The 115,343-nt window shown below is 58.9% G+C and carries 92 protein-coding genes and 2 riboswitches (2 of these 94 only partly in view); of the genes, 50 read left to right on the top strand and 42 right to left on the bottom strand.

Going from position 1 to position 115,343, the window contains the following annotated elements:
- The 9 genes from proB to ACQZ5F_RS22815 all read left to right on the top strand — a co-directional run.
- Nucleotides 1–446, top strand: partial view of a glutamate 5-kinase gene (gene proB / locus ACQZ5F_RS22775; protein WP_448731092.1) — the 3' portion only. It extends 724 nt beyond the left edge of the window; 446 of the gene's 1,170 nt are visible here — the last part of the coding sequence; its start codon lies off the left edge, out of view; it ends in the stop codon at nucleotides 444–446.
- Entirely contained in the window at nucleotides 439–1,725 is a 1,287-nt protein-coding gene (locus tag ACQZ5F_RS22780; RefSeq protein WP_225244889.1) for a glutamate-5-semialdehyde dehydrogenase, read from the top strand. The genes proB and ACQZ5F_RS22780 overlap by 8 nt, the downstream gene beginning before the upstream one ends.
- Nucleotides 1,726–1,728: 3 nt before the next feature.
- Nucleotides 1,729–2,352: a nicotinate-nucleotide adenylyltransferase gene (locus ACQZ5F_RS22785; RefSeq protein WP_225338220.1), complete on the top strand. Its 624-nt coding sequence runs from the start codon at nucleotides 1,729–1,731 to the stop codon at nucleotides 2,350–2,352.
- 66 nt (nucleotides 2,353–2,418) lie between these two features.
- Nucleotides 2,419–2,892 (top strand): ribosome silencing factor, encoded by a 474-nt coding sequence (gene rsfS, locus ACQZ5F_RS22790; RefSeq protein ID WP_225244891.1) that lies wholly within the window; start codon nucleotides 2,419–2,421, stop codon nucleotides 2,890–2,892.
- A gap of 157 nt (nucleotides 2,893–3,049) precedes the next feature.
- Complete coding sequence (rlmH, locus tag ACQZ5F_RS22795) at nucleotides 3,050–3,532, top strand: 23S rRNA (pseudouridine(1915)-N(3))-methyltransferase RlmH (protein WP_046799653.1); 483 nt, start codon at nucleotides 3,050–3,052, stop codon at nucleotides 3,530–3,532.
- A gap of 158 nt (nucleotides 3,533–3,690) precedes the next feature.
- Nucleotides 3,691–5,088 carry a murein hydrolase activator EnvC family protein gene (locus tag ACQZ5F_RS22800; protein ID WP_448731093.1) on the top strand — a complete coding sequence of 466 codons (1,398 nt, stop codon included), beginning with the start codon at nucleotides 3,691–3,693 and terminating at the stop codon, nucleotides 5,086–5,088.
- Nucleotides 5,078–6,406: a S41 family peptidase gene (locus ACQZ5F_RS22805; RefSeq protein ID WP_046799651.1), complete on the top strand. Its 1,329-nt coding sequence runs from the start codon at nucleotides 5,078–5,080 to the stop codon at nucleotides 6,404–6,406. Before ACQZ5F_RS22800 ends, ACQZ5F_RS22805 begins: the two co-directional genes overlap by 11 nt.
- A gap of 165 nt (nucleotides 6,407–6,571) precedes the next feature.
- The gene (locus ACQZ5F_RS22810) at nucleotides 6,572–7,771 is read left to right on the top strand and encodes a divergent polysaccharide deacetylase family protein (RefSeq protein WP_137085495.1); all 1,200 of its coding nucleotides are present in this window, start codon (nucleotides 6,572–6,574) and stop codon (nucleotides 7,769–7,771) included.
- Nucleotides 7,772–7,827: 56 nt separating this feature from the next.
- Nucleotides 7,828–8,340 (top strand): RNA pyrophosphohydrolase, encoded by a 513-nt coding sequence (locus ACQZ5F_RS22815; RefSeq protein ID WP_080841823.1) that lies wholly within the window; start codon nucleotides 7,828–7,830, stop codon nucleotides 8,338–8,340.
- A 48-nt stretch (nucleotides 8,341–8,388) separates the two neighbouring features.
- Here the strand turns inward: ACQZ5F_RS22815 and bfr are convergent, their stop codons facing one another.
- The 4 genes from bfr to ACQZ5F_RS22835 all read right to left on the bottom strand — a co-directional run bounded on the left by bfr (nucleotide 8,389) and on the right by ACQZ5F_RS22835 (nucleotide 11,496).
- Nucleotides 8,389–8,874 (bottom strand): bacterioferritin, encoded by a 486-nt coding sequence (gene bfr / locus ACQZ5F_RS22820; RefSeq protein ID WP_046799648.1) that lies wholly within the window; start codon nucleotides 8,872–8,874, stop codon nucleotides 8,389–8,391.
- Nucleotides 8,840–9,151: a (2Fe-2S)-binding protein gene (locus ACQZ5F_RS22825; RefSeq protein ID WP_080600126.1), complete on the bottom strand. Its 312-nt coding sequence runs from the start codon at nucleotides 9,149–9,151 to the stop codon at nucleotides 8,840–8,842. Before ACQZ5F_RS22825 ends, bfr begins: the two co-directional genes overlap by 35 nt.
- Nucleotides 9,152–9,417: 266 nt before the next feature.
- Entirely contained in the window at nucleotides 9,418–10,143 is a 726-nt protein-coding gene (phbB, locus tag ACQZ5F_RS22830) for an acetoacetyl-CoA reductase (protein ID WP_225338222.1), read from the bottom strand.
- Nucleotides 10,144–10,314: 171 nt separating this feature from the next.
- A complete protein-coding gene (locus tag ACQZ5F_RS22835; protein ID WP_225338223.1) occupies nucleotides 10,315–11,496 on the bottom strand; it encodes an acetyl-CoA C-acetyltransferase in 1,182 nt (393 codons plus the stop codon).
- Between the two features lie 243 nt (nucleotides 11,497–11,739).
- On the opposite strand from ACQZ5F_RS22835, the gene phaR reads away from it, so the two are divergent.
- Nucleotides 11,740–12,315, top strand: a complete 576-nt coding sequence (gene phaR / locus ACQZ5F_RS22840) for a polyhydroxyalkanoate synthesis repressor PhaR (RefSeq protein ID WP_003520279.1) — start codon at nucleotides 11,740–11,742, stop codon at nucleotides 12,313–12,315.
- A 60-nt stretch (nucleotides 12,316–12,375) separates the two neighbouring features.
- Here phaR and ACQZ5F_RS22845 read toward each other — a convergent pair whose 3' ends face one another.
- Entirely contained in the window at nucleotides 12,376–13,752 is a 1,377-nt protein-coding gene (locus ACQZ5F_RS22845; RefSeq protein ID WP_225338224.1) for an MFS transporter, read from the bottom strand.
- A gap of 109 nt (nucleotides 13,753–13,861) precedes the next feature.
- Complete coding sequence (locus ACQZ5F_RS22850) at nucleotides 13,862–18,622, bottom strand: NAD-glutamate dehydrogenase (protein WP_046799643.1); 4,761 nt, start codon at nucleotides 18,620–18,622, stop codon at nucleotides 13,862–13,864.
- A 541-nt stretch (nucleotides 18,623–19,163) separates the two neighbouring features.
- On the opposite strand from ACQZ5F_RS22850, the gene ACQZ5F_RS22855 reads away from it, so the two are divergent.
- Nucleotides 19,164–19,733: a CarD family transcriptional regulator gene (locus tag ACQZ5F_RS22855; protein ID WP_004444078.1), complete on the top strand. Its 570-nt coding sequence runs from the start codon at nucleotides 19,164–19,166 to the stop codon at nucleotides 19,731–19,733.
- Nucleotides 19,734–19,806: 73 nt separating this feature from the next.
- On the opposite strand, the gene ACQZ5F_RS22860 is transcribed toward ACQZ5F_RS22855, so the two are convergent.
- The gene (locus ACQZ5F_RS22860) at nucleotides 19,807–20,310 is read right to left on the bottom strand and encodes a L,D-transpeptidase family protein (protein ID WP_225338225.1); all 504 of its coding nucleotides are present in this window, start codon (nucleotides 20,308–20,310) and stop codon (nucleotides 19,807–19,809) included.
- 286 nt (nucleotides 20,311–20,596) lie between these two features.
- Between ACQZ5F_RS22860 and ACQZ5F_RS22865 the strand changes: the two genes are divergently transcribed.
- Both ACQZ5F_RS22865 and ACQZ5F_RS22870 read left to right on the top strand, forming a co-directional pair.
- Nucleotides 20,597–21,280 (top strand): response regulator transcription factor, encoded by a 684-nt coding sequence (locus ACQZ5F_RS22865; RefSeq protein ID WP_003492637.1) that lies wholly within the window; start codon nucleotides 20,597–20,599, stop codon nucleotides 21,278–21,280.
- Nucleotides 21,281–21,414: 134 nt separating this feature from the next.
- Nucleotides 21,415–21,870, top strand: coding sequence for a cyclic nucleotide-binding domain-containing protein (locus ACQZ5F_RS22870; protein ID WP_046799641.1), 456 nt, complete (start codon nucleotides 21,415–21,417; stop codon nucleotides 21,868–21,870).
- A gap of 21 nt (nucleotides 21,871–21,891) precedes the next feature.
- On the opposite strand, the gene ACQZ5F_RS22875 is transcribed toward ACQZ5F_RS22870, so the two are convergent.
- The 6 genes from ACQZ5F_RS22875 to tesB form a co-directional block, all read right to left on the bottom strand.
- On the bottom strand, nucleotides 21,892–22,695 hold the full coding sequence (locus ACQZ5F_RS22875) for an exodeoxyribonuclease III (protein WP_052818693.1): 804 nt from the start codon (nucleotides 22,693–22,695) through the stop codon (nucleotides 21,892–21,894).
- A 163-nt stretch (nucleotides 22,696–22,858) separates the two neighbouring features.
- The gene (locus tag ACQZ5F_RS22880) at nucleotides 22,859–23,584 is read right to left on the bottom strand and encodes an outer membrane lipoprotein carrier protein LolA (RefSeq protein WP_046799639.1); all 726 of its coding nucleotides are present in this window, start codon (nucleotides 23,582–23,584) and stop codon (nucleotides 22,859–22,861) included.
- Nucleotides 23,585–23,701: 117 nt separating this feature from the next.
- Complete coding sequence (locus ACQZ5F_RS22885) at nucleotides 23,702–26,374, bottom strand: DNA translocase FtsK (protein ID WP_225338226.1); 2,673 nt, start codon at nucleotides 26,372–26,374, stop codon at nucleotides 23,702–23,704.
- A 216-nt stretch (nucleotides 26,375–26,590) separates the two neighbouring features.
- Nucleotides 26,591–27,937 carry an ammonium transporter gene (locus ACQZ5F_RS22890; RefSeq protein WP_225338227.1) on the bottom strand — a complete coding sequence of 449 codons (1,347 nt, stop codon included), beginning with the start codon at nucleotides 27,935–27,937 and terminating at the stop codon, nucleotides 26,591–26,593.
- 29 nt (nucleotides 27,938–27,966) lie between these two features.
- A complete protein-coding gene (locus ACQZ5F_RS22895) occupies nucleotides 27,967–28,317 on the bottom strand; it encodes a P-II family nitrogen regulator (protein WP_019565993.1) in 351 nt (116 codons plus the stop codon).
- A gap of 213 nt (nucleotides 28,318–28,530) precedes the next feature.
- A complete protein-coding gene (gene tesB, locus ACQZ5F_RS22900) occupies nucleotides 28,531–29,415 on the bottom strand; it encodes an acyl-CoA thioesterase II (protein WP_046799637.1) in 885 nt (294 codons plus the stop codon).
- Nucleotides 29,416–29,471: 56 nt separating this feature from the next.
- Between tesB and ACQZ5F_RS22905 the strand changes: the two genes are divergently transcribed.
- The 5 genes from ACQZ5F_RS22905 to fdxA all read left to right on the top strand — a co-directional run bounded on the left by ACQZ5F_RS22905 (nucleotide 29,472) and on the right by fdxA (nucleotide 35,173).
- Entirely contained in the window at nucleotides 29,472–30,716 is a 1,245-nt protein-coding gene (locus ACQZ5F_RS22905; protein WP_225338305.1) for a ubiquinone biosynthesis hydroxylase, read from the top strand.
- Between the two features lie 316 nt (nucleotides 30,717–31,032).
- On the top strand, nucleotides 31,033–31,155 hold the full coding sequence (locus tag ACQZ5F_RS22910; RefSeq protein WP_263634814.1) for a hypothetical protein: 123 nt from the start codon (nucleotides 31,033–31,035) through the stop codon (nucleotides 31,153–31,155).
- A 19-nt stretch (nucleotides 31,156–31,174) separates the two neighbouring features.
- Nucleotides 31,175–34,255 (top strand): helicase-related protein, encoded by a 3,081-nt coding sequence (locus ACQZ5F_RS22915; RefSeq protein ID WP_225338306.1) that lies wholly within the window; start codon nucleotides 31,175–31,177, stop codon nucleotides 34,253–34,255.
- 4 nt (nucleotides 34,256–34,259) lie between these two features.
- Entirely contained in the window at nucleotides 34,260–34,676 is a 417-nt protein-coding gene (locus tag ACQZ5F_RS22920) for an RNA-binding S4 domain-containing protein (RefSeq protein WP_046799633.1), read from the top strand.
- 158 nt (nucleotides 34,677–34,834) lie between these two features.
- Nucleotides 34,835–35,173, top strand: coding sequence for a ferredoxin FdxA (fdxA, locus tag ACQZ5F_RS22925; RefSeq protein ID WP_046799760.1), 339 nt, complete (start codon nucleotides 34,835–34,837; stop codon nucleotides 35,171–35,173).
- 87 nt (nucleotides 35,174–35,260) lie between these two features.
- Here the strand turns inward: fdxA and holA are convergent, their stop codons facing one another.
- From holA to leuS, 3 genes are read right to left on the bottom strand one after another with little or no spacing between them, the layout of a single operon-like run.
- On the bottom strand, nucleotides 35,261–36,298 hold the full coding sequence (gene holA, locus ACQZ5F_RS22930) for a DNA polymerase III subunit delta (RefSeq protein ID WP_225244900.1): 1,038 nt from the start codon (nucleotides 36,296–36,298) through the stop codon (nucleotides 35,261–35,263).
- 11 nt (nucleotides 36,299–36,309) lie between these two features.
- Nucleotides 36,310–36,855 carry an LPS assembly lipoprotein LptE gene (lptE, locus tag ACQZ5F_RS22935; RefSeq protein WP_052818700.1) on the bottom strand — a complete coding sequence of 182 codons (546 nt, stop codon included), beginning with the start codon at nucleotides 36,853–36,855 and terminating at the stop codon, nucleotides 36,310–36,312.
- Nucleotides 36,848–39,478, bottom strand: coding sequence for a leucine--tRNA ligase (gene leuS, locus ACQZ5F_RS22940; RefSeq protein ID WP_052818701.1), 2,631 nt, complete (start codon nucleotides 39,476–39,478; stop codon nucleotides 36,848–36,850). The genes lptE and leuS overlap by 8 nt, the downstream gene beginning before the upstream one ends.
- Nucleotides 39,479–39,670: 192 nt before the next feature.
- Here leuS and ACQZ5F_RS22945 point away from each other — a divergent pair, with 192 nt between their 5' ends.
- Nucleotides 39,671–40,330 (top strand): YggS family pyridoxal phosphate-dependent enzyme, encoded by a 660-nt coding sequence (locus ACQZ5F_RS22945; protein WP_225338229.1) that lies wholly within the window; start codon nucleotides 39,671–39,673, stop codon nucleotides 40,328–40,330.
- A 60-nt stretch (nucleotides 40,331–40,390) separates the two neighbouring features.
- Here ACQZ5F_RS22945 and ACQZ5F_RS22950 read toward each other — a convergent pair whose 3' ends face one another.
- Entirely contained in the window at nucleotides 40,391–41,092 is a 702-nt protein-coding gene (locus ACQZ5F_RS22950; RefSeq protein ID WP_046799628.1) for a DUF1013 domain-containing protein, read from the bottom strand.
- 235 nt (nucleotides 41,093–41,327) lie between these two features.
- Between ACQZ5F_RS22950 and acs the strand changes: the two genes are divergently transcribed.
- Nucleotides 41,328–43,283 carry an acetate--CoA ligase gene (gene acs / locus ACQZ5F_RS22955; protein WP_046799627.1) on the top strand — a complete coding sequence of 652 codons (1,956 nt, stop codon included), beginning with the start codon at nucleotides 41,328–41,330 and terminating at the stop codon, nucleotides 43,281–43,283.
- A gap of 96 nt (nucleotides 43,284–43,379) precedes the next feature.
- On the opposite strand, the gene ACQZ5F_RS22960 is transcribed toward acs, so the two are convergent.
- The 6 genes from ACQZ5F_RS22960 to ACQZ5F_RS22985 all read right to left on the bottom strand — a co-directional run bounded on the left by ACQZ5F_RS22960 (nucleotide 43,380) and on the right by ACQZ5F_RS22985 (nucleotide 49,988).
- On the bottom strand, nucleotides 43,380–44,387 hold the full coding sequence (locus tag ACQZ5F_RS22960; protein WP_046799626.1) for a TRAP transporter substrate-binding protein: 1,008 nt from the start codon (nucleotides 44,385–44,387) through the stop codon (nucleotides 43,380–43,382).
- A 39-nt stretch (nucleotides 44,388–44,426) separates the two neighbouring features.
- On the bottom strand, nucleotides 44,427–45,704 hold the full coding sequence (locus ACQZ5F_RS22965) for a TRAP transporter large permease (protein WP_003492595.1): 1,278 nt from the start codon (nucleotides 45,702–45,704) through the stop codon (nucleotides 44,427–44,429).
- 4 nt (nucleotides 45,705–45,708) lie between these two features.
- Nucleotides 45,709–46,239, bottom strand: coding sequence for a TRAP transporter small permease (locus ACQZ5F_RS22970; RefSeq protein ID WP_046799625.1), 531 nt, complete (start codon nucleotides 46,237–46,239; stop codon nucleotides 45,709–45,711).
- A 105-nt stretch (nucleotides 46,240–46,344) separates the two neighbouring features.
- The gene (locus tag ACQZ5F_RS22975; RefSeq protein WP_046799624.1) at nucleotides 46,345–47,505 is read right to left on the bottom strand and encodes a fumarylacetoacetate hydrolase family protein; all 1,161 of its coding nucleotides are present in this window, start codon (nucleotides 47,503–47,505) and stop codon (nucleotides 46,345–46,347) included.
- A gap of 204 nt (nucleotides 47,506–47,709) precedes the next feature.
- Complete coding sequence (locus tag ACQZ5F_RS22980) at nucleotides 47,710–48,426, bottom strand: FadR/GntR family transcriptional regulator (RefSeq protein WP_052818829.1); 717 nt, start codon at nucleotides 48,424–48,426, stop codon at nucleotides 47,710–47,712.
- 116 nt (nucleotides 48,427–48,542) lie between these two features.
- Nucleotides 48,543–49,988, bottom strand: coding sequence for an FAD-binding oxidoreductase (locus ACQZ5F_RS22985; protein ID WP_225338230.1), 1,446 nt, complete (start codon nucleotides 49,986–49,988; stop codon nucleotides 48,543–48,545).
- A gap of 217 nt (nucleotides 49,989–50,205) precedes the next feature.
- Here ACQZ5F_RS22985 and denD point away from each other — a divergent pair, with 217 nt between their 5' ends.
- The 4 genes from denD (at nucleotide 50,206) to ACQZ5F_RS23005 (ending at nucleotide 54,984) form a co-directional block, all read left to right on the top strand.
- Nucleotides 50,206–51,192, top strand: coding sequence for a D-erythronate dehydrogenase (gene denD, locus ACQZ5F_RS22990; RefSeq protein WP_046799622.1), 987 nt, complete (start codon nucleotides 50,206–50,208; stop codon nucleotides 51,190–51,192).
- Complete coding sequence (locus tag ACQZ5F_RS22995; RefSeq protein ID WP_263647196.1) at nucleotides 51,189–52,091, top strand: NAD(P)-dependent oxidoreductase; 903 nt, start codon at nucleotides 51,189–51,191, stop codon at nucleotides 52,089–52,091. Before denD ends, ACQZ5F_RS22995 begins: the two co-directional genes overlap by 4 nt.
- Nucleotides 52,092–52,100: 9 nt before the next feature.
- Nucleotides 52,101–53,885, top strand: coding sequence for an IlvD/Edd family dehydratase (locus ACQZ5F_RS23000; RefSeq protein WP_046799620.1), 1,785 nt, complete (start codon nucleotides 52,101–52,103; stop codon nucleotides 53,883–53,885).
- Between the two features lie 124 nt (nucleotides 53,886–54,009).
- On the top strand, nucleotides 54,010–54,984 hold the full coding sequence (locus ACQZ5F_RS23005; RefSeq protein ID WP_052818705.1) for a threonine ammonia-lyase: 975 nt from the start codon (nucleotides 54,010–54,012) through the stop codon (nucleotides 54,982–54,984).
- 15 nt (nucleotides 54,985–54,999) lie between these two features.
- Here the strand turns inward: ACQZ5F_RS23005 and ACQZ5F_RS23010 are convergent, their stop codons facing one another.
- Both ACQZ5F_RS23010 and ACQZ5F_RS23015 read right to left on the bottom strand, forming a co-directional pair.
- Nucleotides 55,000–56,103, bottom strand: coding sequence for an NAD(P)/FAD-dependent oxidoreductase (locus ACQZ5F_RS23010; protein WP_225338231.1), 1,104 nt, complete (start codon nucleotides 56,101–56,103; stop codon nucleotides 55,000–55,002).
- Between the two features lie 448 nt (nucleotides 56,104–56,551).
- Nucleotides 56,552–57,730: a M20 aminoacylase family protein gene (locus tag ACQZ5F_RS23015; protein ID WP_448731094.1), complete on the bottom strand. Its 1,179-nt coding sequence runs from the start codon at nucleotides 57,728–57,730 to the stop codon at nucleotides 56,552–56,554.
- 574 nt (nucleotides 57,731–58,304) lie between these two features.
- Here ACQZ5F_RS23015 and ACQZ5F_RS23020 point away from each other — a divergent pair.
- Nucleotides 58,305–66,800, top strand: a complete 8,496-nt coding sequence (locus ACQZ5F_RS23020) for a GH36-type glycosyl hydrolase domain-containing protein (RefSeq protein ID WP_448731095.1) — start codon at nucleotides 58,305–58,307, stop codon at nucleotides 66,798–66,800.
- 718 nt (nucleotides 66,801–67,518) lie between these two features.
- Here the strand turns inward: ACQZ5F_RS23020 and ACQZ5F_RS23025 are convergent.
- A complete protein-coding gene (locus ACQZ5F_RS23025) occupies nucleotides 67,519–69,282 on the bottom strand; it encodes a glucan ABC transporter ATP-binding protein/ permease (RefSeq protein WP_080841830.1) in 1,764 nt (587 codons plus the stop codon).
- 337 nt (nucleotides 69,283–69,619) lie between these two features.
- Here ACQZ5F_RS23025 and ACQZ5F_RS23030 point away from each other — a divergent pair, with 337 nt between their 5' ends.
- The 6 genes from ACQZ5F_RS23030 to ACQZ5F_RS23055 all read left to right on the top strand — a co-directional run bounded on the left by ACQZ5F_RS23030 (nucleotide 69,620) and on the right by ACQZ5F_RS23055 (nucleotide 78,156).
- On the top strand, nucleotides 69,620–70,357 hold the full coding sequence (locus ACQZ5F_RS23030; protein WP_080841831.1) for a helix-turn-helix transcriptional regulator: 738 nt from the start codon (nucleotides 69,620–69,622) through the stop codon (nucleotides 70,355–70,357).
- Between the two features lie 106 nt (nucleotides 70,358–70,463).
- The gene (gene pyc, locus ACQZ5F_RS23035; protein WP_225338234.1) at nucleotides 70,464–73,925 is read left to right on the top strand and encodes a pyruvate carboxylase; all 3,462 of its coding nucleotides are present in this window, start codon (nucleotides 70,464–70,466) and stop codon (nucleotides 73,923–73,925) included.
- 126 nt (nucleotides 73,926–74,051) lie between these two features.
- Nucleotides 74,052–74,852 (top strand): DeoR/GlpR family DNA-binding transcription regulator, encoded by an 801-nt coding sequence (locus ACQZ5F_RS23040; RefSeq protein WP_046799612.1) that lies wholly within the window; start codon nucleotides 74,052–74,054, stop codon nucleotides 74,850–74,852.
- A gap of 13 nt (nucleotides 74,853–74,865) precedes the next feature.
- Nucleotides 74,866–76,056 carry an MFS transporter gene (locus ACQZ5F_RS23045; RefSeq protein WP_225338235.1) on the top strand — a complete coding sequence of 397 codons (1,191 nt, stop codon included), beginning with the start codon at nucleotides 74,866–74,868 and terminating at the stop codon, nucleotides 76,054–76,056.
- A 120-nt stretch (nucleotides 76,057–76,176) separates the two neighbouring features.
- The gene (ispG, locus tag ACQZ5F_RS23050; protein WP_046799610.1) at nucleotides 76,177–77,427 is read left to right on the top strand and encodes a flavodoxin-dependent (E)-4-hydroxy-3-methylbut-2-enyl-diphosphate synthase; all 1,251 of its coding nucleotides are present in this window, start codon (nucleotides 76,177–76,179) and stop codon (nucleotides 77,425–77,427) included.
- A 66-nt stretch (nucleotides 77,428–77,493) separates the two neighbouring features.
- Nucleotides 77,494–78,156, top strand: a complete 663-nt coding sequence (locus tag ACQZ5F_RS23055) for an OmpA family protein (protein WP_046799609.1) — start codon at nucleotides 77,494–77,496, stop codon at nucleotides 78,154–78,156.
- Between the two features lie 32 nt (nucleotides 78,157–78,188).
- Here the strand turns inward: ACQZ5F_RS23055 and ACQZ5F_RS23060 are convergent, their stop codons facing one another.
- Entirely contained in the window at nucleotides 78,189–79,103 is a 915-nt protein-coding gene (locus ACQZ5F_RS23060; protein WP_225338236.1) for a polyprenyl synthetase family protein, read from the bottom strand.
- A gap of 135 nt (nucleotides 79,104–79,238) precedes the next feature.
- On the opposite strand from ACQZ5F_RS23060, the gene mtgA reads away from it, so the two are divergent.
- The gene (mtgA, locus tag ACQZ5F_RS23065) at nucleotides 79,239–79,985 is read left to right on the top strand and encodes a monofunctional biosynthetic peptidoglycan transglycosylase (RefSeq protein ID WP_080841833.1); all 747 of its coding nucleotides are present in this window, start codon (nucleotides 79,239–79,241) and stop codon (nucleotides 79,983–79,985) included.
- A gap of 14 nt (nucleotides 79,986–79,999) precedes the next feature.
- Here mtgA and ACQZ5F_RS23070 read toward each other — a convergent pair whose 3' ends face one another.
- A complete protein-coding gene (locus tag ACQZ5F_RS23070) occupies nucleotides 80,000–81,019 on the bottom strand; it encodes an aldose epimerase family protein (protein ID WP_052818714.1) in 1,020 nt (339 codons plus the stop codon).
- Nucleotides 81,020–81,093: 74 nt separating this feature from the next.
- The gene (gene metA / locus ACQZ5F_RS23075; protein WP_046799606.1) at nucleotides 81,094–82,020 is read right to left on the bottom strand and encodes a homoserine O-acetyltransferase MetA; all 927 of its coding nucleotides are present in this window, start codon (nucleotides 82,018–82,020) and stop codon (nucleotides 81,094–81,096) included.
- Nucleotides 82,021–82,102: 82 nt separating this feature from the next.
- Nucleotides 82,103–82,179: riboswitch (SAM riboswitch) on the bottom strand.
- An 89-nt stretch (nucleotides 82,180–82,268) separates the two neighbouring features.
- Here metA and ACQZ5F_RS23080 point away from each other — a divergent pair.
- The 7 genes from ACQZ5F_RS23080 to ACQZ5F_RS23110 all read left to right on the top strand — a co-directional run bounded on the left by ACQZ5F_RS23080 (nucleotide 82,269) and on the right by ACQZ5F_RS23110 (nucleotide 90,584).
- Entirely contained in the window at nucleotides 82,269–82,922 is a 654-nt protein-coding gene (locus ACQZ5F_RS23080) for a thiamine diphosphokinase (protein WP_046799605.1), read from the top strand.
- Nucleotides 82,923–82,926: 4 nt separating this feature from the next.
- Entirely contained in the window at nucleotides 82,927–84,753 is a 1,827-nt protein-coding gene (locus ACQZ5F_RS23085) for an ABC-F family ATP-binding cassette domain-containing protein (protein ID WP_046799604.1), read from the top strand.
- Nucleotides 84,754–84,844: 91 nt separating this feature from the next.
- Complete coding sequence (locus ACQZ5F_RS23090) at nucleotides 84,845–85,237, top strand: VOC family protein (protein WP_046799603.1); 393 nt, start codon at nucleotides 84,845–84,847, stop codon at nucleotides 85,235–85,237.
- Between the two features lie 44 nt (nucleotides 85,238–85,281).
- A riboswitch (TPP riboswitch) is annotated at nucleotides 85,282–85,392 on the top strand.
- A 37-nt stretch (nucleotides 85,393–85,429) separates the two neighbouring features.
- Nucleotides 85,430–86,443 carry a thiamine ABC transporter substrate binding subunit gene (gene thiB / locus ACQZ5F_RS23095; RefSeq protein ID WP_225338237.1) on the top strand — a complete coding sequence of 338 codons (1,014 nt, stop codon included), beginning with the start codon at nucleotides 85,430–85,432 and terminating at the stop codon, nucleotides 86,441–86,443.
- A 19-nt stretch (nucleotides 86,444–86,462) separates the two neighbouring features.
- On the top strand, nucleotides 86,463–88,103 hold the full coding sequence (thiP, locus tag ACQZ5F_RS23100) for a thiamine/thiamine pyrophosphate ABC transporter permease ThiP (RefSeq protein WP_448731096.1): 1,641 nt from the start codon (nucleotides 86,463–86,465) through the stop codon (nucleotides 88,101–88,103).
- On the top strand, nucleotides 88,100–88,816 hold the full coding sequence (locus ACQZ5F_RS23105) for a thiamine ABC transporter ATP-binding protein (protein WP_046799600.1): 717 nt from the start codon (nucleotides 88,100–88,102) through the stop codon (nucleotides 88,814–88,816). Before thiP ends, ACQZ5F_RS23105 begins: the two co-directional genes overlap by 4 nt.
- 253 nt (nucleotides 88,817–89,069) lie before the next feature.
- Nucleotides 89,070–90,584: a M48 family metalloprotease gene (locus ACQZ5F_RS23110; protein WP_420883531.1), complete on the top strand. Its 1,515-nt coding sequence runs from the start codon at nucleotides 89,070–89,072 to the stop codon at nucleotides 90,582–90,584.
- A gap of 61 nt (nucleotides 90,585–90,645) precedes the next feature.
- On the opposite strand, the gene leuC is transcribed toward ACQZ5F_RS23110, so the two are convergent.
- On the bottom strand, nucleotides 90,646–92,055 hold the full coding sequence (leuC, locus tag ACQZ5F_RS23115; protein ID WP_046799598.1) for a 3-isopropylmalate dehydratase large subunit: 1,410 nt from the start codon (nucleotides 92,053–92,055) through the stop codon (nucleotides 90,646–90,648).
- 402 nt (nucleotides 92,056–92,457) lie between these two features.
- Between leuC and ACQZ5F_RS23120 the strand changes: the two genes are divergently transcribed.
- Nucleotides 92,458–93,735 (top strand): MFS transporter, encoded by a 1,278-nt coding sequence (locus ACQZ5F_RS23120; RefSeq protein ID WP_046799597.1) that lies wholly within the window; start codon nucleotides 92,458–92,460, stop codon nucleotides 93,733–93,735.
- A gap of 255 nt (nucleotides 93,736–93,990) precedes the next feature.
- Here the strand turns inward: ACQZ5F_RS23120 and ACQZ5F_RS23125 are convergent, their stop codons facing one another.
- Both ACQZ5F_RS23125 and rplS read right to left on the bottom strand, forming a co-directional pair.
- Nucleotides 93,991–94,938, bottom strand: a complete 948-nt coding sequence (locus ACQZ5F_RS23125; RefSeq protein WP_448731097.1) for a rhizobiocin — start codon at nucleotides 94,936–94,938, stop codon at nucleotides 93,991–93,993.
- A 614-nt stretch (nucleotides 94,939–95,552) separates the two neighbouring features.
- Nucleotides 95,553–96,092 carry a 50S ribosomal protein L19 gene (gene rplS / locus ACQZ5F_RS23130; RefSeq protein ID WP_046799594.1) on the bottom strand — a complete coding sequence of 180 codons (540 nt, stop codon included), beginning with the start codon at nucleotides 96,090–96,092 and terminating at the stop codon, nucleotides 95,553–95,555.
- Nucleotides 96,093–96,359: 267 nt separating this feature from the next.
- Between rplS and ACQZ5F_RS23135 the strand changes: the two genes are divergently transcribed.
- Entirely contained in the window at nucleotides 96,360–97,106 is a 747-nt protein-coding gene (locus tag ACQZ5F_RS23135) for a sulfite exporter TauE/SafE family protein (RefSeq protein ID WP_046799593.1), read from the top strand.
- Here the strand turns inward: ACQZ5F_RS23135 and trmD are convergent.
- The 5 genes from trmD to ffh all read right to left on the bottom strand — a co-directional run bounded on the left by trmD (nucleotide 97,088) and on the right by ffh (nucleotide 100,785).
- Nucleotides 97,088–97,786: a tRNA (guanosine(37)-N1)-methyltransferase TrmD gene (trmD, locus tag ACQZ5F_RS23140; RefSeq protein WP_448731098.1), complete on the bottom strand. Its 699-nt coding sequence runs from the start codon at nucleotides 97,784–97,786 to the stop codon at nucleotides 97,088–97,090. The genes ACQZ5F_RS23135 and trmD overlap by 19 nt on opposite strands.
- A 4-nt stretch (nucleotides 97,787–97,790) precedes the next feature.
- Nucleotides 97,791–98,357, bottom strand: coding sequence for a ribosome maturation factor RimM (gene rimM / locus ACQZ5F_RS23145; RefSeq protein WP_046799591.1), 567 nt, complete (start codon nucleotides 98,355–98,357; stop codon nucleotides 97,791–97,793).
- A 120-nt stretch (nucleotides 98,358–98,477) separates the two neighbouring features.
- Entirely contained in the window at nucleotides 98,478–98,855 is a 378-nt protein-coding gene (gene rpsP, locus ACQZ5F_RS23150; RefSeq protein ID WP_003505093.1) for a 30S ribosomal protein S16, read from the bottom strand.
- A gap of 33 nt (nucleotides 98,856–98,888) precedes the next feature.
- The gene (locus ACQZ5F_RS23155; RefSeq protein ID WP_225244915.1) at nucleotides 98,889–99,206 is read right to left on the bottom strand and encodes a chorismate mutase; all 318 of its coding nucleotides are present in this window, start codon (nucleotides 99,204–99,206) and stop codon (nucleotides 98,889–98,891) included.
- Nucleotides 99,207–99,216: 10 nt separating this feature from the next.
- Nucleotides 99,217–100,785 carry a signal recognition particle protein gene (gene ffh, locus ACQZ5F_RS23160; RefSeq protein WP_137085439.1) on the bottom strand — a complete coding sequence of 523 codons (1,569 nt, stop codon included), beginning with the start codon at nucleotides 100,783–100,785 and terminating at the stop codon, nucleotides 99,217–99,219.
- A 327-nt stretch (nucleotides 100,786–101,112) separates the two neighbouring features.
- Between ffh and ACQZ5F_RS23165 the strand changes: the two genes are divergently transcribed.
- From ACQZ5F_RS23165 to ACQZ5F_RS23195, 7 genes are all read left to right on the top strand, one after another.
- Nucleotides 101,113–102,183 (top strand): MBL fold metallo-hydrolase, encoded by a 1,071-nt coding sequence (locus ACQZ5F_RS23165; protein ID WP_448731099.1) that lies wholly within the window; start codon nucleotides 101,113–101,115, stop codon nucleotides 102,181–102,183.
- 120 nt (nucleotides 102,184–102,303) lie between these two features.
- Nucleotides 102,304–103,203 (top strand): diaminopimelate epimerase, encoded by a 900-nt coding sequence (dapF, locus tag ACQZ5F_RS23170; RefSeq protein WP_448731100.1) that lies wholly within the window; start codon nucleotides 102,304–102,306, stop codon nucleotides 103,201–103,203.
- Nucleotides 103,200–104,474 (top strand): tRNA (N(6)-L-threonylcarbamoyladenosine(37)-C(2))-methylthiotransferase MtaB, encoded by a 1,275-nt coding sequence (gene mtaB / locus ACQZ5F_RS23175; protein ID WP_052818723.1) that lies wholly within the window; start codon nucleotides 103,200–103,202, stop codon nucleotides 104,472–104,474. The genes dapF and mtaB overlap by 4 nt, the downstream gene beginning before the upstream one ends.
- A 32-nt stretch (nucleotides 104,475–104,506) precedes the next feature.
- Complete coding sequence (gene ftsY, locus ACQZ5F_RS23180) at nucleotides 104,507–105,943, top strand: signal recognition particle-docking protein FtsY (RefSeq protein ID WP_225338241.1); 1,437 nt, start codon at nucleotides 104,507–104,509, stop codon at nucleotides 105,941–105,943.
- 2 nt (nucleotides 105,944–105,945) lie between these two features.
- Nucleotides 105,946–106,596, top strand: coding sequence for a septation protein A (locus ACQZ5F_RS23185; RefSeq protein ID WP_046799584.1), 651 nt, complete (start codon nucleotides 105,946–105,948; stop codon nucleotides 106,594–106,596).
- The gene (locus ACQZ5F_RS23190; RefSeq protein ID WP_046799583.1) at nucleotides 106,593–107,189 is read left to right on the top strand and encodes a DUF2585 domain-containing protein; all 597 of its coding nucleotides are present in this window, start codon (nucleotides 106,593–106,595) and stop codon (nucleotides 107,187–107,189) included. The genes ACQZ5F_RS23185 and ACQZ5F_RS23190 overlap by 4 nt, the downstream gene beginning before the upstream one ends.
- 92 nt (nucleotides 107,190–107,281) lie before the next feature.
- Complete coding sequence (locus ACQZ5F_RS23195; protein WP_225338242.1) at nucleotides 107,282–108,463, top strand: GGDEF domain-containing protein; 1,182 nt, start codon at nucleotides 107,282–107,284, stop codon at nucleotides 108,461–108,463.
- 17 nt (nucleotides 108,464–108,480) lie between these two features.
- Here ACQZ5F_RS23195 and ACQZ5F_RS23200 read toward each other — a convergent pair whose 3' ends face one another.
- The 5 genes from ACQZ5F_RS23200 to ccmA all read right to left on the bottom strand — a co-directional run bounded on the left by ACQZ5F_RS23200 (nucleotide 108,481) and on the right by ccmA (nucleotide 111,601).
- The gene (locus ACQZ5F_RS23200; RefSeq protein WP_225338243.1) at nucleotides 108,481–109,086 is read right to left on the bottom strand and encodes a DsbE family thiol:disulfide interchange protein; all 606 of its coding nucleotides are present in this window, start codon (nucleotides 109,084–109,086) and stop codon (nucleotides 108,481–108,483) included.
- Nucleotides 109,083–109,256: a heme exporter protein CcmD gene (gene ccmD, locus ACQZ5F_RS23205; protein WP_046799580.1), complete on the bottom strand. Its 174-nt coding sequence runs from the start codon at nucleotides 109,254–109,256 to the stop codon at nucleotides 109,083–109,085. The genes ACQZ5F_RS23200 and ccmD overlap by 4 nt, the downstream gene beginning before the upstream one ends.
- A gap of 5 nt (nucleotides 109,257–109,261) precedes the next feature.
- The gene (locus ACQZ5F_RS23210; protein WP_046799579.1) at nucleotides 109,262–110,023 is read right to left on the bottom strand and encodes a heme ABC transporter permease; all 762 of its coding nucleotides are present in this window, start codon (nucleotides 110,021–110,023) and stop codon (nucleotides 109,262–109,264) included.
- A 74-nt stretch (nucleotides 110,024–110,097) separates the two neighbouring features.
- A complete protein-coding gene (gene ccmB, locus ACQZ5F_RS23215) occupies nucleotides 110,098–110,757 on the bottom strand; it encodes a heme exporter protein CcmB (protein WP_137085427.1) in 660 nt (219 codons plus the stop codon).
- Between the two features lie 202 nt (nucleotides 110,758–110,959).
- Complete coding sequence (ccmA, locus tag ACQZ5F_RS23220; protein ID WP_225338244.1) at nucleotides 110,960–111,601, bottom strand: heme ABC exporter ATP-binding protein CcmA; 642 nt, start codon at nucleotides 111,599–111,601, stop codon at nucleotides 110,960–110,962.
- 273 nt (nucleotides 111,602–111,874) lie between these two features.
- Between ccmA and acnA the strand changes: the two genes are divergently transcribed.
- Nucleotides 111,875–114,568 carry an aconitate hydratase AcnA gene (gene acnA / locus ACQZ5F_RS23225; RefSeq protein WP_052818728.1) on the top strand — a complete coding sequence of 898 codons (2,694 nt, stop codon included), beginning with the start codon at nucleotides 111,875–111,877 and terminating at the stop codon, nucleotides 114,566–114,568.
- A 196-nt stretch (nucleotides 114,569–114,764) separates the two neighbouring features.
- On the top strand, nucleotides 114,765–115,343 hold the 5' portion of the coding sequence (locus ACQZ5F_RS23230; protein WP_225338245.1) for a DUF1223 domain-containing protein. 162 nt of this gene lie beyond the right edge of the window; the window shows 579 of its 741 coding nt (coding positions 1–579); the start codon lies at nucleotides 114,765–114,767; the stop codon falls past the right edge of the window.

Genomic DNA, 115,343 nt, shown 5'->3' on the forward strand with positions numbered 1-115,343 from the left:
CCGGCAAAACGCTCAATCCGCTGAAGGCGATCGAAAACGGCGCTCGTTCCTCGTGGTTTGCTCCTTCTGGCACGCCGGTGACGGCGCGCAAGACCTGGATTGCCGGGCAATTGCAGCCGGCCGGCGAAATCCATGTGGATGCCGGCGCGGAAAAAGCCCTTTATGCCGGCAAGAGCCTGCTTCCCGCGGGCGTGAGGGTGGTGAAGGGCAATTTCGGCCGCGGCGATGCAATCGCCATTATCGGTGTCGAAGGCCGGGAGGTCGCGCGCGGTCTTGCGGGTTATGACGCGGATGAGGCGCGTCTTATCATCGGCCACAAGTCCAATGAGATCGAGGCTATTCTCGGTTATGTCGGGCGGGCGGCGATGATCCATCGCGACGACCTTGTGATGACCGGCGCCGCCGTCAAAATTAAGAGTGCAAAAAAGGATGAGGTCCATGCCTGAACAGGCCGTGAAGCAGAGCCATGATATTGACGCGCTGATGATGACCATCGGCGCTCAGGCAAAAGCTGCTTCGCGACCGTTGTCCATTGCAGGGACGGACCAGAAAAACCGTGCGCTTCTTGCCATGGCATCCGCCATCGAGGCGTCGAGGGATGTGATCCTTGCCGCCAATAAGAAAGATCTGGCGGCTGCGGACACTGCCGGGCTTGCCGCTTCCTTCGTGGACAGGCTTACCCTCAACGAGGCGCGGATTGCCGGTATTGCCGAAGGCATCCGCTCCGTTGCTGCGCTGGCCGATCCGGTTGGCGAGGTCATCGCTGCCTGGGATCGCCCCAATGGGCTGAAGATCGAGCGCGTGCGTACGCCGCTCGGCGTCATCGGTGTTATCTACGAAAGCCGCCCGAATGTGACGGCGGATGCCGGTGCGCTCTGCCTGAAGGCCGGTAATGCCGTCATCCTGCGTGGCGGATCGGATTCGCAACATTCATCGCGTGCTATCCATGCCTGCCTTGTGGATGGTTTGAAGATCGCCGGTCTGCCCGAACATGCCATCCAGCTGGTGCCGGTGACGGACCGCGCCGCCGTCGGCGCGCTTTTGGGTGGACTGAACGGCACCGTTGACGTGATTGTGCCGCGTGGCGGCAAAAGCCTGGTTGCCCGGGTGCAGTCGGAAGCGCGGGTGCCGGTCTTTGCGCATCTGGAAGGCATTTGCCATATCTATGTCGATGCATCGGCCGATCTCGATATGGCGAAACGCATCGTCGTCAACGCCAAGATGCGCCGCACCGGCATTTGCGGCGCGGCCGAAACCCTGCTAGTGGATGCCGCTGCTGTTTCCACACATCTGGCGCCACTCGTCCATGGCTTGATCGCAGCCGGTTGCGAGGTGCGTGGTTCGCAGGCGGTTCGTCATGTGGTTGAGGGCCTGAAGGCCGCGACGGAAGAGGACTGGCGCACCGAATATCTCGATGCGATCATTTCGGTTGCTGTCGTGGATGGCATTTCCGGTGCGATCGACCATATCGGCACCTATTCCTCCAACCATACCGAAGCGGTGGTCGCTGAGGACCCTCAAGTGGTCGAACGCTTCTTCAATGAGCTCGATTCGGCCATTCTGCTGCATAATGCTTCGACGCAATTTGCCGATGGCGGCGAATTCGGCATGGGTGCGGAAATCGGCATCGCCACCGGCAAGATGCATGCGCGTGGCCCCGTTGGCGTCGAGCAGCTTACTTCGTTCAAATACCGTGTGCATGGCACCGGCCAGACACGGACCTGATATTTGCCGACTGAGAAGCGACTTGGCCGACGTTATCTCACCATGCCGCATGCGGAGCGCGGCATGGTTGTCGGGCTGTTCGGCGGCTCTTTTAATCCGCCGCATGCCGGCCACGCGCTTGTTGCCGAGATTGCGCTGCGCAGGCTGGGTCTCGACCAGCTCTGGTGGATGGTCACGCCGGGCAATCCGCTGAAAAGCCGTTCCGAACTGGCGTCCCTTGAAGACCGTATCGCCGCCTGCGAAAAACTCGTGAGCGATCCGCGCATCAAGGTGACGGCCTTCGAAAAATCGCTGGGCATCAGCTATACGGCCAATACGCTTGCCAAGGTGAAGGCGAAAAATCCGCATGTTCGCTTCATCTGGATCATGGGCGCCGACAATCTGAAAAGCTTTCATCGCTGGCAGAAGTGGCGCACGATTGCCGAAACCTTTCCGATTGCCGTGATCGACCGTCCCGGCTCCACCCTGTCTTACCTCTCCTCCACCATGGCGCAGGCTTTCAGCCAGGCGCGGATAGACGAGGATGATGCGGGGGGTTTATGGAAAAAACGGGCTCCCGCCTGGGTCTTCATCCATGGTCCGCGTTCGACGCTCAGTTCCACGGCGCTGCGCAATAATCACAAATGATGTATGCGGCGGTCGTTGAAGGCTCCATATCTTGAAAAGTTAATGCTTTGATGCCACCTTTATTGTGTGACGCAGAGAATCGCGTCGCGCAGTATCTGTTTTGTCATTCTTGGAAAGGGAAAACCTCTGACAACAGTACACAGCAAGGGAAAAGCATTTGTTGCTATCCCGAAGGGCCAGGACAGTGGCGACGATGCCGCCGATCATGCCCTCGAAACCGTCCTCGCGAGCCTCGAGGACTCCAAGGCTGAAGATATCGTATCTCTCAACATTGCCGGAAAATCGGCGCTTGCGGACTACATGGTCGTAGTCTCCGGGCGATCGAACAGGCATGTTTCGGCGATTTGCGAGCATCTTCTCAAGGATATGAAGGATGAGGGGTTCGGCAACGCCCGCGTCGAAGGTCTGGAGACCGGGGACTGGGTGCTGATCGACGCCGGCGATGTCATCGTTCATGTGTTCCGTCCGGAAATCCGCGCCTTCTACAACATTGAAAAAATGTGGGCGACGCCGGAAATGTCGGAAGAAACGCTGCATTGATGCGGTGAGCCTTTGATCGAGTGCATCGTGTTTGCCGAAGGTCGTCTTTGCCTTCGGCACGATGTCTCTGGCCGGAAATCGAACCGGCCGCATAGGAATCCGCATTCTATGCTGTTAAGAGCGTGACCCTGTTTGTCACGACAGTCACAGGTTTGCGATGCGGATTTCGATTTTTGCGGTGGGACGGCTTAAAACCGGCCCTGAAAAGGATCTTGCGACCCGTTATATCGAACGTCTCGCGAAGACCGGCCCGGCAATCGGGCTGGAGTTTTCGCGGGTGATCGAGGTTGCGGAAAGCCGGGCGTCGAATGCGGAGACGCGCAAGCGCGAAGAAGCGGCGATGCTCGAAAAACATCTGGCCGACGGTTCAGTGCTGGTGCTTCTCGACGAGCGCGGCAAGGCGCTGGATAGTCCGGCTTTTGCCACGTTTTTTGGCGACCTGCGCGATAGCGGCAAGCGCGAACTCATCATTGCCATTGGCGGGGCTGACGGTCTCGACCCCGCGCTTTACGACAGGGCGGCGGCCGTTCTCAATCTGGGAAAGCTCACCTGGCCGCACCAGATCGTTCGTATTCTGATCGCCGAACAGCTTTACCGCGCCGTCACAATCCTTTCCGGTCACCCTTATCATCGGGTTTGAGCGGGTTTTGGTGTAAAAATCGTCTCAATTTTAACATGAAGCTCCGCGACACGAAAAGGCGCAGATGGCTTTGCCGTTGCCCTCTTTCAAGCCTCTTGGAAGATCGCAGCAAAATCCCTAATATCGGCGCTTCTGCTTCGGCATCAAAGAAAGTTCAAATGGACAAGAGGTCTCAACGAAAACAGCGCGCTGCCCTTGCGGGCGCGGTTATTGCTGCTTTCGTCATGGGGGCCGGTCCAGCCTATTCGCGGGACGATGCGGGCGCAGTTCCGGCCGAGAACGGCGATTCATCGCCGGACGCGTTGCAGACGCTGGAGAAGCGCCGTGACCAGAACCGGCAGGATCTGGAGGAACTGGTCGACAGTATCGGCCTTTCGGAAGACAAGACCCGCAATCTTGAGGAGAGCATCGCTTCCCTCAATCAGGACAGCGCCCGCATCCGGGAAGAGCTGATCGCGTCTGCTGCGCGGCGCAAGGCACTGGAAACCAAGATCAGCGACGGTGAGGATCGCCTCGCCAAGCTGTCCGTTCGCGAAGACGGTGTCAAAGCGTCGTTACGTGAAAGGCGGGGTGTGCTGGCGGAAGTTCTGGCCGCATTGCAGCGCATGGGCAGAAATCCGCCACCTGCCCTTCTCGTTTCGCCGGAGGATGCACTTGCTTCCGTGCGTAGTGCTATTCTTCTTGGTGCGGTCGTTCCGGGCATTCGTGGTGAAACCGACAAGCTGATTTCCGCTCTCAAAGAATTGACCGATCTCAGGCAGGCAATCGCTCGCGAAAAGGACGATCTTACGGGTATGATGACGGCAAGTCTGGAAGAGGAAAAACGCCTCGACCTGTTGATTGCCGAAAACGACCGTAAGAATACCCAGACGGCGTCGGAGCTTGAGGCTGAACGCAAACGATCCGAAGAACTGGCGAGCAAAGCGACCAGTCTTGAAGGTCTGGTCAGTTCGCTTGAAGGCGAGATTACGTCGGTGCGGGAAGCCATGGAAAAGGCGCGGGCGGAAGAGCAGCGCGTAGCCCGTCTTTCGGAAGCGGAACGTGAAAAGGAACGCGCTGCGGCAGCGGCTGGAATGCCTGATAAAAACCGCATTGCGCCCGCATATCCCTTCGCGAGTTTGAAGGGAAAACTGGAGGTTCCGGTTGCGGGCGAGGTGCTCAGGCGTTTCGGTGATGCTGACGGTACTGGCCATTTTTCCAAGGGAATTGTCGTTGCGAGCGGACCCGAGGCCATCGTGACGGCGCCTGCAGACGGCTTTGTGGTGTTTGCCGGAGATTTTCGCAGTTACGGCCGGATGATCATCCTCAACACGGGTGATGGATATCATGTGGTGATGACGGGCATGGACAATGTGAGGACACGGCAGGGAATGTTCGTGTTCTCCGGAGAGCCCATCGCCTCCATGGGTGCAAAAAGAGTAGCGAGTGCAGCAGCATTGGCGCTGGAAACCGACAGGCCAACGCTTTACATTGAGTTCAGGAAAGATGGTGTGCCGGTTGATTCCCAACCTTGGTGGACCGCAAAAAATACCGGAAGGGCGCACAATGATTCGTAAGGTTTCGCTTCTCCTTATCGGTGGGCTTATGGGCGCCACGGCGATGAGCGTGATTTATTCGGCGAGCATGCCGGCACAGGCGGCCGGGCCTTCGACCTACAAGGAGTTGTCGATATTCGGCGACGTGTTCGAGCGCGTGCGCGCGCAATATGTGACGCCGCCGGATGACGAGAAGCTGGTGGAGAATGCCATTAACGGCATGCTCAGCTCGCTCGATCCGCATTCCAGCTTCATGAATGCCAAGGATGCCACCGACATGCGCACCCAGACCAAGGGTGAGTTCGGCGGTCTCGGCATCGAAGTGACCATGGAAAACGAACTGGTCAAAGTCATCTCGCCGATGGATGATACGCCGGCTTCCCGCGCGGGTATTCTTGCTGGTGACTTCATTTCGGAAATTGACGGTACACCGGTTCGCGGCCTCAAGCTGGAGCAGGCTGTTGAAAAGATGCGTGGTGCGGTCAAGACGCCGATCAAGCTGACGGTCATCCGCCAGGGCGCGGATAAGCCGCTTGAAATCACCGTTGTACGTGATGTGATTGCCGTTCGTGCGGTCAAGTCTCGCGTCGAGGGCGACAATGTCGGTTATCTGCGCGTCATCTCCTTTACCGAAAAGACCTATGACGATCTCGAAAAGGCGATCAAGAAGATCAAGGCGGACGTGCCGGCTGACAAGCTGAAGGGTTACGTGCTTGACCTGCGCCTTAATCCGGGCGGTCTGCTCGATCAGGCGATCAATGTCTCCGATGCTTTCCTTGAGCGTGGCGAAGTCGTTTCGACCCGCGGCCGTAACCCGGATGAGACCCGTCGCTTCAACGCGACGGCCGGCGATCTGACCGATGGCAAACCGGTGATCGTGCTCGTCAATGGCGGCTCGGCTTCGGCTTCTGAAATCGTTGCCGGCGCGTTGCAGGATTTGCGCCGTGCGACCGTGGTCGGCACGCGCTCCTTCGGCAAGGGGTCGGTTCAGACGATCATTCCGCTCGGCGAGGCGGGTGCGCTGCGCCTGACCACGGCGCTTTATTACACGCCGTCGGGCAAATCCATCCAGGGTACGGGCATCGAGCCTGACATTAAGGTGGAGCAGCCATTGCCGCCGGAACTGCAAGGCAAGGTGACCACCGAAGGTGAATCCGGTCTTTCCGGCCACATCAAGGGCCAGAGTGAAACCGACGAAGGTTCGGGTTCCTCCGCCTATGTTCCGCCGGAAGCCAAGGACGATATCCAGCTTAACTATGCGCTGGATCTGCTGCGCGGCGGCAAAACTGATCCGTCTTTCCCGCCGAACCCGGACAAGGCTGTGGTCAACAAGCAGTAAGATAGATGCGCCGGCCAGCCGGCGCATTTTTTCGATTGCTTAAAGCGGGTCGCGATTTCCAGATTGGCTGCTTTTGCTTTAAGTCCCTGTTTTTCCGCATGTCGTTACCGCAAACCACCGCGTAGTTTTGTGTGACATGCTTCGACCGTTTGGACGGACCGTTCATTGCCTTCGGACCTGCGAAAACCGCTTCTGGGTCGTCAGAAAAAAAGCGTCGGTATCAACCGGCGCTTTTCCGTCATTATGGTTTTGTCCGTGCTTGCGGTTTTCTCTATCGGCGGGCTCTCCGTCTATACGGCGCTTTCGCCAGGCAATCTGCAGAAGACGGGCCCCGGGCCGGATGTTCAACCGCAGCCGCCCCACAGCACGCCTGAAACGGCGGTTGCCGATGGGGCCGGTTCTGCTGAGACGGCCGGCCTGAAACCGGAAAGCGGCCGGTCTGGCGCCAATATCAACCGGGAAACCATGCCGGACGGCAATGTCGTATCGGTCTATTCTCCGAGACCCCGCGATGGCAATGGGCCGGTGTTGATGAGTGGCCAGACCTATGGTCAGGACCCGCGCATGGCCACTCGTCCCAATGAGGAGTTGCTGGAAGAGTCCGCATTCGGACGGCTGCCGGTCGTTGGCGCCGATGGCCTGCGGCCGATGGAGCAATATGCAAGGCCTTGGTCGGGTGCCCGTGGCACTCGGGTGGCAATCGTCGTCGGCGGTCTCGGCCTCAGCCAGACGGGTTCGCAAAAGGCCATCCGCGATCTGCCACCGGAGGTGACGCTTGGTTTTGCCGCAAGCGGCAACAGCCTGCAGCGCTGGATGCAGGAAGGGCGCCGAGAGGGCCATGAGATCCTTCTGCAGATACCGCTGGAGCCTTTCGGTTATCCCGGTACCAATCCCGGACCTGACACGCTGCTGGCCGGCGATCCTGCGAAGGTCAACATCGACCGGCTGCATCGCTCCATGGCAAAAATCACCAATTATACCGGCATCATGAACTATCTTGGTGGGCGTTTCCTTGCTGAACAGGCGGCGCTGGAGCCGGTGATGCGCGATATCGGCAAGCGCGGGCTGCTGTTTCTGGATGATGCTTCATCGGCACAGTCGTTGAGCGGCGGGATTGCCAAGGCGATCTCTGCGCCGCAGGGTTTTGCCGATGTTCTGCTTGATGGCGAAGTGACTGAAAGCGCCATCCTGCGTAAGCTGGATGAGCTGGAGCGAATTGCACGCCGCAACGGCCAGGCGATCGGTGTGGCTTCGGCTTTCGATGAAAGCATCGCCGCCATCTCCAAATGGTCGCGGGAAGCGGGCGGGCGCGGTATCGAGATCGTTGGCGTTTCTGCGCTTGTTTCGCAGCAGGCGGGGCAGTAAACCTTCTGCGCGGCCATTTCATGCGCTTTTGCGGCGCTCAGCAATGCGGGTTTCCCATGACAATCAAAGCAGAAGATTTGCCTTACCGCCCCTGCGCGGGAATAATGGTTCTCAACGCCGAAGGCCTTGTCTGGGCCGGCCGGCGCATCAGTGAAGGTAATTCCGAATATGACGGCTCACCGCAATTGTGGCAGATGCCGCAGGGCGGCATCGACGATGGTGAGCGGCCCTTGACGGCCGCCATTCGTGAACTTTACGAAGAAACCGGAATGAAGACGGTGACTCTGCTTGCGGAAGCGAGTGACTGGATCAACTACGATCTGCCGCCCGAACTGATCGGCATCGGTTTAAGGGGCAAATATCGCGGGCAGGCGCAGCGCTGGTTCGCTTTCCGTTTCGAAGGCGACGAAAGTGAAATCCAGATTGACCCGCCGCCGACGGGCCACACGGCAGAATTTGATGCCTGGGGCTGGAAGCCGATGGAAAGCCTTCCGGAATTGATCGTGCCGTTCAAGCGCGGGGTCTACGAGCAGGTGGTGGCAGAGTTCCGGCACCTCTCCGGCAAATAAATAAAAAGGCGGCCATTGGCCGCCTTTTCCTTGTCCAATGTCGAAAGCTTATTCCGCTTCGTTGGCGGAATCGGCGTTGAGCTGACCATATTTTTCCACGCCGATCTTGCCGAGCAGATCGAGCTGGGTTTCGAGGAAGTCGATATGGCCTTCTTCGTCGATCAGCAGGGCTTCAAACAGCTTCATGGAGACGTAGTCTCCGGCCTCGGAACAGATGTCACGCGACTTCTTGTAGGAGGTGCGTGCGTCGTATTCGCCCGCCAGGTCTGCTTCCAGTACTTCCTTGACGTTCTGGCCGATGCGCAGCGGAGCCAGTGTCTGAAGGTTGGGATGGCCTTCGAGGAAGATGATACGATCGATGATCTTGTCGGCGTGCTGCATCTCTTCGATGGATTCAGCGCGCTCCTTCTTTGCGAGCTTGGTGTAGCCCCAGTCGTTCAGCAACCGGTAATGAAGCCAATATTGGTTCACCGCACCGAGTTCGAGAAAAAGGGCCTCGTTAAGCCGCTCGATGACTTTTTTGTCGCCTTTCAATGTCCGCTCTCCTGTTCTCTTCATGGAATCGCTTCAGGCGGGACATAAAATCAAAAACATCGGCCTCAGTCGAGTGGCGACGGGCGTGATATTCTTCGGTGGTCTTGATGATCAGATCGACAACGGTCGGGAAACAGCCGCAGCAGCGACCACGTTTTTCCATGGCGTGATACACTTTCGCCGGAACGATCAGCTGCCAACAGTCCTCGTCGAGGAGTTCGTTGATAACGTCCCGGATATCGTGATCAGTGATGTAATTGCAGCTGCAAACCAGCATGATGGACTGCCTGTATGACGCAACACGTTGTTTTCGTTCTTAAACCAAAACAGGACACCAAATGTCAAGAAAAACCTCTTTTTGAATCGGCGTGGAATTTCTAGACTCATTCTAAACTATACAAAAACTATCGTATTTTCATTGGTTTAGCGTGTGATACTTTCCGGTGTTTCGTGCTCAAGTTTTTGTGCTTGGCAATATTACCAGAGTAGCTATCACGAAAAGTTTACTGATTTAGCTGTCGCCTAAGTGAAGAGCAGCCGATCTCAGGCGAAATATTGCCCGCCATTGGCCGTCATGGTGGAACCGGTGATGAAGCCCGCCTCGTCGGAAACGAGAAACAGGACGCAACGGGCAATTTCTTCCGGTTCGCCCAGCCGGCCGACCGGAATCTGCGGGACGATCCGTTCGGCAAGTACTTTTTCCGGTATCGCTCTCACCATCTCGGTGCCGATATAGCCGGGGCAGATGGCGTTGACGGTGATGTTGCGGCTGGCGCCTTCCTGGGCGAGCGCCTTGGTGAAGCCGATATCGCCTGCTTTGGAGGCGGAATAGTTGGCTTGCCCCGCCTGGCCCTTCTGGCCATTGATGGAGGAAATGTTGACGATGCGGCCAAAGCCGCGATCTCGCATGCCCGGCCAGACCGGATGCGTCATGTTGAAGACGCCGGTGAGATTGGTGTCGATCACTTCGCGCCATTGCTGCGGCGACATCTTGTGAAACATCGCATCGCGGGTGATGCCGGCGTTGTTGACGAGAACCTCGACGGGACCGAAGGTCTCTTCCACCTTTGTAATGCCGTCGACGCAGGCGTCGTAGTCGCGAACGTCCCACTGAAACGCGGGGATGCCGGTTTCTTTCTGGAATGCTTCCGCCCTGTCGGTCGTGAAGGCATAGTTGACGGCCACGCGATAGCCGGCCGCCTGCAGGGTGCGGGCGATTGCAGCACCTATGCCGCTCGTCCCGCCGGAAATCAAAGCAACCCGGCTCATATCGGCCTCCATGACCTGTCAACGAAGCGTCTCAATATGCGAGCGCTCCCAACTATTGCAGAACTTGTTCGTCGTGCTCAACGGCCATAGAAATGCGGCCAATGGGAGGCTGCTTCTACCCTATTGTGCACTGAACCGGAATTGCTTTTTGGCAAGTCGTGCGGCGGTTTTTCAGAGCGCTTCGATGCACATGGCGACACCCATGCCGCCGCCGATGCAGAGTGTTGCGAGACCCTTCGACACGTTACGGCGGCGCATTTCGAAAATCAGCGTATTCAGGACGCGTGCACCGGAAGCGCCGATCGGATGGCCGATGGCAATCGCCCCGCCATTGACGTTGACGATATCGGGATCGAGGCCCAGTTCGCGCACGACCGCGCAGGATTGGGCCGCAAAGGCCTCGTTGGCCTCAACGAGACCAATATCGTTGATAGACCAACCGGCCTTGGCCAGCGCCTTGCGGGAGGCGGGAATGGGGCCGGTGCCCATGATCTGCGGATCGACACCCGCCGTCGCCCAGGAGGCGATACGGGCCAGCGGCCTGATGCCGCGCTTTCCCGCCTCCTGTTCCGACATCAAAAGTGTGGCGGCTGCGCCATCATTCAGACCGGAGGCATTGCCTGCTGTCACCGTGCCTTCCTTGTCGAAGGCGGGGCGAAGCTTTGCCATGGTTTCCAGCGTAGCGCCGGCGCGGATATGTTCGTCGGCATCGATGACGATATCGGCTTTGCGGCCTTTGACCGTGAAGGCGACGATTTCATCGGCGAAACGCCCGGCGTTCTGTGCGGCTTCAGCCTTGTTTTGCGATGCGACAGCGAATTGATCCTGCTCATCACGGGAAAGCTGCCATTGGCGGGCGATATTTTCGGCGGTGATGCCCATGTGGTAGCCATAAAAGGCGTCGGTCAGGCCGTCCTTCAGCATGGTGTCGATCATCTTGAAATCGCCCATCTTCACACCGCCGCGCAAATGTGCGCAGTGAGGCGCCATGGACATGGATTCCTGGCCGCCGGCAATGACAATGTTCGCGTCGCCGGTCACGATCTGCTGCATGCCCAGCGCCACGGCGCGCAGGCCGGATCCGCAGAGCTGATTGAGGCCGAATGCGGTCGCTTCCTGCGGTATGCCGGCTTTCATGGCCGCCTGCCGCGCGGGGTTCTGCCCTTCGCCTGCCGTCAGCACCTGACCGAGAATAACTTCATCGATTTCATTCGCCGCAACACCCGCGCGTTCCAGCACGGCATTGATGACGGTTGCGCCCAGCTCGTGGGCGGGCGTGTTGGCGAAGTGGCCATTGAAGGAACCGACGGCGGTGCGCGCGGCGCTGGCAATCACGATTGAAGGCAGGGTCATCTCTATTCTCCTCACATGCGGGCGGAGACTGGCAAAGCTTTCAATACAAGTCAAATGCCGAAAGTTGCTTTAAAAGATGTTGCTAAATCACTCGGGAATCTTGCGGAAAATTGCTGCGCAAAAAACAAACTGTTGCGATGCACAAAACATTTGTCAGAGGGCTTGTTTTGCGCATACACTTTGCGACGGGAAGAGCAAGAACACCAAAAAACAAGAAAATACCATCATCGCGAGGAGGCGGGCATGGCGAAACACGACGGCGAAACAATCATTAAAAAATACGCCAACCGGCGGCTCTATAATACCGGCACCAGCACTTATGTGACGCTCGACGATCTGGCGCAGATGGTCAAGCGCGGCGAGGACTTCAAGGTTCAGGACGCCAAGTCGTCCGAAGACATCACCCATGCGGTTCTGACGCAGATCATCGTCGAACAGGAAGCCAAAACCGGCAATACGTTGCTGCCGACGGCGTTTCTGCGGCAGTTGATCTCCTATTACGGCGACCAGATGCAGATGGTCGTGCCGACATTTCTCGAACATTCGATGAAGACATTCTCGGATCAGCAGAGTCAGATGCAGGAACATATGGCCAAGGCGTTTGGCGACGGTTCGCTTGCCCGCAATTTTCAGGCGCCGCTGCAAATGATGGAAGAGCAGATCCGCCGCAACACGGAACTGTTCCGACAGGCGATGCAGGGTTTTACGCCTTTCGCAATGCCGCAGGCGCCGAAGGAAACCCGCAAGCCGAATGCGTCCGAAATCGATGAGCTGAAGGCGCAGCTGCGCGCATTGCAGCAAAAACTGGATCAGCTCTGATTCTGCGTCATTCTGGCCGATGCTGGACTTGACCACCGCATCGGCTGCTGCTTCTGGCTTTCAACCTGCCGTTCTTTCCGGCACGCGCAACAGGAGCAGGAAACCTGCCCCCAGAAACAGGATGAGTGTGGCCATGCCGATATGGGCGGAGCCGCTTATAGTGGTTGCTATGGAAAACGACAGCGTCGCCATGAAACTCGTGGCGCGCCCGGAAAGCGCGTAGATGCCGAAATAACGGCCCGCTTCTGCCACGGTGATATTGCGGGCGAGATAAGAGCGCGACGAGGCCTGAACGGGGCCGAAGGCGAGGCCGATCAACACGCCATACAGCAGATAGGCTTTTTCCGCGCCTGTCGCGAAGATGCCGCCATTATCCGCTGTCGATAATTGTATCCAGCCAAACAGGGTCGAGCCCTTTTCCGTGGAGACGATGCCGAGCGTGGCGAGCAGTAGCAACACCAGACTGACAAGGATAGTGATGCGCGATCCGAGTTTCTGATCGACCCGCCCGGCCACAAAACAACCCGCGATGGCGACGATGTTGAGGAGAATGCCGAAGAGGCCGATTTCCATTGTCGCCCAGCCGAACATGCCGGCGGCGAAGGCCCCGCCCAGTATGAGAACGCCATTGACGCCATCCTGATAGAGCATCCGTGCAATCAGGAACCGCAACAGCGCAGGGCGGTAACGAAGCTCGCGGAGCGTGATCTTCAGCTCCCCAAGCCCCGAGCGGATCGCTGCTGCGAAGGGCAGGCCCTTGTCGGCGTCCGGGGTCAACAGAAACATCGGCAGAATGAAGATGAGGTACCAGAGGGCGGCGAGGGGGCCGGTTATTCTGGCGTCCTCACCGGTTGCGGGATCGAGGCCGAAAAGCGGCTTGATACCGGCGATGGTCACCCCGGTTTGTGGATTGGCGGCCAGAAGCGTCACCACGGCAATCAGCACCACCATGCCGCCAAGATAACCGAGCCCCCAGGCGAGATTGGAAATGCGCCCGACATTTTGCGGGTTGGTCAGTCGCGGCATCATGGAGTCGTTGAAGACAATCGAAAATTCCGCCGCGATGGAGGCAAGGATCATACAGAGGATCGGCAGGACAAGCGGTGAGCCCGGCGCTGCAAACCAGAGGAAAAACAGGCTGGCGATCTTGATGACGGCAAAAAAGGCGATCCACGGCTTGCGTGCGCCGGATTGATCAGCGATGGAGCCGAGGATGGGCGAGAAGAGGGCGATGATGATCGAGGAGACCGTCGCCATATTGCTCCATGTCGCTTGCGCCGAAATCGGATCATCGGTGAGACGGGCGACGAAATAAGGCCCGAAAACGAAAGTGGTGACGACGGTGAAAAAAGGCTGTGCCGCCCAGTCGAACATGACCCAGCCCCAGATCCCGCGTTTGGCAACCACTGTTTCCGCGTTTTGGGAGGGGACAGTCATTCATCGTCCTATCGGATAATCGGGAAGGATAGAGTGCGGGATGCCGGTCATCCGCTGCGTTTGTCGCCATCCGGGTCGATAACCCGGATGGCGTTTTTAAGACTGCCGATCAGCGCGCCTGAACGATATCGCCAAGCAGCCCCGCCGCCACGGTCAGGCGGGCAAGGTTGGTATCACCGCTTTCGCTGAGCGCGCCTAGCTCGGAGACGATGCGGTTCACCCGCACGCGGTCGGCGGCATACCAAGCCTGAACCGGATCTTTCTCCTTTGCATATTCCGTCAATGCAGAGATGACGATCCGGCGTCTGGAGGAGGAAATCTGGTCCTGGCTGCGCAGAAGAGCCAGGCTCTCGTAATGATCGGCCGGTGCGATGCGCTGGCTGGCGTCCAGCAGGCGTGCCACACGGAAGGTCGATGAAACGGTGGCATAGCTTTCGGCGGCACGGGCAAGTGTCGTGCCCGCACTTTCGGCGATACGCATGATCTCCGGTACATAGACCAGCAGGGAAAGCGTATCCAGCTCTTCCAGAAGTGCGGAAGGAATGCCGTCGATTTCCGTTACGCCCAGCTCGCGGCGATATTTTGCCGCTGCCGGCGACAGCGTCTTGATGGCGGTTTTCAGCCGCTCGATCTCGGTCGCCATGTCGTCTGTTGCGGCACCTACGCTTCGGGTCTGCAGGTAAAGCCTGCTTGCATCGGAGAAGATGCGGGCGATGGTGGCATAGAGCCCGTTCTGGACTTGCCCCCCGATCTTGCCATCAAGCGCGTCGACCTCACTCCACAGACGTTTGAGGCCGAAACCATCCTCGACGATGACGGCCGCCTTGACGACGTCAGCTGCCAGAAGACCGCTTGCATCGCCAAGTTTCTGCACGAAGCCCGGGCCACCGCGGTTGACCACGGCGTTGGCGAGTGCGGTTGCAACGATTTCACGGTGCAGACGATGCGCCTTGATATCGTCCGCATAGTTCTTCTGCATCTTGGCCGGGAAATAATCGACCAGAAGATGCTGGAGATAAGGCTCATCCGGCAGCGGGCTTGCCACCAGTGCGTCGAACAGCGTCAGCTTGGCATAGGACAGAAGCACACCGATTTCCGGTCGGGTCAGCGGCTTGCCAGAGGCATATCTTTCGCTGAATTCGGCATTGCTGGGCAGGGTTTCGACCTTGCGGTTCAGCTGTCCGGTTGCCTCCAGCGCGCCCATCAGGCGGCCAAGCTCTTCGCGGTTTGCGAGCCCCAGCCGTTCCGTCAGCGAGATCGCCAGCGATTGCAGGTAGTTGTTGCGCAGCACCAGCTGCGCCACTTCCGGCGTCATGGAGGCAAGAAGCTGATTGCGCTTCGGCATCGTCAGGCGACCGCTATTGACGGCGGAGGCGAGCGCAATCTTGATATTGACCTCGACGTCGGAGGAGTTCACGCCGGCCGAGTTGTCGATGGCGTCGGAATTGCAACGCCCGCCAGAAAGCGCATAGGCGATGCGGCCCTTCTGGGTGATGCCCAGATTGGCGCCTTCGCCGATGACCTTGGCGCGCAGTTCGGTGGCGTTGACGCGGATGGGGTCGTTCGCCCTGTCACCCACCTCGGCATTGGTTTCCACCGCCGCCTTGATATAGGTGCCGATGCCGCCGAACCAGAGGAGATCGGTCGGCGCCTTCAGAATGGCGGTCATGATCTCGAAGGGCGTGGCGACTGACTTGTCGATGCCGATGGCAGACACGGCTTCCGGCGTCAGCGTCACCGATTTTTCGGAGCGCGAAATGATCATCGCGCCGGCGGAGAGGGTCGATCGGTCATAATCCTGCCAGCTGGAGCGCGGCAGTTCGAAAAGCCGTTTGCGCTCAGCGAAGGACTTGTCGGTATCGGGGTCCGGATCGATGAAGATATCGCGGTGATCGAAGGCGGCGATCAGCCTGATCTTTTCCGACAGCAACATGCCGTTGCCGAAAACGTCACCGGACATGTCGCCCACACCCGCCACTGTAAAGGGGGTCGTCTGGATGTCGGTATCCATTTCACGGAAATGGCGCTTTACCGTTTCCCAGGCGCCACGCGCGGTGATGCCCATCTTCTTGTGGTCATAACCGGCGGAACCACCCGAGGCAAAGGCGTCGTCCAGCCAGAAGCCGGCATCATGGGCGAGGCCATTCGCCGTATCGGAAAATGTCGCCGTTCCCTTGTCGGCGGCAACGACGAAATAGGGGTCGTCACCGTCGAGCCGCAGCGTATCGGCTGGCGGTATGATGGCGTCATCGACGATATTGTCGGTGATGGAGAGCAGGGTGCGGATATAGGTCTTGTAGGCCTCGCGGCCGGCATTAAAGACCTCATCGCGGGAGCCGCCGGCGGGCAGGTTCTTCGGGAAGAAGCCGCCCTTGGCGCCAACCGGTACGATCACCGCGTTCTTCACCTGCTGCGCCTTGACGAGACCGAGCACTTCTGTGCGGTAATCCTGGCCGCGATCCGACCAGCGCAGACCGCCGCGTGCGACCTTGCCGAAGCGCAGATGCACGCCTTCGACCTCGGTTCCGTAAACGAAGATTTCGCGGAAGGGACGCGGATCGGGCAGACCGTCCAGATGTTTCGGATCGAACTTGAACGCCAGGAGATCACGTGGCGTGCCATCGGCATTTTTCTGGAAGTAGTTGGTGCGCAGCGTCGCGTCGATGGCGTTGACGTAACGCCTCAGCGTGCGGTCCTCATCGAGATTGGGGACGCCACTCAATGCCGCTTCGATCGCCTTGTGTATTTCCGCGAGTTTCTTCAGCCGCTTCTTTTCGTCGACAGACGGGTCGAAGCCAGCCTTGAACAGCGCGAAAATATTGCGGGAAATGGCCGGATATTTGAAGAGCGTTTCGGAAATATGCTCCTGCGAATAAACAATGCCGGTTTGACGAAGGTAGCGTGCATAGGCGCGCAAAACGGAGACTTCGCGCACGGACAGACCGCAGGCGAGGATCAGCCGATTGAAGTTGTCGTTATCAACCTTGGCTGAGAAGGCGGCAAGGAAGGCCTCCTCCAGTTTCGGTCCGTAATGCGGCAGGTCGAGCGTCGTGCCCGCCGCGACGGATAGCTCCATGTCGTGCAGCACGATGTCGCGCTTTCCGTCATCTGAAACGACACCGATATCGAAGGTACGTTCGCTGATGACGTTGAAGCCCAGATTTTCGAGCAGCGGTACGCGGCGCGAAAGCGGCAGGTGGCCGTCGCGGTGGAAAATCTTCAGCGACAGCGTGTCGGCCGACTGGCCTTCCTGCTGGTAGAATTCAATGCGGACCGGCTCACCATTGGCGGCGGCCAGAATGTCCGGCATGTCACCGATCGCTTCTTCAGGCGTAAAGGCTTCCTGATAGGCCTGATCGACTTCCAGCACCGGTGCGCCCGGTTCGGACAGGGTGACGAGGTGGTCTATCCAGCGTGCTGCAATATCGCTGACGGCGTCTTCCAGCCTGTCCTGAGCGATGCGCGGCGTCTTGCCTTCCGTGCGGCCGACGATGAAATGAACGCGGGCAACGGCGCCTTCCGGGAAGGCGGGGTAATAGGCGGAAATATGCCCGTCATAGACCTTGCTCAGATAATCGCCGATCTTCTCGCGGACATAAGAATTGTACTCCTCACGCGGCACGAAGATGATCGCCGAAACGAACCGGTCGAAACGGTCGATACGGGCGAGGACGCGTACACGCGGCCGGTCGCTCAGTTCCATGATCTGCTCGATGAAGCGGATCAGAAGGTCCGTCTCGATCTGGAAGAGATCGTCACGGGGATAGGCTTCCAGCGTGTTCTGCAGGATGCGGCCGGAGTGGCTGTTCGGATCGAAGCCGAAATGCCGCTCGACATCCGCGACTTTGGCGCGCAGCAACGGGATCTGCTTGACCGAACGTGTATAGGCGGTGGCGGTGAAAAGGCCGACGATGCGCAATTCGCCGATGACGTTGCCGTCCTCGTCGAAGCGCTTGATGCCGATGTAATCCATATAGGCACGGCGGTGCACGATGGACTTCACATTGGCCTTGGTGACGATGAGGAAATCCGGACCATCAAGGAAGGCAAGGATTTCAGGCGTCGTCGTCACGGCATTCTTGCCGAGGCGCAGCACGCGCACATCCGGATCGCTCAGGCTGCCCAGGCCGACGCCATCACCGCGTTCGATCTTGGCGTTCTTCCCCTTGCCGGAATAGGTGTAATCCCGCATGCCGAGGAAGGTGAAATTGTCGTTGCGAAGCCAGTTGAGGAATTCAACTGCTTCCGTACGCTCGGTCTTGCGCCGCGAGGAGCCGCGCTTCGACAATTCGTCCAGCGCCTCGTCAAGCTTCGCGAGCATGGGCCGCCAGTCACGATAGGCGGATTGCACCTGTGTGAGGACAAAGCGCAGCCGTTCTTCCAGCGTTGCGGCGGCCTGCTGTGTCAGTGGCGCAATATGCAACTGGATGAGGCTGATATTGTCAGCGGGATCATCCTCGGGTTCCGCAAGGCGGTAACCTGCCTGCGCGTCGTCATCGCGCACGAGGATGGGATGCACCGCAAGGTAAAGGCCGCGATAGGTGCTGGTGACCTCGCCCATGACTGAATCATAAAGGAAAGGCATGTTGCGGCCGATAATGGTCAGGACCGTTACCGGAATCTCACGCGGCGAAACACCTTCTACCTGAGTGATGCTGATGTGGGGCGTCTCTCCGGACCAATGCGACAGCGCCTGGAAACTGTGAGCCGCGCTCGCCGCCAGCATCTCGGCGGAATAATATTCTATATCGTCGGCACTTGCCCTTCCATAAAGAATACCTGGATCAAGAAATTGGACATTTTCGGCAATTGCCTGCTGGCGCGCTTTTTCGATCTGTTTTTCGCGTTTTGGATTATTTCTGTAGCCCATTTGACGTGGATTCCTCCAAAAATCACACTTTAATATAAAAAAGCACCGTCAATTTACGGATTTTGCCTTTTCAGTCGAATCGGATATTGGCGTGGAATTACGAAGAGTTTAAGAGGCTTTCGTATTTCTTTGGTCGGTAAGTGAAATTTTTTTGCTTCTTTTGCCATGAGGGTCTGTCGCGAAGCATTTGACAGTATTTTAGCGGCTAATTTTTAGGCGGTTATTGAGCCGCCATGTGATGTTGCGGCCACGGTCGAAGCAAATTATTGATTTGCGCCTATTTTTGTGGTACACCAACGACACTGATCCACAGCGTGGCATTTGTGTGCCCAAAAACACCACGAAAGCAACACCTCTTTTGCACGCGGTTTCCGTGACATATCGAGCGTTTACGTTATCGAACCCCGCAAGACGGGAAGGTGTTTTTTTGCGTGCACGGCTGGACCAGTGCGGAGTCACCTGACGGTTCCCCCGTCTCATCAGGGCCTGACCGACCCAACCCCGGCATTGCCGGGTATGTAACAGGGAGTTTTTAGAACGAATGACGACCCAGCAGAAGAAATCTCCAGCACATCACGGTTTCAAGACCGGTGAAGCGATTGTGTATCCCGCTCATGGTGTCGGTACCATTTCTGCAATCGAGGAACAAGAAGTCGCCGGCATGAAGCTTGAGCTTTTTGTCATCGATTTCGAAAAAGACAAGATGCGTCTTAAAGTTCCCGTCGCCAAGGCTGTCAGCATCGGCATGCGCAAGCTTTCCGAAGGCGATTTTGTCGAGCGGGCGCTGAAAGTGGTGCAGGGCAAGGCACGTGTGAAGCGTACCATGTGGTCGCGCCGCGCCCAGGAATATGATGCGAAAATCAATTCCGGCGATCTTATCGCGATCGCGGAAGTGGTACGCGATCTTTACCGTGCCGAAAATCAGCCGGAGCAGTCCTATTCCGAGCGTCAGCTTTATGAAGCTGCTCTCGATCGCATGGCGCGCGAAATTGCCGCCGTCAACAAGATGTCCGAAACCGAGGCTGTTCGCCTGGTGGAAGTCAACCTTGCCAAAGGCCCCAAGCGTGGCAAGGCTGTTGAAGAGGACGATTCTCAGGACGAAGCCGCTTAATATCAGGCTTTCTCCTTTCTAAAAAAACCCGCCAGAATGGCGGGTTTTTTGTTGCCTGATTGCAGGATGCGTCTCACAGGATGCGAATTTTCGTACCCTTGCGCATATGCGGCAGAATGCGCCGCATATCTCTGGGGTGCAGGGCGACGCAGCCAGCGGTCGGCTCATATCCCGGGCGGATCAAATGCATGAAGATCGCCGAGCCGCGGTTGCGACTTCTCGAGGTGATGTTCCAGTCAAGCACCAGGCAAACGTCGTAGAGACCGTCCTTGCGCATCATTTCCTCATGGCTTGGCGAAAACGGCGCGTTGACCAGCCTGTTGTAATTGGCGTTACGGGGGTCATCACACCACAGCATGGACCTGCGCGTCTGCTGCATCGGCAATGTTGTGGTGATGCCGGTATTGCGGTCGCCGCGATAAAATCCGTACAGCAGGCGGGTAAGGGAAATGGGTGATTTGCCGTCTCCCTCGCGTTTGATCGCGGTGCGGCCATTGCGTCCGATTGCGGCGGGAAAGGTAAGGTGCCCTAGCTGGACGATGGCACGGCTGATTTTTGACGGAGCCGGCCGAACCATGAGCGTTGATGCGCGTTTACGTTGTCTTGGTGAGGGTTTGCTCATGTTTTTCACGAGATTTTGCTTTGCAGGTTATTTAACGTGAAGTCATAGCACTTCGTTATATCATGGCAATGGGTTGACCTTTTACCGGCAAACCGCTGAATTGGCTGATAATTAGAGCGCCGCGCATTATTATCGATGCACAGCGAACGCTCTAACTCTTTTAAACTAGGCATCGTGCTTCCCTAAAATCGAGCCCGATTTTTTGAGCCGAGGCGCTAAAGTAGAAAGGCTGAGAATCCGAATGACGGCTCGCACTATCCTTCTGGTGGACGATGACGACGATCTTCGGGAGACGCTGACCGAGCAATTGTCTCCCTATGAGGAATTCTCACTGTTGAGCGGTGCAAATGCCGCGCAGGCGATGCAGACCGCCAAGACCGCCCAGGTTGATCTCCTCATCATGGATGTCGGCCTTCCGGACATGGACGGCCGAGAAGCCGTGAAGCTGTTGCGCAAGGGCGGCTTCAAAGCGCCGATCATCATGCTGACCGGCCATGACACCGATTCCGACACGATCCTCGGGCTTGAAGCGGGCGCCAATGATTATGTGACGAAGCCGTTCCGCTTCGCGGTGCTTCTGGCGCGCATCCGGGCGCAGCTGCGTCAATATGAACAGAGTGAGGATGCGGTTTTCACCGTTGGCCCCTATCAGTTCAAGCCCAGCCAGAAGCTGCTAACGACCGAAGACGGCAAGAAAATCCGGTTGACGGAAAAGGAAGCGGCGATCATCCGTTATCTCTACCGCGCCGGCAGCGCCGTGGTTACCCGCGACGTTCTGCTGGAAGAGGTCTGGGGTTATAATTCCGGTGTAACGACGCACACGCTCGAAACGCATGTGTATCGTCTGCGTCAGAAGATCGAGCGGGATCCTTCCAATGCCGAGATTCTGGTCACCGAGAATGGTGGCTACAAGATCGTTCCCTGAACAGGGATCTGATGGCTAAGAGCCTGCCGGGTGCATCTGAAAAATCGCACGGCGCTCTAACGTCTTGTATTTTGAAGGCCGATATTGGAAAACCGCTATAGTGATGCAGGCGGTTTTCCGGAGTAAAGAACGACATGGCCTTGACGGATGATATCATGCTGCTGGGGCAAGTGCCGTTGTTTGCGGGGTTCAGCGACGACCAGTTGCGGCTCATCGCCTTCGGTGCGGAACGCCGTCGGGTATCGGCGGGCCAGACATTGTTCCGGGAGCATTCGCCGGCGGAATGCGCCTTCGCGGTGACATCAGGCCATTTCGAGCTCTTTACGGCGGGGCGGGATGGAAAACCCGAACTGCAGGCGACACCCGGAAAGGGAGCGCTGCTTTCGGAACTTGCCCTTTTCACCCTCTGCGAAAGGAAATTCACCGCCGTTGCGGCGGAGGATTCCGAAGTCATCCGGATAACGCGCATCCTCTTTCACCGGCTGGTGGAGGAGTTTCCGGAAGTTGCCGATATCGTGTCGGCACGCATCCGTGACAATATCGCCGCGCTCGCGGCGGGTGCGGCCCGTTTACAGAACCGCTTCGTTTGAGGCTGCCTGGAAAACGCTGCTTCAGAACCGGAAATGGGCTGTAACCGGAACGTGGTCCGATGGCCGGTTCCAGCCGCGCGCCTCCTGCAATATGTCGATTTTTTCCAGCGAAGCGCCGAGATCCTGCGACGACCAGATATGGTCGAGACGCCGGCCACGATTGGCCGCCTCCCAATCCTTGGCGCGGTAGCTCCACCACGTATAGATCTTTTCCGTCTCCGGCACGTTCAGGCGCATCAGATCAAGCCAGTTGCCCTGCTTCATGATATCAAGCATGCCGTCGGTTTCGACAGGCGTGTGGCTGACGATCTTCAGAAGTTGTTTGTGTGACCAGACATCGTTTTCAAACGGCGCGATGTTGAGATCGCCGACAAGGATGGACGAAGTGCCGGGTACGCCATCGGCGCGCAGCGCCTTCATTTCCTCAATGAAATCGAGTTTGTGGCCGAATTTCGGATTGATCGACCGATCCGGCTCGTCGCCACCGGCTGGAACGTAGAAATTATGCAGCCGCACGCGGCGAGATCCGACCTGAAAAATCGCGGAGATGTGACGCGCATCGCCAATACCGCAATAGTCCTGTCGGTGATCTTCGGTCAGCGGAATTTTCGAGGCGATCGCCACACCATGATAGCCCTTCTGGCCGTGGATGATGACGTGCTCGTAACCCAGTGCCTTCAGCGGTTTCATCGGAAACTCGCCATTCGGGCATTTCGTTTCCTGCAGACATAGAATGTCGGGTTTGTAACGCACCAGAAACTGCTCAACGATCGGCATTCTCAGCCTGACAGAGTTGATGTTCCAGGTGGTTATCGAAAACGACATGCATGTGCTCCGCGTTTGCTGCCCCGAACTCCGTTGTTTCGAGACATGTTTCCGGGGCGCAGGCTTATAACATCGCGATGAAAACGGGAATGTATTTTAGCGGCAAAATGAAAAAGGCGACCGCAAGGCCGCCTTCGAACCGTTTTTCAAAAAGAGAGGGTGCTCAGCCGCGCTTGCGCACTTCCTCATAGTTGATGCTGAAGACGCGCTCATCGAGGTTCACGCCCGTCTGCACGTTGAAGATCATGACGGTGGTATCCTTGTTCTGCGCGTCGGTCGTGGTCCATTGCCGCAGATCGAAGGTTTTCGGGTCGAACATCAGGGTGATGGTGGAATCGCCGAAGATGCTCTTGTCGCCCAAAACGATGGTGGTCAGGTCCGATTCTTCCTTCACGTTCCGGACCTTCTGGTTACCGAGATCGATCTTGTCGGACAGAAGCAGGCTGAGAGGGGTCTTGGACAGCGGATAAAGATCCCAGGTCTTCAGCTTCATGTTGCCGATAACGACATTCTTGCCATCGGCGATGACCCGCATGGGCGAGGGGTCTTCATAATTGAAGCGAAGCTTGCCCGGCCGTTCGATGTAAAATTTGCCGCCGGTCTGTTCGCCGCGCGGGCCAAACTGCACAAATTCGCCCATCATGGTTTTGACCGACGAGAAGTGATTGGCGATTTTCTGCGCGGTTGCGCCATTGCCGGCTGCCTGGGCAAAAGCGTCAAGCGGCGACAGGCCCGCCATGACCGCGGCCATGGAAAATGCCGTCAGCACGCCACGCCGCGTCATCCCGTTTTCAGGTGCGCTTGCAGTGGCCGTTTCGCCGGTGGTGAGGTCGTTCATTCTGTTCTCCTTCATCGCAGCGATTGTCCGCATAAAAGGCGGCGGCTTCATGACGTTGGAAGCGTGTAATAACGCTTCTTGGCCCCGCTTGGTTGCCCGACGCGTCGGGCCTTTGCTTTATGCATGTCGTTATCCCGAAACCGCCAAGCACTTTCGGGCGACATGCCATTACCGCTCGATGATGTCTGCTTCCGTTGGCACGAGGATTTCGCGTTTTCCGGCATGATTGGCGGGGCCGATGATGCCCTCCTGCTCCATGCGCTCGATCAGCGAGGCGGCGCGGTTATATCCGATCCCGAGACGCCGCTGGACGTAGGAGGTGGAAGCCTTGCCGTCCCTCAGCACGACAGCCACGGCCTGGTCATAGGGGTCTTCGGAATCGGAGAAGTTACCGGTGCCGGCCGGGCCGCCGCCAGCGCCATCCTCGTCGTCTTCCTCGGTGATCGCCTCCAGATATTCCGGCGAGCCTTGTGTCTTCAGATAGGCGACGATTTCCTCCACCTCGTTGTCGGAGACGAAGGGGCCGTGTACGCGCTGGATACGTCCGCCGCCCGCCATATAGAGCATGTCGCCCATGCCGAGCAGCTGTTCGGCGCCCTGCTCTCCAAGAATGGTGCGGCTGTCGATCTTCGATGTCACCTGGAAGGAGATACGGGTGGGGAAGTTGGCCTTGATGGTGCCGGTGATAACATCGACGGACGGACGCTGGGTGGCCATGATGACATGGATGCCCGCGGCGCGGGCCATCTGCGCCAGGCGCTGCACCGCGCCTTCGATGTCTTTGCCGGCCACCATCATCAGGTCGGCCATTTCGTCGATGATGACGACGATATAGGGCAGGGGCTTCAGATCGAATTCTTCCGTTTCGTACATCGCTTCGCCGGTCTGGCGGTCGAAGCCGGTCTGTACCGTGCGGGTGAGGATTTCGCCCTTGTCGAGCGCCTGCTGCACGCGGCTGTTGAAGCCGTCGATATTGCGCACGCCGATCTTCGACATCTTCTTGTAGCGTTCCTCCATCTCGCGCACCGTCCATTTCAGGGCCACGACGGCCTTTTTCGGATCGGTGACGACAGGAGAGAGCAGATGCGGAATGCCGTCATAGATCGACAGTTCGAGCATTTTCGGGTCGATCATGATCAGGCGGCACTGTTCCGGCGACATGCGGTAAAGCAGTGACAGGATCATGGTGTTGATGGCGACCGACTTGCCCGAACCGGTGGTGCCGGCGACGAGAAGATGCGGCATCTTGGCGAGATCGGCGATGACGGGTTCGCCACCGATTGTCTTGCCGAGCGCCATTGCAAGCTTGGCCTTGCTGTTTTCGAAATCGCGGCTGCCAATCAGTTCGCGCAGGAACACGGTTTCGCGCGTCTGGTTCGGCAGTTCGATGCCGATGGCGTTGCGGCCAGGAACAACCGCGACACGGGCGGCAATCGCGCTCATGGAGCGGGCAATGTCATCTGCAAGGCCGATGACACGCGAGGATTTGATGCCGGGTGCCGGCTCCAGTTCATAGAGCGTGACGACGGGGCCGGGGCGGACATGAATGATCTCACCCTTGACGCCGAAATCCTCAAGGACGCCTTCCAGAAGGCGGGCATTCTGCTCAAGCACTTCTTCGCTCAGCATATTGTCGCGCACGACATTCTTTGGTTCCGCCAGGAGATGAACTGTGGGCAACTGGAAGCCGTCTGCCGCGATAAACGAGGCCTGCGCTTCCCTTGCCACACGTTCACTAGGTTTGGGGCGTGCGGAAGCAGCGGTTATTCTGGGCTGCCCGCGTCCCGGTGCCTGTCTGGGGGTGAATTTCTGATCGGCCTCGTCGGCATTGTCGTCCGAGAGGATGCCGCTCGGCAGACGGTGTCCGTCCGCATCGAAAGACGGTTCGTCGTCCATGTCGCCATCATGATCGAGCGCGATGGAGGGAGGCGACATCTGTCGGCGCGATGCGGCACGTTCCTCGAAAGACGGTTCGGCGCGCTGGTCGAGGCGGTTGATCGCGGTCTTCAGGCGGGAGGGTTCGTTCAGGGTGCCGAATTCATATTCGTTGAAATCGTAAGGATGTTCGAATTCATCGTGCAGGGACTTCGACTTCAGGCCGAACAGGCGGCGAAAGCGCGCCTGGGTGGTGTACCAGTAATGCGTAAGCGCGCCGAAGGCGAGAATGTTGGCGAAGAAACCCTCACCGTCGTCTTCGTCATCCTCTTCGACCTCACGCGCGGCGCGAGCCTTGCTTGCAACCGGCGCCGGTTCTTCCCGCTCGAGTTCATCATCCACGCCGCCGACAACGCCTGCGGCAAACAGCATCAGCCAGGCGGCGGGCACTGCGAATATGGCGCCCAGCACGGTGGCAATGGTGCCGGTTGGGTAAGCGCCGATGAAAAGGGCGGGAAAGCGGAGAATCATGTCACCGATGACACCGCCGATGCCGTTTGGCAGCGGCCAGGTGACGGGGGCGGGAAAACAGCCGAGCGAGGCGGCGCAGACGATGGTGCCTGCAACCCAGGCAACGAGGCGGGCGGGTATCCGGCTGAATTTGCGGCCGGCGATCAGGGTGATTGCCCAGGCGATGACCGGCAGAAGGGAAATGATTGCGGAAAGCCCGAGGAACTGCATGACGATATCGGCGAAGATGGCGCCGCCGTAACCCAGGAGATTGGTGGGCTGGTTCCCCGTGGCATAGGACAGGCTTGGATCGGCGACATTCCATGTGGCGAGAGCGGCAATGCCGAGCGCGATCGTCGCAAGCAGGGCAAAACCGGCCAGAGCCATGATCTGACGTACGAAAAACGCCGTCAGCACGAAGCGCGTGTGGCGACCATCGAATGTCGGAGATTGCATTCTGCCCATGTCCCTGAACCCGTCGTTTTTGTGGTTTCGGCAAGATCCGGCAGTTGACCTGATCCCGGATTGACAGGGAAAACTAACCGCTTGCTGGTTAATGTCGTGTTAACCATGCGGTTTTTGATATCGCTTTCGGATTTACGGCAAAGAAAAAGGCCCGTCGAAACGGGCCTTTCTTTTGGGAAAGGGGATGGAGAACCCCTTTTCCCGATATCAGGAGTGGTAAGCGGCTTCGCCGTGGGTCGCGAGGTCGAGACCTTCGCGTTCGGCTTCGACCGGAACCCGCAGACCGACGATCACGTCGACGATCTTGTAGAGGATCGCCGAGACGATGGCGCACCAGACGATGGTGATGGCGACGGCGACGAACTGCGTCCAGAGCTGCGAGGCGATGGAGAAGTCTTCCTTGCCCGTGCCGCCGAGCAGCGGCGAGGTGAAGATGCCGGTGCCGAGAGCGCCGATGATGCCGCCAATGCCGTGGACGCCGAAGACGTCGGCCGTGTCGTCATAACCGAACTTGTTCTTCACCACGGAGACGAAGAAGTAGCAGATCGGCGAGACGATGAAGCCGAGAACGATCGCGCCCATCGGGCCGACGGAGCCGGCGGCGGGGGTGACGGCGACGAGGCCGGCGATCATGCCCGAAGCGGCGCCCAGCATGGAAGCCTTGCCGCGGGTGAAGCTTTCAACCAGCGACCAGGAAACGATGGCGGCTGCCGTTGCGAGGAAGGTGTTCATGGTTGCGAGAACCGCACCGCCCGATGCTTCGAGGTTGGAGCCGGCGTTGAAGCCGAACCAGCCGAACCACAGCATGGCCGCGCCGACGAGCGTCAGCGTCATGGAGTGGGGAGCCATCATGTCTTTGCCGAAGCCGGTACGCTTGCCGACCATGATCGCGCCGATCAGGCCTGCGACGCCGGCATTGATGTGAACGACCGTGCCGCCGGCGAAGTCGAGAGCGCCCATGCCGAAGATCAGGCCGTTTGCGTCCCAGACCATGTGTGCGATCGGGAAGTAGACGAAGGTGGCCCACAGGATGGTGAAGAGGATGACGGCGGAGAATTTGACGCGTTCCGCAAACGCACCAACGATCAGCGCCGGTGTGATGGCCGCAAAGGTCATCTGGAAGGCAATGAAGGTATATTCGTAGATCACCACGCCTTCGGAGAAGGTTGCCGAGGTGCTGTCAAGCGAAACACCCGACAGGAACAACTTGCCGAAGCCGCCGAAATAGGGGCCGGTGCCGCCGCCGAAGGCGAAGGAATAACCGTAGATCACCCAGACGAGCATCATGACCGCGCCGACGACCGTGCACTGCATGAGAACGGAGAGCATATTCTTGGTGCGGACGAGGCCGCCGTAAAACAGGGCGAGGCCCGGAATGATCATGAACAGCACGAGGATCGTCGCGACATACATGAAGGCTGTGTCGGCTTTTTCAGGAACGGGTGCCGCTGCTGCTGCCGGCGCAGCATCCTGGGCAAAGGCGATGGCCGGGGCCATCAGGGCTGCCGCACCGGCGCCCAGTTTGCCGAGTGTTGAAAACTTGTTGAATTGCATAGCGAGAAAACTCCCCTGTCAGCCGTGCTTCAAAGCGCTTCTGTGTTGGTTTCGCCGGTACGGATGCGCACGGCCTGTTCGATAGAGTAGACAAAGATCTTGCCGTCACCGATCTGCCCGGTCTTTGCCGCAGATGCGATCGCCTCGACAGCCTTGTCGACGACGTCGGATGCGACCGCGATCTCGATCTTCAGCTTGGGAAGGAAGCTCACCGCATATTCCGTGCCGCGATAAATCTCGGTATGCCCCTTCTGGCGTCCGTAACCCTTCACTTCGGTCACGGTCAGGCCCTGGATGCCGACGCCGGTGAGCGCTTCGCGCACCTCATCCAGCTTGAACGGCTTGATAATGGCCATCACAATTTTCATCTGGTTTCCCATCCTTTGTTTGTCCTCGGCACGGAGCCGACTCTCCTTGCCGCTGGCAGATCAGTAACAGCGACTGCGGACATACATTCAAAGGGCGTGCCAGTTTTGGATGGCGCGTCTAACGTATTGAAATATAAAATTTATATGACGGACGTCTGAAAAACGGGCACGAAGACGCACAATTTTCGTCTATTAAATGTGCGGTTTTTGAAAAAAGCGCATTATTTAATCAATTGCCCTTTTGCGGATCAGGCCTTCCTGCGCGACGGAGGCGACCAGTTCACCCTGTCTGGTGAAAATATTGCCACGGGTCAGGCCGCGGGCGCCTGAGGCGCTGGGGCTGTCCTGCGTATAGAGCAGCCAGTCGTCCAGCCGGCAGGGCCGGTGGAACCACATTGCATGATCGAGGCTTGCCACCTGAATGGACGGATCGAAGATCGTCGTGCCGTGGGCATAGAGCGAGGTGTCGAGCAGTGTCATATCCGAGAGATAGGCGAGAATGGCCGATTGCAGACGCGGATTGTCAGGCACGTCACCGACGGCGCGGACCCAGATGTCCTGCTGCGGTTCCAGCTTTTCCTTCGAAATATAATGGGTCAGCGAAACCGGACGTATCTCGATCGGCCGCTTGTTGCTCCAGTAGTTCCGGATCGAAGCCGGCGCCTTGGCCAGAAAGGCTGCCTGCATCTGCTCCTCGCTCATCAGTTTTTCAGGCGGCGTCACATCAGGCATTTTTATCTGATGGTTAAAACCGTCCTCGAAGATCTGAAACGACGCGGACATGGAAAAAATCGCCTTGCCATGCTGGATGGCGACCACACGGCGGGTGCAGAAGCTTGCGCCGTCGCGGATACGCTCCACCTGGTAGACGATAGGCACCAGCGGGTCGCCGGGGCGCATGAAATAGGAATGCAGCGAATGCACCTGGCGGTTATCATCCACCGTCCTTTGCGCCGCAATCAGGGCCTGCGCGATGACCTGGCCGCCGAAAACCCGCTGCCAGCCGATTTGCGGGCTTTCGCCGCGAAACAGGTTCTCTTCCAGCTTCTCGAGATCGAGCGTGGCAATGAGATTGGCCATCGGGTCTGACGTTTGCGAGGGATGCGACATTTTTTCGACCTGCTCCGGCTGTAGGAAGATGTCACATGGTCTATAGTGCGCCGATGATGCGTGCACAAGATTTGAGGAGAAGCGCGATGCTGGACGTGGTGGTGGCAGGCGGCGGATATGTCGGCCTTTCGGTTGCTGTCGCAATCAAGCAGGCGGCCGGGCACCTCAATGTGCAGGTGATTGAGGCTGCTCCTGATGATGTCTGGAAGAAAGATGTCCGCGCCTCCGCCATTATTGCGGCGGCCACGCGCATGCTCGATGTCTTCGGCATATGGAGCGAAATCGAGCCTGAAGCACAGCCGATCAACAGGATGATCGTCACCGATTCGAAGACTGCCGATCCGGTTCGTCCGGTGTTTCTGACCTTCGATGGAGCGGTGGAGGAGGGCAGGCCGTTTGCCCATATGGTTCCGAATGTTGCGATGGTCGGGGCGCTGAGGGGGCTGTGTGATCGCCTCGGCATCGAAATCCGCCATGGCCTCAGCGTTTCCGGCTTTACCGCAGGTGCGCAATCGACGGCAATCAGCCTTTCCGACGGCTCGTCGCTCGACGCGCGATTGCTGATTGCCTGCGACGGGGTTCGCTCAGCGCTGAGAGATATGGCCGGCATCAAGACCGTGCAATGGGATTATGACCAGGCTGGTATCGTCACCACCGTCGAACATGAGCGGCCGCATGAGGGCTGCGCGGAAGAACATTTCCTGCCGTCAGGACCTTTCGCCATCCTGCCGCTGAAGGGAAACCGGTCGTCGCTCGTCTGGACCGAACGCAAGGCTGACGCCGACAGGTTGGTGGCCTCCGATGATCTGGTGTTTGAGGAAGAACTCGAGCGCCGGTTCGGCTACAAGCTCGGGTCTATCCGCCCTGTCGGTCCCCGCCGGGCCTTTCCGCTCGGTCTGACGCTGGCGCGCTCCTTCGTCGCCCCGCGCTTTGCGCTTGCCGGAGATGCGGCGCATGGTATTCACCCGATCTCGGGACAGGGTCTCAATCTCGGCTTCAAGGACGTCGCGGCTCTCGCCGAAACCGTGGTTGAGGCCGACCGTCTCGGCCTCGATATAGGCTCTCTCAATGTTCTGGAGCGTTATCAGTCCTGGCGACGTTTCGACACGTTGCGGATGGGCGTGACGACGGATGTGCTGAACCGGCTTTTCTCCAATGATGTCGGTCCCATCCGCATCATGCGCGATTTCGGTCTTGGCGTGGTCGATCGTTTGCCGGGTCTGAAATCCTATTTCATCGGGCAGGCCGCCGGAACGACGGATGCAAATGCGCCGCGCCTGCTTGTCGGTCAGACGCTCTGATCCGGCCCTTTCCGCAGGTTCTGGATCGGCTTTTCCGCGATTGCCGCTTGACAGTCGATTCCGGTATTTTCTGTCTGAAGGTTTTTCCATAAAGCTGAATCCGGCCAAGGACTTATCCGGATTCATAATCTGGTATGAGCTGCTCCTTCGCCAACCAGATGTTGCGGAGAACAAAAGCTGAATCACGCTGAGTCAGCGATTCGTATTCGATTCGTTCGCAGACTGTTCTTTGCCCCTCACGATTCCGTTTTCGCCGGATTCTTTTTTCTCCATTAACCGGCTGAATCTGCATGTAAAATTGCAGGAAAAAGGCATCTTGCATCAGTTTGCAATCAAGGCCTATTGCCTTTGCCGGCAGGCATTGCCATGTGTGGTGCGCGTGACCATGTCCATGATGACAGCGGGACACGGCAAGCAGATGAAGTCGATTCGCGGATAGTACGTTGAATTTTCGCCCCATGATCCTGAGCGGCCGCGGTGTCACGGCCGTTCTCGGCCCCACCAATACCGGCAAGACCCACTACGCGATCGAGCGGATGGTCGCCCATGGCAGCGGTGTCATCGGCCTGCCGCTGCGTCTTCTGGCGCGGGAGGTTTATACCCGTCTGGTGGAGAAGGTGGGCGCGCCGAATGTGGCGCTGATTACCGGCGAAGAAAAAATATCTCCTCCCAAAGCCAAATATTCCGTCTGTACGGTGGAGGCCATGCCGCGCGAGACGACCGCCGCATTCGTCGCCATAGACGAGGTGCAGCTGGCCGGAGATCTCGAGCGCGGCCATATCTTCACCGACCGTGTGCTACATCTGCGCGGGCGGGAGGAGACGCTGCTCCTCGGTGCCGGCACAATGCGTCCGATCCTCGAAAAACTGCTGCCGGGAATTACCGTGGTCGAGCGGCCGCGTCTGTCGCAGCTCTTTTATGCAGGGCAGAAAAAGATTACTCGTCTGCCACAACGCACGGCGATCGTCGCCTTTTCCGCCGATGAGGTTTATGCCATCGCTGAACTCGTGCGCCGCCAGCGAGGCGGTGCGGCCGTAGTGCTTGGCGCGCTTTCGCCACGCACGCGCAATGCCCAGGTGGGGCTCTATCAGTCCGGCGATGTCGAATATCTGGTGGCGACGGATGCCATCGGCATGGGCCTTAACCTCGATGTCGATCACGTCGCCTTCGCGCAGGACCGGAAATTTGACGGTTACCAGTTCCGAAATCTCAATCCCGGGGAAATCGGCCAGATTGCCGGTCGCGCCGGCCGCCATCTTCGCGATGGCACCTTTGGCGTAACGGGGCGCGTCGATCCGTTCGACGACGAGCTGGTGGAGCGGATCGAAACCCATCAGTTCGATGCGGTGAAAGTGCTGCAGTGGCGGACGAAAAATTTCGATTTCTCCTCCATCGCCAATCTTCGTGCGAGCCTTGACGCCGCTCCTGCTATCCAGGGACTTTCCCGTGCCCTGCCGGCAATCGACCAGCAGGCGCTGGAATATCTGTCGCGTTACCCCGAAATCATCGATGTGACGACGAGCGAGGCGCGGGTGGAAAAACTCTGGGAGGCCTGCGCGCTTCCCGACTATCGACGTATCGCGCCCGCCCAGCATGCCGACCTCATTTCGACACTCTATTTCGATCTTGTGAAACGTGGCGCGGTGAACGAAGATTTCATGGGTGAGCAGGTGCGCCGGGCCGACCGCACGGATGGAGAGATCGATACCTTGTCTGCGAGGATTGCGCAGATCAGAACATGGACTTATGTATCGAACCGCCCAGGATGGCTTGCCGATCCGACACACTGGCAAGAAAAGACGCGGGAAATCGAGGATCGATTGTCCGATGCGCTACATGAAAGGTTGACGAAACGCTTTGTTGATCGCAGGACATCTGTGCTCATGAGGCGCCTGAGAGAGAATGCGATGCTTGAAGCTGAAATCAGTGTAAATGGTGATGTCTTCGTAGAAGGACATCACGTCGGTCAATTGGCCGGATTCCGGTTCACGCCGGTGTCGGGAATGGAAGGGCCGGATCAGAAGGCCGTGCAAGGTGCGGCCCAGAAGGCGCTCGCTCTCGAATACGAGGCGCGTGCAGCGCGTCTGCATGCCAGTGGAAACGGCGATCTTGCTTTGAGCTCCGATGGTCTGGTTCGCTGGTTGGGCGAACCGGTGGCCCGCCTTTCGGCAGGTGATAACATCATGAAGCCGCGGGTGATCCTGCTGGCCGACGAACAGTTGAGCGGCAATGCCCGTGATCATGCGCTGGCGCGCGTCGAACGTTTCGTCAATCACCAGATTGCGACCGTGCTGAAGCCGCTGGATGATATTTCGCGCGCCGAAGACCTTCAGGGTCTGGCGAAGGGTCTGGCGTTCCAGCTGGTCGAAAATCTTGGCGTTCTGTTCCGCCGTGACGTCACGGAAGACGTGAAGTCGCTGGATCAGGATGCGCGTGCCTCCATGCGCCGCTACGGCGTGCGTTTTGGCGCCTATCACGTCTTCCTGCCCGCATTGCTGAAGCCGGCTCCGGCCGAGCTTGTCACGCTGCTCTGGGCGCTGAAGAATGACGGCCTCGGCAAGCCGGGTTATGGCGATCTCATTCCGGTTCTGGCCGCCGGCCGCACCTCTGTCGTGACGGACCCCGCTTTCGAGCGGATGTTCTACAAGCTTGCCGGTTTCCGTTTCCTTGGAAAGCGCGCCGTGCGTATCGACATTCTCGAGCGCCTGGCCGATCTCATCCGTCCGCTGTTGCAGTGGAAGCCCGGCCAGCAGCCGCGTCCGGAAGGCGCTTATGACGGCCGTCGTTTCACGACGACGACCGCGATGCTTTCCATTCTCGGCGCAACGCTTGATGATATGGAAGAGATCCTCAAGGGTCTTGGTTACCGCGCCGATCAGGTGACAGCAGAAGAGGCGCAGGCCTTCCTCGCCAATCAGACCGGTGCTGTTGCTCCGGCCACTGCCGATCAGGTGACGGCTGACGAGGAAAGCGCTGAGACCGAGCAGGACGAGCCGGCTTCGGAAGAGCAGGCATCCGAGACGGTGGCTGTTGCGGAAGTCGAAGCCACCGATGAAACGCCGGTTGCGGAAGCTGTCAGCGAAGAGGCTGCGGTTAGCGAAGCCATGCCTGTCGAAAGTGCTGAGGCAACCGAGCCGAAGCCCGTTCTTCTGTGGCGTCCGGGTGGCCGCAACGAAAACCAGCGCGGCGAAAACCGTCGTCCGGGCAATCGCGGTCACGGTCGTGAACAGGGAGCGCGCGAGCAGGGCGAGCGTCGCGGCGAAGGCCGTCGCGACAATCGTGACGGCGCAAATCGCGAAGCTACCAATCGTGGTGGTGAGGGTGAGCGCAAGCGTGATGGCGGACGCCCTGATCGCGGCAATCGCAATGATCGTCAGGATCGCGGCGAGCGCAAGGACCGGCCGGACCGCAACGACCGTGGCGGAAAGCCGCAGGGCCAGCAGCGTTTCGAAGCCAAGCCCCCTCGCAAGGAGAAGCCGATCGATCCGGACTCGCCTTTCGCAAAGCTCGCTGCTCTCAAGGAGCAGCTGAAGAAGTAAGCCCATGGGGAGCAACGAACAGCCACTGGAGAGCACGCGTCAGCGTCTGGACAAGTGGCTGTTCTTTGCCCGCATGGCCAAGTCGCGTTCGCTTGCCCAGGGCTACGTGCAGTCGGGTCAGGTCAAGGTCAACGGTGTCACTATCCGCCAGCCCAGCCATACGGTGAAGGCGGGTGACAGGCTCGATATCGGTTTCGAGCGCATGGACAGGGTGCTGGTCGTCAAGTCCGGAGGGGCGCGGCGCGGACCCTACGAGGAAGCAAAACTTCTCTATGACGATCTGACGCCGCCCCGCGACCCATCCGACCGGTTTAGTCCGCTGGAGCAGGCGATGCGTGAACCGGGCAGCGGTCGTCCGACAAAAAAAGAGCGCCGGGCGCTCGACAGGTTTCTGTCTGATAGTGACGGAAGCAAAGATTAGAATAAACCTCCCGGCCAGACCCGTTTTTCAGAATTGTTTATCCTTGCTATCTGAAGTCAAAGGCATTACGTCCTTTGCGAAATTGCCCTGTCTGAATTCCGGGCGTCGGCTTGTGTTCCGAAGCCCAAAGACCCGGTCTGCATATTCTGGAGTTCATCATGACATATGTCGTGACCGACAATTGCATCCGCTGCAAATACACCGATTGCGTTGAAGTCTGCCCCGTCGACTGCTTTTACGAGGGCGAAAATTTCCTCGCCATCAATCCTGACGAATGTATCGATTGCGGTGTGTGCGAACCGGAATGTCCCGCCGAGGCGATCAAGCCCGATACGGAGCCGGGTCTCGACAAGTGGCTGAAGCTCAATGCCGAATATGCGGCGATTTGGCCAAATATCACGATCAAGCGCGACCCGATGCCGGAAGCCAAGGAAATGGATGGCGTCGCAGGTAAGCTGGAGCTTTATTTCTCCGCCGAGCCCGGACAAGGCGACTGATTTTTCGACGATACGGCATCTTTTACGCCGTTATTTTAAAAGCCCTCGCAGCCCAGGCGCGAGGGCTTTTTGCTGAATTTCAGCAGGTCATCCGCCGCGGCCGGATTGCAGGGTGGTCGACAGCAGCGTCAAAAGAGCCACGCTGTCTTCCAGGTTTTGCCGCTGGCGGCTTTGCAATATGGCGGCCTGCAGACGGTTCATTTCGCGGGCGATCGCCGCCGGCTGCCACGTCCGCAGCGCCCTTTCGATGATCGGCTTTCGGCGAAAATGGATGTGGCGTCCGAGTGTCTGCATCACCTGACCGGCCTGCTGCTTTTTCTCGTCCATCTCGGCCCGCATCTGGTCGAGCAGCTGGAATTGCTTGAGGCACCCCTGAAGCACGAGGAAGATCGGCGTCTTTGATGCGACGATCTTCTGGGTGGCGTGGAAAAAGGCGTTTCTGTCGCCTTTCAGGATGGCGTCAACGGCATCGTCAGCGGAAACCGTACTGGCATCGCCGATGATGGCCAGCACGTCCTCTTCCTCGATTACATCAGCACCACGGCAATAAAGCGCGAGCTTGCGAATTTCGTTGCGCGATGCGATGCGATCGCCTCCCAGGGATTCGATCAGCCTTTGTCGCGCGGCGGGCGCGATGCGCAGATTGTCGTTGGAAAGCTCCTGATCGATCAATGCGTTCAACGATCGCGCATCATCCGCATAGCAGGGGATTGCGGCGATGGAGCGCGCGGGTTCCGCGATCTTGCGCAGCCCCGTGCCCTTCTTGATGTCGCCTGCCTCTATAATCAGGAAGCTTGCCTGAGGCGGTGTCTCGGCCAGAATCTGGAGCGCGTCCACCAGCGCCTTTTCTGCCGCCGCACCCTTTACCCAAACGAGTTTCTCACCACCGAAAAGACCGATGGCGTTCACCTCGTCGAGAAGGCGACCGGGATCGCCCTGCAGGTCGGATGCGGTCAACTTCAGCGATGCGAAAGCGTCATCGGGATCGATGCCTGTCTTTTTGGCGATGAGGCTTGCCCGCTCCGACACGAGGCCGCGATCCGGACCATAGAGCACGAAAACGCGAAAGCGCTCCGCCGGATTTTCGGCGAAGCGCTCAAATTCATGCGATTTTATCTCCGCCACGGCCTTGGCTCTCAGCGACCGAGGGTGGCGGCGATATCGGTACGGATGATTTCAGCCAGTTCCCGGGCTGCACGGTTCTCGGCGTCGCGGGTCGCCCTGATCTTGGCGAATTCCTGCTGCGGCAGGTCCACCTGCGCCGTCACGCTGCGGCGTGCGGAGCGCAGGATCTGGCCGTCGGAAATACGCGTCAGGACATATTGACCGCTCATCACCACGCGGCCGGGATAAGGGCCGTCATAGTTGTTGTTGGTGCGGGTCGTCAGGTCGTAATTCTCGACTTCCGTGGAGGTGGCGCTCGAGCTTACGGAAATCTTGACATTATACTGCGCCGTGGCCGGTTCACCCGCGCCGCCGGCCATCAGGAAGATCAGCTGGTTGCGAACTTCCTGACCAACCCTGCCACCGACTTCGGAGACACTGACAGCCGCCAGCCTCTCCTTTGTTCCAGAGGCTTCGCCATAAAGCGGGCGCACCTGGCATCCCGCCAGAAGACCGGCCATCATCACGACGGAAATTGCTGCCGCGACGCGGCTCCATCTCGAAAAAACGTCAGACAACAATGTTCACAATCCTCTGCGGAACCACGATGACTTTCTTGGGCTCGCCACCGGCAAGAATAGATTTGACGGCATCCAGAGCAAGGGCAGCCGCACGGACCGCATCTTGATCCGCATCGCGCGCGATTGTCAATTCACCGCGCTTCTTGCCGTTGACCTGCACCGGCATGACCACGTCGTTTTCCTCAACCAGCGAGGCGACGAAGACGGGCCATGGCGTCTGGGCCACGAGACCCTCATTGCCCAGCGCCGACCAGCATTCTTCCGCCAGATGCGGCGTCATGGGGGCAATGATGCGGATAAGGATTTCGACGGCGTCGCGTGCAGCCGCTTTCGCGTCATCCGGCTTACCGCCTGCTGCGACGTCCGCAAGTGGCCCGGCAAGCGCGTTGACCAGCTCATAGATGCGGGCGATCGCCTTGTTGAAGGCGAGCTTGTCCAGATCTTCCTGAACGGCCTTCAGGGTCTTGTGGGCGGCCTTGGAGGCTACCAGCCCTTCACCTTCCGTCGCCGGCTTCGGCTTGACGTTTTTCAGCTCCTCGGCGACTTCGCCGATGATGCGCCAGACGCGCTGGACGAAGCGGTTTGCACCCTCCACCCCGGCTTCGGACCAGATGACGTCGCGATCGGGCGGAGAGTCCGACAGAACGAAGAAGCGTGCGGTATCAGCCCCATAGGATGCGATGATATCGTCAGGGTCGACCACGTTCTTCTTGGACTTCGACATCTTCTCGATGGAGCCGATCTTCACTTCCGCGCCGGAAGACAAGAGGAATGCCCGGCGTGCGCCGTCTGCCTCTTCGATGCGCAGGTCGGCGGGCGATATCCATTCGCGGCTCATGCCTTCGCCGTGGCTATAGGTCTCGTGAACCACCATGCCCTGCGTGAACAGGCCCTTGAAGGGCTCCTTGACGCCGACATGGCCAGTCTCGCGCATGGCGCGGGTGAAGAAGCGCGAATAGAGCAGGTGCAGGATGGCATGCTCGATGCCGCCGATATATTGATCGACCGGCAGCCAGTGATTGGCAACTTTCGGGTCGGTCGGCTGGTCTTCCCACGGTGCAGTAAAGCGGGTGTAATACCAGCTGGAATCGACGAAGGTGTCCATCGTGTCGGTTTCGCGCCGCGCGTCATGGCCGCATTGCGGGCAGGAAACATGACGCCATGTGGGGTGGCGATCCAGCGGGTTGCCGGGCACGTCGAAAGTCACATCGTCGGGCAGCTTGACCGGCAGGTCCTTTTTCGGAACCGGCACCACACCGCAGACTTCGCAGTGAATGACCGGGATCGGGCAGCCCCAGTAACGCTGGCGGGAAATGCCCCAGTCGCGCAGGCGGAAATTGACCTTGCGCTCGGCCTGCGGCGCATTGCCCAGCATCTCAGCGGACAGCTTCTGCACGACCGCCTCGAAGGCATCAGTCGTATTCATGCCGTTCAGAAAGCCGGAATTGATCATCACGCCGTCGTCCGCGAAGGCCGTCTCGTCAATGGTGAAGTTTGCCGCATCCGGGCCTTCGGGTGCAACGACGGCCACGACCGGCAGGCCGTATTTGCGGGCGAAATCCAGATCGCGCTGGTCGCCGGACGGGCAACCGAAAATCGCGCCGGTGCCATAGTCCATCAACACGAAATTGGCGACATAGACCGGCAGTTCCCATGTCGGGTCCAGCGGGTGCACGACCTTGACGCCGGTATCGATACCCTTCTTTTCGGCGGTTTCCAGCGCGGCCAGAGAGGTTCCATGGCGGCGGCATTCGTCGCAGAATGCGGCAATATCTGGGTTGTTCGCCGACAGCTCCCTTGCCAGCGGATGGTCGGCGGCGATCGCCAGGAAGGAGGCGCCGAACAGGGTATCCGGGCGCGTCGTATAGACTGTGATGTCTGAAAAACCTTCCGGGGCCGTCTCAGCGACGGTCTGCCAGCGCAGCGACAGGCCTTCGGAACGGCCGATCCAGTTCTTCTGCATCAGGCGCACTTTTTCCGGCCATTGATCCAGTTCGTCCAGCTCGTCCAGCAAATCCTGGCTGAAATCGGTGATACGGAAGAACCATTGCGTCAGTTCGCGCTGTTCCACCAGCGCGCCGGAGCGCCAGCCGCGGCCGTCGATCACCTGTTCATTGGCGAGAACGGTGTGGTCGACCGGGTCCCAGTTGACCTTGGACTGCTTGCGGTAGACCAGGCCCTTTTCCATGAAATCGACGAACAGCGCCTGCTGGCGATGATAATATTCCACATCGCAGGTTGCGAATTCACGGGTCCAGTCCAGCGACAGGCCCATGGATTTCAGCTGGCCGCGCATGGTGGCGATGTTCTGGTAGGTCCAGTCCTTGGGGTGGACCTTGTTCTGCATGGCCGCATTTTCCGCAGGCATGCCGAAGGCGTCCCAGCCCATCGGGTGCAGGACGTTGAAGCCGCGCGCGCGCTTGTAACGCGCAACCACATCACCCATCGCGTAGTTGCGGACATGGCCCATATGGATGCGTCCCGAGGGATAGGGAAACATCTCCAGAACGTAATATTTCTCGCGCGGATCGCTGTTGTCGGTGACGAAAACCTTGTCTTCGTTCCATTTTTGCTGCCAGCGCGGCTCGGCGTCGCGAGGATTGTAACGTTCGATGGCCATTGTCTAAAATTCCGGGTATCGAGGGGAAAAATTTGCGCTGACCTTCACCATGAAACGACCGGGGCGTCAAGTTTGGCGGGGCATTCGGGCGTTCAATCTTGGCCAGCGTGCCTCAAATGGTGCTAAACCCGCTTGGCATCAAGGCAATCGGCGTCTAGTTAGCGGTTCGAACGGTTTAAAAAAGGTCTTGTGATGGAAATCGAAGCACGTCTTGAGGATGTCAGGCAGCGCATTGCGGATGTTGCGGAAAAATCCGGCCGCAAGGCGACGGATGTTGCCTTGGTTGCGGTGTCGAAGACATTTGACGCGGAAGCGATCCAGCCCGTCATCGATGCCGGCCAGCGCGTGTTTGGCGAAAACCGCGTGCAGGAAGCGCAGGGCAAGTGGCCTGCCCTCAAGGAGAAGACATCCGATATCGAGCTGCATCTGATCGGACCGCTGCAATCCAACAAGGCGGCGGATGCGGTGGCGCTGTTTGATGTCGTGCAGAGTATCGATCGGGAGAAGATCGCCCGCGCGCTTTCCGAAGAGTGCGCCAGACAGGGCCGTAGCCTGCGGTTTTATGTGCAGGTCAACACCGGCCTTGAGCCGCAGAAGGCCGGCATCGATCCGCGTGAAACCGTTGCCTTCGTGGCTTTTTGCCGGGACGACTTGAAACTGCCGGTCGAGGGGTTGATGTGCATTCCGCCGGCGGAGGAAAATCCGGGGCCGCATTTCGCGCTTCTGGCCAAGCTTGCCGGGCAATGCGGCCTTGAGAAGCTTTCCATGGGCATGTCCGGCGATTTCGAAACCGCTGTCGAGTTCGGTGCGACCAGCGTCCGGGTCGGCTCGGCGATCTTCGGCAGCCGGTAAAATCTCGAAAACAAAAAACCCGGCACTGCGGCCGGGTTTCAAATCTCGAAAGGACTTCGATCAGTATTGATCGTCCTCGTCTTCGTCCTTCGGTGCAGACTTCAGCGAGGAGAGCTTCTTGAACACGGCGTCGGCGTCGATCTGCTCTTCTTCCTCGCGCTGGAAGTTGTAATCCAGACCTTCCGTCGCCGTTGCCGGCTGCAGCGTGTTTCCAAGCTCTTCGGCTGTTGGCAGCGGGCGGCCGCGCGAAGCGCGTTCGACTTCAAGGTCGAGATCGATCTGGCTGCAGAGGCCAAGCGTTACCGGGTCCATCGGCGTCAGGTTGGCCGAATTCCAATGGGTGCGGTCGCGAATCTGCTCGATGGTGGATTTGGTTGTGCCGACGAGACGCGAAATCTGCGCATCCTTCAGTTCCGGATGGTTGCGAACCAGCCAGAGAATGGCGTTCGGACGGTCCTGGCGCTTGGAAACCGGCGTGTAGCGCGGGCCACGACGCTTGGATTCCGGCACGCGCACCTTCGGCTCGGAAAGCTTGAGCTTGTGGTTGGGGTTGCCTTCAGCGCGGGCGATCTCGTCGCGGGAAAGCTGTCCCGTTGCGATTGGATCGAGACCCTTGATGCCCTGTGCGGCTTCACCGTCGGCAATCGCCTTGACTTCCAGCGGATGCAATTTGCAGAACGTGGCTATCTGGTCGAACGACAGCGCGGTGTTGTCAACCAGCCATACAGCAGTTGCCTTTGGCATGAGCAATTGTTGAGCCATAGATACAGTCCTTCTGTCCGTCCGCGCCGGTGTCGCGGGCGTGGTATCAACCACTGAATTTCCGGGATATGACGGCTCTATAGCGGCATTGCATCAGAATTGCAATTCTTTGCGAAACAAATGACCTTTGTCTAATTGCCGTGTGCATTTGAACTGCTATGAATTCAACACATGCCTGAGGTGGGAGTCTCAAGGCGCGCTCATAACAGGACATACTTGGTTTCAGGAGGAGTTTATGTCTGCCAAAATCTACCCGGTGCTCAAATCCGCGAAAGCCCGCACGCTCATCGACAATGAGCGGTACCAGAAATGGTATCAGGAGAGCGTCGAGGATCCGGAAAAATTCTGGGACAAGCACGGCCGGCGGATCGACTGGTTCAAGCCCTATACCAAGGTCAAGAACACCTCCTTCAAGGGACGTGTACCGATCAAGTGGTTCGAGGATGGCCTGACGAACGTCTCCTACAACTGTATCGACAGGCATCTGAAGACGCATGGCGAGCGCACGGCGATCATCTGGGAAGGCGACAATCCCTATATCGACAAGAAGATCACCTATAACCAGCTCTATGATTACGTCTGCCGTCTGGCCAATGTGCTGAAGAAGCACGGCGTCAAGAAAGGTGACCGCGTCACCATCTACATGCCGATGATCCCCGAGGCGGCCTATGCCATGCTCGCCTGCGCCCGCATCGGTGCCGTGCATTCCGTCGTCTTTGGCGGCTTCTCGCCGGAAGCGCTGGCCGGCCGTATCGTCGACTGCGAATCAACCTTCGTCATCACCTGCGATGAAGGCGTGCGTGGCGGCAAGCCGATCCCGCTCAAGGAAAACACCGACAAGGCGATCGATATCGCCGCCAAGCAATATGTCATCGTCAACAAGGTTCTTGTCGTGCGCCGCACTGGTGGCAAGACCGGCTGGGCGCCAGGCCGCGATATCTGGTACCATCAGGAAATCGCCACGGTGAAACCGGATTGCCCGCCAGCGAAGATGCGGGCGGAAGATCCGCTGTTCATCCTCTACACATCAGGTTCCACCGGCAAGCCGAAGGGCGTTCTGCACACGACGGGTGGTTACCTCGTCTATACGTCGATGACGCATGAATACGTGTTCGACTACAAGGATGGTGAGGTTTTCTGGTGTACGGCCGATGTCGGCTGGGTGACCGGCCATTCCTATATCGTCTACGGGCCGCTTGCGAACTGCGCGACGACGCTGATGTTCGAAGGCGTTCCCAACTTCCCGGATCAGGGTCGTTTCTGGGAAGTCATCGACAAGCACAAGGTCAATATCTTCTATACCGCACCGACGGCGCTCCGGTCACTGATGGGGGCGGGCGACCAGTTCGTCACGCGCTCGTCGCGCGAAAGCCTGCGGCTGCTTGGAACGGTCGGCGAGCCGATCAATCCGGAAGCATGGGAGTGGTATTACCATGTGGTCGGGGAGGACAAGAGCCCGATCGTTGATACCTGGTGGCAGACGGAAACGGGTGGCATTCTAATATCGCCGCTGCCCGGAGCGACCGATCTGAAACCGGGTTCGGCGACACGGCCATTCTTCGGCGTGCAGCCGCAGCTTGTCGATGCTGAAGGCAATGTGCTGGAAGGGCCGGCGGACGGCAATCTTTGCATCACCGACAGCTGGCCGGGCCAGTCGCGGTCGGTATATGGCGATCATCAACGCTTTATCGATACGTACTTCTCGACCTATAAGGGCAAGTATTTCACCGGCGATGGCTGCCGGCGTGACGAGGATGGTTATTACTGGATCACCGGTCGCGTCGATGACGTGCTGAACGTTTCAGGCCACCGTCTCGGCACGGCTGAAGTGGAATCGGCGCTGGTATCGCATCATCTCGTTTCGGAAGCGGCCGTGGTTGGTTATCCGCACCCCATCAAGGGACAGGGCATTTATTGTTATGTCACGCTGATGGCGGGGCAGAATGGCGATTATGCGCTGCGCGAGGAGCTGGTGAAGCATGTGCGCAACGAGATCGGACCGGTCGCAACGCCGGACAAGATCCAGTTCGCGCCGGGCCTGCCTAAGACCCGCTCGGGCAAGATCATGCGGCGTATTCTGCGCAAGATCGCCGAGGATGATTTTGGTGCACTGGGGGATACGTCGACGCTTGCCGATCCCGCGGTGGTGGAAGACCTTATCGCCAACCGCCAGAACCGCACTGCATCCTGATTTTCTGGAAAGGCTGCTTCGGCAACCTTTTTCGTTCTGCAAACGAAAACACCCGGAAGCGAGCTTCCGGGTGTTTTTTATTCAATACAGTCAGGCTTACTGGCCGCGGATTTTCTTCAGGTCCGCCAGAACGGCGTCAACAACGTCTGCGCCGATTTCAGCCTTGTGCTTTTCGTAAACGACCATCGACTTCTCGCGGATACGCGCCTGCTCTTCCGGAGACAGCGAGTTGACCTCGAGACCGGCAGCCTTGATCTTTTCCAGCGACTTCTGGTTCAGTTCGCGGATGACCTTGCGCTCTTCGTCGCGGCCGACGACTGCGCATTCACGCAGAGCCGTCTGTTCTTCGGGCGTATAGCTGTCGAAGATCGGCTTGGAGAAGAGGAAGAGGAACGGCGTGTAGGCGTGGTTCGTCTCGGTGATGTACTTCTGCACCTCGTAGAACTTGGAGGTGTCGATCGTCACATAGGGGTTTTCCTGCGCGTCGATGGCGTTGGTTTCAAGCGCCGAGAAAACTTCGCCGAAAGCCATCGGCGTCGCATTGGCGCCGAGGTTCTGGAAGGTGTCGAGGAAGATGTTGTTCTGCATTACGCGGACCTTGAGGCCCGAGAAATCTTCCCACTTGTTTACGGCATGCTTGGAGTTCGACAGGTTGCGGAAGCCGTTTTCCCAATAGGCCAGGTTTACGAGGCCCTGTTCTTCCAGCTTCTTGTTCATCATGTCGCCGAAAGCGCCGTCCATGACCGCGTCAGCTTCCTTGTCGTTCGCAAACAGGAACGGCAGGTCGAATACGCCGAGCGACGGGATGAGGCCGACGAGCGGCGACGAGGACGTCACGACGGCTTCCTGAACGCCGGAGCGCAGGGCCTGTGTTGCCTGAAGGTCGCCGCCGAGAGCGCCGCCCCAGAATGCCGTCAGCTTCAGCTTGCCGCCCGACTTGTCGTCGAGGCAGGCCTGCATGGCCTTGATACCGTTGCCAACCGGGTGATCCTGGTTGATGCCGTTCGACACGCGGATGTTCCGGCTGTTGAATTCAGCCATTGCCGGTGCTGCGGCGCCAACGGCAAAAGCGATGGCGGTGGTGGTCAGAAGAAGCTTTCTCATAATATCCTCCCTTGGATTGTGGTCGAGAAAAAGTATCGGTTAACGAAGGTACTGCAGAGGTACCAGGACGATATCCGGGAAAATCACCAGCAGCGCCAAGACGATGGTTTCGGCAACGAGGAACGGCCAGACGCCGACCGTGACCTTGCCGAGCGGGATGCGCCCGACACCGCTGACGACGTTCAGAACGACGCCAACCGGAGGGGTAATCAGGCCGATGGCGTTGTTGATGATGAAGAGTACACCGAAATAGACCGGATCGATGCCTGCCTGCTTGACGATAGGCATCAGAACAGGCGTCAGGATCAGGATGGTCGGCGTCAGGTCAAGCGCGGTGCCGACGATGAAAACCAGCACCATCATGGCGGCCATCAGCAGCATCGGGCGATCGATCAGCGGCTCGATATAGCCTGCCACTTCGTTCGGAATATTCGCAGCCGTGATGAGCCACGCGGAGACGAGTGCTGCGCAGACGAGGAACATGATGATCGAGGTGCTCTTGGCGGCACGCAGGAGCACGTGAAACAGGTCCGCCGGCTTCAATTCGCGATAGATCACCATGCCGACAAACAGCGCATAGGCGGCGGCAACGACGGCTGCTTCCGTCGGTGTCATGATGCCGGCCTTGATGCCGCCGAGAATGATGACAGGCATGCCGAGCGCCCAGCCGGCACGAGCAGTCACGAGCAGACGTTCCTTGCCCGAAGTCTTGGGCAGGGGCTTTACGTTGTCCTTACGCACCACGATCAGCCAGGCGATGATGAGCGATGTGCCCATCAGAATACCCGGAACGATGCCGGCGAGGAAAAGCTGGGTGATCGAGACGTTGGCGGCGACACCGAAGACAATGAAGGCCATGGACGGCGGAATGACCGGGGCGATGATGCCACCTGCGGCAATGAGGCCGCCGGAGCGCGGGATATTGTAGCCGGCCTTCGCCATCATCGGAATGAGGATTGCGGCAAGGGCTGCGGTATCAGCTGCGGCCGAACCGGAGATGCTGGCCATGATGATGGCCGCGACGATCGCCACGATGCCGAGGCCGCCACGGATATGGCCGACAAGCGCGATCGCGAAGTCGATGATGCGGCGGGAGAGACCACCGGAATTCATCAGTTCGCCAGCCAGAATGAAGAAGGGGATGGCGAGCAGCGTGAAGGTATCGGCGCCCGAAATCATGTTCTGGGCGATGATCGCGGTGTTGAACATGCCCATGTACCACATGAGCACGACGCCGCAGAACATCAGGGAGAAGGCGACGGGAACGCCAATCGCCATTGCTCCCAGCAGAGAGCCGACAAAAACGAAAAGTGTCATGGTATCAGCGCTCCGAAAGCTGTTCGATCGTCAGGTTCTCGCCCGCGAACTGGGCGATTTCATCCTCTGTGACGCGACCGGTCAAATAGCGGTACAGGCGTTCCAGTGCGATGATGAACATCAGGCCGCCGGTGAACATGCCGATGCCATAGACCCAGATCATCGAAAGCTTGGTGACAGGGGCATGCATGCTGGCATTGATGGCGGACTGCTTCCAGGTTCCCCAGAAGAAGATGGCGGAACAGGCCAGGATGATGATGTTCGACGCGATCATGCAAAAGACGCGGGCGCGGCGCGACAGGAACATCACGAGCGTTTCAATGCCCATGTGGCTGTTTTCGCGAAAGGTCAACACGGCGCCGATGAAAGTCAGCCACACGAAGAAATAGCGCGACAGTTCTTCCGAGATGTTGATGCCGGAATTCATCGTGTAACGCATGACGACGTTGACGAAGACCATGATCGACATGCCGGCGAGCAGCAGGACGAGAATGATTTCGAGAATCCGGTAAAAGAGATTGATGGTCTTTTGCATTTTCCCCTCCCGAAGAAATATCTGAAGCATTTACGGCTAAGGATTGCCGCCAATGCTCCACCTATGGGTTTTTCGCAAAAACTGCACGCACCCTCTGCTGATCGCTCAGAGTAGCCCGCGTTTCGCCAGATTGCGCATCAGGGCCGCGGTGCCGAATGTCCATTCCGGGCATTCGTCTGTTGTCGCGACCCAATTGATCAACTTGCCGAGCTTGGGCGAGGAGATTTCGACACGGTCGCCCCTGGAATGGGTGAAACCGAGACCCGGCCCATGACGATCCTTTACCGGCGCGAACATCGTGCCAAGGAAAAAGACGGCTCCGTCAGGATATTGATGATTGCGGTTCAGGAGCTGGGACGCAAGGTTTTCCGGCGTGCGGCTGATGGCCTCCATGGGGCTTACGCCCGTCATGGTGAAACCGTCTTCGCCTTCAACCAGAAGCGAGATTTGCGACTTCTTCACGTCGTCAATGGTGAAGCGTCCGTCAAACAGTCGGATGAAGGGGCCGATCGCGCAGGATGCGTTGTTGTCCTTCGCCTTGCTGAGCAGCAGGGCGGAGCGGCCTTCGAAATCGCGCAGGTTGACGTCGTTGCCAAGCGTCGCGCCGACGATGCGGCCGTCGGAGGCGATGGCGAGCACCACTTCCGGCTCCGGGTTGTTCCATTGCGACTTCGGGTGAACGCCGATCAGCGCGCCGCAACCGACCGAAGCCATGGCCTGCGCCTTGGAGAATATTTCCGCATCCGGGCCGATACCCACTTCCAGATATTGCGACCAGAGGCCCATTTCCTGAAGCAGTTTTTTCACTTCGGCCGCTTTTTCAGAACCGGCCTCAAGTCCCTTGAGATTGTCTCCGAGAACCGGCGCCAGCCTTCCGCGGATTTCCTGCGCACGAAGCGGGTCGCCCTTGGCCTGCTCTTCGATCACGCGTTCCAGCATGCTGTCGGCGAAGGTGACACCGGCGGCCTTGACGGCCTGAATGTCGTTGGGAGCAAGAAGTTCACCGGCGGAGCCGTCCAGAAAGGCTTCGAGCGCGCCGAGTGCGACGAAAGTGCCTGTGTCGGCAAGCCGCTCCACGAGATCCGTCTTTTCCAGAAGTTCGGACATGGTGGGTGAGATGGAGGTAAGGTCGTAAAGGACGCCGTCCTTGAGCAGAACCGGGCAGGGGCCGCCTTCGCTTTTCGACCAGACGCGGCCGACGAGCAGCGCGTTCTCGGAATCTTCAGGCAAAATTGCGGTAGCGTCGATGGACCTGGTGCCGGTCATGTAGTCCTCCCCTTCAGCCCTCCAGACAATCCGCCTCCTGCGGTCTTATTGTCTGGATGTCTGACAACCTAATCTTATTCTTCTTAGTATGACTTTTCTGACGAGTCTAGCGGTCCAGAAGACAAAATTATCGTCTTTCGCCCCTGGAATACCGGAAAGCCGTAAAACCTGTCCTATAGCTTTGCGGTTGAGGCCTTATTATCCTCAGAATATATCCAGTTCGAGGTTGACCCGGCTTGCTGCGCCGATCAGATGCCTGCGCATCGCATTCTTGGCCGCAGTCGCGTCTGCGCTTTCGACTGCCTCGTAGATTGCCACATGTTCGGCGATTGTCACTTCGAGAATTTCTCCGAAAACCGCGCGTGAGAAAGCAATGTTGATCGCCGAGCTGATGCGTTCGGCAATGAAGCCGAGGAACATCAGGAAATATTCGTTCTGCGTCGCTTCCGCCAGAATGCGGTGGAAGTCGAGATCGGCCGCCACGCCCTCCGTCGACCAGTCGTCGGCAGTCTTCATCTTTTCCAACGCTGCAGCGAGCCGCGTCAGCTGCTGCGGGCTGCGGTGCAGCGCTGCCAGACCCGCTGCCTCGATTTCCAGCGGCATACGAAGCTGGAAGAGATCGCGGAAATTTTCCGGGTCGTTCAGGCGGGAGCGCTCGATGCGGATGGACAGTCTTTGCCGAGGATCGGTGACGAATGCGCCGACGCCCTGCCGCGTTTCAACGAAGCCTTCGTTGCGCAATTGCGCGATTGCCTCGCGGATGACCGAGCGGCTGACGCCGAAGGTTTTTGCAAGCACATGTTCCGTCGGCAGCCTGTCTCCCGGCCCGAGTTTCGAATCATTGATCTCGCGTGCGATCTCTGCGGCGATCCGGCCGGGCAGATGGTCGTTGCGATGTATCTGATTGAACTCCAGCGTCATGGTTGCTCCCGTTCCATAGAAACGATTGGTTCGTTTTCCCACGGCAGCGACTTCCTCCTTCGCCACGAGCGGGGTTTTCAAAGGCGGCGTATGCGGCCGCCCTCGCCATTCCTCGATTAGCTATCCGGTTGCAGGCTTATCTGGCAACCGGGATTCATCCGTAAATCGGGGTCGAAGGCGTTTTTCAGGCCGGTGATCATCCGGCGCTGCACATCAGATAGCCGGCTTTCGAAATCGGAGCGTTTCAGGCGGCCTATGCCGTGCTCGGCGCTGATGCTGCCGACGTAGCGGTCGAGGACCTCGTTGACGAGTGTCTTGGACTTGTAGATGAACGCATCACGCTCCTCCGGTGTGGCACCGTCTGGCGGAAGCACGTTGAGATGGACGTTGCCATCGCCGACATGGCCGTAGGAAACCGCGAGGCATTCCGGCAGCTTTTCCGCCAGTTCCGCTTCCGCCTCGGCCACGAAAGCCGAAAGTTTCGAAAGCGGCACCGAGATATCGGTGCGCATATGGCTGCCGCGCAGTGCCTGGCCTTCATTCATGCCCTCACGGAAGAGCCACAACGACTGCGCCTGTGCGCGAGAGGAGGCGATGACGCCGTCCAGCACCAGTCCGTCTTCCATGACGCCCTCGAGGAAACGGCCCATCAGATCGGCAGTATCCACCAGACCGGAGCCGGAAATTTCCATCAGCACATAGGCCGGGTAATCGCCGGCGATCGGCATCTTGAGGTCGGGGATTGCCTCGATCGCAAGTGTGAAAGCCACCGGCGGCATGAATTCGAAGGCGGACATCAGGTCGCAGCATTCGCGGCGAGCGCGGCGATAAAGCTTGATGGCATCGTCAAGCGAATTGAGGCCGAGCAGCGCAGTCTCGACATGTTCAGGATTGGGGTAAAGCTTGACGGCAACGGCGGTGACGATGCCGAGCGTTCCTTCCGCGCCGATAAAAAGCTGCTTTAAATCAATGCCGCGATTGTCCTTGCGCAGCGTGGACAGGCCGTTCCAGATGGTGCCATCCGGGAGGACCACTTCGAGCCCCAGAACCAGCTCGCGGGTCATGCCGTAACGCAGGACATTGATACCGCCGGCATTGGTTGAGACGTTGCCACCGATGCGGCAGCTGCCCTGTGCGCCGAGGGACAGCGGGAAGAACATGCCCTTGTCCTCCACCGCATCCTTGAATTCCGAGAGAATGCAGCCGGCTTCAACGACAGCGGAAAAATCGTCGCTGTCGATGGCGCGGATGGCGTTCATGCGCTCCATGCTCAGCACGACCTGATGTTTCGGGGCATCGGGAATGCCGCCGAGCACCAAGCCGGTGTTGCCGCCCTGGGGGATGATGGCGAGGCCGAGTTCGGCGCAGGCGCGCACCGTGTCGGACACTTCCTGCGTAGAACGAGGGCGGATGACGGCCACGGCCGAACTGGTGACATCACCGTGCCAGTCACGGCAATAGCGCAGCATGTCTTCCTGCGATGTCAGCAGCAGGGCTTCACCAAGCCTGTTCTTCAGCGAGAACCGCAATTCCTCGATATCGTGTTCACTCACGATCGTCATTCCACCCTCTCCGTCCAATCCGCCCTAAAATATGAGGGCAAGGGTTTGTGGCCTTGCATTTGCCGGCACCCTTGCTTTTGTTAGTTTGTGAAAAAATACTATTTTCAATCGGATCATATAAGGTTATCAGACAACCTTACAAGCTAATTTATCGGTCCATCGGCCGATGATGTTTTTTCGGTCTCGGGAGAATGACCGGGACACAGAGGAGGAAGACATGCATATCGCAATCATCGGCGCCGCAGGCATGGTTGGCCGCAAGCTGACGCAGCGTCTCGTGAAAGATGGATCGCTCGGTGGCAAGCCGATCGAGAAATTCACGCTTATCGACGTGTTCCAGCCCGAAGCGCCTGCCGGTTTTTCCGGTGCTGTCGATGCGCGCGCAGCTGATCTCTCCGCCCCGGGTGAAGCTGAAAAGCTGGTGGACGCCCGTCCGGATGCCATCTTCCATCTCGCCGCCATCGTGTCTGGTGAAGCGGAACTCGATTTTGACAAGGGCTACCGTATCAATCTCGACGGCACCCGTTATCTCTTCGACGCCATCCGCATTGCTAACGGTAAGGATGGTTACAAGCCGCGCGTGGTTTTCACCTCGTCGATTGCCGTCTTCGGCGCGCCGCTTCCCTATCCGATCCCGGATGAATTCCACACCACGCCGCTGACAAGCTATGGCACGCAGAAGGCAATCTGCGAGCTGCTGCTGTCCGATTACAGCCGTCGCGGTTTCTTCGATGGTATCGGCATCCGTCTGCCGACTATCTGCATTCGTCCGGGCAAGCCGAATGCGGCGGCCTCCGGCTTCTTCTCGAATATCCTGCGCGAGCCGCTGGTCGGCCAGGAAGCGGTTCTGCCAGTGCCGGAAAGCATTCGCCACTGGCATGCTTCGCCGCGTTCCGCCGTCGGTTTCCTCATTCATGGTGCGACGATCGACGTCGAAAAAGTCGGTCCGCGCCGCAACCTGTCGATGCCCGGCCTCAGCGCCACCGTTGGTGAGCAGATTGAAGCGCTGCGCAAGGTGGCTGGCGAAAAGGCCGTCGCCCTCATCCGTCGCGAGCCGAATGAGATGATCATGCGCATGTGCGAAGGCTGGGCACCCGGTTTCGAAGCCAAGCGCGCTCGCGAACTGGGCTTTACGGCTGAAAGCTCCTTCGAAGAAATCATTCAGGTTCATATCGAAGACGAACTGGGAGGTTCACTGAAATGAGGATCAGTGGGGAGGAGAAAAAGCGATCGATTGCCTTTATCGGCACGGGCCTGATGGGTGGGCCGATGGCGCGGCGTCTGTTGGGTGCCGGCTTTTCGGTCACGGTCTGGAACCGTAGCGCGGATAAGGCGGAGGCTCTTGTTGCCGATGGCGCGGTTCTCGCGGCATCGCCGGCGGAGGCCGCCAAGGGTGCCGATATCGTCATCACAATGCTGAGCGACGGCAAGGCTGTGGGCGAGGTGCTGTTCGAGGCCGGCGTGGCCGATGCGCTGAAAAAGGGAGCTGTCGTGATCGACAGCAGCTCGATTGCGCCGCCGATTGCGCGCGAACACTCCTCCCGGCTTGAGGCGCTCGGCATTCATCACATCGATGCCCCGGTCTCCGGCGGTGTGCCGGGGGCAACTGCTGGCACACTCGCGATCATGGCGGGTGGCGACGAGGCGCTGATCTCGGGTCTTGCAGATGTCTTTGCGCCGATGGGCAGGCTGACCTATGTCGGTCCCTCAGGCGCGGGCCAGCTCTGCAAACTCGCCAACCAGCAGATCGTCGCCATTACGATCGGCGCGGTTGCCGAGGCGATGATGCTAGTGGAAGCGGGCGGCGCATCCCGGGAAGGTTTTCGCAATGCCATACGCGGCGGTTTTGCCGAAAGCCGGATTCTGGAGCTGCATGGCGAGCGCATGGTGAAGCGCAATTTCGTGCCGGGTGGTCCATCCAAGTTTCAGCTCAAGGACCTGAACGGCGTGCTGGCGATGGCGAAGGATATGTCGTTGACGTTGCCGCTGACCCAGCAGGTGACGCGGGAATTCGATGACTTCGTGGGTGATGGCGGAGCCGATATCGACCATAGCGGTATCCTGCTTTACCTCGAAAAACTCAACAACCGCGAACAGGGCTGAAGCGATCTCATGAGCGACGACAAGACACCCATGCGCCGCCTGAGGTCCCAGGATTGGTTCGACAACCCTGACCATCTCGACATGACGGCACTCTATCTGGAGCGCTTCATGAATTACGGCGTGACGCCGGAAGAGTTGCGTTCCGGCAAGCCGGTCATCGGCATCGCCCAGAGCGGCAGTGATCTGACGCCTTGCAACCGCGTCCATGTGGAACTCGTCAAGCGGGTGCGCGATGGCATCCGCGACGCGGGTGGCATCCCCATCGAGTTTCCGACGCACCCGATGTTCGAAAACTGCAAGCGCCCGACGGCGGCGCTTGACCGCAATCTTGCCTATCTCAGCCTTGTGGAAGTGCTTTACGGTTATCCGCTCGATGGCGTCGTTCTGACCACGGGCTGCGACAAGACCACGCCTTCGGCACTGATGGCGGCAAGCACGGTCGATATCCCGGCCATTGTGCTTTCCGGCGGGCCGATGCTTGACGGATATCATGACGGCGATCTGGTTGGTTCCGGCACTGTCATCTGGCGCATGCGCCGCAAATATGGTGCGGGCGAAATCACCCGTGAGGAGTTTTTGCAGGCGGCGCTCGAATCCGCTCCTTCCGTGGGCCATTGCAACACCATGGGCACCGCTTCCACCATGAACGCCATGGCGGAGGCGCTCGGCATGTCGCTGACTGGCTGCGGTGCGATTCCCGCCGCTTACCGTGAACGCGGCCAGATGGCTTATCGCACTGGCCGCCGCGCCGTCGAGCTGGTTGTCGAGAACATAAAACCTTCCGACATCATGACCCGCGAGGCATTTTTGAACGCGATCCGCGTCAATTCGGCAATTGGCGGTTCCACCAATGCCCAGCCGCATCTGGCGGCAATGGCGAAACATGCGGGTGTTGAGCTGCGCGAGGAGGACTGGCAGGTCCACGGCTACGACATTCCGCTTATCGCCAATGTCCAGCCGGCCGGTAAATGGCTGGGTGAGAAATATCACCGTGCCGGCGGCACGCCCGCCATCATGTGGGAGCTTCTCAAGGCGGGCAAGCTCGACGGAAGCTGTCCGACCGTAACCGGCAAAACCATGGCGGAAAATCTGGAAGGTCGGGAATCGACCGACCGCGACGTGATCCTGCCTTACGATAAGCCGCTGAAGGAACGGGCCGGTTTCCTCGTTCTCAAGGGCAATCTCTTCGATTTCGCCATCATGAAGACAAGCGTGATCTCGGCGGAATTCCGGCAGCGCTATTTGAGCGAACCGGGCCGCGAGGGGATTTTCGAGGGAAAATGCGTGGTGTTCGATGGTTCTGAGGACTATCACGCCCGCATCAACGATCCATCCCTCGGTATTGACGAACGCACCATTCTTGTCATTCGCGGCGCAGGGCCGCTCGGCTGGCCGGGTTCGGCTGAGGTCGTCAACATGCAGCCGCCGGATGCGCTGTTAAAAAAAGGCATCACCAGCCTGCCGACAATCGGCGACGGCCGGCAATCGGGAACGGCGGACAGCCCGTCGATCCTCAATGCCTCGCCGGAAAGTGCAGCCGGTGGCGGGCTCGCCTGGCTTCGCACCGGCGACGTGATCCGTATCGACTTTAATGAAGGGGCATGCAACGCGCTGGTGCCGGAGGCTGAGCTTGAAGCGCGCAAGGCTGATGGCATCCCGGCGGTGCCGGCTGATGCGACGCCCTGGCAGCGCATCTACCGTCAATCGGTGACACAGCTTTCGGATGGCGCGGTTCTGGATGGGGCTGCGGATTTCCGAAGGATTGCCGAGAAGATGCCCCGGCACAATCACTAATTCGGCAATGAACAGACATGATGAAAATCCCCGGCCACGACCGGGGATTTTTCTTTTCCGGGCGGTTTCACAATTGATTGTGACCTCCTAATGTACCTGCAAATCCGCATCACAGGAGCAGGGCGTGACAGATATTTCGATGATCGAGGCGGCGCGTCAGCGCATCGGCAACCAGGCGGTGCGGACACCGCTGCTGTCATCACCGTTTCTGGATGAGATTGCGGGCCGAAAACTGTTTGTGAAGGCCGAGTGCCTGCAAAGGACAGGTTCCTTCAAGTTTCGCGGCGGCTGGTCAGCCGTCTCCGGTCTGCCTGCCGAGGTGCGCGCTAAGGGCGTGCTCGCTTTTTCTTCGGGTAACCACGCGCAGGGCGTGGCGCTTGCCGCCCGCCTGCATGGCGTTCCCGCCGTCATCATCATGCCCTCCGACGCGCCGAAGATCAAAATCGACAATACACGCGCCTATGGTGCGGAGGTGGTGCTTTATGATCGGGCCAACGAGGATCGAGACGCCATCGGCGACCGACTGTCGCGCGACCGTGGGCTGACACTGATCAGACCTTACGACGAACCGCTCGTCATTGCCGGGCAGGGCACGGTGGGGCTGGAGATCGCTGAACAGGGCGCGGAGCTGGGGATCGGTGCGGCAGAGGTTCTGGTGCCCTGCGGTGGAGGCGGTCTCACCTCGGGCATCTCGCTCGCGCTTGCCGCGAAAGCACCGAACTACAAGGTCAGGACTTCAGAACCGGAGCGGTTCGACGACGTGGCGCGCTCCCTTGCCGCGGGTAAGATAGAGCGTAATGCAACGGCCTCGGGTTCGATCTGCGACGCGATCGTTACGCCGCAACCCGGCAACATCACCTTCCCGATCATGGCCGGGCTTTGCGGAAAAGGCATTGCCGTGACCGATGAGGAAGCGCTGCGGGCCACGGTCCTCGCCTTCAACCGGCTGAAGGTCGTTGTTGAGCCCGGCGGCGCGGTCGCCCTTGCCGCGGCGCTTTTCCATGGTGGTGAACTGGAGAGTGAAACAGTGATTGCGGTTGCGTCCGGCGGCAATGTGGATCCCGGAATCATGGCGGATGCGCTGGCTCGCTTTGGCTGAGGCGGCAGTCTGAGATTAATCCCTGAGCCGTGCCGCAATGTCTGCGGCAATCGCCAGTGAGGCGGTCAGGCCGGGGCTTTCTATGCCAAAAAGATTGACGAGGCCGGCAAGTCCGTGGGTTTCCGGCCCGTCGATGCGAAAATCCATGGCGGGTTCGTCGGGTCCGGAAATCTTTGGCCGGATGCCGGAATAGGCTGGGATCAAGGCATCGTCCGGAAGGCCCGGCCAATAACGTCGTATAGCATCGCCGAAACCCTCCATGCGGCGGGGATTGACGGCGTAATCGATGGTTTCGACCCATTCCACGTCAGGGCCGAACCGAGCCTGACCGGCGAGATCGAGCGTGAGGTGCACGCCGAGGCCGTGGGTGTGCGGTGCGGGATAGATGAGCCGCGAAAACGGCGACTTGCCTTTCAACGAAAAATAGCTGCCTTTGGCGAAGCGCGCCTGAGGGATCACTTGTGCCGGCAGGCCCACGATTTTTTTTGCCACCATCGGCGCGATGAGGCCGGCGGAATTGATGAGCAGGCGGCATGTCATGCTCATCGGCTCCTTGCCGCCGACATCAACACGGAACCCCCCGCTGATTGTCTGCGCCCTTTCGAAAGGTGCGTTCAAGGCAAGGGCGGCGCCATGGTCTTCCGCCTCACCGAGCAAGGCCAGCATATAGCCGTGGCTGTCGATGATGCCGGTCGAAGGTGAGAGCAGGGCTGCCCTGCAGGCAAGAGCGGGCTCAAGCGAAAGCGCCTGCCGTTCATCGATCAGCTCCAGGTCGTCGCAGCCGTTGGCCTCACCCTTGTGCTTGAGCCCGGCCAGCAGGGTCATTTCAGCGTCATCGGCCGCCGCGATAATTTTGCCGCAGCGGCGATGCGAAACACCGTGGCTCTGGCAGAAGGCATAGAGCCGCGCCTTGCCCTCCACGCAGAGCCGGGCCTTGAGGCTTCCGGCCGGATAATAAAGCCCGGCGTGAATGACCTCGCTGTTGCGGGAAGAGGTCGCGGAGCCGAATTCCTTTTCGCTCTCCAGGATGATGACAGAGAGGCCGCGCATCGACAGTTCACGGGCCGCCGCCAGCCCGATTACTCCTGCCCCGATGATGATGGCGTCGATATCCATCATGTCTCCCTGTCCGCAGATAGTCCATTTGAACGAACGCCGCCGCGCCGCGCCAATATTCCGCGATGGGTAGATTGATGCTTGTCGGGAGGCAAGTGGCGACCCCTATTTTTCCCAATTGGCGCTTCTTATGGAATTTTATCTCTACTGGAACGGTAGGGGATGAAGCTATTCTGTGGGTGAGATTAACCACTACCCGTTCGACGGGCCAGACAGGGAAGGGAGCGCACGATGTCTTATTCCAAAGCAGGAAAAGTAAAAGACTTTGTCTCGCAGCCCCAGTCACCACGCAACTGGAGAGATTCGGTGCATGCGGCTCTTGTCGGCGTGTGTGTGGCGTTTGTCGCCGCCGTCATATTCGGTCTCGTTCCCTGATCCTCCCGTCTTTTCCATCAGGGTATTTGAGAACAAAAGGCCGGTCGCTCCTCCGATCGGCCTTTTTCATGCGCATTCACGCCTTCAGATAATCCTCGGCCAGATCGACCCAGAAGGCAGTTCCGATCGGCAGGATGTCGTCGTTGAAGTCGAATTTCGGGTGGTGCAGCGGTGGGTCGTTGTCGGTGCGCGCAGTGCCAAGGAAGAAATAACAGCCCGGCCGTTTTTCCAGCATATAAGCAAAATCCTCCGCGCCCATCGAGGGGCGCTGCATCTCGGCCACTTTTTCAGCGCCGGCAAAACGGCGAGCGAGATCGGCGACATAGTCCGTCTCCGCCTTGTGGTTGATGGTTGCGTTATAGCCGCGCTCGTACTCGATGGTGACGCTCATGCCATAGCTTGCGGCCTGGCCTTCGGCTATCGCCCGAATGCGCTTTTCCAGTTCATCGCGCACGCCCGCATCGAAGGAGCGGATGGTGAGCAGCATCTCCGCCGTTTCGGGAATGACGTTGCTGGCAACACCGGCATGGAACGCGCCCACGGTGACGACGGCCGACAGTTGCGGATGGATGTTGCGGGACACGACCGTTTGCAGCGCCATGATGATGCTCGCACCGGCAACGATGGGGTCGGCGGCATCCTGCGGTTCGGCGCCGTGGCCGCCATAACCGTTGACGGTGATCTTGCACTCATCGACGGCGGCAAGGATCGGTCCGTCGCGCAGCACGAATTGCCCGAAAGGCACGCCGGGATCGTTATGCAGGGCAAAAACCGCATCGCAGGGGAAGCGGTCAAACAGGCCGTCCTCGATCATGATGCGGGCGCCGCCGAAATTCTCTTCTGCCGGCTGGAAGATAAGATGCAGCGTTCCATCGAAATTCCGGCGTTCGGCAATGATCCTTGCCGCACCCAGGAGCATGGCGGTGTGGCCGTCATGACCGCAGGCATGCATAACGCCCTGATTGGCACTGGCATATGCCGCCCCGGTCTCCTCGTGGATCGGCAGGGCGTCGATATCGGCACGAATGCCGAGCGTGCGGGTGCTGTCGCCATTGCGAAGCGTCGCGACGATGCCGGTGCCGGCAAGCCCCCGTGTCACCTCATAACCCATTTCCACCAGCTTCTCGGCAATGAAATCCGACGTCTTGAATTCGGAAAGGCCGATTTCGGGATGGCGGTGCAGGTGATGGCGGATCGCCACCACATCCGGCATGTGGTTGGCAAAGGAGGTGGCGTTGGCGGTCTGTCTGGTCATTTTCGAAGTCCCGGTTTACGCCGCTTTTTTCCGGCGCCTTTTAGCAAGGACATAGCAGCATATGTCTCCGCGCGTAAGAGGCGTTCCGGCACCCGAAATGCCCTGAAATTCAGCGCTTGCATCGTGCCGCGACAGGTGGCATGGAACTATTGACGTCCTGGGGCATTAGCTCCTTTCGGATGTGGCGCGGGCCTTCTCGGTTTCGTGTTGCCTTTCAGGTTGTCAACGGGGGACTATCGGGCGTTGCGCGAACAATTTTCGCCGTTGAGGAGTGTGCGAAATCCGGTCGGAACGGCTCTGCCGGGCCGTGGGATGAGATTTTCCTGTCGCCGGAAATCCCCTGTTCGCACTGATCACTCGCCTTGCAAATATTTCGGAAAAATTGTGCCACCCGATGTGGCAACGACGGATATCCTTCATCGGATGATACGATCCGCCCGACGGCCGGTCCGGTTCACCGAAGGTTCAGGATAAGTCATAAATATAGCGTGGCCTGATTTTCGTGTGTGCTTCCGCCACGGACGAATGCCGGTCAAGTCGAACAAGTATCCCTTAAGTTCAGAATACGAGCCCGATGTCATTTCATATCACCCCGACCGCCGCCGCCCGTGATTCCGAGACGAAGCAGATTGATCACAATGATTCGATCCGCGCGTCCTATATGACGATTGAGGAACTGCATGATGCGGGCGCCGCGCTTTCCCGCGATGGTGCCGATGGTCTTCCTGGCTTCATGGAATTCGATTTCTTCGAGCGTCATCGTGAGAACGAGAAGGAAATCCTCAGGGTCTACCGCACGACGGCCGTCGATGCGGAGAATGGTGCGACGATTACGCCAGCGGCGGAATGGCTGCTCGACAATCACTACGTCATCGAAGAAGCAATCCAGGAAGTGCGTCGCGATTTTCCGCGCAAGTTCTATCGCCAGCTACCGACGATGACGGTGGGCGGGGTGACGATCCCGCGAGTCATGGCGCTCGGCTGGCTTTATGTCGCCCATACCCACAGCACGGTTTCGCGCGAGAACATGACGGCGCTGGTGGATGGCTACCAGACCTCCAAGACGCTGCAGATCGGCGAATTGTGGGCGCTGCCTTCCATCATTCGTTTTGTCCTCATCGAAAATCTGCGCCGTATCTCCATCCGCGTCGAGCGTTCGCGCCGTATGCGCCAGAAGGCGAATGAGGTCGTCGATGAAATCATCCGGCTGAATGATGCAGAAGCGTCGGCTGTGCTGCTCAAGCAGGTCGATTCGCTGGTCGATGATCCGACTTTCGCGACGCAGTTCCTTTATCGTCTCCGCAACGGCTCGCAGACCTCCGGTTTTGCGGTTGCGTGGCTGGAAGAGCGCCTGCATGCCGCCGGCACCGATGCCGAAAACGTCATGATGTCGGAACATAATCGTCTCGCCTCCGGCAATGTGACGATGGGCAATATCGTCAAGAGCCTGCGCGAAATCGACGATACCGAATGGTCGGTGTGGTTCGAGGAAGTCAGCCATATCGACAAGGTTCTGCGCGAGGAGACCGATTACGAAGTTCTCGATTTCGGTTCCCGCAACACCTATCGCAACACGATCGAGCTTCTGGCTCGCCGTTCTCCCAAGACCGAAGTTGAGGTTGCGCGCGCCGCCGTCGAAATGGCGCGCTCCGATATGCCTGCCGGTGCGGATGAAAATCATCGCGTCAATGTCGGCTCCGTGCTTGTCGGCCAGCGCCGGTTCGAGCTTGAAAAGGCACTGGGTTACCGGCCGCTGGTGTCGCAGCATATCGTCCGCTCGATGCGCAAGTTCAACTGGCTGGCAATCGCCGCGCCGGTGCTTCTGATCACTGCGATTGCCATGCTGGCGGTCGGCTGGTTCCTCGCGGAAGCGGGCATGCCCTGGTATGTCGTCACTGCCTTCCTGCTGATGTTCGCATTGCCGGCCTCCGAAGGGGCGACCGGTCTCTTCAACACGCTCGTCACCTTCTTCGTGAAGCCGTTCCGGCTGGTCGGATACGAGTTTAAGAACGGCATTCCGCAGGATGCCCGCACGCTCGTCGCCGTGCCCTGCATGCTCACCAGCCGCGACAGCGTCGACGAGATGATGCGCAATATCGAGGTGCACTATCTCGCCAATCCGCATGGCGAGATTTATTTCTCGCTCGTCAGCGACTGGCGCGATGCGCAATATGAGCAATCCGATGAGGATCTCGAAATCCTCGACTATGCCAAGCGCGAGCTTGCGGCGCTGAACAGCCGTTATGCCTTTGACGGCAAGACGCGCTTTTACCTGCTGCACCGCCGCCGCATCTACAATTCGGCCGAAGGCTGCTGGATGGGCTGGGAGCGCAAGCGCGGCAAGCTGCATGAATTGAACATGCTGCTGCGCGGCGACAAGGATACGACATTCCTGGGCGGCGCCAATGTCGTGCCGGAGGGCGTGAAATACGTCATGACGCTGGATGCCGATACGCGCCTGATGCGCGATGCGGTGACCAAGCTCGTCGGCAAGATGCATCACCCGATCAACCGTCCGGTGATCGATCCGGTATCCGGACGGGTTGTCGAAGGTTACGGCCTGCTGCAGCCGCGCGTTACACCCTCGCTCACCACCGGCAAGGACGCCTCCGTTTTCCAGCGCGTCTTCTCTATCAACCGCGGTATCGACCCTTACGTCTTCACCGTTTCCGACGTCTATCAGGACCTGACCTCCGAAGGCACCTTCACTGGCAAGGGTCTTTATGATGTGGATGCCTTCGAGGCGGCGCTGAAGGGCCGGATCGAGGAAAACTCCATCCTCAGCCACGATCTGCTCGAAGGCTCCTTCGCGCGCTGCGCATTGGTGACCGACGTGGAGCTGGTGGAGGACTTCCCGACCCGCTATGAGGTGGAAGTCTCGCGCCAGCATCGCTGGGCGCGTGGCGACTGGCAGCTGCTTCCCTTCATCCTTGACCGTGCCCGTGGCGTTACCGCCATCGGCCGCTGGAAGATGGTCGATAACCTGCGTCGCTCGCTGACCCCGATCGCCTGGTTCTTCGCGTCGATCCTCGGCTGGTATTTCATGGACCCGCTCGGTGCGCTGATCTGGCAGATCCTGCTGATCTTCTCGCTGTTCGTGGCGCCTACGCTTTCCCTGCTGTCCGGCCTCGTGCCGCGCTCTACCGATATTGTGCCGCAGGCGCATTTTCATACCATCTGGTCGGAAATTCGCGCGACCAATGCGCAGGTTGCGCTGCGCATAGTCTTCATCGCCGATGCCGCCTGCATGATGACGGATGCGATTGCCCGCTCGCTTTACCGTCTGCTTGTCAGCCACAAGCTGATGCTGGAATGGCGTACCGCCGCCAGCATGCAGTCGAGTGCCCAGGGCAGCATCGTCGATTATTATCGACAGATGTGGCATGCGCCCGTGGTGGCGATGCTCGGCCTGCTGTTTGCGGCGCTGCCGGGCGACAACGCCTTCCTGATCGGCATTCCCTTCACGCTTCTCTGGGTGCTGTCTCCGGCAGTCGCCTGGTATGTCAGCCAGTCGGCTGAAACCGAAGACCGGCTGTTCGTTTCGGAGCACGTCTCCTTCGAGCTTCGCAAGATCGCGCGTCGCACATGGCGTTATTACGAAGCCTTCGTGACGCCGCAGGAAAACCACCTGCCGCCTGATAACTTCCAGGAAACACCGGAGCCGATCGTCGCTTCGCGCACATCGCCCACCAATATTGGTGTTTATCTGCTTTCGATTATTTCGGCGCGTCAGTTCGGCTGGATCAGCTTCGCCGATACGCTGGAGCGGATCGAGAATACGATCCAGACCGTCGAAAAGATGGAGAAGCATCGCGGCCATCTCTACAACTGGTATCATACCGACACCCTGCAGACGCTTGGACCGCGCTATGTTTCGGCGGTGGATAGCGGCAACCTTGCCGGTCACCTGATCGCGGTTTCGTCCGCCTGCCGCCAATGGGCGGAGGCGCCGTCCGCACATCTTCAGGGCAATCTGGACGGTATCGGCGATCTTGCCGGCATTCTGCGCGAAACGCTGAAGGCGCTGCCCGATGACCGCAAGAACCTGCGACCGCTGCATCGCCGTCTTGAAGAGCGCATCATCGGCTTCTCGAACGCTCTCGCCTCCGTCAAGCGCGAGCATGAATTCGCCTCGATCCGCGTCATCAATCTCGCGGTTCTTGCGCGCGATATCCAGAAACTCGCTACCAATGTCGATCACGAGGTGAAATCCGCACAAAGCGCGGAAGTGACACGCTGGGCGCAATTGCTCGTCGATTGCTGCGAAGCGCATATTTCCGACAGCGCCATTGACCTCACCAATATGGAGCCGCTGCGCCAGCGCCTCGCATCGCTGCGCGACCGCAGCCGCAACCTTGCCTTCTCGATGGACTTCACGTTCCTCTATCGTAAGGATCGCCGTCTTCTGTCGATCGGTTATCGCGTCGAAAGCAAGGAGCTGGATGAGGCCTGCTACGACCTTCTGGCTTCCGAATGCCGCCTGACCAGCCTGTTCGCCATCGCCAAGGGCGATCTGCCGACCGAGCACTGGTACCGTCTCGGCCGCCAGGTCGTGCCGATTGGCGCGCAGGGTGCGCTGGTCTCCTGGTCCGGCTCGATGTTCGAATATCTGATGCCGCCGCTCGTCATGCAGGAGCGTCAGGGTGGCATTCTCAACCAGACCAACAATCTGATCGTCAAGGAACAGATGAACCACGGTCGTCGCCTTGGCACGCCATGGGGCATTTCCGAAGCGGCGTTCAACGCCCGCGATCACAACATGAATTATCAGTACACCAATTTCGGTGTGCCGACCCTTGGCCTCAAGCGTGGCCTTGGCCAGAATGCGGTGATTGCGCCCTATGCGTCGATCCTCGCCAGCCAGTATGATCCTGACGGCGCGCTCGAAAACCTCGACAAGCTGCGCAAGCTTGGCGCGCTTGGCCAATACGGTTTCCACGATGCGGTGGACTTCACACCGACGCGTGTGCCTGACGGCAAGGTCTGCGCGGTGGTCTACAACTATTATGCCCACCACCACGGCATGTCGATTGCGGCTGTCGCCAACGTCGCCTTTGATGGCGTGCTGCGTGAATTGTTCCACTCCGATCCGGTGATCGAGGCCGCCGAACTGCTGCTGCAGGAAAAGGCACCGCGCGAAGTGCCTGTTATGAGCGCCAAATACGAGCCGGAAACACCCGGCAAGGAACAGGCCGACCTGTTGCGTGCGGAAGTGCGCTCCATCGCCGATCCTGCGGTGCGCGACCGCGAAGTGGTGTTCCTCTCGAACGGCCATTATTCGACGATGCTCACCTCCACGGGTGCGGGTTATTCGAAATGGAATGGGCAGGCGATTTCCCGCTGGAAGGCCGACCCGACAGAAGATCGCTGGGGCACCTTCATCTTCCTGCGCGACACCACCAATGGACAATGGTGGAGTGCGACGGCCGAGCCGCGCGTCGTCGAAGGCGAAAAGACCAAGACGATTTTCACCGACGACAAGGCCGAGTTCCACAAGACAACAGGCGATCTGCAGAGCGTGGTTGAGTGCATCGTCGCCACCGAGCATGATGCCGAAGGCCGCCGTATCACCCTGCTGAACGTCGGTTCCGAGGATCGCTACATTGAAGTGACCTCCTATATGGAGCCGGTCATCGCGTCTGAAGATGATGACAACGCCCATCCGCTGTTCTCGCGCATGTTCGTGCAGACGGAGATCGGTCGACGCGGTGACGTCATCCGCGCCTGGCGCAACCGCCGCAGCCCGAACGAGCCGGGCACCGTCATCGCGCATCTGGCCGCCGACAATGCCGGCCCATCGCGCCCGACGGAATTCGAGACGGATCGCGCCAAGTTCATCGGTCGCGGCCGGTCCCTGCGGGAAGCGGCGGCTTTCGATATGGGTGCGACGCTTTCCAGCACGGATGGTTTCACTCTTGATCCTATCCTGTCGCTGCGCCGCACCGTGCGTGTGCCGGCGGGCAAGAAGGTGAGTGTGATCTTCTGGACGATTGCCGCGCCGAGCCGCGAGGAAGTCGACAAGGCGATCGACCGCTACCGTCATCCGGATGCTTTCGCGCATGAACTCGTGCATGCCTGGACACGTACGCAGGTCCAGATGCGCCATGTGGGCGTCACCTCGCAGCAGGCGGCCGCCTTCCAGCATCTCGGTCGTTATCTGACCTATCCGGACATGCATCTGCGTGCGGATTCGGAAACGCTGAAAACGGGTCTCGCCTCGCAGCGCGCCCTGTGGCCGCTTGCCATTTCCGGCGATTTCCCGATCTTCAGCCTGCGTATCAATGACGATATGGACATGGATATCGCCCGTGAGGCGCTGAGCGCCCATGAATATCTGCGTTCACGCGGCGTGATCTTCGATCTGGTCATCGTCAATGAGCGGGCTGCGTCCTATGCCCAGGATATGCAGCATGCGCTGGATCATATTTCCGAGGCGCAGCGCCGCATCAATCCTGCGGACGGCGGTCGTCCGCACGTCTTCTCCGTGCGTCGCGACCTGATGGACGAAGAGACCTGGAGCGCGCTTCTCGCCGCCTCCCGCGTTGTTCTTCACGTGCGTAACGGCAAGATTGTTGATCAGATCAACCGCGCTGTATCGCTGTTTGCGGCCCATCGCGGCCCTGACGGTACGAGTGACGCTGCGCAGGCGCGTCTGCCTGTGCCGGCCTTCCCCGTCGCGGAGCCGGTCGAGGATGCGGGCGATCTCGATTTCTGGAACGGTTTCGGCGGCTTCGCCAAGGGCGGCCAGGAATATGTCGTGCGCCTCAATGGCGGGCAGTCGACGCCGCATCCGTGGATCAACGTCGTCTCGAACGAGAGTTTCGGCTTCCATATTTCGGCCGAAGGCGCCGGTTTCAGCTGGAGCCGCAATTCGCGCGACTATCAGCTAACGCCATGGAGCAACGATCCGGTCATCAACCGGCCGGGTGAGGCCTTCTATGTCGCCGATGTGGAGACAGGAAAGCTCTATACGCCCTGCGCCGCGCTTTCGCGCGATCCCGAAGCCATGTTCGAAACCCGCCATGGTCTCGGATATTCCGTGCTGACCGGTGTAGCGGATACGCTCGAAGTCGAGCTGACACAGACCGTTGATCGCGAAAAACCGGTCAAGTTCTCGCAGGTCATCGTTCGCAACAAGGGCTCGAAAAGCCGCCGCCTGAAGGTCTATGCCTATGTGGAGTGGGTGCTTGGCAATAACGGCCAGAAATCCGCGCCGTTCATTCTGAGCAGGCACGATGCTGCCAGCAACGCGATTTTCGCGTCGAACCCTTACAGCATCGACTATAGCGCCCGCACGTCCTTCCTGACGCTCGACACCGAGGCGAGCGGTTTCACCACCAGCCGCCGGGAATTCATCGGTCGCTTCGGTTCCGCGCAGGCGCCGCAGGGCATCGTGTCCGGCGCCGCACTCAGCGGCAGCACCGAAGTTGATGGCGATCCCTGTGCCGCGCTGATGCAGGAAATCCACCTGAAGCCCGGCGAAGAACGGCATATGACCTTCATTCTCGGCGATGCCGACAATGCGGAAGAGGCCGAAGCGCTGGTGAAAGATGCACGCCAGGCCGACTTCCAGACGGTGCTGGACGAGAGCAAGGCGTTCTGGACTGGCTTTACCGGCCAGTTGCAGGTTTCCACGCCCGATGCCGGCTTCAACCACATGGTCAACAACTGGCTGCCCTATCAGGCGCTGGCGTGCCGCATTCTGGCGCGCACCGCCTTTTACCAGTCGAGCGGCGCCTTCGGTTTCCGCGACCAGCTTCAGGATACGCTGGCCTTCCTGCTCTACCAGCCGGATCTCGCCCGCAAGCAGATCCTGCGTGCGGCCGGCCGCCAGTTCCCGGAAGGCGATGTGCAGCACTGGTGGTTGCCGCTGACGGGTGCAGGTGTCCGCACAACCATTTCGGACGACGTCGTCTGGCTGGCTTATGCGATCAACCAGTATGTCTCGGCCACGGGCGATGCCGCCATCCTCGATGAAAGCATTCCCTTCCTGAAAGGCCCGGCATTGATGCCCGGCCAGCATGACGCTTTCTTCCAGCCGGAGACGAGCGACAGGTCCGTCACGCTTTACGAACATGCGGCGCTGGCGCTTGATCTCGCCATTCATCGCACCGGTGAAAACGGTCTGCCGCTGATCCTCGGCGGTGACTGGAACGACGGCATGAACCGTGTCGGCGTTGGCGGCAAGGGCACCAGCGTCTGGCTCGGCTGGTTCTTGGCCGGTGCTTTGCGCGATTTCATCGAGATCGCCGAAAAGCGTGGGGATACAGATCGTGTCGGCAAGTGGGCGGCGCACCGTGAAAAGCTGCGCAATGTTCTCGAAACGGCGGGTTGGGACGGCAGCTATTATCGGCGTGGTTATTTCGATGACGGCACACCGCTCGGTTCTGCCAGCAGCGAGGAATGCCGGATCGATTCGCTCGGCCAGAGCTGGAGCGTTCTCTCCGGTGAGGGCGAGGAAGGTCGGTCGCGGCAGGCAATGGATGCCGTGATGGAGCATCTGGTCGATGAAAAGACCGGCATCATCCGGCTGTTCACGCCGCCCTTCTCTCGTGCGCCACATGATCCGGGCTACATCAAGGGATATCCGCCGGGTGTACGCGAAAACGGCGGGCAATATACCCATGCGGCGACCTGGGTGGTTCTTGCCCTTGCGAAGCAGGGTAGGGCGCAGGAGGCCTGGAACTGCTTCAAGCTGCTCAACCCCGTCAATCATGCGCTCGATGCGGCGGCGTCGGAAACCTATCGGGTCGAGCCCTATGTGGTGACCGCCGATGTTTACGGTGAGGGCGCTTATGCGGGTCGTGGCGGCTGGAGCTGGTATACGGGTTCCGCCGGCTGGCTTTACCGTGCTGCGGTCGAGGGTATTCTCGGTATCACCCGCACTGACGGCAAGCTGCATATTTCGCCGTCGCTACCGGAAGACTGGAGCGGTTTCTCGGTGAAGATCACGCTCGACGGGAAGGCAAGGAACATCGCCGTTGATCGTAAGGCCGGCACGGCGGAAGTTTCCGTATCCGTCGATGGCAAGGCTCTCCCGGCAGGTGATCGGGTGATCCCCTTCGACTGAGACGATCAGGTCTCTGTTCGCTTTAAAGTCAGGCTCCTGTGGTGACGCAGGGGCCTGAATTTTTTAGGGTCTACTTGCCTCTGGTTCAGCATATTGGCCGCATCATAATCCGGAAGCCCAGTCTCCTTGGTAGCCACGGGCTGAAAACGGCGGCACCGGGATGAGATTATCCACGAAAGCCTTGATATGCGGGCCGGGTTGTCCGGCAGCCGTCAACCGCCCCGGGCAGAAGCAGCTGCTGCGAGCGATCCATTCCGAAGTTGGGCGACGGCAGGAATCTGTCATCTATGGTCGCTTTCACGGATCGCTGGCAGGGATATGGAAGGGGCGCTGCAAGTTTCGCAATATTTTTCGGTAGATCGGAAAGGGAATTACCTTGCAATCGAGCACATCCTTCACAGAATCTGCACTGTTGGTATTGCTCACCATTCTTTCCTTGGTGTTGTCCTGCTGGTTGGCGCGCTACCCACGGAAGACCAGTGTCGGAATAACGCTTGGCGTGGTGCTCGGAGTTTTCCTGACCAATCTTGCAGCAGGTATCGTTGCCTTTCTGGGAAATGTCCTCCCATTCGGGCAGATCGATTTCTGGCTGGCAAGTTCTTTAGCCGGAGTTCTCCCATAGCCTGACCTGTGATCTGACACGGCCGTCGGGAAGCGAACAAAGAAAAAGGGCGGACAACAAGTTGTCCGCCCTTTCCGTATTCCGTTCGCCAGAGCGTCAGGACGCTATGGCCTTTGGCCGGGGCTGGCCTTCGTCTTCCGTCAGCAGGCCACTGGTGCGCAGCAGAGAGGTGAAGCGTCCGCCGCGCTGGCTCAGCTCATCGAAAGTACCCTTTTCGATGATGCGACCCTGATCGAGGAACAGCACGAGATCGGCGTCGCGAACCGTGGAAAGGCGGTGGGCGATGATGAAGGTCGTGCGGTTCTTTCTCAGCGCATCCACGGCGGCCTTCACGCGGGCTTCCGTTTCCACGTCCAGCGCGCTGGTCGCCTCGTCGAGAACCAGAATGGGGGCATTCTTCAGGATGGCGCGGGCGATGGCGATGCGCTGGCGTTCACCGCCGGACAGGCGGTTACCGCGTTCGCCGACCTGCGTCAGGTAGCCGGTAATACGGCTGTCGATGAAATCCGTTGCCGCAGCTGCTGCCGCCGCTTCCACCACCTCCGCATCGGTTGCCGATTCGCGACCGAGACGAATGTTTTCGCGGATAGAACGGTTGAGCAGACCGGCATCCTGGAACACGGTCGCGATGGAGTTGCGGAGCGAGTTCTTCGTTACCGTCGAAATATCGGTTCCATCGATCAGGATCTGGCCGGAATCCGGATCATAGACGCGCTGCAACAGGTTGATGAGCGTGGTCTTGCCGGCGCCGGTTGGCCCCACGATGGCGATGGTTTCTCCGGCTTTGGCCGTAAACGAGACGTCGTGAACGCCCTGCTTGGTGTTGGCAAAACCGAAATTGATGTTGCGGAACTCCACGGTGCCGGAGACATTCGACAATTCGCGGGCGTCGCCCGGTTCTTCCCGTTCCTTGACGGAATCTTCCAGCACGAAGAAATCTTCAAGCTTGGCGCGGGCTTCGAAAATCTGCGTTACGAACTGGCGCATCTGGTCCAGCCTGCCGATCAGGAGATTGGCAAAACCGATGAAGGCGATAACGTCGCCGACGCGCAGTTCGCCGTTCTTCACCAGCACTGTACCGATGACGAGAATGATCATCATCGAAACGGTGGAGGCCGTGCGATTGAGCGCGCTGGCGAAAGCCCACCAGTCGAGAACAGGATATTGGGCGCTCAGCAGTTTTTCGGTGAAGGATTTCAGCGCTTTCGTTTCAGCTTCGATGCGGTTGTAGCTGTGCAGCACCGATACGTTGCTGATGGAATCGCTGACATGGGCAAAAACGCTGTGATAATGCTCTTCGACCGAAGCCTGGCCATCCTTGGTGCGGCCCATCACCCATTTGCCGATGAACCAGTAGACGATGCCGAGGCCAATCAGCACGAAGCTGAGGCGCAGGTCCATTGCCATGGCTGTCGGGATGAGCAGCACCAGCGCCACGAAGGTGGCCAGATGGGTGCGCATGAATTCCAGCCAGAGGCCAAAGAGCGTCTCGCTGGCGCGCAGCAGGGTATGCAGGGCGTTGGACGTGCCGCGCAGATGGTGCCAGGAAAGCGGCATCGAAATGATGCGACCGAAGGCTTCCGTCAGCAATGTCGCACGCCGGCCATGCGCCAGCCGGTCGGCCTCGCGGGCGACCGCGACGTAAGCGACGGTGTTGAAGACGCCGAAGCCCGCCCACAAAATGAGGATAGGAGTAACATTGGTGCCGGAGGAAATGGCGTCGATGATCCGGCCGAACAGCACCGGTTCGGCGATGGTGATCGCTGCAAGAATGACGTTGGCGATGACGACCACCGTCACCCGCCATTTATGAACGGTCAGATAGCGCAGAGCGCGTGTGTAAACCTGAAACAAGGTCAAATTTTCAATCCAGTCCGAGCGTCTTTTTCGAGCGGTTAATTGTTCGGCCTCAACGCCATGCTACTTTAGCAAGGTTGCATGAGACGGCGAAATTTGTGTAATTATCGCTCTTTCTGTCTGAATGGCGGCTTAACAAATTGACCGCGCGTGCGAACCGAAAAAAACCGAACCCGATGTTTCTGGGACGCTGTCACAAGATTTCGCATCTTCGTTTCAGGGATTGCTAACGACGATATGTTCAATCTGAACCGACCGGCGCCCGAGTAACATGACGTCATCGCGGGACCATGTCCTTCGTGCCATCCCTTTTAAGTCAAGCTCCGGACCCTGTGTCTTTATGCACGATATTCTTCATTTCATCTCTGCGTGTTACCAGGCGGGAAACGCCGATCGCGTTCGCACCGAATTTGCCACGCTCATTCGCGAATATGGTTTCGAATATTTCCTCATCAGCAGGCGGATGACGGGTGAGATCGCCTCCACCGGTCAGGTTCTCGCACAACATCTGCCTGACGGCTGGCTCGAGGTCTATAGGGCCAAAAAATACAATCTCGTCGATCCCGTCCGCAAGGTGATCGGCATGGTGCACAAGCCATTTCAATGGAAAGAAGCGCTGGAAGGATTGCCGCGTGCGATGCACCGAAAAAGGGCGAGCGTCTTTTTTCACGATGCCGGCCGTTATGGTCTGCAGGGTGGTTACGCCTTTCCGGTGCACGGCCGCGCGGGGTTTATCGGCGCGGTCTTCATTGGCGGCCAGGACCGGCAATTGCCGTCACTGCAGGTCGAACTGCTTGATGCGGCGACACGCGCAGTGTTCTGGCGCCTGCTTGATCTTTCCGGTCAGGCACATGGTCTCAGTAATGCCCCTGACGTTTCCGCTCTGGAGTTGACGAGGCGTGAAATGGAAGTGCTGACGCTGATGGCGGATGGCATGACCTCGACGGAAATTGGACGCCAGCTATCGATCTCCAACCATACGGTCGATTGGTATATCAACGGAATCCAGCGCCGTTTCAGCGCCAAGAACCGGCAGCATACCGTAGCACTTGCTTTTCGTCATGGCCTGTTGAGCTAACGTCGACAGGACGGTTCTCTCCCGAATTGCCCTTTCCAAGACCGGGTTTTGCTGCTTAATTCCGCAGTGCAGCAGAAATTTTGTTTTGGCGTGTGGGGAGACCGTCTTGAAAATATCGAAAATACTTGTTGCCAACCGATCCGAAATAGCGATCCGCGTTTTCCGGGCAGCCAACGAGCTTGGGATAAAAACCGTCGCGATTTGGGCGGAAGAGGACAAGCTGTCTTTGCACCGCTTCAAGGCGGATGAATCCTATCAGGTCGGCAGGGGTCCGCATCTCGCCAAGGATATGGGGCCGATCGAGAGTTATCTTTCGATCGAGGAGGTCATCCGCGTGGCCAGGCTTTCTGGAGCGGATGCTATCCATCCCGGTTATGGCCTTCTATCCGAAAGTCCTGAATTCGTGGAGGCCTGCAACAAGGCCGGCATAACCTTCATTGGACCGACTGCTGATACGATGCGCCAGCTTGGCAACAAGGTGGCTGCCCGCAATCTGGCGATTTCGGTTGATGTGCCCGTCGTTCCCGCCACCGATCCGCTGCCGGACGATATATCGGAAGTGGAGCGCATGGCCGAGGAGATCGGCTATCCCGTCATGCTGAAGGCCTCCTGGGGCGGCGGCGGACGCGGTATGCGCGCCATCCGCAAAAAGGAGGATCTCGCCCGTGAGGTCACCGAGGCCAAGCGCGAGGCGAAGGCCGCTTTCGGCAAGGACGAGGTCTATCTCGAAAAGCTGGTAGAGCGCGCCCGCCACGTCGAGAGCCAGGTTCTCGGCGACACGCATGGGAACGTCGTGCATCTGTTCGAGCGCGATTGTTCGATCCAGCGTCGCAATCAAAAGGTAGTCGAGCGTGCGCCGGCACCTTATCTCAGCGAAGCGCAGCGTCAGGAACTGGCGGCCTACTCCCTGAAGATCGCAGCCGCGACCAATTATATCGGTGCCGGTACGGTCGAATATCTGATGGATGCCGATACCGGCAAATTCTACTTCATCGAGGTCAATCCGCGCATTCAGGTGGAGCATACCGTCACCGAAGTCGTGACCGGCATCGATATCGTCAAGGCGCAGATTCACATTCTGGAAGGGGCTGCGATCGGCACGGCGGAATCCGGCGTTCCGAAACAGGAGGATATCCGCCTCAACGGCCATGCGCTGCAGTGCCGCATCACCACGGAAGACCCGGAACACAACTTCATTCCGGATTACGGCCGTATCACCGCCTACCGCTCCGCTTCGGGCTTCGGTATTCGTCTGGATGGCGGCACTTCCTATACGGGCGCTGTCATCACCCGTTATTATGATCCACTGCTGGTGAAGGTCACCGCGTGGGCGCCGCAGCCGGACGAGGCGATCAGCCGCATGGACCGTGCGCTGCGCGAATTCCGTATCCGCGGCGTGGCGACCAACCTCACCTTCCTCGAAGCCATCATCGGTCACGACAGCTTCCGCAACAACACCTATACGACCCGCTTTATCGATTCGACGCCGGAACTGTTTGCGCAGGTCAAGCGGCAGGACCGCGCCACCAAGCTTCTGACCTATCTCGCCGACGTGACCGTCAACGGCCACCCGGAAACCAAGGGTCGTGCCAGGCCGTCCGAAAAGGCGGCAAAGCCCATCGTGCCCTATATCGATGCGCCGACGCCCGACGGTACCAAGCAGCTGCTAGACAAGCTCGGCCCGAAGGGTTTTGCGGACTGGATGCGCAATGAAAAGCGCGTGCTGGTCACCGATACGACCATGCGCGACGGGCACCAGTCGCTTCTGGCTACCCGTGTTCGCACCCATGACATTGCCCACGTTGCCAGCGTTTACGCCAAGGCGCTGCCGCAGCTTCTGTCGCTGGAATGCTGGGGTGGTGCGACGTTTGACGTTTCCATGCGCTTCCTGACCGAAGACCCGTGGGAGCGTCTGGCGCTTATTCGCGAAGGTGCGCCGAACCTGCTGCTGCAGATGCTTCTGCGCGGCGCAAACGGCGTCGGATACAAGAATTATCCTGATAATGTCGTCAAATATTTCGTCCGTCAGGCCGCAAGGGGCGGGGTCGATCTTTTCCGCGTCTTCGACTGCCTGAACTGGGTGGAGAATATGCGGGTATCGATGGATGCGATTGCCGAGGAGAACAAGCTCTGCGAGGCGACCATCTGCTATACCGGCGATCTGTTGAATTCGGCGCGTCCGAAATACGATCTCAAATATTATACCAACCTTGCCGCCGAGCTTGAAAAGGCTGGCGCGCATATCATCGCCGTCAAGGATATGGCGGGCCTGCTGAAACCGGCTGCCGCCAGGGTTCTGTTCAAGGCGCTGCGTGAGGCGACCGGTCTGCCGATCCACTTCCATACCCACGATACCTCGGGCATTTCCGCCGCGACCGTTCTTGCGGCCGTGGATGCCGGTGTCGACGCCGTCGATGCTGCAATGGATGCCTTCTCCGGCAATACGTCGCAGCCTTGCCTCGGCTCGATTGTGGAGGCGCTGGCGGGGTCGGAGCGTGATACGGGTCTCGATACCGAATGGATCCGCCGGATTTCCTTCTATTGGGAGGCCGTGCGCAACCAGTATGCGGCTTTCGAAAGCGATCTGAAGGGACCGGCCTCGGAAGTCTATCTGCATGAGATGCCGGGTGGCCAGTTCACCAACCTCAAGGAGCAGGCCCGTTCGCTGGGTCTTGAGAGCCGCTGGCACGAGGTGGCGCAGGCCTATGCCGACGCCAACCGGATGTTCGGTGATATCGTCAAGGTGACGCCGTCCTCCAAGGTTGTTGGTGACATGGCGCTGATGATGGTCAGCCAGGATCTGACGGTTGCCGATGTCGAAAACCCTGATCGTGAAGTGTCTTTCCCGGACTCGGTGGTGTCGATGCTGAAGGGCGATCTTGGACAGTCGCCGGGCGGTTGGCCGGCAGCCCTGCAGAAAAAGGCGCTGAAAGGCGAAGCCCCCTATACGGTTCGCCCCGGTTCGTTGCTGGAAGATGCCGATCTCGATGCGGAACGGAAGGTGATCGAGACCAAGCTGGAGCGTAAGGTCGACGATTTCGAGTTCGCGTCTTATCTGATGTATCCGAAGGTATTCACCGACTTTGCCTTTACCGCCGAGACGTATGGCCCGGTTTCCGTGCTGCCCACCCATGCCTATTTCTACGGCATGGAGGATGGTGAAGAGCTGTTTGCCGATATCGAGCGCGGCAAGACGCTTGTCATCGTCAATCAGGCCTCGTCCGGCATTGACGACAAGGGTATGGTGACGGTGTTCTTCGAGATCAATGGTCAGCCGCGCCGCATAAAGGTGCCGGACCGCGCCCATGGCGCTTCCGGTTCCGCCGTGCGCCGCAAGGCCGAACCCGGCAATGCGTCGCATATCGGCGCGCCGATGCCGGGCGTGATCAGCCGCGTCTTCATCAATCAGGGCCAGGAGGTCAAGGCCGGCGACGTGCTCCTGTCCATTGAGGCCATGAAGATGGAAACCGCACTTCACGCCGAGCGGGACGGCAAGGTCGCTGAAGTTCTGGTGCGCCCAGGCGACCAGATCGACGCGAAGGATCTGTTGATCTCCTACGCCGAATAAAGGCGTATTACATCGGCAATAAGATTGCAGACGCCCGCCTTTCGGCGGGCGTTTTTTATTGCGCTTCTGCAAAAACTCGAATATGCATGTTCGTGCACGTTTATTCCTGTTTATGCATGAGTCCCCATGAGCGATCATTTTGTCAGTGAGCGGCAGGCGCTCATCCTCGCGCAGTTGCGGCAAAGCGGCCGCGTGCTTGCGCAGGATCTTGCCCAGAACTTCGGTGTTTCCGAAGATACTGTTCGCCGCGACCTGCGCGAGATGGCGGCGCGGGGCGAATGCCTGCGGGTTTATGGCGGAGCGCTGCTCTCTGATAGTACGACGGTGCCGCTGAAGACGCGGATTGCCGAAGATGCCGATCGCAAGGCCCTGCTGGCGCGTGCCGTCATCCCGCTTCTCGATCCGGGCATGGTCGTTTTCATCGATGCCGGCTCCACTAACCTCGCTGTCGCAAGAGCCATTCCTGCCGGTCTCAAGTTGACGGTGGTGACGAATACGCCCGCGATAGCCGCCGAACTGACGGGGCGGGCCGATATCGATCTTGTGCTGATCGGCGGCAAGGTCGATCCGGCTGTCGGCGCTGCAATCGACGCCATGGCGCTCAGGCAGCTTGAACTGATGCGGCCCGATCTCTGTATTCTCGGTGTCTGCGGCGTTGCGGCCGAGACGGGCCTTTCGGCCGATGTTTTCGAGGATGCGGTGTTCAAGCGGCTCGCCTGCAGCGCCAGCCAGCGGATTGTCGCCGCAATCACCACGGAAAAGCTTGGCCACAGGGCGGCTTTTCACGTGCATGATTTTTCCCCGCCTCTTTCCCTTGTGCTGGAACGGGATGCCGACCCCGCACTGGTCGAGGCGCTGTCGGGAAAAGGGGTGCAGGTTCATTGCGGCGACGATGACGTCGCTCAGTTTTCTCATGGTCAAGTCTGAAGGAATATTGCCGATGAATGGCCCCACGACATTTTCGCCGACAAGCATTCGCTCATCCTATCTGACGCGGCACAGGCTGGGTGTCTCCCTGCTGTTTTTGATGAACGGTTTCATGATGGGGTCCTGGGCGCCCAAGATTCCGGAATTTGCGGCGCGCCTGTCGCTCAGTGAAAGCGCGCTTGGCCTGATCATTCTGGTTTTCGGTATCGGCTCGCTGGTTTTCATGCCGATTGCCGGTTCGCAGATCGCCCGTTTCGGTTCGCGTACGGTGAGCCTCGTCACTGCGGCGATCTTCTTGCCGACACTGCTTTTCATCTCCTGGGCCAGCACGATCTGGGCGGGTGTGATCGCAGTCTTCCTGTTTGGCGGTCTCACGGGGGCGATGGATGTCGCCATGAACGCCAATGCCGTGGCAGTGGAGCGGGACATGCGCCGGGCGATCATGTCGTCGTGCCACGCCTTCTGGAGCCTTGGCGGCCTGATCGGGGCCGGTCTTGGCGGTTATCTCATCACGGCAATCGGTGTGCAGGGCCATGCCATTGCGTTGACCGTCATCGCGCTTGTTTTGCTGGTTATTGCCTGGCCGCGGGTTCTCGCGGATCGTCCGCATGCCGAGGCCGAACGTCCGAAAGGCGGCTTGCCGCTGACGCCGCTGCCGTGGATCATCGGCCTGATGGCGCTGTTTTCTATGGTGCCGGAGGGTGCCATCCTCGATTGGGGTGCGCTTTATCTGCGCAATGAACTGGGGGCTTCCGTCTCGCAGTCCGGTTTTGCCTTTGCGGCTTTCTCCATGACCATGGCGGCCATGCGTTTTGCCGGCGATCTGGTGCGCGACCGGTTCGGCGCGGTCAACACGCTACGGTTCTGCTCGGTCATGTCGATCACCGGTCTTTTGATTGCCGGTCTTGCGGGAAGCTCTACTTTCGTGATTATCGGCTTCGCCATTGCCGGCATCGGCATTTCCAACATGGTGCCCATTGCCTTTTCGGCGGCGGGCAACATGCCGGGGCTGGCGCCGGGAATCGGGCTTTCCGTCGTCACCACCATGGGGTACTCCGGCATTCTGGTGGCGCCGTCCGCCATCGGTTTCATTGCCGAACATACGGGCCTTGCCAGTGTCTTCCTCGCGCTGCCGTTGTTGCATGTGGTGGTTTTGCTGCTTTCGCGGCTCGCCCGACATGCGGATGGAGCTGGGAAAGAATAGGCGTCTCGAATTTTGCCATGATTGCGGTAAAGTAGAAGCTCTTATGCGTTGGGTGTTGACAAGCAGGCCCCCTTGTTTCACCTCAATTGCCAGACCTTGCCGCAAGCTCCAGAGACCGCCATGACGTCACACGCCGATTACGATCCAAAGCCCCGCCGCGCATCCGTCGCCGTCGACGTGGGCGGCGTCATCGTCGGTGGCGGTGCGCCCGTCGTCGTGCAGTCGATGACCAATACCGATACCGCGGATATCGACGCCACCGTCAGCCAAGTGGCGGCACTTTTCCAGGCCGGTTCGGAAATGGTGCGTATTACCGTTGACCGCGACGAGAGCGCTGCCGCCGTGCCGAAAATCCGCGAGCGGCTGCTGCGTCTCGGCATGGATGTGCCGCTGATCGGCGATTTCCATTATATCGGTCACAAGCTTCTGGCCGATCATCCGGCCTGCGCCGAGGCGCTGGCGAAATACCGCATCAATCCCGGCAATGTCGGCTTCAAGGACAAGAAGGACAAGCAGTTCGGCGAAATCGTCGAAATGGCGATCCGTTATGACAAGCCCGTCCGCATCGGCGTCAACTGGGGGTCGCTCGATCAGGAATTGCTGACCACTCTGATGGACCGTAACAAGGAAGAGGGTTTTCCGCTCTCCGCCCGTCAGGTCACGCGTGAGGCCATCGTCCAGTCGGCGCTGATTTCCGCCGAGCTTGCCGAAGAGATCGGCCTGCCGCGTAACCGCATCATCCTGTCGGCCAAGGTCAGCCAGGTGCAGGACCTGATCGCCGTTTATTCCATGTTGTCGGAGCGCTCCAACCACGCCCTGCATCTGGGCTTGACCGAAGCCGGCATGGGTTCCAAGGGCATCGTCGCCTCGTCTGCCGCCATGGGTTACGTCTTGCAGCACGGTATCGGCGATACGATCCGCGTGTCTCTGACGCCGGAGCCGAATGGCGACCGCACCCGCGAGGTGCAGGTGGCGCAGGAATTGCTGCAGGTCATGGGCTTCCGGCAGTTCATTCCGGTCGTTGCGGCATGTCCCGGCTGCGGGCGCACCACGTCCACCGTCTTTCAGGAACTGGCGCAGAATATCCAGAACGATATTCGCAAGAACATGCCGGTCTGGCGTGAAAAATATCCCGGCGTCGAGGCATTGAACGTCGCCGTCATGGGCTGCATCGTCAATGGTCCCGGTGAAAGCAAACATGCCGATATCGGCATTTCCCTGCCCGGAACCGGCGAAAGCCCGGCAGCGCCGGTCTTCATCGACGGGGAAAAGGCGCTCACCCTGCGTGGTCCCAACATTGCCGGTGATTTCGAAGCGCTTGTGGCCGATTACATCGAAAAGCGTTTCGGCCGGAAAGACGCGGCGGAGTAATGAGTATCCTCAAAGGCCCGAAATTCCACTGTCATACCTCCTGAACCTCTCGGAGCATCAAAACACATGATCAAAAAAATCGCGATCGTCGCCCTTTGCGGGACCTATCTTTCCGCCTGCACCACCACCGATCCCTATACGGGCGAGCAGAAGATGTCGAACACCGCTGGTGGTGCCGGCATCGGCGCCGTGGTTGGCGCGCTCGGTGGTCTGGCTGTCGGCGGTTCGCCGACCGGTCGCCGTAATGCCGCGCTCATCGGTGCGGGCATCGGTGCACTCGCCGGCGGCGCCATCGGCAATTATATGGATGGTCAGGAAGCTGAGCTTCGCGCCCAGCTTCAGGGTACGGGCGTTTCGGTTTCCCGCCGCGGCGACAGCATCGTCCTCAACATGCCGTCGAACATCACCTTTGCGACGGATCAGGACCAAGTCATCCCGCCCTTCTATCAAACGCTCGATTCCGTCGGAATCGTGCTGAACAAGTTCAACCGCACGCTGATCGACATCAACGGTCACACCGATTCTACCGGCCGCGCCGATTACAATCAGGGCCTCTCGGAGCGTCGTGCCGCTTCGGTTGCCAATTATCTCGGTGCGCGCGGCGTCGATCAGCGCCGTATTTCGACGCTTGGTTTCGGTGCTTCGCAGCCGATCGCATCGAATGCAACACCTGACGGTCGCGCTCAGAACCGTCGCGTTGAAGTGCTGATTTCGCCTCTCAAGGGCTGATTGGGCATAGGGAGCTGAGCGGGGAAACCGGCTCAGTTTTTCCGTTCGGCAATGAACCTTGCGGCCGCGATGAGAATTGCGGCCTTTTCGCCATAGGGGGCCAGGAGGTCACTGGCTTCCGTTACCTGTTCCTGCAGCTTGGCGCGCGCCCAGTCTTCGCCGCGCAAGGCGACCAATGTTCCCTTGCCGCGCGCGGCATCCTTGCCGGTTGCCTTGCCCATGGTGGCGGCATCGGCAGTGAGATCGAGAAGATCATCGGCGAGCTGGAAGGCGAGGCCGATTTTTTCGCCGAAGAGGCGTAGCCTTTGCCGTTCGGAGACGTCGCTTCCGGAAATGATCGCGCCAGCCTCGCAGGCGAAACGCAGCAAAGCGCCGGTTTTCATAGCCTGCAATGTAACTACGCCGGCTTCATCCGGCGTGTTTTTTTCTGCTGCAAGATCAAACGCCTGCCCGCCGGCCATGCCGCCGATGCCGGCTGCGCGGGCAAGCGAAAGCACGAGCGCGGCCTTGCGCTCGGCCGCAAGCGGGTTTTCGTCCGCGGCGATAATATCGAAGGCGAGCGTCAACAGGCTGTCGCCGGCGAGAATGGCGGTCGCCTCATCGAATTTGCGGTGCACCGTCGGCTGGCCGCGGCGCAGGTCATCATCATCCATGGCCGGCAGGTCGTCATGCACAAGCGAATAACAATGCAGGCATTCCAGCGCCGCGCCGACATAATGTGCAGCTTCGGCGTCTCCGCCCAGAAGGGCTGCGCTTTCGATGACGAGGAAGGGCCGCAAGCGTTTGCCGCCGTTCAGCACGCCATGGCGCATGGCGTCTAGCAGGTTTTGCGGACGCGTGATCTCGTCTGCGCGCGCTTCACCGGAAAGCAGGCGGCCAAGCAAGGCTTCGGTTTTTGCCGCGTTTTCGCGCAGCCTCGTTTCGAAATTCGTCATCTGAGCGTCCATGCCGCGCTCTTTGACATGCCGCGCGGGGCCAGGCAACCTTTTCGTGATTCCCGGGCGTAACTGTTTGACCAGACTCGCCTTGAAGGCGGCAATGGACTATGAAAGGCTTCGATTGGCGCGGGGCTGAGACGGATATTGAGCAGTACGCCTGAAAGCGACGCAGATTACGCCGTGCTGGCAGAAGACCGGAGCAGTCCGAAGGTGGATTTTCGCACGTTGGCAAAGCGCATTATCATGACCTTGCTGGCTTTGCTGATCCTGCCCTATCTGCTGATCCCGGTCTATGCACTGCCGTTCTTCCGGCCGGTCTCGACGCTGATGCTTGCCGATCTGGTAACCTTGCAGGGCTATGACCGGCGCTGGGTGCCGCTTGAGGATATTTCTCCGCGCCTTGTGCAATCCGTGATGATGTCGGAAGACGGGCAATTCTGTTTCCACGGCGGTGTGGATTGGAACCAGATGCAATCCGTGGTCAGCAATGCGCTCGATGGGGCCTCCACCCGCGGTGCCAGCACCATTCCAATGCAGACAGCCAAGAACCTGTTTCTATGGAACGGCCGTTCTTTCCTGCGCAAGGGACTGGAACTGCCGCTGGCGATTGCGGCGGATTTCGTCTGGTCGAAAAAACGGATGATGGAGATTTATCTCAACGTTGCCGAATGGGGGCCAGGCATTTACGGCATCGAGGCCGCCGCGCAGCATCATTTCAAGGTGCCGGCGGCAAAGCTCAGTTCCCGTCAGGCAGCGCTGCTTGCCGTTTCCCTGCCCAATCCCATTGACCGGGTCGCCAGCAAACCGGGTCGTGGTCTGCAAAGGCTGGCTGGCCTTATCGAGCGGCGCGCCCGGGCCTCGGGCGCTTATGTCGGCTGCGTGCTGGACTGATCCAGCCCATCCGCTCAGCCTTTCTTGAAAATATAATCTGTTTCTTGACGCAGGGTTTCGCCCGGCCGCAGGATCGCGTGCGGAAAATCAGGGTGATTGACGGCATCAGGCCAAATCTGCGTTTCCAGGCAGAAACCGGCAAAGGGACCATAGTGGCGGCCATCGAGGCCGGGGACCGCAACGTTCAGCTTGAAGGCCGAATAGAACTGCACACCGGGTTCGGTGGTGTGAACCTCAAGGGCGATATCCGAGGCCGGGGAATAGGCGCGGGCAACCTTGCGTTTTGCGCGGCGCTCGGGCGAGAGGCAGAAATTGTGATCGTAGAGAACCTGCTCGCCATCCTCCTTGCGCCGCATCGGCGTCGGCTGGCGCAGGTCAAAGACGGTGCCTTCAACGGAGCGGATTTCGCCTGTTGGTATCTGTTTGTCGTTGGTCGGCAGATAAAAATCAGCGGCGATGCTGATCTCATGCCCAAGAGCGGTATCCGCACCGTCGAGGTTGAAATAGGAGTGCTGGCAGACATTGGCGATGGTCGGCTTGTCGGTCACCGTTTCATAGACCACCGAAAGCACGCCGCCGTCGAGGATCGTATAGGTGGCGGTGACCGTGCAGTTGCCGGGATAACCGGCGCGGCCGTCGGGATCGATGATCTGCAGAACGGCATGGCTTTCGCCATGCTCCATCAGCATCCAGTTGCGTTTGCCCATGCCATCGCTGCCGCCATGCAGATGGGTTACGCCCTTTTCGTTCAGCTCCAGCTGGTATTCATGCCCGTCGATGGAGAATTTGCCGTCACCGATGCGGTTGGCATTGCGGCCAGGGGTGGCGCCGAAATAGGAGGAATATTTGTAGTCCTCGAATTTATCGAAGCCCAGAACGAGCGGCGGCTGGTGACCATCGAGGCGCAGATCCTGAATGACTGCGCCCCAGGTAATGACCTTGGCCGTCAATCCGCCCTTCGAGATGGTGACGCGTTCGACCTTTTCGCCGGTTGCCGTGAAACCGAAATTCTCCCGTGCTGCCCCGTCGCTCATTGCATCATTCTCCCGATTGCCATGAATTGCCGGGCGGACGTTGCGTCATTTCCCGGCAATTCGCAATCCGCAATTTACGCGGCGAGTTTGCCGATGGATTCGAGATCGTAGGGCGTCGTCTGGTATATCTCGTTGATCCAGTTGCCAAAAAACAGATGGGCATGGCTGCGCCAGCGGTTCAGCGGAGCTAGTTCCGGGTCGTTGTGCGGAAAATAATCATGTGGCAGCTTGATGGGCACACCAGCATTCGCGTCGCGGAAATATTCATCCGAAAGCGAGGTTGAATCATATTCGACATGGTTGAACATGTAGAGCCGGTTGCCGGCCTTCTCATGCACCAGACACACGCCCATTTCTTCTGACTCCATCAGGATTTCAAGTTCGGGGTGTTTTTCGATGTCGGCGCGGCGCACTTCCGTCCAGCGTGAGACTGGAACCTGGAAATCGTCCGAAAAGCCGCTCAGATAGATCGATGACGGGCAGAGATTGCGGTGACGATAAACACCGAACGCCTTTTCCTTCAGCTCGTATTTCGGCACCCCGTGGAAATGGTAGATGGCCGCCATCGCGCCCCAGCAGACATTCAGCGTCGAATGGACGTTGGTTTGCGTCCATTCAAAAATTTTCTGCATCTCGTTCCAGTAGGTCACATCTTCATAGTCCAGCATCTCGATGGGCGCGCCGGTGATGATGAAACCGTCGAACTTGCGGTGGCGCACTTCTTCCCACGTCTCATAGAAGGACAGAAGATGTTCTTCAGGCGTGTTCTTGGCGCGGTGGCCGCCGATACGGATCAGCGAAAACTCCACCTGCAACGGCGAGGCGCCGACGAGGCGGGCCATCTGCACTTCCGTCTTGATCTTGTTCGGCATGAGGTTGAGAAGCCCGATCTGGAGCGGGCGGATATCCTGCCGGATGGCCGCCGTTTCGGTCATGACCCGCACGCCCTCATGAACGAGGGTCTCAAAGGCGGGAAGCGTATCGGGAATCTTGATCGGCATGTCGAACTCTCTTTTCGGATGACGTAAAGAACGTTGCGAAAACAAAAAAACCGGCAGCGAAATCGCAGCCGGTCCCAGGAAATTGCCTTTTTCCTCGACCCTTTAGCGACTTCTTTAAAGTGGCTGCAAGCCGGTCGGCAAATCACCACTGAAGCGTTTCATAATCCCGAAGCCGGCGAAAATCAATATAGGCTGATTTCATCGGGTTTCGGCTTTCCCTTTTTGGCTGAGGTGAGATAAGGCAAGGCATGGATAAAGAGCGTTTCACCATTCTGCTTGGCGGCGATGTCACGGTGACCGACCGCCTGAAGCTGGCGGTTGCCGATAGCCGCGTGATCGCGGCCGATGGCGGCATGCGCCATGCCGGACCACTCGGTCTTGCGCCGGAGCTTTGGGTGGGGGATTTCGATTCCGCCAGCGAAGAGCTGCTGGGCGCCTGGCCAGATGTGGAGCGGCAGCCTTACCCGGCCGCAAAGGCCGTGACGGATGGCGAGATTGCGGTCTCGGAAGCACTCTCCCGTGGCGCGTCTTCGCTGCTGCTGGTGGGTGCGCTTGGAGGCGAGAGAAGCGACCATGCGCTGCAACATCTTCTTTATGCGGTGGCGCTTGCCGAACGGGGTCTCGACGTGACACTGACGTCAGGAGACGAGGAGGCGCAGCCACTGCTTCCCGGTTCGCTTGATGTCGATCTGCCGGCCGGTTCGCTGTTTTCGGTGGCCGGATTTACCGCCCTTGCGGGCCTTGATATCGGCAATGTGCGTTATCCGCTTGACGATTTCGCGCTTGCTTTCGGTTCTTCCCGCACTATTTCCAATGTCGCGAATGGCGGCCCTGTGCATTTCTCGCTGAAAAGCGGCAAAGCCATCGTCCTCGCCCGCCCTTATGATCTGACCGGAGCCTGACGCCTTGGCACCCCCAATTTTGAAACTCGACGATATCAAGCTGACTTTCGGCGTGACCCCGCTGCTCGACGGCGCCAATTTTCAGGTGGAGCCGGGCGACCGCATCTGCCTTGTCGGGCGCAATGGTTCCGGCAAATCGACCCTGATGAAGATTGCGGCCGGGCTGGTCGAGGCACAGTCGGGCGAGGTTTTCCGCCACCCTTCCGCTACCATCCGTTATCTGGAGCAGGCACCGGATTTTGCCGGTTACGATACCGTTCAGGCCTATGCCGAAGCGGGGCTTGGGCCGGGTGACGACCCTTATCGGGTGACGTACCTGCTCGAACATCTCGGCCTGACGGGACAGGAAAATCCGGCAAGCCTTTCCGGCGGTGAAGCGCGGCGTGTGGCCCTTGCCCGCGTCATGGCGCCGGAGCCTGATATTCTGATGCTGGACGAGCCAACCAACCATCTGGACCTGCCCACCATTGAATGGCTTGAAAGCGAGTTGCAGCAGACGCGCAGCGCGCTGGTGCTGATTTCGCACGACCGGCGTTTTCTCGAAAAAGTCTCGACCTCGACCGTGTGGCTCGATCGCGGCCAGTCCCGCCGTCTCAATCGCGGCTTTGCCCATTTCGAGGAATGGCGTGACAAGGTGCTGGAGGAGGAAGAGCTGGAGCAGCACAAGCTCGGCAAGGCCATTGAGCGCGAAGAACACTGGATGCGTTATGGCGTGACCGCGAGACGCAAGCGCAACATGCGCCGCGTCGGCGAACTTCAGGCCATGCGCGCCGAATATCGCGGCCACAAGGGGCCGCAGGGCTCCGTGCAGGCGACGGCTTCGGACGTGCGGGAATCCGGCAAGCTGGTCATCGAGGCCGAGGCCATCACCAAGGCTTACGATGAGCGCGTGATCGTCGCGCCGTTTTCGCTCAGGGTGCATCGTGGTGATTGTATCGGTTTCGTCGGGCCGAACGGCGCCGGCAAAACCACACTTTTGAAAATGCTGACCGGCCAGCTTGAGCCCGATAGCGGCACGGTGAAACTTGGCACCAATCTGGAAATCGCGACGCTCGACCAAAAGCGTGAGGATCTCAATCCCAACGATACGCTCGCGCATTACCTGACTGACGGCCGCGGCGACAATCTGCTGGTCAATGGCGAAGTGAAGCACGTTACGGGTTACATGAAGGATTTCCTGTTCCAGCCGGAACAGGCCCGCACGCCGATCCGCAACCTCTCTGGCGGCGAGCGTGCCCGTCTTATTCTGGCGCGCATTCTGGCACGGCCGACCAACCTCCTGATCCTCGACGAGCCGACCAACGATCTCGATATCGAAACGCTTGATCTGTTGCAGGAAATCGTTGCGGGCTTTTCCGGCACGGTTATCCTCGTCAGCCACGACCGTGATTTTCTTGACCGTACCGTCACCTCCACCATCGCACCCGCCAATCCGGATCAGCCGGACGGACGCTGGATCGAATATGCCGGCGGTTATTCTGATATGATGGCGCAGCGCAAGGGCGCGGCAGATGAAAAACGCAAGGCGGAGAAACAGGAAAAGGCGAAGGCCGCACCTTCGACTTCCGCTTCGCAAGATCCTGCAAAGGCCAAGGGCAAGCTTTCGTTCAAGCAGAAATTCGCACTCGAAAATCTGCCGAAGGAGATGGAAAAAGCCCAGGGTGAGATCGCAAAACGCGAGCAGCGCATGGCCGATCCCGCGCTTTTCACCAAGGATCCAGCCACATTCAATACGCTGGCGCAGGAAATGACCAAGCTGCGTGAAAAGCTCGAAACCATGGAAGAAGAATGGCTGGAGCTGGAGATGCTGCGCGAGGAACTGGAAGGCTGAAGGGGATCGTCTTTTACTGATTGAACGGCATCCGCCTTTGACAGGGAGGCGGAATTGCCGTTTCCTGTGCGGGTTCGGAGGAGTTCAGAAAATGCGCATGATCTTCGTCAATCTGCCCGTCAAGAATATCGAGACATCGAGAGACTTCTTCACGGCGCTGGGTTTCAGCTTCAATCCGGAATATTCCGACGATCGCACGCTCTGCATGATCGTGGAGGAGAACATCTTCGTGATGCTGCTCCAGGAAGAGCGTTTTCGCGATTTCATCAATGGCGATATCGCCGATGCGAAGAGTAGCACCGAAGTGCTGACCTGTCTTTCCGCCGGAAGCCGCGAGGAAATCGACCGGATGATCGCAACTGCGCTTGCCTCCGGTGGCAGCGGCTGGAAACCCGTTCAGGATCACGGCTTCATGTATGCCGGCAGTTTTCAGGATCCGGATGGTCACGTCTGGGAACTGGTGCATATGACGGCGCAGGGCTGACGGCACTGTCTTGCCAATCGCAGACGGCGGGACTACACCATCATCTTGATCTAACGGGGTGTCTTTTGTGCTTGCGTGCAAAAGGCTGAGAGGCTTGCCAACCCGAAGAACCTGATCCGGTTCATACCGGCGGAGGGATTAGACGGCTTTAAGGCAGGCGGCTATTTCCCTTTTTGTTTTGAGGAGATACCCGTGCGCCGTCGTCTTTTCCTGAATTCCCTCGTCGCCGCCTCCGTGTTTCTGCCCGGCCTTGCCGTCGCGCAGGACAAGCAGGAGCTGACTGTCTACACCTATGAGAGCTTCGTGTCCGAATGGGGACCCGGTCCGAAGGTCAAGGAAGCCTTCGAGAAGGTTTGTGGTTGCACGGTCAATTTCGTCGGCGTGGCGGATGGTGTGGCGCTGCTCAACCGCCTGAAACTTGAAGGGGCTGGGTCCAAGGCGGATGTTGTCATCGGTCTCGACACCAACCTCGTCGCAGAAGCGAAACAGACCGGCCTTTTCGATGTCAGCGGCATCGATACCTCGGCGGCCAAGGTGCCGGGCGGCTATGAGGACGAGGTTTTCGTCCCCTATGATTATGGGCATTTCGCGATCATCTATGACACGCAGACGGTAAAAAACCCGCCGACGAGCTTGAAGGAACTGGTGGAAGGCGATCCTTCACAGAAGATCGCCATTCAGGACCCGCGCACCTCCACGCCGGGGCTTGGGCTACTTCTCTGGGTGAAATCGGTATATGGGGACAAGGCCCCGGAAGCATGGGCGAAGCTCAGGAAACGCATCCTGACTGTCACACCGGGCTGGTCGGAATCCTACGGTCTCTTCACCAAGGGTGAGGTGCCGATGGTGCTTTCCTACACCACATCGCCCGCCTATCACATGGTCGCCGAGAAGACGGACCGTTATCAGGCCGCGGCTTTTTCCGAAGGACATTACATCCAGATCGAAGTGTCCGGCCTTCTCAAAAACGCGCCGCACAAGGAATTGGCAAAGCAGTTTCTTGCTTTCACGCTCACATCAGGTTTTCAGGATGCGATCCCCGAAAACAACTGGATGATGCCGGTTGCGGCGACATCGAAGCCTTTGCCCGAGGCGTTTTCCAAACTCGTCGTGCCGCAGAAGACCTTCCTTATGGACCCGGAAGAGGTGGCGAAGAACCGCAAAGCCTGGGTCGACGAATGGCTTGCCGCCATGAGCATGAATTGAGGAAAAGGCACACCTACCCATGATGCTGCGTCGCGATTACCGGCGATCCGTTGTTTTCGGGACGGCGGCCTTTACCGCCGTTTTCCTGTTCATGGCGCTCGCCGTTGCGGCCCTCCTGTCTTTTGACGTCGGCGCATCCGCTGCCAGCATCATGGATGCCTATACGCTGCGTATCCTTCGCTTCACGCTTTATCAGGCAACACTTTCCACCTTCTTGTCCATTGTTCTCGGCCTGCCGGTGGCGTTGGCGCTTGCGCGGCGACGCGACTTTCCGGGGCGTATATGGATCATCCGGCTGATGGCGGTGCCGATGGGTTTGCCGGTGATCGTCGGCGCCTTAGGCATCATCGCCATATGGGGCAGGCAGGGCGTTTTGAATACGGCTCTCGTTTTTGCCGGCGCGGAGCAACCCTTCAGCATTTACGGCCTTTCCGGGATTCTTATCGCCCACGTGTTCTTCAATCTGCCGCTGTGCGTGCGGCTGATGCTGGCCGGGCTGGAACGCATTCCGGGCGAATACTGGCGCATGGCGGCAAGCCTCGGCATGGGGCCGGTTTCGACGTTCCGCTTCATCGAATGGCCGGCGATTTCGCGGCTTGTTCCCGGCATTGCCGGACTTGTCTTCATGCTGTGCGCCACCAGCTTCACGCTTGTGCTGCTGCTTGGTGGCGGCCCGGCGGCCACGACGCTGGAGGTGGCGATCTATCAGGCGCTGCGGTTCGATTTCGATCCGCAGCGGGCGATTGCGCTTTCAGTTTTACAGATTGTCCTTACCGCAATCCTGCTCGGCCTTCTTGCCTTTCTGCCATCGCCGGAAGCGGAAATCGCCTCGCTTGGGCGGCCCCTTCGCCGCTTCGATGGCAAAGGGGCTGGTGCACGTCTTTGGGATGGGGCGGCAATCAATCTTGCGGTTCTGCTGATCGGCCTGCCGCTTGTCGCGATAGCCGTCTCGGGGTTGAAGGCCGACCTGCCGCGTCTGCTTATCACGCCGATCTTCCTGCGCGCGGCTTTCACCAGCCTTGCCATTGCTGCACTCTCCGCAACTCTCGTCGTGCTCTGCTGTTTTGCGATTATCGGTGCACGTCAGGCCGTTGGTTCACGGCGGCAGGCGGTTCAGCCGTTGCGCTTTCTATCCGCCACGCTCGGCGCGGGGTCTTCGCTTGTGCTGCTGGTGCCGCCTGTTGTGCTCGGAAGCGGATGGTTTCTATTGTTACGGCCCCTCGGTGATGTCAGCATTTATGCGCCGGTTCTCGTGGCGATCATCAATATGCTGATGGCGCTGCCGCTTGCCATGCGGGTGTTGGAGCCGGCGTTTAACAGCCATTTTCTGCGCACCGGCCGGCTCTCCACCAGCCTCGGGTTGCAGGGGATGGCGCGGTTGAGATTTGCGGATCTGCCGGTTTTGTGGCGGCCGCTGGCGATGGCGTTTTCCTTCGCCATGGCCCTGTCCCTCGGCGATCTCGGGGCGGTTGCCCTGTTCGGTTCGGAAAGTTTCGTCACCTTGCCATGGCTCGTTTATAGCAATATGGGCAGCTACCGCACCAATGACGCCGCCGGATACGCGTTTATCCTCGGTGTCGTCTGCCTGCTGCTTGCCGCAGGCGGCGTTTCGCGGCAATCGCAATCGGCAGAGGCACGGGCGGGAAGGGCGAGCATATGACTGGCGATGATTTCGCGGTTCAGCTGGATAACGTCAGGCTGCGGCTTGGAACGCAGGATTTCGATCTGGATTGCGGCTTTCCTCAGGGCCAGGTGACCGCCGTTGTCGGCGCATCCGGTTCCGGCAAGTCGACACTCCTTAATCTGGTCGCCGGTTTTGAGGCGCCGGATGCCGGTCGCGTGGTGATAGGCCGGCGGGACATGACGGCGCTCGACCCTTCCGAAAGGCCGGTGTCGTCGATCTTTCAGGACAATAATCTTTTCGCCCATCTCGATATTTTCACCAATGTCGCGCTCGGCGTCAGTCCGGGGCTGAAATTGCAGGCGGAAGATCGGAAAAGCATCGGGGTGGCGCTGGCGCGCGTTGGTCTTGCTGGTTTTGACAAGCGCCTGCCGGGCACGCTTTCCGGCGGGGAAAGACAAAGGGCGGCTCTGGCGCGTGCGCTGGTGAGGAAAAAACCGGTCATGCTGCTGGATGAGCCCTTTGCCGCGCTCGATCCGGGACTCCGCGCAGGCATGACCTCCCTGCTCCTCGACTTGCATGCCGAAACAAAAAATACGGTGATTATTGTCTCACACCATCCGGACGACATAAAGAAGCTGGCGCAGCGGGTGGTTTTTCTTGATCGCGGCCGCGTTGTCTACACAGGCCCGACCGCAGATTTCTTCGCCACACAAAATGTGAAGGCGGTGGACAGTTTTCTGAACGGCTGATCGCCTTATTTTCGACGCGTGCCGCTGGCAATCGCTTTAGATGACTTCAATGACGCTAATTTGCACTTGCCAGTTTCAAGTTGTTGCCCGAGAAAAGACGGGAATTATTGCGTTCTTCAGGAATATTCCGGACTTGATGGATCGTTTTTACCGTATCGGCATTCATGGCTCGTTGGGGCGAATCTGTTATTCTGGTCTGCAATTAACGGATGATCAGGAACGTTAGGGGCAGGCATAGAGAATGAGAAATAGCATGACTGCACAGTGGAGGCTCTTCTCCCGTTCAGGCCTTCGCCGTTCGGGCAGGATGGTTGCCGCCTGTTCCGTGCTGACGGCGTCCGCCGTGTTCCTGTCGTCGTGCCAGTCTCTCTTCAGCCCGGCTTACCAGTCCACCCTGCGCCCGTCGGATAATCCGCAAACCGTGGAAGAGGTGCAGAAGAATGATCCCCGCGCCCAGATGGGTGCGCGCGAACATCCGCGCATCGTGGCGAGCTATGGCGGTGAATATCGTGACGCCAAGACAGAACGGCTTGTCGCCCGTATTGCCGGCGCTCTGACGGCCGTTTCGGAAAATCCGCAACAGTCTTACCGTATCACTATCCTCAACTCGCCGGCCATCAATGCCTTTGCGCTTCCGGGCGGATATCTTTACGTGACACGCGGGCTTCTGGCGCTTGCCAACGATGCTTCGGAAGTGGCCGCCGTGCTTTCACATGAGATGGGCCATGTCACCGCCAATCACGGCATCGAACGCCAACGCCGGGAAGAGGCGGAGGTGATTGCAAGCCGCGTGGTTGCCGAAGTGCTGTCGAGCGATCTCGCCGGCAAGCAGGCGCTGGCGCGCGGCAAGCTGCGGCTCGCGGCCTTTTCGCGCCAGCAGGAATTGCAGGCGGATGTGATCGGCGTGCGGATGCTGGGCGAGGCCGGTTACGACCCCTTTGCCTCGCCGCGCTTTTTGGATTCCATGGCGGCCTATGCGCGCTTCTCTTCGGCCGATCCTGAAAACGACCAGAGCCTCGACTTCCTTTCCAGCCACCCCAACACGCCGCAGCGCATCGAGCTTGCGCGCCGCCATGCCCGCGCCTTCGGCCAGGACGGTCAGGTCGGGGATCGTGGACGCGACTGGTTCCTGGATGGCATAGACGGTCTGCTTTACGGCGACAGCCCGCAGGAAGGTTACGTCCGCGGGCAGACGTTCCTGCACGGAACGCTTGGCATCCGTTTTGACGTGCCGGAAGGTTTTGTCATCGATAATAAGGTGGAGGCCGTTCTGGCGACCGGACCGGGCGATATGGCCATCCGTTTTGATGGTGTTGCCGATCCGAAACAGACCACCCTTGCCAATTACCTGACCAGCGGCTGGGTTGCCGGTCTGCTGCCGGAAACGGTCAAGGAAACGCAGATCAACGGTCTGGAGGCCGCGACAGCCCGGGCAAGCGCGGATAAATGGGATTTCGACGTAACCGTCATTCGTGTCGGCCAGCAGATATTCCGGTTCCTGACGGCGGTGCCGAAGGGCAATGCGCAGCTTGATTCCATCGCCAACGTGCTGCGCACGAGTTTCCGCAAGATGACCCCGCAGGAAATCGCATCGCTGAAGCCGCTGCGCGTGCGCGTGGTGACGGTGAAGCCCGGCGAAACCGTGGCAACGATCGCGGCGCGAATGATGGGAACCGAGCGCAAGCTCGATATGTTCCGCATGATCAATGCGATGAGCGCCACCGCCACGCTTCAGCCCGGCCAGCGGGTGAAGATCATTTCGGAATAATGTCTCAAAGAAAAACCCCGGATCACTCCGGGGTTTTGTTGTTTAAGTCATTTTGCGGCAATTATTGCCATTCGCGCACGTCGACGAAGTGACCGGCGATTGCCGCCGCCGCCGCCATTGCCGGGGAAACGAGATGGGTGCGGCTCTTGTAACCCTGACGGCCCTCGAAATTGCGGTTCGAGGTGGAGGCGCAGCGTTCGCCGGGCTTCAGACGGTCGTCATTCATGGCAAGGCACATGGAGCAGCCCGGTTCACGCCATTCGAAACCGGCGTCGAGGAAAATCTTGTCCAGGCCTTCCTGTTCCGCCTGTTCCTTGACCAGACCGGAGCCGGGCACGATCATGGCCGAGACGGTGGGGGCTACCTTGCGGCCATCGACGATTTTCGCCGCCGCACGCAAATCCTCGATGCGGCCATTGGTGCAGGAGCCGATGAAGACGCGATCAACGGCGATATCGGTGATGCGGGTACCGGGTTGAAGGCCCATATACTCCAGCGCGCGCCACTTGGACGTGCGCTTGTTTTCTTCCTCGATATCATCAGGATTGGGAACGACGCCTTCGACCGAAGTCACGTCTTCCGGTGATGAGCCCCAGGAGACGATGGGCGGCAGATTGGCGGCGTCCAGCACCACGACCTTGTCATAATGGGCGCCTTCGTCGGATTTCAGCGTCTTCCAGTAGGCGATGGCCTGTTCCAGCGTTTCGCCCTTCGGCGCGCGCGGTTTGTCCTTGATGTAGTCGAAGGTGGTCTCGTCCGGTGCGACCAGACCGGCGCGGGCACCGCCCTCGATGGTCATGTTGCAAACCGTCATGCGGCCTTCCATGGAAAGCGATCGGATCGCCTCGCCGGCAAATTCGATCACGTGGCCGGTGCCTCCGGCCGTGCCGATCTCACCGATGATCGCGAGGATGATATCCTTGGCGGTCACGCCCTCCGGAACCTTGCCATCGACACGCACTAGCATGTTCTTGGCCTTTTTCTGGATCAGTGTCTGGGTGGCCAGAACATGTTCCACTTCCGATGTGCCGATACCATGCGCCAGCGCGCCAAAAGCGCCATGGGTGGAGGTGTGGCTGTCGCCGCAGACGATCGTCATGCCCGGCAGGGTAAAACCCTGTTCCGGCCCGACGATGTGGACGATGCCCTGGCGCTTGTCGCGTTCGGAATAATATTCGACACCGAAATCCTTGGCGTTCTGCGCAAGCGCTTCCACCTGAATGCGGCTTTCCTCATTCTTGATGCCTTCCAGCCGGTCGGCGGTGGTCGGGACATTGTGATCGACCACGGCGAGCGTGCGGGCCGGCGAGTGCACCGGGCGGCCAGCGATGCGCAGACCTTCAAAGGCCTGCGGGCTCGTCACCTCATGGACCAGGTGACGGTCGATATAGAGAAGACAGGTTCCGTCCGGGTCACGATTGACGACGTGGTCGTCCCAGATTTTATCATACAAAGTGCGGGGTGCGCTCATGGCTCTATGCCTTGTCATGGAAAAGGGTAATCAGGGTTCAGTAAGGCGATGGACAGCAGGTGCTGTCAGGCGAGCCTAAGTCGGCTGGTGAGCGCCCCGGAAACGCGCGCAAAGAACCGTGCCGGCAGACGCTTGTGGTCCTGCAGCACATAAACATTCTGAGCGAGACATCCGAATTTAGATCCCATGGCAACTTTCATAGCAGATCGGCAGTTTTACGGCAATATGAATGCTTACTGGCCGTCAGGGTGTCGTTCATATGCGCTGCGTCAACAGTAAATGCCGGTCTCATAACGCGTTCCAATGGTTATGATGCAGCGCAACTTGCGTATTTTGCGCTGCACATATAGATGGGTTCCCTTATCATTTGCATTCGACGAGAAATCGAAGGGAGGAAAGCACATGGTATCCGAAAAAGCCCTCATCTCGAAGATCACCTGGCGGCTGATGCCGTTTCTTGGCCTTCTCTACCTCATCGCCTATATCGACCGCCAGAATGTCAGCTATGCCAAGCTGCAGATGGTCGATGCGCTGAGCCTCAGCGAATATGCCTACGGCCTTGGCGCCTCGTTGTTCTTCATCGGTTACTTCATCTTCGAAGTGCCGAGCAATCTGTTCCTCAACCGTTTCGGCGCCAGCAAATGGTTCGCCCGCATTCTGGTTTCCTGGGGTGCGGTCACCATCGCGCTTGCCTATACGCAGAACGCCACGATGTTCTACATCCTGCGCTTCCTGCTCGGGCTCTGCGAGGCTGGTTTCTTCCCCGGTGTGCTGTTCCTGATGACGCTGTGGTTCCCGCGTGATTATCGCGGCCGCATGATCGGCCTGTTCATGATTTTCAGCGCGCTTGCCAATGCGATTGGTGCGCCGCTTGGCGGCATGCTGCTCGATCTGGATGGTTTCCTCGGTTATGCCGGCTGGGAGTGGGTGTTCCTGGCAACCGGTATTCCTGCCGTCATCGCCGGTATCGCCACCTTCTTTTATCTGGATGATACGCCGGAAAAGGCGAAGTTCCTGACGCAGGATGAAAAGGACTGGCTGAAGAACCGGCTGGCTGAAGAAAACAAGGGCATGGAAGAGCATGCGGAGGATGGCTTCAAGGCGCTGATCAATCCGCGCGTGCTGTTCATGGCGCTTTGCTATGTTGGTTTTCCGCTGGCCGCCTATGGTCTCAGCTACTGGCTGCCGACGATCGTGAAGAGCTTCGGCGTTTCCAACACCGCCAATGGTTTCATCAACATCATCCCTTGGGTGATCGTGGCTATTGCCCTGTTCGTTGTGCCTAACGCTGCCGACAAGGCGAAGAACAAGACGCCCTACATCGTCGGCCCGGCTTTTGTCGGCGCGTTCTGCTTGCTGATGTCGGCGCTGCTGAGCGATCCGGTCCTACAGTTCAGCTTCCTCTGCATCGCCGCTGCGGGCATCTTTGCCGGCCAGCCGGTGTTCTGGAGCCTGCCCGGCCGCTTCCTCAAGGGTGCAGGTGCGGCCGCGGGCATTGCCGCCATCAATTCCGTCGGTAATCTCGGTGGGTTCGTGGCGCAGAATGTGGTGCCGTGGATCAAGGATCAGACCGGCAGCACGATTGCGCCGATGTTCTTCCTCGCCTTCTGCCTGGCGCTTGCGGGTGTGCTGGTCATCATCGCCGCGCGTAAAATGGGTGATCAGGCCAAGACGGCCTGATTTCCTTTGTCAATACGACAGCCGGTTCTGCCGGCGTGGGTTTTACGTAGGGAGTTCTTGGATCAGGTGGCTTTACTCAGAGTACAGCCCGTTTGCACCTAAGTTGCCGCATGGGATTATGTCACCGCCTTTGCGTGTTACAGTTGTGGCTGTTGGATGCGTTTATTTGAAGTGTTTTGAAGGAACAAGAAATCGTGGCTCGGACGTGTGCCGAGCCACCATCATTGTTCAAAATACTGCCAGCGCTTTGGAGAACTATGCTGTGAACCAGTCATTGTTTTCCAGCCGAACGCCGGACAGAATGATCGACTCGTCTCCGCGCTCAAGCGTAATGTTGACGATAAGAGTGTTGACACCGTAACTTGTCACCGCCCAGTCATCGATAGTTGTGCCGACGAGTTTCAGCTTGTCCATGGATGCGTCGAAGCCAAAGATGGTATCGGTAGCGAGCCAAGTCCCCGTGTCGCCCTTATTAAAAACAAAGGTATCTGTGCCACCGCTTGCCGTCATACGATCCATGCCTTTACCTCCGATTATCACCGACGAAGCGAGATTTACACTACTTAGGTCTATTTCGTCGTTACCGGTGCCTGCGTCGATCTTGACGGAGGTGAAGCGACCATTCGTAACACCGACTCCACCATTCGCAACGTAGGTGCCAGCAACAATGCCACCCGGGCTTGCGGAGGAAGCATCGTTGAACGCAGCACCCCTTTTTACATTGATCGTGTCGTTGCCTGCGCCCGTATCGATATTAAAGGCATTCACCCAAGTGTTTTCATTCGAAAGGAGAGAGACCGCGACAGTGTCGTTACCAGCACCTGTTGAGATGTTGCCGCGCTTGGTGTTAAGAACTTCGAGGTTGGAAGAGCCTGTACCGCCGAGCTGAACGTCCACATGTACAAAATCCTTGAGTTTAATGTTCTCAGGCCTCTCGGACTTTATGAGAGCATTCTTTACGGAATTCCATTCGGAGGACACATCGAAGGTGAAGCCATTTTCGTTTGCGTCGTATCCAACGTCGACCTTGCTGCCGGTTCCAGCGACGTTGATTGTACCTAATGGACCAGTTTCAAGCGAGACGCCGTTCTTTTCCTGAGTGGTGGACACCGTAAGCAGTTGGTAGACTTCCTGATCGGTCGACTTGGTAAGCGATGATACAGAAGCCGCGCCACCGTTACCGAAATTTACTGCTATTACCATTTTAATATCCTTTTGACTTTTGTAAAATTTGAAATTTATTTTTTATATATTTACGTTTATATTTCTATTTTTCAGTGATATTATCAATATAACTCATTACATAAAATGTAAATTATCAAAAAATACTTATTATTTATTTAGTTTTTATAAAAAATACATATTTATTATAATAAAACACTTAAATAATGCTGCTATTAAAGTAATAACAAATTTTATATATAAAATAAACAACTATTATTGATAATCATAATGCCGTGGTTGTCGATTGTCTTGATAACCAGCTTCAGCTCCTCTTGCGCCTTCTCAAAGGCAAAGATAAAGTCGGTAGCCCAAGCTAGTTCCCGTGCCATACTCATTGAAAGACGAAGGTATTGGCTCCTCCTTTTGCGGTAATGCAATCCATGCTCTTTCAGTGGATTACACGGAAGAAGCGAAATTTGCGCCGTGCAGACTAATGTCATTGTTGCTTGTGCTTGCTTTGATCCTGACGGATGGGACGCTGTCGCCGATCGCGCATGCAAGCGCTCGGCTGTGATCCGGCTTACTTAAAATACAAGCAACAAAAAAGGCGGCCTGAAGGCCGCCTTTCCCGTAAATCCATTGAAATGGAAATCTTATTCCGCTGTGGCTTCTGCAGCCTTTGCTGCTTCTTCCGCTGCCTTGGCTTCTGCGGCTTCGGCTGCTGCCTTCTCGGCGGCGAGAGCCTGTGCTGCTGCTACCTTTTCGGCTTCCAGACGTGCCTTTTCTTCGGCTGCTGCCTGGCGCTCGGATTCGTTCAGCTTACGGGCGCGCGTACCGGTGTTTTCAACGATACGGGCAGCCTTGCCGCGACGATCGCGCAGGTAGTAGAGCTTCGCGCGGCGAACCTTACCGCGGCGAACGATTTCAACGCCTTCAACCAGCGGGGAGTAGATCGGGAATACGCGCTCGACGCCTTCGCCGTAGGAAATCTTGCGAACGGTGAAGCTTTCGGAAAGACCACCGCCGGAACGGGCGATGCAAACGCCTTCGTAAGCCTGAACGCGGGTACGGTTACCTTCCGTCACGCGAACGTTGACGCGCAGCGTGTCGCCCGGAGAAAAGTCCGGCAGGGTACGCTTTGCTTCGATCTTGGCAGCCTGTTCGGCTTCCAGCTGCTGAATGATATTGGTCATATTAACCTCTGATTTCTTCTGAAACAGCCAGAGCGCTCAACGTTCGTCTGTCGGTCAATGCCTTCAGACCATGCCTTGCGGCAGGAGCGGGTTCGCCATTCTTTGCTTGCGGTTAAAGGGGCAAACCCCAATTCCAAGCGCGCACATATACTAGCATGCGCCGTTTGTCATCCCTTTCATGACAAAATTTTATCAATTATGCGTTGCCTCGCAGCAGTTGCGAAGGGGCGTCTTGCCGGATATGGCATGAGTACCTTGGGAGGGGCCATGTCAGTTTTCATCGTTCTCATGCTGTTTGCGACCGGCTTTCTGTCTGGTGTCGTCAATGCGATTGCCGGTGGCGGCACTTTCCTGACATTCGGGGCGATGACGCTTGCCGGCCTGCCGCCCATCGTTGCCAATGCAACGTCGGCAATCGTGCAGTTTCCGGGCTACATTACCTCCGTGATCGCCTATGGGCCGGAAATTCGTGCGCACTGGCGTGAGGCGATCCTGCTGTCGGCGGTGTCCGTTGTCGGCGGGCTCGGGGGGGCTTTGCTGCTGCTATCGCTTGACAATCCATCCTTTCGCCAACTGGTGCCATGGCTGCTTCTGGCGGCTACTGCCGTTTTCGCTGCTGGCCCGTGGCTGCGCCCCAAGACGAGTGCCGAGCGTTCGCCCGGCAATCTGCCAAGCCTCGCCTTTCAGGGGCTTGCATCCATTTATGGTGGTTTCTTCGGTGCCGGCATGGGCATCATGATGCTCGCCATCCTCGGAATAACCTCGGGCGGTAGCTATCATCACCTGAACGCGTTGAAGAACCTGCTGTCGGTGGTGATCGCAGTTATTGCAATCGCGATCTTCGTCAGCGGCGGCGTCGTGTCCTGGTGGGCTGCGCTCATCATGTTTCCGGCGGCAGCGCTTGGCGGTTATGTCGGCGTTCACACCGCAAGACGGGTGCCGCAATGGATCATCCGCTGGCTGGTGATTGCGGTGGGTCTGATATTGACGGCCTATTATTTCGTTTCGGCCTGAGCTTTTTTGAGAAGGTCTGGCCGTCTTTCCTTGGTCAGTGCCAGAGCCTGTTCGTGTCGCCACCTGTCGATGACGGCATGATTGCCTGATGTGAGGACAGCGGGAATGTCGCGGCCTTCCCAGACCTGCGGGCGGGTATAATGCGGATGTTCCAGCAGCCCGCCCTCGAAGCTTTCATGCACGCCGGAAAGATCGTTGCCCATGACACCAGGCAGTATGCGGACGACGGCGTCCAGCAGCGTCAGGGCCGCCGGCTCGCCGCCAGAGAGGATGTAATCGCCGATAGACACCTCCTCCAGCCCACGCGCGTCGATCACCCGTTGGTCGACGCCTTCGAAGCGACCGCAGACGATGATCGCGCCTTCACCCGCCGCCAGTTCGCGCACGCGGTTCTGCGATAGCGGTTTGCCACGCGGGCTCATCAGCAGCAGCGGCCGCGTGTCGCCATCCGAAACTTGGTCGATGGCTGCTGCCAGCACATCGGGTTTCAGCACCATGCCGGCGCCGCCGCCTGCCGGTGTGTCATCCACGCTTCTGTGTCTGTCAGTGGCAAATTCGCGGATCTGCACGGCATCCAGCGACCATTGCCCCCGCTCCAGCGCCTTGCCTGCTAGAGAATATCCGAGATGTCCCGGAAACATTTCCGGGTAGAGCGTCAGAACGGTAGCCTTGAAGGTCATGGATTTATGTCTTGCCGAACGGCGATACGCCGGTTTCGTCCTTGTCGTCGGGATTATCGATCAGGCCGGCGGCCATCGGGTCGATGAGAATGCGGCCGGCTTCCAGGTCAATTTCCAGCACGGCCGCTTCCGAAAAGGGAATGAGGGCAGGGCGACGGCCCGCACCTTTCAACTCCAGCAGGTCACCTGCGCCGAAATCGTAAACGGCGCTGACGGCGCCATAACTTTTGCCTTCAGCATCGACGGCTTCCAGCCCCTCGAGATCGGCATAATAAAACTCGTCATCGTCAAGCTCGTCGTCAGGCAGATTGTCACGGTCGACGAACAGTTCCAGACCGTTCAGGCTCTCCGCCGCATTGCGGTCGTTGATGCCCCTGAAACGGACAACGACGACATTCTTGCCTTCGCGGACTTCCAGGATTTCGAAGATGCGGCCATCGGCCGTAACCAGATTGCCATAGTCGCCGAGCGCCATCGGGTCGGCTGTATAGGTGCTGACACGGACTTCGCCACGCAGGCCCTGCGCGCCGCCGATCTTTGCCATGAGTACCGGGTTTTCCAGCTTTGCCATCGGGCCGTCCGTCTTCTGGTGGTGGTTGCGTCAGCTTTAAGGTTTGTTGACGCCAAAATAAACAAAAAACGGGCGGCATGGAAAACCACGCCACCCGTTTTTCAAAAGTTACCGTGCAGATTATTCTGCAGCAGAGGCTTCCGCAGCAGCAGCGGCTGCATCTTCAGCCTTCTGCTTCTTTTCAGCAACGCGTTCCAGGGCGCGCTTGCCCGGCTTTGCCTTTTCCGGGTTGCTGCGAGCGGCGCGCTCGGCAAGACCGGCTTCGGCGAGGAAGCGCAGAACGCGGTCGGTCGGCTGTGCGCCCTTGGCGATCCATTCCTTGATGAGGTCAGCCTTCAGCTCGATGCGCTGCGGGTTGTCCTTGGCGAGCATCGGGTTCCAGGAGCCGACCTTCTCGAGGAAACGGCCGTCGCGGGGCGAACGGGCGTCAGCAACGACGATCTGGTAATACGGGCGCTTCTTGGAACCACCGCGTGCGAGACGAATTTTAAGTGCCATGTTGTTTACTCCTTAAGATGGCTTGTCCGCCGTTCAGGCGGTCTTTTCGTTACCGCCATGTTCGGCGGCGATTGCTTCATGATGCCGGATGACTTCCTTGATGATGAAGTTCAAGAACTTCTCGGCGAAATCCGGATCCAGATTGGCATCCTTCGCCAGGCGGCGAAGGCGTTCGATCTGGTATTCCTCGCGCGCCGGGTCTGCCGGCGGCAAATTGTACTTTGCCTTCAGCACGCCCACCGCCTTGGTACAGCGGAAACGTTCGGCAAGAATATGGACCAGTGCGGCATCGATATTGTCGATCGACTGGCGGTATTCGGAAAGCTGAGCTTTCACTTCTGTGTTGTTCACTGGCGTCCCCTCACTTCTTTTTCGGGAAGCCGGGCAGGCCCGGCATACCGCCAAGACCCGGCAGCTTGGCGCCACCAAGACCAGGCAATCCACCCGGCAGGCTGCCAAGACCGGGCATTGCGCCCGGCTTGCCGAGACCGGCTGCTTCAGCCTGCTTCTGGAGCGCTTCGAGCTGCTTCGGATCGATATTCGACAGATCAGGCATACCGCCGCCCATGCCGCCGAGCCCCATCTTGCCCGCCAGGCCGCCCATCATCTGCTTCATGATGCCGCCTTTGCCCTTGCCGCCCATGGCTTTCATCATGTCGGCCATGCCGCGGTGCATCTTCAAAAGCTTGTTGATTTCGGCGGCATCCGTGCCGGAACCGGCGGCGATGCGCTTCTTGCGGCTGTGCTTCAGAATATCGGGATTGGCGCGTTCCGCCCTGGTCATCGAGGAGATGATGGCGATCTGGCGGTCGAACATCTTGTCGTTCATGCCGGCCGAAGCCATCTTGTCCTTCATGCCGGCCATGCCGGGCATCAGCCCCATGATGCCGCCCATGCCGCCCATCTTCTTCATCTGGCCAAGCTGGTCGGCGAGATCGTTGAGGTCGAACTTGCCCTTGGCCATCTTTTCGGCCATGGCGCGGGCTTTTTCCGCATCGATGTTTTCGGCGGCCTTTTCGACCAGCGAGACGATGTCGCCCATGCCGAGAATACGGTCGGCGATACGGCGCGGATGGAACTCGTCGAGTTCGTTCATGCGCTCGCCGATACCGATCAGCTTGATCGGCTTGCCGGTGACGGCACGCATGGAGAGGGCCGCACCACCGCGTCCGTCGCCGTCCATACGGGTCAGCACGAGACCGGTGATGCCGACGCGCTCATCGAAGTTGCGCGCCAGATTGACGGCGTCCTGACCGGTCAGCGAATCCGCGACCAGCAGGATTTCATGCGGGTTGGACTTCTTCTTGATGTCGGCCATTTCCAGCATCAAGGGTTCGTCGATATGGGTACGGCCGGCGGTATCGAGGATGACGACGTCGTGGCCGCCGAGCTTGGCCGCCTGCACGGCGCGCGCGGCGATATCGGTCGGCGACTGGCCGGCGATCACCGGCAGCGTGTCGACACCGGTCTGGACGCCCAGCTGGCGAAGCTGTTCCTGTGCGGCGGGACGGCGCGTGTCGAGAGATGCCATCAGCACCTTCTTCTTCTCGCGGTCGGTCAGGCGCTTGGCGATCTTGCCTGTCGTGGTGGTTTTACCAGAACCCTGCAGACCGACCATCATGATGACGACGGGGGCGGCCGCATGCAGGTCGATCGAGACGCCTTCGGTGCCGAGCATCTCGACAAGTTCATCATGCACGATCTTGACGACCATCTGGCCGGGCTTGATGGACTTCAGGACGGCGGCACCAACGGCCTTTTCACGCACCCTGTCGGTGAAGGAGCGCACGACTTCCAGCGCCACGTCCGCTTCCAGAAGCGCGCGGCGAACCTCGCGCAGGGCGGCGGCAACATCGGCTTCCGTCAGCGCGCCACGGCCGGTCAGTCCATTCAGAATGGAACCAAGGCGGTCCTGGAGGTTTTCAAACATCGTTTCTTCCTTCTTCGTTCCGGGGTTTCCGAAACGTCGGTGCTTTCGCTGGCAAAAACAAGACGCAAAGCCAAAAAGCACCCGAGGGCGCATCGCGCTGTCGGGTGTTGACCTCCGGGATCTCTTTATACCTCTGCGGGTCCCGGTCGGCGGCTTGGAGTCGTGAAACTGCCAGCTGATTGGCGGGGATAAACAGGAAAGCGCTGGAAAAGTCAAGGCGTTGCCGGTTTTCAGCCGTGCGGCCTTGCATTTCATCTTTGTGTGATCGGCTGCAAACCGCGATTGGCGCGGCTTGAACGGCACCATTCCGCTCCCTATACCTTTAGCATGAACCGTCGAAATTTCTTTCGTTTTTCAACCCTTGGATTGCTCGCTGTGGCGGGCGGGGCGCTGTTTGCCCGCCGTTTGAACGCCAGCGCCTATTATAGCGGGCCGATCTCCGATCATTTCGACGGGGTGCGCTTCTTCAATCCCGGCGGCTCGCCGCCCGGCAATTTCATGGGCCTGTTGAAATGGCGCTTCAATGGTGAGCGCGCCACGTGGCCGGAAAATTATCCGAGCCCTTTTCCTTTCGCAAAGCCGGAAAGCCGGGTTGATGGCAAGAATATCCGTGTCACCTTCGTCGGCCATGCCTCCTTTCTGATCCAGACGGCAGGGTTGAATATTCTCGTCGATCCGGTGTGGTCGCAGCGTACCAGTCCGTTCAGTTTCGCCGGTCCCAAGCGCGTCAATCCGCCCGGCATCCGTTTCGAGGATCTGCCGCCCATCGATCTGGTGCTGCTGACGCACAATCATTACGACCATCTGGATATGGAAACGCTGAAGCGGCTGCATGTGGCGCACAAGCCGCTTTTCATCACGCCGCTCGGCAATGACGCCATCATCCGCACCGGCGTGGAGGCGGCGCGTATCAAGGTGGGCGACTGGGGCGATGTCGTGGAGGCGGGGTCGGTCAAAATTCATTTCGAACCGTGCCACCACTGGTCAGCCCGCGGGCTCAACGACCGCAGCATGGCATTGTGGGCTGCCTTCGTCATCGAGGGGCCGGGTGGGAAAATCTACCACATCGGCGATACCGGCTTTCACGAAGGCCTCAATTATCACGCTGCGCGCAAGAAACATGGCGAATTCCGCCTCGCCAACCTGCCTTTCGGTGCTTATGAGCCGCGCTGGTTCATGAAAGGCCAGCACCAGAACCCGGCGGAAGCCGTTGAGGGCATGAAGCTTTGCGGTGCCGCGCATGTCTGCGGCCATCATTGGGGTACGGTGCAACTCACCGACGAGGCTGTCGATGCGCCACTTGCGGCGCTGAAAACGGCGCTTGTGGAGCAGGGTGTGGAGGAAAGCCGTTTCCGGCCCATGCGCCCCGGTGAGGTTTTCGACGTACCCTCCGCCTGAGCGCTGTCCGGTTTGCGCCGCAACAGTCTGGTAATTTGCCGGTCTTTCCGCCATATAGGGCGAAAGCGCGGGTAAATCCCGTATGAAATCCGGTTTCAGATAGTTTTCAGGTTCAAGGCGATGGCGGATACGGTCGAATTTGCGAAGATGAACGGGCTTGGCAACAAGATCCTCGTTGTCGACATGCGCGGCCGCAAGGATATGGTCACGCCTGCGGCAGCAATCGCGCTCAATGCCGATCCCGCGACCCAGTTCGACCAGATCATGGCAATCCATGATCCGCGTGTTGGCGGCACGGATGCCTTCATTGATATTCTCAATTGCGACGGCACGAAGGCCCAGGCCTGCGGCAATGGAACGCGCTGTGTGGTACAGGCTCTGTCTTCCGAAACCGGAAAGACCAGCTTTACCTTCCAGACGGTGGCGGGCATTCTGAACGCCGTCGAGCATGAAGACGGCATGATATCAGTCGATATGGGCCTGCCGCGTTTCCGCTGGAGCGATATTCCGCTTTCGGAAGAGTTCCACGACACCAGCCGCATCGAATTGCAGATCGGGCCGATCGACGCGCCGATCCTGCATTCGCCCGCCGTCATGTCGATGGGTAATCCGCACGCGATTTTCTGGGTGGATCGTGACCCGATGAGTTTCGATCTTGAGCGGTTCGGGCCGCTGCTCGAAAACCATCCGATGTTTCCGGAAAAGGCCAATATCACGCTGGCGCAGGTGATGTCCGACAGTGCGCTTCGCACCCGCACCTGGGAGCGCGGCGCCGGGCTGACGCTTGCTTGCGGTTCCGCAGCCTGCGCTGCCGCCGTTTCCTCGGCCCGCACCGGCCGCACGGGCAGAAAGGTAACTATCGATGTCGCCTCCAGCCCCGTGCGCGTGCCGCTCGCCATCGATTGGCGCGAGGACAATCACGTCATCATGACCGGGCCGGCCGAATGGGAATGGTCCGGCACCGTCGATCCCGTTACCGGCGCGTGGTCGCGTGATGCGGTGGAGTGGGGGGCCGTATGAGCGGCGTCGAGGTCATAACCTTCGGCTGTCGTCTCAACACCTATGAATCGGAAGTGATGCGGGCGGAGGCCGAAAAGGCCGGGCTGAACAATGCCGTACTGGTCAATACCTGTGCCGTCACAGGTGAAGCGGTACGTCAGGCGCGTCAGGCCATCCGCCGGGCGCGGCGGGACAATCCGCATGCGCGTATCATCGTTACCGGCTGTGCTGCCCAGACGGAAAAACAGACCTTTGCCGAAATGCCCGAGGTGGATGCGGTGCTGGGCAATGAGGAAAAGCTGAAAAGCTCCTCCTACCGCGCGCTGCCGGATTTTGGCGTTTCGGCGGAAGAAAAGCTGCGTGTCAACGATATCATGAGCATCAAGGCGACCGCGCCGCAGATGGTCAAGCATATTGACGGGCACGTGCGCGCCTTCATTCAGGTGCAGAATGGCTGCGATCATCGCTGCACCTTCTGCATCATTCCCTATGGGCGCGGCAATTCCCGCTCCGTGCCGATGGGTGCGGTGGTGGATCAGGCGCGCAGGCTGACGGAAAGCGGCTATTGCGAGATCGTGCTGACCGGAGTGGATGCGACCAGCTATGGGGCTGATCTGCCGGGCGAGCCTTCTCTCGGCTACCTCGCCAAGACATTGCTGAAGCAGGTGCCGGACATTCTGCGCCTGCGCCTTTCCTCCATCGACAGTATCGAGGCCGATCATCATCTGATGGATCTGATTGCCGATGAGCCGCGTTTCATGCCGCATCTGCATCTCTCCCTTCAACATGGCGACGACATGATCCTGAAACGCATGAAACGCCGCCATTCACGGGCTGATGCCATCCGCTTCTGTCATGACGTGCGGTCGCTGAGGCCTGACATCGCCTTCGGCGCGGATATGATCGCCGGGTTCCCGACCGAGACGGAAGAAATGTTTGAAAACGCTGCCACGCTTGCGGAAGAATGCGGTATTTCCAGCCTGCATGTATTTCCTTACAGCCCGCGTGCCGGCACGCCGGCGGCCCGCATGCCGCAGCTCGACCGGGCGCTGGTGAAGGACCGGGCGGCGAGGCTTCGCGAACGCGGTGAAGCGCTTAAGGTGGCGCAGTTGCAGAATATGGTCGGTTCGGTGCAGACGATCCTGGTGGAAAACACCGGTTTTGCCCATACCGATAATTTCACGCTGGTGGCGGCGCCTGATCTTGCCCCGCGCACTCTTGCGCAGGTTGCGATTACCAGCCACAACGGCAAACATCTGAATATGAAGCTTCTGGCGGCGAACGCTGCCTGAGGCGGCTCAAGAGAAAAGACACGGGAACGACCATGGCCCTCGGCTTCATCAAAAAAGTCTTTTCGTTCGGCAAGGACAAGGCCGAAACGAATGAGCGGCCACAAGAGGATGCTGCACTTGTGCGCGGCAATGAAAACGCCTCTTTCGAAGCGGCGTTGAGCGAGGCCGAAGCGCATGTACCTGTCGACGAGGATCCGGTTTCCGAACTGGAGATGGAGACGGCGGGCGGGCCTGTTCCGGACGAGGCAGCGGATGCCACGCCTTCGGAAGAAGAAGACGATGAGGAGGCGCCGCTTCTGCCCGGGGCCGAGCTTTCCGGGGATATGGGGCTGGTGCCGCTGTCGCTGCTGCAGGCGGAAGCCGCCGCCGAAGAGCAGGCCGAGCCTTTGCCGGAAGCTGTCGATGCCGTGCTCGATGCTGACGCGATGGATGCATTGCTCGATGAGGCGGAGTCGGTAGATGCCGTCGAACCCCCTGTAGTGCCGCAGGCTTTGCCGAAGGGCTTTTCATCGGCAAGCGAGCGTGAAGAGCCTGTCGCCGAAGCACCGCAACCGAAGCTCAGCTGGTTTCAGCGCCTGCGGGCCGGGCTTGCCCGCACCTCGTCGCAGCTGACCACGCAGATTTCGGCGCTGTTTACCAAGCGCAAGCTGGACGAGGACACGCTTGACGAGCTGGAAGACCTTCTCATCCAGTCGGATCTGGGCGTCGAGACCGCAATGCGCATCACCGGCGCTTTGTCTTCCGAACGTTACGGCAAGGATGTGAGCGGTGAGGATGTGGCGCGTATCATGGCCGGTGAGATCACCAAGGTCCTGAAGCCGGTCGCCAAACCTTTGGAACTCGATCTTTCGCACAAGCCGCATGTCATTCTCGTCGTGGGCGTCAACGGCACCGGCAAGACGACGACCATCGGCAAGCTTGCTGCCAAACTCTCAGGCTCGGGCCTTAAAGTGATGCTCGCAGCTGGCGACACGTTCCGCGCGGCGGCGATAGAGCAGCTGAAAATCTGGGCGGATCGCACCGGCTCGCAATTTATCGGCACGAAGCTCGGGGCAGATGCCTCCGGTCTGGCCTACGATGCCTATGAGCAGGCGCGGGCGGAAAAAAGCGATGTGCTCATCATCGATACGGCCGGCCGTCTGCAGAACAAGACGGAGCTGATGGCTGAACTGGAAAAGATTGTCCGTGTGCTTGGCAAGCTCGATCCGGATGCGCCGCACACCGTGCTGCAGACGCTGGATGCGACGACCGGCCAGAACGCCTTGAACCAGGTGGAGATATTCCGCAATGTTGCGGGTGTTTCGGGCCTGATTATGACAAAATTGGATGGCACGGCGCGGGGCGGTATCCTCGTCGCCATCGCCGCCAAACACAAGCTGCCGGTTTATTTCATCGGTGTGGGTGAAGGCGTTGATGATCTGGAGCCCTTCGAGGCGGAAGATTTCGCCAAGGCCATTGCGGGAGTTTGAGTATGGATATTGAAAGCAATTCCAAGGAAAGCGAAAAGATGGTGGCGGAAATCAGCCCGCTCCTGAAATTCGTGCTTGAGCTTGGCCCGCTCATGGTTTTCTTTTTCGCCAATTCCCGCGGCGAATGGCTGGCCTCGACTTTTCCGGTTTTGACGGAATTCGGTGGGCCGATCTTCATCGCCACCGGCCTGTTCATGATCGCGACCGCCGCCGCTTTGACCGTGTCCTGGATTTTGACGCGGAAGTTGCCGATCATGCCGCTGATATCAGGCATCGTCGTCTTTGTGTTCGGCGCGCTGACGTTGTGGCTGCAGAACGATACCTTCATCAAGATGAAGCCGACCATCGTCAACACGCTGTTCGGCGTCATCCTGCTGGGCGGTCTGTTCTTCGGCCAGTCGCTGCTCGGTTATGTCTTCAATTCGGCCTTCAAGCTGACGGATGAAGGCTGGCGCAAACTGACGCTGCGCTGGGGCGTGTTTTTCCTGTTTCTGGCGGTGTTGAACGAGGTCGTCTGGCGCATGTTCACCACCGACACCTGGGTTGCCTTCAAGGTGTGGGGCACGATGCCGATCACCATCATCTTCACCATGGCGCAAATGCCGCTCGTCATGCGCCATTCTGTCGAGCCTCTCGGCAAGGACGAAAAATGACAATTGCGGAAATGTCGGCTTCCCGTTCGCGTTCGCTTAGATGGTTCGGCGTGGCCGCCGGGCTGCTTCTGCTGCAGATCGTCATTCTCTATGCCATGGGCCGTATTCCCATCTGCGAATGCGGTTACGTGAAGCTGTTCGAGCCGGGTGTGAACACGCCGGGCAATTCCCAGCATCTGGCCGACTGGTATACGCCCTCGCATATCATTCACGGCTTTCTGTTTTATTGGTTCGCCTGGCTGCTGTTCCGCAACAAACCGTTTTCCATGCGGCTTTCCTTCGCGGTTCTGATCGAGGCGGCGTGGGAACTTCTCGAAAATTCACCCATCATCATCGATCGTTATCGCACAGCGACCATGGCGCTGGGTTACACCGGCGACAGCATTCTGAACTCGGCGATGGACACGGTTTTCATGGCGCTGGGTTTCCTTTTTGCCGCCCGCGTGCCGGTGTGGCTGACGGTAATAATCGCCATCTTCTTCGAAATCTTCACGGGGTGGCTAATCCGCGATAATCTGACGCTGAACGTGGTCATGCTGGTCTGGCCGCTCGATGCGATCAAGGAATGGCAAAACGCACTCCCGCAAATGTGAACGAGCCCACGGGCGATATATGCAAGTTTTCTTAATGGCATTGCGGTAATGTCCGGTGCTTAAAGGCTTGTCTCTCGTTCCGGCAGAACACATTGCAAGATAATTTCGCCTATCTTCTCCCCTTCATCATGCTGACATTCGGCGTAGTGTTCCTGTTCCTGCAAAGGATCGGTCATGTTTCGGCGCGGTATTGGGGTGTCGGCTATCTTGCCGCGGCTTTTGGTTTTGCTGCCCCCCTGGTGCTCGGCGGTCTGCCCTTCGAAGTGCAGGCGATTATCTCGAACCTGCTGTTCTTTTCCGCCTTTTTTCTCTACGGCCATGCGCTGCTTACCCATTTCGGGCGGCCGCTCCACACGATGGCACGGCTGTCGCTCGTGCTTGCAGCCGTTGTCCTGGTTTCATTTCACGTTTTCATCACGCCGGATCTGAAGCGCGAGCTCGTCATCGGCGATCTCGTTTGCGCCCTGCTGCTCGCTTTTCCGGTCTGGCTTGTGCGGAAGCGGCCGGTGACCCTCGCGGATCGACTGATGGTGGCGATTGCTTCTCTGGTGGTGCTGGAAACGCTGGTGCGTATCGGCATGTTGCTGGTGATGACGCCGAACGGCTCGATGATCGAGCTCAGCGAATTTTTCGAGTCGGACTATGCCTTCTACATGCAGCTTGCCGCGAGCATATTCGGCTTCCTGCTCGCGCTTTCCGTGCTCGCAAGCCAGATTTCCGTCACCGTCGACCGGCACCTGCATGCCGCGGAACACGACCCGTTGACGGATGTGCTGAACCGGCGCGGCTTTGACCGGCGTGTTCCCGATTTTCGCAACGATACGCCTGATGGGGCGGTCATTGCCTGCGATATAGACCATTTCAAGCGCATCAACGACGTTTACGGCCATGCTGCCGGAGATATCGTTCTCATCGGCCTTTCCGATCTTCTCAGGCGGAACGCACCTGAAGGCGCGCTGGTGGCGCGTTTCGGCGGCGAGGAATTCGTGGTCTTTCTGCCCGGCCAGACGGCTGCGGCTGCCGGTCAGCTTGCCAATGGCATGCGCTCTAACCTCTCGTCCCTCGATTGGCGCAACCGGGGTGTGGCCAGTCAGATCACCGCAAGCTTCGGTGTTTCGGCCGTCGCAAGGGGAGATCATTCCATCCATGATGCCATCAAGCGGGCCGATGACAGCCTTTATGCCGCAAAGCGCAGCGGTCGTGACCAGGTCGTGCTGGAAGGTATACGCATGCCGGCCGAAGGCCCGTCGCTCCGGGTTATTTCGAAGAATTGAGCTTTCCTGCTCGGGGGCTATCTGCCGGCTGCGGCCGTGATGGCTGGCAGCAGGTCGCGCTCGACGCTGCGGGCATCGAAGGGGCCAACCTTTTTATAAAGGATCGTGCCGTCGGCGCCGACAAGGTAACTTTCGGGGATGCCATAGACACCCCAGTCGATTGCGGCCTTGCCGTTCGGATCGACGCCTATTGCGGCAAAGGGATTGCCAAGTTCGCCAAGGAAGCGGAGCGCATTGTCCTGCTTATCCTTATAATTGATGCCGACGACGGTGATGCGGCTGTCTTTCGCCAGTTCCTGCAATAGCGGATGCTCCTGCCGGCAGGGAATGCACCAGGAGGCAAAGACGTTGACCAGCGTCAGCTTGCCCTTGATGGCGGCATCGGTGAGCGCCGGCAGGTTCGAGCCTTCCAGCGGCGGCAGCGACAGGGACGGCGCCTTGGCGCCGATGAGTGCGGAGGGAATGGCGCTGATATCCAGCCCGTTCACGTCCTGATCATAAAGCATCTTGCCGGCGACGAGGGCAAAACCCCCGAAAAGCAGAAGCGGCAGCAGCGCCAGCCCATAACGCGCGCGGCCGGTCGCCTTGGTTTTGGAGTCCTGATTCTGGCTGGTCTGCGTCATTGCGCGTCACCTGCGGAACCGGCTCTCGCCCTTCGGCGCACACCGGATGCCTCCAGTTGCTTCAGTTCACGCTTGCGTGCCTGACCGTCCACGACAACCCAGGCGATGAGACAGAGAACGACAAGCCCGGTCGCCGCGTAAGACATGCCGATATAAAAGGCGTGCGTCATATGCCTCAGCCCTCCCGGTTGGCCATGCGGGCGGCAAGCCGCCGTTGTGCGGCCACGCGCCGGCGCCAGATTTCGTTGCGCATGGCGGCGATGTGTAATGTGAAGAACAGCAGCGTGAAGCCGATCGCCATGGTCAGAAGCGGCCAGAGAAATTCCGCGTCGATGGCGGAACCACCCATGCGGATAACGCTTGCCGGCTGGTGCAGCGTGTTCCACCATTCGACCGAGAACTTGATAATCGGAATATTCACGAAACCGACGAGGATCAGCACGGCGCTGACGCGGGCGGCTCTGGATGGATCGTCCATGGCACGGTTGAGCGCAATGAGGCCGAGATACATCAGGAAAAGCACGAATACGGAGGTCAGTCGTGCATCCCACACCCACCACGTTCCCCACATGGGTTTGCCCCAGAGCGAGCCGGTAATGAGGGCAATCAGCGTGAACGCGGCACCGATGGGGGCGGCGGCCTTGTGGCTGACATCCGCCAGCGGATGACGCCAAACGAGGGTGCCGATGGCTGAAACCGCCATGATCGAATAACACATCATCGCAAGCCAGGCGGATGGCACATGCACATACATGATGCGCACGGTGTAACCCTGCTGGTAATCACCGTCGGTGGTGAAGGAGAGATAAAGACCAGCGGCCAGCACCATCGCCGTGAGTGCAGCGAGCCAGGGCAGAATGCGTGCGGCCAGCGCCAGAAACCGTGTGGGATTGGCGAGATCACTGAATTTGGTGATGGTGAAGGTCTGCTCGTTCATGCCGCTTGTGTAACCCGAGAATGGCCGCCCCGCAATTGATCCCTGTCAACAAGGGATCGTCAATCGCGGCTTCATCAATCCATAACATTGCGCAGGGCCAAAGCGGCAAAGAAAGGACCGGTCACGGCTGAAAATAACGTGATCGCGCAGAGAATGAGGAACGGCGGCATGAATGGCGCAGGATCCTGCACCGCCGCATAAGAAGCGCTGACGCCGAAGATCAGCACCGGAATGGCGAGTGGCAGGACGAGGATGGAGACAAGAAGCCCGCCGCGCGGCAGGGCGACCGCGACGGCGGCTCCTACCGCCCCGATGAAGGTGATGGCTGGAGAGCCGACGAGAAGTGTCAGCATCACAGCGCCGATCGCCACTTCGTCCATGTTCATGAACAGACCGAGCAGTGGCGAGGCCAGCACCAGCGGCAGGCCGGTTCCGACCCAATGCGCCAGGCATTTGACCAAGACCGTCAGCACCAGCGGGTTTTCCTGCATGAGAATGAGGTCCAGCGACCCGTCATCCCGCTCCGCCTGAAACAGCCGGTCGAGGCCGAGAAGGGCGGACAGAAGAGCGCCGATCCAGACGATGGCGGGGCCGATGCGGGCAAGCAGATTGAGATCGGGGCCGACACCGAAGGGGATGACGGCAACCACAGTCATGAAGAACAGCACGCCGATCAAGGCGCCGCCGCCGGCGCGGATGGAGAGTTTGATGTCGCGGAGGAGGAGGGCGGTCATCGGGGCACCCTCGGTGGGTGTGGTTTACCCCCCTCTGCCCTGCCGGGCATCTCCCCCTCAAGGGGGGAGATTGGCAAGATGCTCTTCCACCACTCCATTTTCGAGCGTTGAGATTGTCGAGGCCTAGCCGCAGATAGATCTCCCCCCTTGAGGGGGAGATGCCCGGCAGGGCAGAGGGGGGTAAACCACACCCGCAAACCCATCATGCCCAAGCCTCCACGCCCGCGAACCCCGTCATCTGCAATTCTCGCGCATTCTCCAGTCCCAACGGCTGATGAGTCGCCGCCAGGACGATGCCGCCTTTCCCAAGATGGTCTTTCACGAGACCGGTAAACATACCGTCCGCAGCCTTGTCGAGTGCCGCCGTCGGCTCGTCGAGAATCCATATGGGCCGCCAGGCAATCAGAAGCTTCGCCATGGCAAAACGCCGTTGTTGGCCGGCGGAGAGATAACCGAAGGGCAGATGAGTAATGCCGGCGAGACCGACGATCTCAGCCGCCTCATCGATTGCGATGCCCGCACCACCGGAAAAATCACCGAGGAAATCTTTCCAGAAACTCAGATTTTCCGAAACGGTCAGTTCCATTTTCATCGCATTGCGATGGCCAAGATAATGGCAGGCTTCCGAGGGGCGCATGTCTTCTTCTATTCCTTCGCCGGCTATCTTTATCCATCCCTGTTCGGGGCGTAGCAGGCCGGCCACGGTACGCAGGAGAGTGGATTTTCCCGAGCCATTCCGACCGGTCAGCACCAGTGCCTCACCGTTGCTTAACTTGAAGGAAATATTCATGAATATGAAATCTTCGCCGCGTCTTACGCCAAGATTTTCCGCCGTCAAATCCATGCCGGGGTTCCGTTTGAGATTTTCATCATCACAATCGTAAAAAAATCGATTTGAGTCACTGAATGGTCTGGCACGTTTCTCGGAAATTATCTATATGGATGTCAACCACGCTAGCGGCCGGCGTGAACATCATCTTGCGCCGGACCTGAATGTTACGAGGAGTAACTTTCACGTGCGGACAGCGGAAATGGTCGTACCCGCATCCTGATGTGCTTGCGAGCACAGGGGTCCGCACGCGCGTGTTGGCTATCAGATTATGCGGGGTTTTAAACCGTGGCCAAATCTCTCGACAGTTTCCAATGTCGTTCCGTCCTTACTGTTGACGGTAAGGACTATGTTTATTTCAGCCTTCCCAAGGCTGAGGCAAACGGTCTCAAGGGCGTTTCCAAGCTGCCTTATTCCATGAAGGTTCTTCTGGAGAACCTGCTTCGTTTCGAGGACGGCCAGTCCGTCACCAGGGAGCACATTCTGGCCGTCGCCGAATGGCTGAACAATAAGGGTCTGACCGAGACGGAAATCGCCTATCGTCCCGCCCGCGTTCTCATGCAGGATTTTACCGGCGTTCCCGCCGTGGTCGATCTTGCCGCCATGCGTGATGCCATGGTGTCGCTCGGTGGCGACCCGGAGAAAATCAATCCGCTCGTTCCCGTCGATCTCGTCATCGACCACTCGGTCATCGTCGATGAATTCGGTACGCCGAGCGCCTTTGCCCGCAACGTCGAACTTGAATATGAACGCAATGGCGAGCGTTACCGCTTCCTGAAGTGGGGCCAGCAGGCGTTCAAGAATTTCCGTGTGGTTCCGCCAGGCACCGGTATCTGTCACCAGGTCAATCTTGAATATCTCGGCCAGACCGTCTGGACGAAGGAAGAGGATGGCGAGACGATTGCTTATCCGGATACCTGCGTCGGCACCGACAGCCACACCACCATGATCAATGGTCTCGGCGTTCTCGGCTGGGGCGTCGGCGGCATCGAGGCTGAAGCCGCCATGCTCGGCCAGCCGGTCTCCATGCTGCTGCCCGAGGTCATCGGCTTCAAGCTGACCGGCAAGATGAAGGAAGGCGTGACTGCGACCGACCTCGTTTTGACCGTCGTGCAGATGCTGCGCAAGAAGGGTGTTGTTTCCAAATTCGTTGAATTCTTCGGCCCCGGCCTCGATTCGATGACGCTCGCCGACCGCGCGACCATCGGCAATATGGGGCCGGAATATGGTGCGACCTGTGGCTTCTTCCCGGTTGATGGCGAAACCATCAATTACCTGACCATGTCCGGCCGTGCCAAGGACCGCATCGCACTCGTCGAAGCCTATTCGAAGGCGCAGGACATGTGGCGCACAGGCGATGGTGCCGACCTCGTCTTTACCGACACGCTTGAACTCGACCTCGGCGACGTCGTGCCCTCCATGGCCGGCCCGAAGCGTCCGGAAGGCCGCCTGCCGCTCGAAACCATTGCGCCGAATTTCGCAACGGCTCTCGAAAGCGAGTACAAAAAGCCCGGCCAGCTTTCGAACCGTTATGCGGTTGAAGGCGAAGACTTCGATCTCGGCCATGGCGATGTGGCAATTGCCGCCATCACCTCCTGCACCAACACGTCCAACCCCTCGGTTCTTATCGCTGCCGGGCTTCTCGCCCGCAATGCGGTGGCCAAGGGGCTGAAGTCCAAGCCATGGGTGAAGACCTCGCTTGCGCCGGGATCGCAGGTTGTTGCCGAATATCTTGAAAAGGCGGGCCTGCAAAAGGATCTCGACGCCATCGGCTTCAACCTCGTCGGCTTTGGTTGCACCACCTGCATCGGCAATTCCGGCCCGCTGCCGCCGGCCATCTCCAAGACGATCAACGACAAGGGCCTGATCACCGCGGGTGTTCTTTCGGGCAACCGTAACTTCGAAGGCCGTATTTCCCCTGACGTTCAGGCGAACTACCTCGCTTCGCCGCCGCTCGTCGTGGCTTATGCCCTTGCCGGCACGGTCCAAAAGGACTTGACCAAGGAGCCGATTGGCGACGACCAGAACGGCAACCCGGTCTATCTCAAGGATATCTGGCCGACCTCCAGGGAAATTCAGGAATTCATCCTGAAATACGTCACCCGAGAACTTTATGAAACGAAATATGCCGACGTGTTCAAGGGCGATGCGAACTGGCAGGCCGTTCAGGTTCCTCCGGGCCAGACCTATGCCTGGGACGACAAGTCGACCTATGTGCAGAACCCGCCTTATTTCGTCGGCATGGGCAAGAAGGGCACGGGTCTGAAGAACATCAAGGGCGCGCGCGTTCTCGGCCTCTTCGGCGACAAGATCACCACCGACCATATTTCCCCGGCCGGCTCGATCAAGGCTGCTTCGCCGGCCGGCGCCTATCTGACGGAAAACGGCGTTGCCGTTGTCGACTTCAACCAGTATGGCACGCGGCGCGGCAACCATGAGGTGATGATGCGCGGCACCTTCGCCAATATCCGCATTCGCAACCACATGCTCGGCCCGAACGGCAAGGAAGGCGGATACACCATCCACTATCCGTCCAAGGAAGAGATGTCGATCTATGACGCTGCCATGAAGTATAAGGCGGAGGGCGTTCCGCTCGTCATCTTTGCCGGTGTCGAATATGGTAACGGCTCTTCCCGCGACTGGGCGGCAAAGGGTACCAATCTGCTTGGTGTCAAGGCTGTGATCGCGCAGTCCTTCGAGCGCATCCACCGTTCGAACCTCGTCGGCATGGGCGTTGTGCCTTTCGTCTTCGAGGAAGGCACGACCTGGGCAAGCCTCGATCTCAAGGGTGACGAAGTCGTCGAGATCGACGGTCTCGAAGGTGAAATCAAGCCGCGTGAAAAGAAAATCGCCAAGATCACTTACAGCGACGGTTCGGTGAAGGAAGTTCCGCTTCTTTGCCGCATCGATACGCTGGATGAAGTGATTTACATGAACAATGGCGGCATTCTGCAGACCGTTCTTCGCGATCTGGCTGGCTGATAAAGCCTAGATGAGCAAGAGGCGCCGGGCAAAATCCCGGCGTCTCTTTCATTTCTTGTTCTGTTTTTTTGTGATTGCCGCTCACCCCTTCGTGACTTTCTATTGAAGGGCAATAGACGTTATTTTCCGGTTTGCATCCCGGCAGGATTGATCGCATCAATTCGTCTGGATATCCTGCCGGACAAAGGTTTTCGTAATGCCACTGAAATTCCCCCTGTCGATATGTCTTCTCGGCACGTTACTGGTCACCTCCGCGCAGGCGCAGGAGGCTGTGAAGGGCGTCGTCGAATTGTTCACATCGCAGGGATGCGCATCCTGCCCGCCGGCGGATGAAGCGCTGCGCAAGATGATCCAGAAAGGCGATGTCGTCGGTCTTTCTTACCATGTCGATTACTGGAATTATCTTGGCTGGACGGATTCGCTGGCATCCAAGGAAAATACTGAACGGCAATATGGCTACATGCGGGCGCTCGGCCGTAACGGGGTCTATACGCCACAGGCCATTCTCAACGGCCGCGACCATGTCAAGGGTGCGGATGTGCGCGGTATCTATGACAGGCTCGATGCTTTCAAGCGCGAAGGCCAGGGGCTGAGCGTGCCGGTCTCGTCAAAATTTGCCGGCGACGAGGTGGAGATTGATATTGGCGCCGGTAATGGCAAGGCCGATGTCGTCGTTGCCTATTTCACCCGCGAACAGACGGTGGATGTGCAGAAGGGCGAGAACCAGGGGAAAAAAATGTCCTACTGGCACAGCGTTTATGACGTGCAAACTGTT

It is taken from the genome of Agrobacterium sp. 22-210-1, assembly GCF_053522525.1.

What these genes read in the sequence shown, in the direction of transcription:
- ACQZ5F_RS22780 (WP_225244889.1), top strand. Translation starts at nt 439, where the DNA reads ATGCCTGAACAGGCCGTGAAGCAGAGCCATGATATTGACGCGCTGATG.
- rlmH (WP_046799653.1), top strand. Translation starts at nt 3,050, where the DNA reads ATGCGGATTTCGATTTTTGCGGTGGGACGGCTTAAAACCGGCCCTGAA.
- ACQZ5F_RS22800 (WP_448731093.1), top strand. Translation starts at nt 3,691, where the DNA reads ATGGACAAGAGGTCTCAACGAAAACAGCGCGCTGCCCTTGCGGGCGCG.
- ACQZ5F_RS22805 (WP_046799651.1), top strand. Translation starts at nt 5,078, where the DNA reads ATGATTCGTAAGGTTTCGCTTCTCCTTATCGGTGGGCTTATGGGCGCC.
- ACQZ5F_RS22815 (WP_080841823.1), top strand. Translation starts at nt 7,828, where the DNA reads ATGACAATCAAAGCAGAAGATTTGCCTTACCGCCCCTGCGCGGGAATA.
- ACQZ5F_RS22825 (WP_080600126.1), bottom strand. Translation starts at nt 9,151, where the DNA reads ATGCTGGTTTGCAGCTGCAATTACATCACTGATCACGATATCCGGGAC.
- phbB (WP_225338222.1), bottom strand. Translation starts at nt 10,143, where the DNA reads ATGAGCCGGGTTGCTTTGATTTCCGGCGGGACGAGCGGCATAGGTGCT.
- ACQZ5F_RS22835 (WP_225338223.1), bottom strand. Translation starts at nt 11,496, where the DNA reads ATGACCCTGCCTTCAATCGTGATTGCCAGCGCCGCGCGCACCGCCGTC.
- phaR (WP_003520279.1), top strand. Translation starts at nt 11,740, where the DNA reads ATGGCGAAACACGACGGCGAAACAATCATTAAAAAATACGCCAACCGG.
- ACQZ5F_RS22845 (WP_225338224.1), bottom strand. Translation starts at nt 13,752, where the DNA reads ATGACTGTCCCCTCCCAAAACGCGGAAACAGTGGTTGCCAAACGCGGG.
- ACQZ5F_RS22850 (WP_046799643.1), bottom strand. Translation starts at nt 18,622, where the DNA reads ATGGGCTACAGAAATAATCCAAAACGCGAAAAACAGATCGAAAAAGCG.
- ACQZ5F_RS22855 (WP_004444078.1), top strand. Translation starts at nt 19,164, where the DNA reads ATGACGACCCAGCAGAAGAAATCTCCAGCACATCACGGTTTCAAGACC.
- ACQZ5F_RS22860 (WP_225338225.1), bottom strand. Translation starts at nt 20,310, where the DNA reads ATGGTTCGGCCGGCTCCGTCAAAAATCAGCCGTGCCATCGTCCAGCTA.
- ACQZ5F_RS22865 (WP_003492637.1), top strand. Translation starts at nt 20,597, where the DNA reads ATGACGGCTCGCACTATCCTTCTGGTGGACGATGACGACGATCTTCGG.
- ACQZ5F_RS22870 (WP_046799641.1), top strand. Translation starts at nt 21,415, where the DNA reads ATGGCCTTGACGGATGATATCATGCTGCTGGGGCAAGTGCCGTTGTTT.
- ACQZ5F_RS22875 (WP_052818693.1), bottom strand. Translation starts at nt 22,695, where the DNA reads ATGTCGTTTTCGATAACCACCTGGAACATCAACTCTGTCAGGCTGAGA.
- ACQZ5F_RS22880 (WP_046799639.1), bottom strand. Translation starts at nt 23,584, where the DNA reads ATGAAGCCGCCGCCTTTTATGCGGACAATCGCTGCGATGAAGGAGAAC.
- ACQZ5F_RS22885 (WP_225338226.1), bottom strand. Translation starts at nt 26,374, where the DNA reads ATGCAATCTCCGACATTCGATGGTCGCCACACGCGCTTCGTGCTGACG.
- ACQZ5F_RS22890 (WP_225338227.1), bottom strand. Translation starts at nt 27,937, where the DNA reads ATGCAATTCAACAAGTTTTCAACACTCGGCAAACTGGGCGCCGGTGCG.
- ACQZ5F_RS22895 (WP_019565993.1), bottom strand. Translation starts at nt 28,317, where the DNA reads ATGGGAAACCAGATGAAAATTGTGATGGCCATTATCAAGCCGTTCAAG.
- tesB (WP_046799637.1), bottom strand. Translation starts at nt 29,415, where the DNA reads ATGTCGCATCCCTCGCAAACGTCAGACCCGATGGCCAATCTCATTGCC.
- ACQZ5F_RS22905 (WP_225338305.1), top strand. Translation starts at nt 29,472, where the DNA reads ATGCGTGCACAAGATTTGAGGAGAAGCGCGATGCTGGACGTGGTGGTG.
- ACQZ5F_RS22915 (WP_225338306.1), top strand. Translation starts at nt 31,175, where the DNA reads ATGATCCTGAGCGGCCGCGGTGTCACGGCCGTTCTCGGCCCCACCAAT.
- ACQZ5F_RS22920 (WP_046799633.1), top strand. Translation starts at nt 34,260, where the DNA reads ATGGGGAGCAACGAACAGCCACTGGAGAGCACGCGTCAGCGTCTGGAC.
- fdxA (WP_046799760.1), top strand. Translation starts at nt 34,835, where the DNA reads ATGACATATGTCGTGACCGACAATTGCATCCGCTGCAAATACACCGAT.
- leuS (WP_052818701.1), bottom strand. Translation starts at nt 39,478, where the DNA reads ATGGCCATCGAACGTTACAATCCTCGCGACGCCGAGCCGCGCTGGCAG.
- ACQZ5F_RS22945 (WP_225338229.1), top strand. Translation starts at nt 39,671, where the DNA reads ATGGAAATCGAAGCACGTCTTGAGGATGTCAGGCAGCGCATTGCGGAT.
- ACQZ5F_RS22950 (WP_046799628.1), bottom strand. Translation starts at nt 41,092, where the DNA reads ATGGCTCAACAATTGCTCATGCCAAAGGCAACTGCTGTATGGCTGGTT.
- acs (WP_046799627.1), top strand. Translation starts at nt 41,328, where the DNA reads ATGTCTGCCAAAATCTACCCGGTGCTCAAATCCGCGAAAGCCCGCACG.
- ACQZ5F_RS22960 (WP_046799626.1), bottom strand. Translation starts at nt 44,387, where the DNA reads ATGAGAAAGCTTCTTCTGACCACCACCGCCATCGCTTTTGCCGTTGGC.
- ACQZ5F_RS22965 (WP_003492595.1), bottom strand. Translation starts at nt 45,704, where the DNA reads ATGACACTTTTCGTTTTTGTCGGCTCTCTGCTGGGAGCAATGGCGATT.
- ACQZ5F_RS22970 (WP_046799625.1), bottom strand. Translation starts at nt 46,239, where the DNA reads ATGCAAAAGACCATCAATCTCTTTTACCGGATTCTCGAAATCATTCTC.
- ACQZ5F_RS22975 (WP_046799624.1), bottom strand. Translation starts at nt 47,505, where the DNA reads ATGACCGGCACCAGGTCCATCGACGCTACCGCAATTTTGCCTGAAGAT.
- ACQZ5F_RS22980 (WP_052818829.1), bottom strand. Translation starts at nt 48,426, where the DNA reads ATGACGCTGGAGTTCAATCAGATACATCGCAACGACCATCTGCCCGGC.
- ACQZ5F_RS22985 (WP_225338230.1), bottom strand. Translation starts at nt 49,988, where the DNA reads ATGACGATCGTGAGTGAACACGATATCGAGGAATTGCGGTTCTCGCTG.
- denD (WP_046799622.1), top strand. Translation starts at nt 50,206, where the DNA reads ATGCATATCGCAATCATCGGCGCCGCAGGCATGGTTGGCCGCAAGCTG.
- ACQZ5F_RS22995 (WP_263647196.1), top strand. Translation starts at nt 51,189, where the DNA reads ATGAGGATCAGTGGGGAGGAGAAAAAGCGATCGATTGCCTTTATCGGC.
- ACQZ5F_RS23000 (WP_046799620.1), top strand. Translation starts at nt 52,101, where the DNA reads ATGAGCGACGACAAGACACCCATGCGCCGCCTGAGGTCCCAGGATTGG.
- ACQZ5F_RS23010 (WP_225338231.1), bottom strand. Translation starts at nt 56,103, where the DNA reads ATGATGGATATCGACGCCATCATCATCGGGGCAGGAGTAATCGGGCTG.
- ACQZ5F_RS23015 (WP_448731094.1), bottom strand. Translation starts at nt 57,730, where the DNA reads ATGACCAGACAGACCGCCAACGCCACCTCCTTTGCCAACCACATGCCG.
- ACQZ5F_RS23020 (WP_448731095.1), top strand. Translation starts at nt 58,305, where the DNA reads ATGTCATTTCATATCACCCCGACCGCCGCCGCCCGTGATTCCGAGACG.
- ACQZ5F_RS23030 (WP_080841831.1), top strand. Translation starts at nt 69,620, where the DNA reads ATGCACGATATTCTTCATTTCATCTCTGCGTGTTACCAGGCGGGAAAC.
- ACQZ5F_RS23040 (WP_046799612.1), top strand. Translation starts at nt 74,052, where the DNA reads ATGAGCGATCATTTTGTCAGTGAGCGGCAGGCGCTCATCCTCGCGCAG.
- ACQZ5F_RS23045 (WP_225338235.1), top strand. Translation starts at nt 74,866, where the DNA reads ATGAATGGCCCCACGACATTTTCGCCGACAAGCATTCGCTCATCCTAT.
- ispG (WP_046799610.1), top strand. Translation starts at nt 76,177, where the DNA reads ATGACGTCACACGCCGATTACGATCCAAAGCCCCGCCGCGCATCCGTC.
- ACQZ5F_RS23055 (WP_046799609.1), top strand. Translation starts at nt 77,494, where the DNA reads ATGATCAAAAAAATCGCGATCGTCGCCCTTTGCGGGACCTATCTTTCC.
- ACQZ5F_RS23060 (WP_225338236.1), bottom strand. Translation starts at nt 79,103, where the DNA reads ATGGACGCTCAGATGACGAATTTCGAAACGAGGCTGCGCGAAAACGCG.
- ACQZ5F_RS23070 (WP_052818714.1), bottom strand. Translation starts at nt 81,019, where the DNA reads ATGAGCGACGGGGCAGCACGGGAGAATTTCGGTTTCACGGCAACCGGC.
- metA (WP_046799606.1), bottom strand. Translation starts at nt 82,020, where the DNA reads ATGCCGATCAAGATTCCCGATACGCTTCCCGCCTTTGAGACCCTCGTT.
- ACQZ5F_RS23080 (WP_046799605.1), top strand. Translation starts at nt 82,269, where the DNA reads ATGGATAAAGAGCGTTTCACCATTCTGCTTGGCGGCGATGTCACGGTG.
- ACQZ5F_RS23090 (WP_046799603.1), top strand. Translation starts at nt 84,845, where the DNA reads ATGCGCATGATCTTCGTCAATCTGCCCGTCAAGAATATCGAGACATCG.
- thiP (WP_448731096.1), top strand. Translation starts at nt 86,463, where the DNA reads ATGATGCTGCGTCGCGATTACCGGCGATCCGTTGTTTTCGGGACGGCG.
- ACQZ5F_RS23105 (WP_046799600.1), top strand. Translation starts at nt 88,100, where the DNA reads ATGACTGGCGATGATTTCGCGGTTCAGCTGGATAACGTCAGGCTGCGG.
- ACQZ5F_RS23110 (WP_420883531.1), top strand. Translation starts at nt 89,070, where the DNA reads ATGACTGCACAGTGGAGGCTCTTCTCCCGTTCAGGCCTTCGCCGTTCG.
- leuC (WP_046799598.1), bottom strand. Translation starts at nt 92,055, where the DNA reads ATGAGCGCACCCCGCACTTTGTATGATAAAATCTGGGACGACCACGTC.
- ACQZ5F_RS23120 (WP_046799597.1), top strand. Translation starts at nt 92,458, where the DNA reads ATGGTATCCGAAAAAGCCCTCATCTCGAAGATCACCTGGCGGCTGATG.
- ACQZ5F_RS23125 (WP_448731097.1), bottom strand. Translation starts at nt 94,938, where the DNA reads ATGGTAATAGCAGTAAATTTCGGTAACGGTGGCGCGGCTTCTGTATCA.
- rplS (WP_046799594.1), bottom strand. Translation starts at nt 96,092, where the DNA reads ATGACCAATATCATTCAGCAGCTGGAAGCCGAACAGGCTGCCAAGATC.
- ACQZ5F_RS23135 (WP_046799593.1), top strand. Translation starts at nt 96,360, where the DNA reads ATGTCAGTTTTCATCGTTCTCATGCTGTTTGCGACCGGCTTTCTGTCT.
- trmD (WP_448731098.1), bottom strand. Translation starts at nt 97,786, where the DNA reads ATGACCTTCAAGGCTACCGTTCTGACGCTCTACCCGGAAATGTTTCCG.
- rimM (WP_046799591.1), bottom strand. Translation starts at nt 98,357, where the DNA reads ATGGCAAAGCTGGAAAACCCGGTACTCATGGCAAAGATCGGCGGCGCG.
- rpsP (WP_003505093.1), bottom strand. Translation starts at nt 98,855, where the DNA reads ATGGCACTTAAAATTCGTCTCGCACGCGGTGGTTCCAAGAAGCGCCCG.
- ffh (WP_137085439.1), bottom strand. Translation starts at nt 100,785, where the DNA reads ATGTTTGAAAACCTCCAGGACCGCCTTGGTTCCATTCTGAATGGACTG.
- ACQZ5F_RS23165 (WP_448731099.1), top strand. Translation starts at nt 101,113, where the DNA reads ATGAACCGTCGAAATTTCTTTCGTTTTTCAACCCTTGGATTGCTCGCT.
- dapF (WP_448731100.1), top strand. Translation starts at nt 102,304, where the DNA reads ATGGCGGATACGGTCGAATTTGCGAAGATGAACGGGCTTGGCAACAAG.
- mtaB (WP_052818723.1), top strand. Translation starts at nt 103,200, where the DNA reads ATGAGCGGCGTCGAGGTCATAACCTTCGGCTGTCGTCTCAACACCTAT.
- ftsY (WP_225338241.1), top strand. Translation starts at nt 104,507, where the DNA reads ATGGCCCTCGGCTTCATCAAAAAAGTCTTTTCGTTCGGCAAGGACAAG.
- ACQZ5F_RS23185 (WP_046799584.1), top strand. Translation starts at nt 105,946, where the DNA reads ATGGATATTGAAAGCAATTCCAAGGAAAGCGAAAAGATGGTGGCGGAA.
- ACQZ5F_RS23190 (WP_046799583.1), top strand. Translation starts at nt 106,593, where the DNA reads ATGACAATTGCGGAAATGTCGGCTTCCCGTTCGCGTTCGCTTAGATGG.
- ACQZ5F_RS23200 (WP_225338243.1), bottom strand. Translation starts at nt 109,086, where the DNA reads ATGACGCAGACCAGCCAGAATCAGGACTCCAAAACCAAGGCGACCGGC.
- ccmD (WP_046799580.1), bottom strand. Translation starts at nt 109,256, where the DNA reads ATGACGCACGCCTTTTATATCGGCATGTCTTACGCGGCGACCGGGCTT.
- ACQZ5F_RS23210 (WP_046799579.1), bottom strand. Translation starts at nt 110,023, where the DNA reads ATGAACGAGCAGACCTTCACCATCACCAAATTCAGTGATCTCGCCAAT.
- ccmB (WP_137085427.1), bottom strand. Translation starts at nt 110,757, where the DNA reads ATGACCGCCCTCCTCCTCCGCGACATCAAACTCTCCATCCGCGCCGGC.
- ccmA (WP_225338244.1), bottom strand. Translation starts at nt 111,601, where the DNA reads ATGGATTTGACGGCGGAAAATCTTGGCGTAAGACGCGGCGAAGATTTC.